Raw genomic sequence first — 112,370 nt, forward strand, 5'->3', positions numbered from 1 at the left:
CGAGACCGCCCCGGTGCACGAGCTGTACGCCCGGCCCGCGCACCCGTACACCCGGGGACTGCTGGACTCCATCCCCCGGCTGGACCAGAAGGGCCGGAACCTGCACGCCATCAAGGGCCTGCCGCCCAACCTCCTGCGCATCCCCGAGGGCTGCGCCTTCAACCCCCGCTGCCCGCGCGCCCAGGACCGCTGCCGGACCGAGCTCCCCGCGCTGACACCGGTGACCGGCGAGCACGGGACGGAGCTGGCGGGCCGCCGCAGCGCCTGCCACTACTGGCGCGAGACGCTGCACGGCTGAGGCCGCGCCCGGCCCGGCCGGCGGCTACTTCGCGAAGCCGACGTTCTCCCAGACGATGTCGGACAGGCCCTGCGCGCCGATGTTGGCGAGGTCGGCGCGGGCCCCGTACAGCTGCGGGCGCTGGTAGAGCGGCAGGACGCCGGCCACCTTCCAGAGCTCCCCGTCGGCCTGGTTGATCGCCTCGGTGGCGGTGGCGGCGTCGCCCGCGGCCGCCGCCCGGTCGAGCGCGGCGTCCACCGCCGGGCTGCCCGCCCCGACGTGGTTGGTGCCGCCGCTCTGGACGAAGTTGGCACGGTTGCCGCTGGCCGGGAAGGGGGTGCCGATCAGCGAGTAGGCGGCGATGTCGAAGTCGTTGCGGTTGACGTACTTGTCGAAGAACTCGTTGGCGGGGGCGGTCACGGTGGTGACCTTGATGCCGACGTCCTTGAGCATTCTGGTGGCGTTGGCGGCCTCGGCCTGGGCCGGGTTGACGCCGGCCGGGACGACCATCCGCAGGTTCAGCTCGCGGCCGTCCTTCCGCCGCACGTCGCCGTCCAGCTTCCAGCCGGCCGCGTCCAGCTTGCGGGCCGCCTCGGCGGGGTCGTAGCGGGCCAGGCCCAGGGAGTTGTCGCGGTAGCCGTTCTGGTTGGTGACCAGCAGGTGGTTGTTGAGCGGGACGGCGGGCCAGTCCAGGCCGCTGAGGTCCGAGCGGATCACCACGTCCCGGTTGATCGCCTGGAAGACGGCCTGGCGCACGGTCGCGTCGCCGAGCGCGGGGGTGCGGGCGTTCAGGGTGAGCTGGCGGAAGTCCGGTCCGCCGGCCCGGCGCACCGCGGCGCCCCTGGTGTTCCTGACCACCTGGTAGCCGGCCACGTCCGGGCCGATGTTGACGAGGTCGAGCTGTCCCTTGGCGAAGGCGGCGGGCATCGCGTCGGGCAGCATCGCGTGGAAGACGATCCGGTCCAGCACCGGCTTGTCGCCCCACCAGGAGGGGTCGGCGACCAGGGTGACGGTCTGGGCGGCGCGGTCCAGCTGCTCGACCTTGAACGGGCCGGCGGTGACCGGGAACGCGTCCAGGTAGGAGGAGTTGAACAGCTCCGGCGTGGAGATCCGGCCGGCGGGCAGCAGCGGGGCGTTGCCGGCGCTGTTGAACATCGACTGCCACTCGGAGAACGGGTGGTCGAAGGTCATCACCGCCTGGAAGTCGTCCTTGCCGCGCTCCACCGCGGAGACCAGCTCGAAGCCGGTGCTGCTGGAGGACTTGTAGGCCGGGTCCTTCCCGTTCAGGGCACGCCAGTTGGCCTCGATGTCGCGCCAGGTGATCGGGGTGCCGTCGGACCAGTGGGCCTTCGGGTTGAGCGTCCAGGTGACCACCTGCCGGCCGTCCCTGAGCTCGGCGTGCGCCTCCTGCAGGTAGGCAGGGTTGGGGGTCTGGGTGCCGGCCGCGTCCGAGCGGAAGAAGGTCGGCAGCAGCGGCTTGCTGACCATGACGGTCGAGGACTCGCTGCCGTCGGTGTGGATCGGCGACCACTGGCGGGAGAACTGGGCGATCGCCAGGTTCAGGGTGCCGCCCTGGCGCAGCTGGGCCCGGTCGTGCGGGTTGATGTCGACCGAGGTGAGCTTGGGCGACGCGAGGGCGGCCACCGGGGCCTCGGCGGCGTCCTGACCGGAGGTGCAGGAGCAGAGGGCCAGCGAGAGGGTGAGGGCGGTGAGACCGGCGAGCAGGGCCGTCCCGTGGTGCTGGAGGCGGCGGCGCATCGGCGTGCTCCCCGGGGTGGATGTGGCGGATGGTGTGGCGTCACATCTTGCTGACCGGGACGGGTGTTGTCGAGGGGCGGGCCCGGATGCGGGCCCGCCCCTCGTGCGGTGCGGGTACGGCGGACGCGGACGCGCCGGCCCCCGACCGCGTCAGACCACGAACTTGAAGGTGCGGTCCTTGTCGCCGGTCTTGTCGAGCACCGAGGTGATGCCGTCCGCGACGTCCTGCGGGGTGATCGCGGCGACCTGGCCGTTCTTCTTGACCTTCACCTTGTCGAACGCGGTGCCCAGCTGGGCGGCGAGCGCGTCGAGGTCCCACTTGGGCACGATCTTGCCGGAGGCGTCCGGAACGAGGGTGAGCGCCTTGGCGGCGGTCTTCGGGCCGAAGTCCCAGGACTTGGCGCCGGCCACGACGTGCACCTTGCCCGCGGCGATCTGCTTGCCGAGGGTGTCGGCGGCGCCCTGGAGGGCCTGGGTGGAGATCTTCGGCTGGGCGGCCGTGACGGCCAGGGCGATCGGCTGCTCGGGCTTGCCGTCGGCGCGGTCGCGGTAGGCCTGCGCGATCACGTCCAGGGCGCTCGCCGAGTCCACCGCCTGGCCGGCCCGGCCGGGGACGACGATCGGCTCGCCGTTGACGTCGCCGAACTTGACGTAGCCCTCCTGGAGGCCCTGGCCGGAGCCGGCCGCGAGGGTGTCGAGAGCGGCCTTGAGCTTGGCCTTGTCGACCTTGACCTCGGGGGCGACGGTCTTGGTGCCGCCCTTGAGCGACTTGAAGACGTCCAGCGGGTTGTAGCTGTGCTGGGCCAGGCCGTCCACGGTGGCGGTGGTGTCGAAGCTCAGGCCGGCGACCGCCGGGTCGAGGTCCACGGCCTGGTCGCCGATCTTCAGCTTGAGCGGCTGCTGGCCGGCCTTGCCGACCGACTCGTCCAGCTGGTGGATCGCCTGGTCGCGGCTGCTGCCGCCGATCTCGGCGCCGAGCACCACGGTGCCCTTGGGGACGTCGGACTGGTTGAGCATCAGGCCGGTGCCGTAGGCGGCGGCGCCGAGGAACAGCACCGCGACGATGCCGTAGACGCCCAGCTTGACCAGCTTCTTGCCGGCCCCGCCGCGCTTGGCCTTGGCCGGGGCGGCGGGCTCGGCCTTCGCCTTGGCGGGGGCCGGAGCGGGGGCCGGAGCGGGGGCCGGAGCGGGGGCCGGGGTGGCCTTGGAGCCCTTGCCGCCCTTGCCACCCTTGGCGTTCCTGGTCTCCTCGGAGCCCTCGGGCCGGGGGCCGGGGGCCGGGGCCGGCAGCGGGGTGACCGCGGTGGCCTCCGGGTCGCCGGGCTGCGCGGCGGTGCCGGGCGCGCCCGCGAAGAGGGCGCCGGGGCCCGCCGGAGCGGCGGGGGCCTCCTGGCCGTGGCCGGGGGCGGCCGGGCGCTGGGCGGCGAACGGGTCGGTGCCGGTCGGGGCCGAGGCGAACAGGCCCGGCTGCGGACGGCCGTCGGCGCCGTGCGGGGCGCCGTTCCGGGGCAGGCCGGGTATCGCGGCGGGCGGCGGGGTGTTGTCGCGGATCGGCGCGAAGCCGTCGACGGAGGTGTCCTCCGGGTTCGGCTCGGTGACCGGCCCGGACTGCGGGTGCGGCGCGGGCGCCTGGTGGCCGTTCGGCTGGAAGCCGTTCTGCGGGCCGGGCTGCGGCTGCCCGCCCGGCCGGTTCTTGCGCTGCTGACGGTTCTGCGGCTGGCCGTTCTGCTGGCCGGTCTGCTGCCCGCTCTGCTGTCCGCGGTTCCGCTGCCCGCCGTCGCGTCGGGGCAGGCCCTGCGCGCCGGCGTCGGGAACGGAGGTGCCGAACGGGTCGGTGACCGGCGCGAACGGGTCGGCGGCCTCGTACACGCCGGGCTCCTCCACCGGGGCCTCGGCGTGGAACGGCGCGACGGGCGCGGCTGCCGGGTTCGGCTGCTTGCCCTGGGCGGGCACCGGTCGGCCGTTCGGGGCGCCGTTGCGCGCGCCGTCGGCACGGGCGGGCCGGCCCGCGGCCGGACGGGCACCCTGCGGGCGCGGCTCGGCGCCGCCGGGGGCGACCGGGGCCTCCGTCGTGCCCACGGCACCGGCCGGAACGGTCGCCGGAGCCGTGGCCGGCGCGGACTCGGCGGTCGCGGCCTTCTTCTGGCGCGGGCGGAACCAGGCGCCGGTGGACTCCGACTCCGAGGTCGCCGGCGGGATCGGCGGGATCTGCCACTCCGGCGGCAGGTTCGGCGGGGCGGCCTGGCGGCCGCCGTCGTCCATCACACCGAGGACGGGCGAGGTCGGCGCGGAGCGGTGCCGCGGGCCGCCCGGTTCGGCGGCGGCGGCCGGGGCGTCATCGCCCGGGCCGTCCTCGTTCTTGACGGTGCTGCGGACGACGACCGGCGGGATCGGACGCGAGCCGGGGATGTTGATCCGGACCCGGGTGGTCAGGGTGGTCTCGGTCTTCGGACCGTCGTCCTCGCCGCCCGACGCGGCGCCCGGTCCGGCGTCGGCCCGGTCGCCGCCGGGGAGCCCCGGCGTGCCGTAGGGCGGTGTGCCCGACGGGTAGGCGTCCGGGCCCGTGCGCCGGGGCGTCGGGTGGGCGTTGTCAGATTCGCGGCTGCTCAATGCTGCTCTGCTCCGGGTTCGCGGGCGGGCCGTGCGGCGCGACCGCGGTTCGTGGTCGCCGGGCCTTGGCTGGGGCGGGCGGCGGTCGGGTACGGCGTTCTGCGGGACCACCATACTGGGAAGAACTGAGCGGCGAACGGCTTCGGACAGATCCTGATACGTCCGGTTCCTCCGGTATGAGAGTAAGGCCGTACGCTCCTGACTGCTCGTCGTACGCGGTACGGTACGCCGTGCACGACCCGGGTCAGCGCGGGGGGCCGGGCACCCCGGGGAACCAGCTGGTGCGGGTGGGCAGGGTGGCGCAGATCACGCCCAGCACCGACCCGGCGAACAGCCAGGCCAGCGAGGTGGCGTTGGACCACAGCACGTTGTCGCCCTCGGGCCGGGGCACGATCAGCAGCAGCATCGCCAGGAACCAGCCGGCCGCGGGCGCGCCCGCGCCGAGCCGGGTGCCGGTGACCCGCAGGCCGCCGTAGAAGGTGGCGCCGGTCGCGGCGAGCGCCAGCAGGACTCCCACCGGCGGCCACAGGGCCTGCACAAAGGATCCGCAGACCGACACCGCGGCACCCAGCAGGAAGAACAGGACGTAGGCCCCGATCCGGGCGGCGCGCGGGGGCTGGGGCTCCGCCAGCCGCTCCTCGCGGGTGCCGAGGACGGCGGCGGCGAGCGTGCGGCGCGGTCGCGTGGCGTCGGACTTGCTCATCGGGTGCCCTCCTCGGCGTGGGCGGCGTCGAGCGGAAGGCCGGCGAACAGGTCGTCCTCCGGCCCGCCCGGCCCGGCCTGGCCGTGCACCAACTGGTAGTACTCGGTGGTGAACAGCGGCTGGGCCAGGTCGTTGGAGAGCGCGAAGAAGGCGCCGTCCACGGTGATCTGGGTGGCGTGGGCGGTCAGCGCGGCGGCCTTGCGCCCCGCGTACGCCGCGCCGTCCAGGACGGTGGTGACCACCTCGTCGTCGACCACGCCGGGGACGTCGGAGGGCCGCGCCACGCCCGGGAAGGACGCCTTGGCGGCGGCCTCGGCGAGCCCGGCCTCGATCACCGAGCGGGGCATCCGGTTCCAGTACACCTTGGCGATCCGCCAGGCCGGGCCCAGCTCCGGCCGGTGCGCCGGGTCGGCGGCCAGCTCGTGGGCGCGCATCGCGACCCGGTGCGCCTGGATGTGGTCCGGGTGCCCGTAGCCGCCGTCCGGGTCGTACGTGACCAGCACCTGCGGGCGCGCCTCGCGGATCACCGCGACCAGGTGGCCGGCCGCCTCCTCGACGTCCGCCCGCCAGAAGCAGCCGGGCACGTCGTTCTCGGGAACGCCCATCATCCCGGAGTCGCGGTAGCGCCCAGGGCCGCCGAGGAAGCGGAAGTCGGTCACGCCGAGGGCGCGCATCGCCTCGGTGAGCTCGCCGATCCGGTGCGCGCCGAGGGTGTCGTCCCGATCGGCCGTCAGGTGGGCCAACCGCGCGGGGATCACCTCGCCGCCCTCGCCGAGGGTGCAGGTCACCAGCGTGACCCGGGCGCCCTCGGCGGCGTACCGGGCCATGGTGGCGCCGTTGCCGATCGACTCGTCGTCGGGGTGCGCGTGCACCAGGAGGAGGCGGCGGCCGGTAGTCGCGGTCATGGGAGGAAGCCTAGGGCCTGTCGTCACGCTCCCGTCGTCCGCCCGGAGGGCGGGCGGGGCAGGCGCGCGTGCGACGACAGGCCCTCGCGGCCCGCGGCGGCGGGGTCAGAGCCTCAGGCCGTTGATCATTCCGGCGAGGTTGCTGGTGACCTGGCTGATCGACGGGGCGATCGAGCTGGAGGCCAGGTAGAAGCCCAGCAGCGCGCAGACGATCGCGTGCGCCAGCTTCAGGCCGGACCGGCGGATCAGGATCACCACGATGACCAGCATCAGCACAGCGGCGGAGATGTTCATGGCCATGTCGGCTCACACCCCTTCTCGGGCACGCCGCCCGGGGGAGAGCGACGAGGGACGGTGCGGGACTGGGGGCTGCGGGTGACCGCGGTCCGGGACGGGGCCGGGCGTTCACTCGCGCGACAAGTCATACCCGATGGGTGAGGGTGTCATTACCCTCGGTGAGTCCGCGCGCGCCGGGGCATCGTGGCATCCGAGGGGCGCGTGGGCCGGTCGGAGGCGGTTTGGACCTCTTTGGGGCGTACTTGTCGACGATGCTCCGAACGAGTGATCAACGCACGCCCGGGGGTGGTGGTCCGTCGTCATAAGGTCTGGTGCCATGACCTCCCACACCTCTGCCGACACCTTCCCGAGGCAGTACGCGCGGACCCTGCGCTACACCGTCGGCGCGCCCCGCTCCTTCTCCGTCGCGCCGGACGGCTCGCGGGTCGTCTTCCTCCGCTCGCGATCCGGCCGCGACCGGGCCAACCTGCTCTGGACCCTCGACACCGCCACCGGCGAGGAGCGGGTCGCCGCCGACCCGGCCGCGCTGCTCGGCGGCGGCGAGGAGGACCTCTCGCCGGCCGAGAGGGCCCGCCGCGAGCGCAGCCGCGAGGGCTCGGCCGGCATCGTCGGCTACGCCCTGGACGCGGCCGGGCAGCTGGCCGCCTTCGCCCTCTCCGGCCGCCTGTTCACCGCCGACCTGGCCACCGGCGCCACCGCCGAACTGCCCGCCGAGGGGCCGCTGCTGGACCCGCGCCTCTCCCCGGACGGCGCCTACGTCGCGTACGCCAACACCGCCGGCGAGCTGCGGCTGACCCGCACCGACGGCGGCGGCGACCGGGTGCTCGCCGAGCCGGACGGCCCGAACGTCACCTGGGGCCAGGCCGAGTTCATCGCGCAGGAGGAGATGGACCGCGACCGCGGCTTCTGGTGGTCCCCGGCGGGCGACCGGCTGCTGGTCGAGCGCGCCGACGACAGCCCGGTGCGCCGCTGGTGGATCGCCGACCCGGCGAACCCGGACCGTGAACCCGCCGAGGTCGCCTACCCGGCGGCCGGCGGCGCCAACGCCGAGGTCGGGCTCTGGCTGCTCGACCTGCACGGCGGGCGCACCGAGGTGGTCTGGGACCGCGAGGCCTACCCGTACCTGGGCCGGGTGCACTGGTCGAAGGGCGGCGTTCCGCTGCTCCTGGTCCAGACCCGCGACCAGCGCGGCCAGCGGATCCTCGGCCTGGACGCCGCCACCGGCGCCACCGAGGTGCTGCACGAGGAGAAGGACGGCGCCTGGCTGGAGCTGTTCCCGGGCGCGCCGGCCTGGACCCCGGACGGCAAGCTGGTCCGGATCTCCGACGAGGGAGGCGTGCGGGCGCTGGTGATCGGCGACCGCACCGTGACCGGGGCCGACCTGCACGTCCGCTCGGTCGTCGCGGTCACCGAGCGGGAGGTGTTCTTCGGCGCCGCCGGCGGCGCCGAGGAGACCGACCCCGAGCCGGGCTGGATCGGCGTCGGCCGGATCAGCCACGACGGCACGCGACTGGGCTGGGAGTCCGCCAACGGGCGGCCGTTCACCTCCGTCACCAGCGCGGTGCACGGCGGCGGGATCACCGTCCGGGCCACCGCCGAGCCGGACCTGCCCGGCACCCTGGTCCAGGTCGCCCGGGACCTGCCCGAGGGCCTGGCGGTCGACGACGTCGCCACCATCGCCTCGTACGCCGAGGCCCCGGTCATCACCGCCCGCCCGGTCTTCCGCTTCGCCGGCGAGCGCCGCATCCCGGCCGCCGTCTTCCTGCCCACCGGCTACGACCGGGAGCGGGACGGCCTGCTGCCCGTCCTGATGGACCCGTACGGCGGCCCGCACGGCCAGCGCGTCGTCCAGGCGCACAACCCGCACCTCAACTCGCAGTGGTTCGCCGACCAGGGCTTCGCGGTGGTCGTCGCCGACGGGCGCGGCACGCCCGGGCGCGGGCCGGCCTGGGAGAAGTCGATCGCCTTCGACTTCGCCGGGGCCACCCTGGACGACCAGGTGGAGGCGCTGCGGGCGCTCGCCGGGGAGTTCCCGCTGGACCTCGACCGGGTCGCCGTCCGCGGCTGGTCGTACGGCGGCTACCTCTCCGCGCTCGCCGTGCTGCGCCGCCCGGACGTCTTCCACGCGGCGGTGGCCGGGGCGCCGGTGACCGACTGGGAGCTGTACGACACCCACTACACCGAGCGCTACCTGGGCGACCCGGCCGAGCGGCCCGAGGTGTACGCCGCCAACTCGCTGAGCGGGTACGCGGCCGGCCTGGAGCGCCCGCTGATGATCATCCACGGGCTGGCGGACGACAACGTGGTGGCCGCGCACACCCTGCGGCTGTCCTCGGCGCTGCTCGCCGCCGGGCGCCCGCACACCGTGCTGCCGCTGTCCGGAGTCACCCACATGACCCCGCAGGAGGAGGTCGCGGAGAACCTGCTGCTGCTCCAGGTCGACTTCGTGAAGCGCTCGCTGGGGGTGTGACACCCGTCCGACCAGCGCTTTCGGCGGCCGGTGCCCCTGGCGGGGGTACCGGCCGCCGGCATGACATCCGTCATGCCGAAGGCACGACGGCGGACACTGCCGCCGCCACCCGCCCGCGCGGGACTCTGAGGTGGTGCGAACAGCACCGACCGTGACGCCACGAGCGTGACACCATCAGGGAAGAGGAGCCGGGCGATGGGTACCGAGGTGGCCGCCGTCCGCGGCGTGGGCAAGAGCTACGGGCGGGTGCGCGCCGTGGACGGACTGGACCTCGTGCTGAGGCCGGGAGAGACCGTCGCCCTGCTCGGGCCGAACGGCGCCGGGAAGTCCACCAGCCTGGACCTGCTGCTCGGCCTGCGCGAGCCCGACCGGGGCAGCGTGACCCTGTTCGGCGGCACCCCGCGGGCGGCGATCGAGGCCGGCCGGGTCGGCGCGATGCTGCAGAGCGGCGGGCTGATGACCGACGTCAAGGTGCGCGAGCTGGTGCGGCTCGCCTGCGACGTGCACCCGCGCGGTCGGTCGGTCGCGGAGGTGCTGACCGACGCCGGGATCACCGAGCTGGCGGAGCGGCGGGTCGACAAGCTGTCCGGCGGCCAGGAGCAGCGGGTCCGCTTCGCCCTGGCCATCGCCGGCGACAACGACCTGATCGTGCTGGACGAGCCGACCACCGGCATGGACGTCAGCGTGCGGCAGTCGTTCTGGGCGAGCATGCGCGCGCAGGCCGACGCCGGGCGCACGGTGCTGTTCGCCACCCACTACCTGGAGGAGGCCGACTCGATCGCCGACCGCGTCCTGGTGCTGCACCGGGGCCGGCTGATCGCCGACGGCAGCTCGGCGGAGATCAAGGCGCGGGCCGGCGCCCGCCGGGTCGCCTTCGAACTCCACGACGCGGACGGCGGGTTCGAGGAGTCCGTGCTGCGCACCCTGTCGGGCGTGCGGTCGCTGGACGTCACCGCGAGGGTCCCGGGGGTGCGGACGGTACGGATCCGGACCGCGGACGCCGACGCCACCGTGGCCGGGATCTACCGGGCGGGGCTGTACCCGCGCGGGCTGGAGGTCGCCGGCGTGGGCCTGGAGCAGGCCTTCCTGACCATCACCGGCGAGCTGGACCGCGAGGACGGCGCCGGGGGCGCCGGCCGGGAGAGCACCGAGAAGGAGACCGTGCGATGACCACCCTGATCCGGCTGGAGATCCTGCGGACCCTCCGCAACCGGCGCTACCTGCTCTTCACCGTCGCCTACCCGGCGCTGATGTACTTCTTCTTCATCAACGCCTACGGCTCCACCCAGCTCGCCGGGGGCCTGTCGGTGAAGACCTACTTCATGGTCTCGATGGCCACCTTCGGCGCGGTCGGCGCGGTGCTGACCGGCAGCGCACAGCGGATCTCGCTGGAGCGCAAGAGCGGCTGGGTGCGCCAGCTGAGGCTGACCGCGCTGCCCGGCCGGGCGTACACCGTCGGCAAGATCGCGGCGACCGCCGTCACCACGCTGCCGGCGATCCTGGTGGTCTTCGCGGTCGGCGCGAGCCAGGGCGTCTCGCTGAGCGTGCCGCAGTGGCTCGGGCTGGCGGCCGCGCTCTGGCTGGGCAGCTTCGTCTTCGCCGCGCTCGGGGTGGCGCTCGGGTACGCGGCGGCGCCGGACGCGGTGCAGCCGATCGTGATGATCACCTACATGGCGATGGCCCTGCTCGGCGGCACCTGGTTCCCGGTGAGCGGCTCGCTGGAGAGGTTCGCCCGCTTCAACCCGGTGTACCTGTACAACCGGCTGGCCGACTTCACCCGGCCCGGGCACTCCCTGGACACCGGCGCGGTCGCCGGGCTGGCCGCCTTCCTCGTGGTGTTCGGCGCCGCCGCGGCGGCCCTGTACCGCCGCGACAGCCGCCAGGCATGATGATCGACATGAGTGACGCGCGCCAGGCCCACCGCCCCGACGAACCGCCGGAGGTGGGCGTGGCGCGCGCGTCCTTCATGAACGTGCCCGGTTCCCCGGTGGAGAGCAGGCGCCAGCTGCTGGTCAAGGTCGCCTGGATGATGCTGTGGATGCTCTACCTGGCCTACCCGGCGGGCGACCTGCTGAACGGCGGCCACACCACGGCCGGGACGGTGCTCGGGTGGTGCTGCCTGGCCGGGTTCGTGGTCGCCTACGTGCTGCTGGTGGTCTTCCGCTCGCAGGCCGGGATGCGGCCGCGGGCCTGCCTGGTGATCGTCACGACGATGGTCGGGCTCGCCGTCGCCGCCCCGGTCGGCCTCGGAGCCGCGTTCCTGACGCTGTTCATCTACGCCTCGGTGTGCGTCGCGATCATCGTGCCGACCCACTACGCGTTGCGCGCCCTGGTCGCCATGGCCGTGCTCACCGCCGCCGTCGGGACGGGCATCGGGGCCGGCGTCGACAACGTCTCCACCTTCGCGCTCAGCGCCTTCCTCTCCGGCATCGCGATGACCGGTCTGCAGCGGCTGGTCGCCACCATGAAGGAGCTGCGCGAGGCCCGGGCCGCGGTCGCCCACCTGGCGGCCTCCGAGGAGCGGCTGCGGCTGGCCCGCGACCTGCACGACCTGCTCGGGCACTCGCTGTCGCTGATCACCCTGAAGAGCGAGCTGGCCGGGCGGTTCATGGACGCCGGCAAGGACGAGGCGGCGCGGGCGCAGGTCGCCGACATCGAGCAGGTCGCCCGGCAGTCGCTGATCGACGTCCGGGAGGCGGTGACCGGCTTCCGGCGCCCGACCCTGCCGGTCGAACTGGCCGCCGCCCGTACCGCGCTGGCCGCCGCGCAGGTCCGGCTGGAGGCCGCGCCGGAGCTGGTGGACGCCTGGCCGGCGCTGGCCGACGAGGAGACCGGGGCGCTGGCCTGGGCGCTGCGCGAGGCCGTCACCAACGTGGTCCGGCACGGCGAGGGCGCCACCGTCTGCACGGTGACGGCGGACGAGAGCTGGGAGGCGAGCGGCGAGCGCTACGCCGTCCTGGAGATCACCGACAACGGGCGCGGGCCGGGCAAGTCCCAGCCGGGCAACGGCCTGTCCGGGCTGGAGGAGCGGCTGGCCCTGGTCGGCGGGCGGCTGGAGACCGGGCCGGGGGAGCGGGGGAGGGGCTTTCGGCTGAGGGCCTCGGTGCCGCTGCGGACGGTGTCCGCGGCCACGCCCTAGACGCGTCCCGACCGCGCCCCGGACCAGGAGTCCCGTCCGGCCGACGGCAGTTCCAGCACGAAGCGGGCGCCGTGCGGGGCGTGGGCGACCCGCAGGGTGCCGCCGTGCCGGGTCGCGATGTCCGCCGAGATGGCCAGGCCCAGACCGCTGCCGCCGGCGTCCCGGCTGCGGGCCTCGTCGAGCCGGGTGAACGGCTCGAAGATCCGCTCGCGGTCCTCCGGCGGCACGCCCGGGCCGTCGTCCCGGACCTCCAGGACACAGCCGTGCACGGTGTGCCGCACGGACAGCACCACCTCGGCGGCCGCGTGCCGCTGGGCGTTGTCCAGCAGGTTGCGCACCAGCCGGTGCAGCCGGATGCGGCTGCCGCGCACCAGCACCGCTTCGGGCGCGTCCACCAGCAGGGCGAGCCGGGCGCCGACGACCGGGCGGTACTGGTCGGCGAGTTCGCGCAGCACGGCGGACAGGTCGACGTCGGTGAGCCGGCCGGCCGACGCCGGGTGCGAGTCCCGGGCCAGGAACAGCAGGTCCTCGGTGAGCTGCTGGAGCCGCTCGACCGAGGTGAGCGCCTCCCGGGTGGTGGCCGGCCAGTCGGTGCGCTCGGGGTGCGCCAGCGACACCTCCAGATTGGTGCGCAGCGCGGCGATCGGGCTGCGCAGCTCGTGCGAGGCGTCCGCGACGAAGCGCTGCTGCTGCACGGCGGAGCGCTCCAGCCGGTCCAGGGTGGCGTTGGTGGTCCGGGCCATCCGGGTGAGCTCGTCGCCGGCGCGCGGCACCGGGACGCGGCGGTCCAGCCGGTGCTCGCCGATCTCGGCCAGCCCGGCGCGGATCGCCTCCACCGGGCGCAGCGCCCGGCTGGTCGCCGCCCAGGCCACCAGCGCGACCAGCAGCGCGGCGGCCGGCACGCCCAGCTGCAGCACCGGGTCGATGGTGTGCAGCGAGGCCTCGGCGGCGAACGGGGTGACCAGCACGTACACCGTGAACGGGCCGGCCATCGGCTTCGTCTGGTCGCCGTCCTTGCGCAGCAGGGGGCTCCAGCTGCCCATCGCGGTGAAGGTGCGTCCCGAGTAGCGGTTGGCCGCGGCCGTGCCCGCGGGGCCGATGGTGACCCGCTGGACGGACTGCCAGTCGTCCCGGGCCAGGTGCGGCACTGAGGCGGGCGGGGGCCCGGCCAGGTGCTGGGTGGTCAGCGTGCCGCCCATGAACAGCACCTGGCCGTCGCCGCCCAGCACCACGTACGGCAGCCTCCAGTTGTCCACCAGCTGCTGGCCGAGCTTGTAGCCGTTGCTGAGATCGTGGGACTGCGACTTGGCCTCCGCCTGGGCGGCCTCCAACTGGGCGTCGTACAGGTGGCCGCGCAGCCACCAGGCGCCGCCGCCGAGCAGCAGCAGCGCGGTCAGTCCGGCCGCCAGCGAGGTGCGCAGACGGGTGGAGAGACGGCTCAGCACGGTGCGGTCTCCAGCCGGTAGCCGGCGCCGCGCACCGTGGTGATCGAGCGGACGCCGAACGGGGTGTCCACCTTGCGGCGCAGCATGCTGACGTACACCTCGACGATGGACTCCTCGCCGTCGAAGGCGATGTCCCACACCTCGTCGACGATCCGGCGCTTGGAGAGCACCTCGCCGGGGTGCTCGGCCAGGCAGCGCAGGACGGCGAACTCCCGCTCGGTGAGGGTGATCTCGGCGCCGCCCCGGCCGCAGCGGCGGCCCGCAGGGTCCAGCCAGAGGTCGCCGACCCGCAGCAGCGGGCCCGGGGTCTGGCTGCGGCGGAGCAGGGCGCGCAGCCGGGCCAGGAAGACCAGGTAGGAGAACGGCTTGGTGAGGTAGTCGTCGGCGCCGGTGTCCAGGCCCTCGGCCTCGTCGTACTCGCCGTCCTTCGCGGTCAGCATCAGGATCGGGGTGGTGACGCCGTCGACGCGCAGCGCCTCGCACACCTTGTAGCCGTTCAGGCCGGGCAGCATGATGTCGAGCACGATCGCCCGGTAGGCGTGCCGCTGGGCCAGCCGCAGGCCGGTGAGACCGTCCGGGGCGAGGTCGACGGTGTAGCCCTCCGCCTCCAGACCGCGCCGTACGGCTGCCGCGACCTGGGCGTCGTCCTCCACCACCAGAATCTCCATGCGGATCAGGATGCCATCGGCGCCGGATCCGTTCCTTAAGCCGCCTTCAGCTTTCTCAGCCTCGCTTCAGGGGGACCGGAGCATGCTCTCGCCGTTTTCGCCGATCCGTCCGGGTCGGCGCTGCTCGGAGCGGGAGGGACCGGCGGATGAGTGTTCCGGAAGGCCCCGCGGTGCCCGTCCGGCACCGCAGGCCGCGCCGTGCGCTCCCGCCCGGCCTGGTGATGGCGGCCGGGACGGTGGTCTCCCGGGCCACCGGCTTCGTCCGCTCGGCGCTGCTGGTGGCGGTCCTCGGCTCGGGGCTGCTCGCGGACGGGTACAACGTGGCCAACACGGTGCCCAACATCCTGTTCGTGCTGCTGATCGGCGGTGCGCTGAACACCGCGCTGGTGCCCCATCTGGTGCGCGCCGCCAAGGAGTCGGCGGACGGCGGGGCGGCGCACGTCGACCGGCTGGTGACGGTGCTGGTGGTCGCCCTGCTGGTGCTGACGGCGGTCGTGGTGCCCGGCGCGCCGTACGTGGTGCGGGCCTACACCTCGTACGACGGTGCCCAGTTGGACCGGACGGTGCTGCTGGCGTACCTGTGCCTGCCGCAGGTGTTCTTCTACGGGCTGTTCACGGTGCTCGGCCAACTCCTCAACGCCCGGCAGCGGTTCGCGCCGATGGCGTGGGCGCCGGTGCTCAACAACCTGGTGGTGATCGGGGTGTTCGGCGCCTTCGTCGGCCACCGCTCCTTCGACGAGCGGGACCTGACCGTGCTCGGGGCCGGGACGACGGCCGGCGTGGTGGCCCAGGGCCTGGTGCTGCTGCCCTGCCTGCGGGCGGCCGGGGTACGGCTGCGGCCGCGCTGGGACTGGCGGCGGGCGGGGCTCGGCGAGCCGCTGCGCGCCGCCGGGTGGACGCTGCTGCTGGTGCTCGCCGACCAGGCGGGCTACTGGGTGGTCACCAGGCTGTCGACCTCGGTCGGCGCGCAGGCCGCCGCGGCCGGGCTGCCGGGCGTCGGGTACACCGCCTACAGCAGCGCGTACCTGCTGTGGATCGTGCCGCACGGGGTCGTCACGGTGTCGTTGGTGACGGCGGCGGTGCCCGCGCTCAGCGCGTCCGCAGACTCCCCGCGGGCCGTGCGGGCGCTGCTCGCCCGGACCGTGCGCACCATCGCGGTGGTCACCGTCCCCGCGGCCTGCGGGTTCGCGGTCCTCGCGCCGCAGCTGTGCGCGCTCGCCTTCGGGCACGGGAGCACCGACCCCGCCGACGTCCGGGCCATCGCCGGGATGCTGACCGCCTTCGCGCCCGGCCTGGTCCTCTACTCGGCCTCGTACGCGCTGACCCGCGCCTTCTACGCGCTGGGCGACAGCCGCACGCCCTTCCTGCTCAACCTGCTGCCGGTCGCCGCCACGGCCCTGGGGGCGGTGCTCTGCCACCGGCTGCTGCCGCTGCGCTGGGCCGTCACCGGGATGGCCGGCTGCTACGGGGGCTCGTTCCTGCTGACCGTCCTGGGCGCCTCCCTGCTGCTGCGACGACGCCTCGGCCCGGTGCGGGTCCTGGGCGACCACGCCAGGCTGCTGCTCGCCGCCCTCCCGGCCGCCACCGCGGCCTGGTGGACCGCGCGGTACGGCCTGGCGCCGGCCGCCGCCACCCTCGCCGTCGGCTACCTCCTGCTCGCCCACCTCCTGCGGGTCGACGAACTGTCGGCCCTCACCACACGATTGCGCAGACGCCCATGACTCTCCTGCCCACCGATGTCGCCCGCGTCCTCGACGTCCTCCTCCCGGAGGGCCACCCCCTGCGCGCCCAGGTCCCGCACCTGCGCGTGGAGTCCCGCTGCCGGTGCGGCTGCAGCACGGCCCTCTTCGCCGGCGTCGCGGACGGCGCCCGCTCCGACGTGGTGGCCGAGGCGGCGATCGGCTCCGACGGCGAGATCCTGCTCTTCGCCGAGGACGGCCGGCTCTCCTGGCTGGAGGTCTGCTCCTGGAGCGATCCCAAGCTCACCCTCGCCGACGCGGCCCGCTTCCTGCGCGGGGAACCCGGGCAGCCGGGGTGAGCGTCCTTCCGGACATGCCCACCGTTCTCGTGCTCGGCTTCGACCCGCACACCGTCCCCGGCGCGGGCCGGGCCCTTCGGCCGGTCGCCCTGCCCGCCGGACTGCCGGGTCCGCCCGTCGGCGTGCCTCAGCCGAGGTCGGCCAGGTCGCGACGGTAGGCGAGGGCGGGGCGGTCGCCGAGGAGGAACTCGTGCCGGAACGCGAAGCCGTTCCGGGCGAGGACGGCCTGCGAGGCGGGGTTGTCGCGGGTGGTGACGGCGGTGAGGAAGCGCAGTCCGTACCCGGTGGCGGCGAGCCGGCACGCCTCGGCGACGGCGGCGGTGGCGACGCCGCGGCCGGCGGCGGACTCGGCCACCCGGTAGCCGATCTCGGCGCCGCCGTCGGCGAGGTCGACGAGGTTGACGCGGCCGACCAGCTCGCCGGCCGCGTCGCGGACGACGTGGAACCGGCAGGTGCCCGCGGCCTGTTCGGCGAGGAGGGCGGCGTGGCGGTCCGCGAACCCGGTGAAGTAGTCGTCACCGCGGTCCGGGACGCTGCGGGCGAAGTGGGCGCGGTTGGCGCGTTCGAAGTCGAGCAGGTCCTCGGCGTGGTCGGGGCGCAGCGGTTCCAGAGTGATCATTCCGACAGTCTGGCCCGGAGGGCCCCGGTGAACCACTCGAATACGTCCCGCAGGTTCTCCGGCACCGGCCAGCCGTTGACGGTCGCCATCAGCTGCCAGTAGCGCTCGGCCCTGGGGTCGTCGGCCGTGGCGAGGCGGTCGAGCAGCCACCGCCGCAGCGCGGCGTCGTCCGGGCGGTCGAAGGCCTCGGCGTAGGCGGCGGCGAGGGCGGCGACGACGGGGTCGGCTTCGGGGGAGGCTGGGGCGACGCCGGCCGCCAGTGCGGTCCGGACCAGGGAGGTCACCGTCCCGGTGAGCTCGGCGTGCAGGCCGGTGCGGTCCCCGTCGGCGCGCTCGGCGGCCTGGTGCTCGGCCATCCGGCGCACCGCCGCGCGGAAGTCCGGGTCCTGGACGAGTTCGCCCAGTTCCACCCAGGCCTCGACCTGCTCCGCCCTTGGCTCGTCGGGCAGTTCGGGCATGGCCGAGCGCATCATGGCGACGAACTCCGGGTTGGCGTCCAGACCGCCGAAGACCTCGTCGACGAAGTCGTGGATCAGGCGCCGGCGTTCGGCGTCGGAGAGTGCGGCGAGCTTGTGCATGAGTCTCATCTCCTCGGGTGTGGAACCGCGTTGGGCGACGGCGAGCAGCACCGCCCGGCGCAGCCGGAGGGTGCGGATCTGCACCTCCAGCGCCTCGGCGTGCGCGGCGGCGACCTCCCGCAGCGGGGCCTGCCGCTCCAGCACCCGGCGGATCGCGGGCAGGTCGAGCCCGAGTTCGCGCAGGGTGCGGACGAGGTCCAGCCGGGCGAGCGCGTGGACGTCGTACCGCCGGTAGCCGGCCGCGGTGCGGTCGGTGGGCGGCACCAGACCGGTGTCGGCGTAGAACCGGATGGCCTTGACGGTGAGTCCGGTGCGCCGGGCGAGCTCGCCGATCGAGTAGAGCGTGTCGCTGCCGTCCATGGACCCCACTCTGGACCCTCCCCTTACCGGAGACACAAGCCCGTCGCCGTCGCCGGGCACGCCCTAAGGTCGTGGCCATGAACGACACTGACAACGGGGCCTCGATCCGCGTGCTGCTCGCCGAGGACCAGGGGATGGTCCGGGAGGCGCTGGCCGCGCTGCTCGGGCTGGAGGGGGACATCGACGTCGTCGCGCAGGTCGGTCGCGGGGACGAGGTGGTGGCGGCGGTGCTCGCGAACGACGTGCAGGTCGCCGTGCTGGACATCGAGATGCCGGGGATGACGGGCATCGAGGCGGCCGCCGAGCTGCGCGGCCGGGCGCCCGGGACGAAGGTGGTCATCGCGACGACCTTCGGCCGGCCCGGCTACCTGCGCCGGGCGATGGAGTCGGGCGCGGACGCCTTCCTGGTGAAGGACGCGCCGGCCGCCGAGCTGGCGGAGGCGATCCGCCGGGTGCTGCGCGGCGAGCGGGTGATCGACCCGGTGCTGGCCGCCGCCGCGCTGGCGGAGGGCGCCGACCCGCTGACCCCGCGCGAGCGGGACGTGCTGGGCGCGGCCGCCGACGGCGCGGTGAACGCGGACATCGCCCGGCGGCTGCACCTGTCCGAGGGGACGGTGCGCAACTACCTGTCGATGGCGATCCAGAAGACCGGGGCCCGCAACCGTACCGAGGCGGTGCGGATCGCCCGCGAGAAGGGCTGGCTGTAGGCGGGCGGGTCAGTTGAGCCGGTGCCGGGCCGCCCGGGCCTCCTGGCGGACCTTGGCGGCGGTGTCCGGGTCGAAGGTGTCCAGGATCTGCGCGTAGGCGTCCATCTCCGCCGATCCGCCGAGGAAGTCCCCGGTGCGGACGAGGAGTTCGGCCCGTTCCAGGCGCAGCTGGGCCGGGTGCCGGGGCAGCAGCAGGGAGAGTTCGGTGGCCCACAGCTGGGTGCGGGCGTGCTCGGGGCGGTCGGCGGCCCAGACCCGGATGTTGCCGAGCACCCGCAGCACGATCTCCAGCGGCTGGGCCGGGGTGAGCAGGGCGGGGGTGAACTCCTGCCCGGCGGCGGCGACCAGCCGTTCGACGTCCTCCGGGTCGAGCAGCCGCCCGCCGTGGAACGGGTCGGCCAGGACGTAGTCCTCGCCGCCCGCCGGGCCGCCCACCGCGACGATGAAGTGGCCGGGCAGGGCGATGCCGTGGACGGTCAGCCCGGCGCGCCGCCCGACCGCCGTCCACACCAGGGAGAGAGTGATCGGCAGTCCGCGCCGCCGCCGCAGCACCTCGGGCAGCAGCGAGGACTCCAGGCGCCGGTAGTCCGACTGCCGTCCGTGGAAGCGCTCCCGTCCGCCGAGCACCGCGGCGAGCAGGGCGGCCGTCTCCTCCGGCCCGGTGGGCGCCCGCTCGGCGACGGCCTGCCGGACGGCTGCCGCGTGCCGCTCCAGCGCGGCCTCGCAGGCGGCGAGCAGTGCGTCCACGCCGGGCGGCTCGCCGGGGTCGCCGGGGTCGGGCACCATGCCGTGCTCGGCGGCGGCGAGCAGGCACAGCAGCACCGGGTCGGGCTGCTCGGCGCGGGCGGCGGTCCGGAAGCGGTCTCTGCTCTGCTCGGTCACGGTGACGGCGACGGCTTTCGTACGGCGGACGGACAAGGCGGCGGACGGACGGTCGGGTGATCGGTCGGACGGAACGGCCTGGCGGCTACCCCTGGGGAAGAAGGGCGTAGTGGTAAGTGTGACTGGTCGTGAAGCCGAGTCCGTCATAGAGCGCGATCGCCCCCGCGTTCTCCGCCTCGACCTGGAGGTACCCGCCGCTCGCCCCCTCCTCGGCCGCGCGCGAGGCGAGCACCGCCATGACCGCCGTCGCCAGCCCGGCCCGCCGGGCGTACGGCTGGACCTCGATCGCGCCGAAGCAGGCCCAGTCCCCTTCGACGACGCAGCGTCCGATCGCCAGTGGGGGTTGCCCGGGGGCGCCCGGCACGGTGGCGAACCAGACGGAGGGCCCGCCGTGCAGCACCTGCCGGGCGGCCTCCTCGACGGCCGGGTCGCCGCTCACCCGCCGGTACACCGACAGCCACCGGTCGTCCGCGGTCCGCGCCAGCCGGACCCGCTCGTGCCCGGTGCCGACCCGGGCGAGCACGGCCAGCGGGGCGGTGCGGACCAGGGTGGGCGCGTAGCCGGCGCCGAGCCGGTCGAGTTCGGCGACCAGCGCGGGCGGCGAGCCGGGGGAGATCACCTCGACGTACGCGGGCAGCCCGCGCGCCGCGTACCAGGCGCGGACGGCCGCCAGCGCCTGAGGCAGCGGCAGCCCTGGGTCCCCGAGCGCCTGGACGGAGTTGGCCCGCCGGGTGAACCCGGCGGCGGCGCGCAGCGTCCACTCGCCGAGCGGCTCCTGCTCGACGGCCGGCCAGCCGCGGCCCGCGATCCGCTGCAGTTCGACCGGTGCGGTGACCGGCAACGGGGCCCGCCGAACCGGAAACGGCGGCACGACCTTGCCTGCGACCAGCAGCTTCTCCGGCAAGTGCACCGGATCGCCGGAACGCGGGGCGATCGTCAGCCCATGATCGTCCCACGATGTGAGCACGCCGATCGAATCCCGGAACACCGGCCGGTCGTCCACGAACTCCGCGAGGCGTCGGACCGACACGCGTCGTCCCACGTCAGAGCGATCTATCCGGACCTCCGGACGGTCGCCGACCGGGTTGACCGTCGCCATCTGGCCACCTCCTGTGCATTTGCGGTCTCCGACCCGCGATACTAGGGGCGGGCATCGACGACGCCGCGCTCACCGCGCACGGCAGCAGAACAGAACGGGCCACCAGGCCCTTCCGAGGAGGAACGACAGCGTGACCTACGTCATCGCGCAGCCTTGTGTCGACGTGAAGGACAAGGCGTGCATCGAAGAGTGCCCGGTTGACTGCATCTACGAGGGCGAGCGATCGCTCTACATCCACCCGGATGAGTGTGTCGACTGTGGCGCGTGCGAGCCGGTCTGCCCGGTCGAGGCGATCTTCTACGAGGACGACACTCCGGAGGAGTGGAAGGACTACTACAAGGCGAACGTCGAGTTCTTCGACGACCTGGGTTCGCCCGGTGGCGCCTCGAAGCTCGGCCTGATCGAGCGTGACCACCCGTTCATCGCCGCTCTGCCGCCGCAGAACGCCGACCACTGACGATCGGTGGCAGAACAGCTGTGAGCACCAACAGCACGCGCGCGCCGTTCCCGGGCCACCCGGGGGCGGCGCGTCGCGTTTCGGACAAGCTCCCGGTCTTTCCCTGGGACAAGCTGGAACCGTACAAGGCGACCGCCCTGGCCCACCCGGGCGGGCTCTGCGACTTCTCCGTCGGCACCCCGGTGGACCCGGTCCCCGAGGTCGTCCAGAAGGCGCTGGCCGCGCACACCGACACCCCCGGCTACCCGACCGTCTGGGGCCCGCTGGAGCTGCGCGAGGCGATCGCCGGCTGGCTGCACCGCCGGCTCGGCGCGCGGATCGGCCCGCAGGCCGTGCTGCCGACCGTCGGCTCCAAGGAGCTGGTGGCCTGGCTGCCGACCCAGCTCGGCCTCGGCCCCGGCGACCAGGTCGCCTACCCGCGCCTGGCCTACCCGACCTACGAGGTGGGCGCCCGGCTGTGCGGCGCCGAGCCGGTCGAGTACGACTCGGTGGACGAGCTGGACGGCTCCCGGGTGCGCCTGCTCTGGGTGAACTCGCCGTCCAACCCGACCGGCCGGGTGCTGGGCGCGGACGAGCTGCGCCGCGCCGTCGAGTGGGCCCGGGAGCACGGGGCACTGCTGGTCAGCGACGAGTGCTACCTGGAGCTGGGCTGGGAGGCCGACCCGGTCTCGGTCCTGCACCCGGACGTGTGCGGCGACGGCCACGAGGGCCTGCTGGCCGTGCACTCGCTCTCCAAGCGCTCCAACCTGGCCGGCTACCGCGCCTCCTTCGTGGCGGGCGACCCGGTGGTGGTCAAGGAGCTGCTGGAGGTGCGCAAGCACGGCGGCATGATCGTGCCGGCGCCGGTCCAGGCGGCGACGGTCGCCGCGCTCGCGGACGACGCGCACGTGGCCGAGCAGCGCGAGCGGTACGCGGCCCGGCGCTCGGCCCTGCGGGCGGCGCTGGAGGCGTACGGCTTCCGGATCGAGCACTCCGAGGCGAGCCTCTACCTGTGGGCGACCCAGGACCGCCCGTGCTGGGAGACGGTGGCCGAACTGGCCGGGCTGGGCATCCTGGTGGCGCCCGGCGACTTCTACGGGCCGGCCGGCGACCGCTTCGTGCGGGTCGCGTTCACGGCGACCGACGAGCGGGTCGCCGCGGCCGTGGAGCGGCTGGGCGCGGGGCGCTGACCGCACCCGGACGACCGTACGGCGAAGGGGGCCGGTGTCACGGACACCGGCCCCCTTCGGGGTTCTCCGCGGAGGCGGGGGTTACAGCGGCAGGCCGTTGAGGCCGCCGCCGTTGAGGCTGCCCAGCAGGCCGCCGAGCGGGCCGAGCGCGCCGGTCAGGCCGGACAGCGGGCTGTTCGAGCCGAGGTCGGCACCGCCGAGGCGGTTGGCCGACCCGTGCTCGGCCAGGCCGAGCACGTCGGTGGCGGGCAGGTCGGCCGGCAGGGCCTGCTCGACGGAGCCGAGGGGCAGCGCGCGCTGCACCGCGCCGACGGGCAGGGCGTCGGCGACGGCGGTGCCGCCGGGGACGGCGCCGGTGAGGGTCCCGGCGGCCGGCAGGGTCTGGGTGACCGGGCCCGAGGTGAGCCCGTCGAGCGGGCCGGTGCCGGCGGTGGCGCTGCGGGTGGCCGTGCTCTTGCCGGTGACGGCCTCGCCGAGCTTGCCGGCCAGGGCCGAGGTGACCTTCGGGGTGACCGAGGAGAGCTGGCCGGCCGTCGCGGCGGTCTGGTCGACCGGGGCGGTCAGCGAGCCGGCCTTCTCGTTGGCCTCGGGCAGCTGCTGGGCGACGATGTTGCCGGCGGCGTCGGCGGAGGCCGGTACGCCCGCGGCGACGGTGGCCGCACCGGTGGTGCCGGCGGCCTGGCCGAGCTGGTGGGTGGTGTGCTGGAGGGTGGAACCGGTGTCGGTGTTGGTCAGCTGGCCCAGCGGTGCCGCGAGGTCGCTCTTGGGCAGCAGGGCGTCTCCGCCCAGGGCGGACGCGGAGCCGGCGGCGAGCAGCGGGGTCGCTCCGGCGGCCACGACGAGCGCGGCCTGGGCGATCCGGCGCGTGAGGGGGTGAGACATGGGGCTCCTCGAAGGGGTCTGGGTCCGTCCCGTCCGCCCCGGGGGCCGGGTGTGGCCGATCGGGCGGACGACGTTGTTACCGCTTGAGAAGCCAGAAGGTTTCGGCCGGTGCAAGGAAGCTTCCTGGTCGATCATCGGATCGTACGACCACGACAGGGGTGTCCGCCGGGCCCGGTCGGACGTCGCCGAACCGGCCCCGGCCAAGGGCAGTGACGGTTCTCCATCCCGGTTCGCCGGAACGGGGGGTCGGTCCACCGGGGTTGACCGGAATCACCCGACCGGCGGCAACCCGAACACCAGTGCGTCAGCCCTTGTCGGCCGGGGCCAGAGTGACCTGGACGAGCTTGGTCGAGGTGCCCGAGGTCTGGCTCTGCCAGCCGTCCTCGGACTTGGACTTGCGCCAGATCTTCCCGTCGTAGGCGACCGTCGCGATGCCCAGCTGCTGGGCCTGGGCGACCGCCCAGTGGGCGACCTCCCAGCCGCTCGCCCGCTCGGCGACCACCCCGCCGTCCGCCCCCGCGTCCGAGGAGGAGGTCAGCGCGGCGGTGGCCGGGTCCGGGGTCAGCGAGACGGCGTTCTCGGCGCCCTTGATGGTCGAGGTGTAGCCGGTCGCCGGCGTCACCGTGCGGCCGAACTCCCGGCGCACCCGGTCGGACAGCACCTGGGCCCGGTCCGGCGCCGCGGCCGGGGTCGCGGTGGCACCCGGCGTCGCGCCCGGGGAGGCGGAGGCGGAGTCCGCCGGGTCCGGCTTGGCGTAGTCGTGCACCACGCAGGAGAACGAGGCGGGCTCCCGGCCGGCCAGCGCCGAGGTGAGCAGGGTCGCCTTGGTCTCGTGCTTGGCGTAGGCCTGCGGGTAGCCGCTCTTCTGCACCGTCTGCGCGGCGTCGGTCAGCGGCATCCGGGTGTAGCCGGGGACCTTGACCAGGCCGTCCAGGAACTTGTTGGTCGCGTACACCGGGTCCGAGATCTGCGCCGGGGTGCCCCAGCCCATCGACGGCCGCTGCTGGAAGAGGCCGATCGAGTCCCGGTCGCCGCCCGCCAGGTTGCGCAGCTTGGACTCCTGCATGGCGGTCGCCAGCGAGATCGTGGTGGCCCGGTCCGGCAGCCCGCGCGAGCGCGCCACCGCGGCGATCGTCGCGGCGTTGGCGGCCTGCGGCAGCTCCAGCGTGCCGCTGCCCGCCGCGGTCTTCACCGTGCACTCCTCGGACGCGCCCGGCTTGAAGCCGAACCACCAGATCCCGACCACGGCCAGACCGGCGACCAGGGCCAGGCCGAGCAGCCCGACGATCACCATCAGCAGGGCGCGCAGCGGCCCGCGGCGGCGAGTGGGCTCCTCTTCGTCGCCCAGCTCCTCGCTGCTCCTTCTCCTGGCCACCGTCGCCCCTCTCGCGCCTGCTCCTTGATCCGACACCGTACCCACTCGGACGGATGTGCGGCGCCTCCCGGTTGCCGTTGCCCGCCCACTCGCCGTCCGGGCGCCGCCCCCGGGGACGGCGGGGGCCGGTCCGTGTCACCGGGCGGCCGCACCGGCCCGCACCGGGCCGCGGACTAGGCTGGCGCCCATGAGCAGCCCGAACCCGACGCCCCTGGACCTCACTCTCGACGGCGGCGCGCTGACCGCCCGCCTCGTCGACTTCCCCTCGGTGAGCGGCGACGAGCAGGCGCTCGCCGACGCCGTGGAGGCCGCGCTGCGCGGCTACCCGCACCTCACCGTGGACCGCCACGGCAACAACGTGGTCGCCCGGACGAACCTGGGCCGGGCCGAGCGCGTCGTCCTGGCCGGCCACCTGGACACCGTGCCGATCGCCGACAACCTCCCCTCGTACGTCGAGGGCGACCTGCTCTACGGCTGCGGCACCTCGGACATGAAGTCCGGCGTGGCCGTCCAGCTGCGCCTGGCCGCCACGCTCGCCGAGCCCAACCGCGACCTCACCTTCGTCTTCTACGACTGCGAGGAGGTGGAGGCCCACCGCAACGGCCTGGGCCACCTCGCCAAGGACCACCCGCAGTGGCTGGCGGGCGACTTCGCGGTGCTGATGGAGCCCAGCGGCGGCATGGTCGAGGGCGGCTGCCAGGGCACCCTGCGGGCGCAGGTGCGGCTCACCGGCGTGCGCGCCCACGCGGCCCGCAGCTGGCTCGGCGACAACGCCATCCACCACGCCGCCGAGGTGCTCACCCGGCTCGCGGACTACCGGCCGCGCCGGGTGGAGATCGACGGCCTGGAGTACCGCGAGGGCCTGAACGCGGTGCGGATCGACGGCGGCGTGGCCGGCAACGTGATCCCGGACGAGTGCGTCGTCACGGTCAACTTCCGCTACGCGCCGGACCGCAGCGAGGCCGACGCGGAGAAGCACGTGCGCGAGGTCTTCGACGGTTTCGAGCTCACCGTCACCGACTTCGCCGCGGGCGCCCTGCCCGGACTCGCCCAGCCGGCCGCCCAGGCCTTCCTGGCGGCCACCGGCGGCCAGGCCCGGGCCAAGTTCGGCTGGACCGACGTCGCCCGCTTCAGCGCGCTCGGCGTCCCGGCCGTCAACTACGGCCCCGGGGACCCGAACCTGGCGCACAAGCGCGAGGAGCACTGCTCGCTGAGCGCCATCGCCGAGGTCGAGGAGCGGCTGCGCGCCTGGCTGACCAGCTGAGCCGCGCGCGGCTCAGCTCGTACGATCAGCGGCCGAACGCCACCTTCCGGTTGCTCAACCGACCTTCCCCCGTTGCCTGAAAACGGGGGAAGATCGGCGTAGGGTTTCGTCATGACAGGCACAGGAGACGAGAAGCACTACGGTCACGGTCCCGAGCAGGTCGGGGTGCCGCGGAAGAAGAAGGCCTGGCCCGAGAAGCAGAAGGGCCCGGTGCTGGTGCGCCGGGACCAGGTCGGCACGAGCACCACGGACCAGCGCCTGCTGGACACCACCGGCCCCACCGACTGGCTGCACACCGACCCGTGGCGGGTCCTGCGGATCACCTCCGAGTTCGTCGAGGGCTTCGGCGCCCTCGCCGAACTCCCGCCCGCTATCAGCGTCTTCGGCTCCGCCCGGACCCCGGTCGACTCGCCCGAGTACCAGGCGGGCGTGGAGATCGGCCGGGCCCTCGTCGAGGCCGGCTACGCGGTGATCACCGGCGGCGGCCCGGGCGCGATGGAGGCCGCCAACCGCGGCGCCTCCGGGGCCGGCGGCCTCAGCGTCGGGCTCGGCATCGAGCTGCCCTTCGAGCAGGGCCTCAACGAGTTCGTCGACCTCGGTCTGAACTTCCGCTACTTCTTCGTCCGCAAGACGATGTTCGTGAAGTACGCCCAGGGCTTCGTGGTCCTGCCCGGCGGGCTCGGCACGCTGGACGAGCTGTTCGAGGCGCTCACCCTGGTGCAGACGAAGAAGGTCACCCGCTTCCCGGTGATCCTCTACGGCAGCGCCTACTGGGGCGGCCTCTACGAGTGGCTGAAGAACACCCTGGTCGCGCAGGGCAAGGCGGCCCCGCACGACCTGGAGCTGTTCCACATCACCGACGAGATCGACGAGGTCATGAAGATCCTCGCCGACGCCCGCCGGCCCGCCGGCGAGATCTAGGCCAGCCCCCGGCGGGCGACCGCCGGGGCGCGGGTGCCCCGGATCGAGGCGACCATGTCCAGCACCTGGCGGGTCTCCGCGACCTGGTGCACCCGGTAGATCCGCGCACCCAGCCAGGCCGAGACCGCGGTGGTGGCCAGGGTGCCGAGCAGCCGCTCGTTCACCGGCTTGTCCAGGGTCTCGCCGACGAAGTCCTTGTTGGAGAGCGAGACCAGCACCGGGAAGCCGGTCGCGGTCATCTCCGGCAGCCGCCGGGTGGCCTCCAGCGAGTGCCGGGTGTTCTTGCCGAAGTCGTGCCCCGGGTCGATGACCACCGCGTCCCGCCGCACGCCGAGCTCCACCGCGCGCTCGGCCAGTCCCACGGTCACCCGCAGGATGTCCGCCATCACGTCCTCGTACCCGACCCGGTGCGGCCGGGTGCGGGGTTCGGCGCCGCCGGCGTGGGTGCAGACCAGCCCGGCGTCGTACCGGGCGGCCACCTCGGCGAGCTTCGGGTCCACCCCGCCCCAGGCGTCGTTCAGCAGGTCCGCGCCCACCTCGCAGACCGCCTCGCCGACCTCGTGCCGCCAGGTGTCCACGCTGATGACCGCCTCGGGGTGGCGCTTGCGCAGCTCGGCCACGAAGGGCACGGTGCGCCGCAGTTCCTCCTCGACCGTGACCTCGTCGCCCGGCCCGGCCTTCACCCCGCCGATGTCCAGGATCGCCGCGCCCTCGGCCATCGCCCGGTCCGCGGCGGCGAAGGCGGCCCGGTCGGCGAAGGTCGCGCCCTTGTCGAAGAACGAGTCCGGCGTCCGGTTGACGATCGCCATGATCACCAGCTCGTCGTCACCGAATTCCCGCGGTCCCAGGCGCAGTGCCACCGATGTCTCCTCCACAGCTCCTGCGGGTGCGATGATGGCCCCCGGCCTCACTAAGGGACCATGCTGTCATGATCAGTGTGGTTACCTGCCACCACATAGCGGACCGGCCGGGAGTTCGGGAGGACAGCTCGTGTTCTGGGTGATCGTGGTCGCCATGGCCGTGGTGGTCGGTGGTGCCGCCCTGGTGGCGCTGGGTGGGGGTGGGTCGATGCCGGAGGCGGTACCGGACCGCATCTCCGCGCGACTGCCGCAGGACCGCCCGCTGGGCAAGGCGGACGTGGACGAGCTGCGCCTGCCGATGGCGCTGCGCGGCTACCGGATGGACGAGGTGGACGACGTCCTGGACCGCCTCGGCGCCGAACTCGCCTACCGCGACGCGCGGATCGCCGAGCTGGAGGCCGCCGCCCACCTGCGCGGCGCGGTCGAGGCGACCACCGCCCCCGACCCGGCGGCCGAGCCGCTGCCCGGCCTGGAGCAGTTCGCCCAGGTGGTCGAGCCGGCCGTGGTGCTCGCCAAGCAGCCGGCCGGGGAGCAGACCCCCGAGGACGCGAAGCCGGGGGCCGACAAGTGAACGGGTGCGCATGAGTGGTGAGGTCGAGGGCGCGGTGCTCGGTGCGGACGGGCTGCGCCGCTGCGCCTGGGGCGATTCCACCGACGACTACCGGGTCTACCACGACACCGAGTGGGGCCGTCCGGTGCACGGCGACGACGCGCTGTTCGAGCGGGTCTGCCTGGAGGCCTTCCAGTCGGGCCTGTCCTGGCTGACCATCCTGCGCCGCCGCGAGGGCTTCCGGGCCGCGTTCGCGGGTTTCGAGATCGCCGAGGTCGCCGAGTTCGGCGAGGCGGACAAGGAGCGCCTGCTCGCCGACGCCGGCATCATCCGCAACCGGGCCAAGATCGAGGCGGCGATCGCCAACGCGCGGGTCGCCCGCGATCTGGAGGGCGGCCTGGACGCGCTGATCTGGCGGTTCGCCGCCGAGCCGGACCGGCCGGCCCCCCGCACGCTGAGCGAGGTGCCGGCCGTCACGCCGGAGTCGACGGCGCTGGCGAAGGCGCTGAAGAAGGAGGGCTTCCGCTTCGTCGGCCCGACCACCGCCTACGCCCTGATGCAGGCCTGCGGGCTGGTCGACGACCACCTGGCGGACTGCCACGTCCGCACCGGCGCCAAGGGCTGACCGCCGACGCGGGGACCCGGTGGTCGGCCCCCGCGCGCTTCAGCGGCCCAGGTACTTCGGCTTCTCCTTGGCGATGAAGGCGCGCACCGCGATCCGGTGGTCCTCGCTCTCGCCCGCCAGCGTCTGCAACTCGTCCTCCTTGTCGAGGAGTTCGTCCAGCGAGTGGGAGGCGCCGTACGCCAGCGACTCCTTGATGGCGCCGTAGGCGACGGTCGGGCCCTCGGCCAGCTCGCGGGCGAAGGCCCGGGCGGTGGCGGCGAGTTCCTCGGCCGGCACCACCTTGGTGGCCAGGCCCAGCTCCATCGCCTCGGCGGCCTTGACCGTCCGGGGGAGCATCAGCAGCTCGGTGGCCCTGGCGTGCCCGACCAGCCGGGGCAGTGTCCAGGAGGCGCCCGAGTCGGCGGTCAGCCCGATCCCGGCGAAGGCGGTGTTGAAGCCGGCCCGGTCGGACAGGAAACGGAAGTCGCAGGCGAAGGCGAGCGAGGCGCCGGCTCCGGCCGCCACCCCGCCGACCGCGGCGACGGTCGGCTTGCGCATCCCGGCCAGCGCCCGCACCAGCGGGTTGTAGTGCTCGGCGACGGTCCGCAGCGCGCCCTCGCCGGTCTCCTCGGCCCGCTTCAGCAGGGTCAGGTGCTCGTTCAGGTCCTGGCCGACGCAGAAGGCCCGCTCGCCCGCCCCGGTCAGCAGGACGGCCCGCACCGCCGGGTCCGCGGCCGCGGCGGTCACGGCGTCGCGCAGCGCGATCTTGGTGGCGACGTCGAGCGCGTTCATCGCCTCCGGGCGGTTGATGGTGAGGACGGCCAGGCCGCCGTCCAGCTCGTACAGCACGGAATCGGACATGGGTGAGGGCTCCCGGGGTCGAGGCGGTGTCGGTCGTGTGTGTCAGGATGCCGGAGCACACGGGGGCCTGGGGAGTGTGAGGTATCGCACCTTCCGGTGCTGTCCGTACCGCCGCCACGCCGGGGCTTATGACGCGGTTTGCGGCGGTTGGGGGCGGTCCGGCCGTGGTTGCACCGAGAGTGATGTTGGTCATCAGCCCGTGGCATGCGGGATAATGGCTTCCGATCAATGCGTTCGATACCGGCGGTGGACGGACTGCCGGTGCGTAGCTGAGCGGTTGCAGGAAGGGGAACGAGCATGGCGGCCATGAAGCCGCGGACGGGTGACGGCCCGCTCGAAGTCACCAAAGAGGGGCGGGGCATCATCATGCGCGTTCCGCTCGAAGGCGGCGGACGCCTTGTGGTGGAGCTCACGCCTGACGAGGCCGACGCCCTCGGCGAGGCCCTGAAGAAGGCCTGCGGCTGACCGCAGCAGGTGCTCGCCATCTCCTGGAGATGTGCTGCCGGGCCCGGGTACGACGTCATGTCGGCCCGGGTCCGCACGTTTTCCGGGCCCGGTCCCCGCGGGGCGCCGGGCTCGGCGCTCGATGGCGCCGGGCTCAGCGCTCGATGGCGCCGGGCTCAGCGCTTGATGGCGCAGAGCAGCCCGTCCGACACCGGCAGCAGTGCCGGCAGCAGGGCCTCGCTCTCCCGCACGTCCCGGACCAGGTCCCGGACGGCGCCGGTCTGCGGGTCCTGGAGCTCCGGTTCGGCCAGCCTGCCCTCCTGGAAGACCCCCTCGAAACAGACCATCCCGCCCGGCCGCAGCAGCCGCAGCGCCTCCAGCAGGTACTCGCAGGACTCGACCGGGTCGCCGTCGCAGAACACCAGGTCGTACTGGCCGTCGGCGAGCCGGGGCAGCACCTCCAGGGCCCGGCCCGGTATGAACCGGGAGCGGTTGGCCGCGAACCCGGCCGCCTGGTACGCCTCGCGGGCCAGCTGCTGGCGCACCGGTTCGGAGTCCACCGTGGTGAGCACGCCGTCCGGCCGCATCCCGCGCAGCAGGTAGACCCCTGATACCCCGGTGCCGGTGCCGATCTCGGCGACCGCCTTGGCGTCCAGCGCGGCGGCCAGCAGCCGCAGGCACGCCCCGCCGCTCGGCCCGATCGCCTTTATCCCGGTCCGCGCGGACTGGGCCCGGGCGTAGGTCAGCACCGCGTCCTCGCTCACGTAGGTGTCGGCGAGGGCCGCACGTGCGGGCCCGAATTCGCTGATGGCTGCCTCTTTCGGAGCGCCGGGCGGCAGCCCGGTGCCGAGGGATGTCGATATTTCCTGGCACAGATTACTGGCCGACCGGGAACCGCGTACGGCGGCGGGCCGTTGTCAGGACGGACCGGGTGCGGAAGGCCTCCCGGGCACTTTTATCCGGGCTTGACGGGTGAGGTGGATATGGTGGTGGCCCTGCTGGGCAGAAGAGCCGACCGAGGAGGTGTGGCCGAGGGCGACGTCCCTGTGCGGCGGCACTCCCGCGGCACCGCGTCAGCCCGTACGCCGAAGCCCGTGATGAACCAGCCTGCGCACTCCGACCTGGACCAGCCCGCGGCCGCTACGCCGACCGACGGTGCCACCGAGGCCCCCGCCCTCGCGACCTTCACCGAAGGTCCCGACGCGCAGACCTGGACTCCGCCCACCTGGGAGGAGATCGTCGAGGCGCACAGCGCCCGCGTCTACCGGCTCGCCTACCGTCTGACGGGCAACCAGCACGACGCCGAGGACCTCACCCAGGAGGTCTTCGTCCGGGTGTTCCGTTCGCTGTCGACCTACACCCCCGGCACGTTCGAGGGCTGGCTGCACCGGATCACCACCAACCTCTTCCTGGACATGGTCCGCCGCCGCCAGCGCATCCGCTTCGACGCGCTCGGCGAGGACGCGGCGGAGCGGCTCGCCTCCCGCGAGCCCAGCCCGGCCCAGCACTTCAGCGACACCCACTTCGACGCCGACGTCCAGCAGGCGCTGGACACCCTCGCGCCGGAGTTCCGGGCCGCCGTGGTGCTCTGCGACATCGAGGGCCTGTCCTACGAGGAGATCGCCGCCACGCTGGGCGTCAAGCTCGGCACCGTCCGCAGCCGCATCCACCGCGGCCGCTCGCACCTGCGCGCCGCGCTCAAGCACCGCGCCCCCGGCTCGGCCCCCGGCCGTGAGCGCCGCGGCGGCTCGGAGGAGCCGGTGCCGGTCGGCGTCGGCGTGGTCGAGGCCGCGGTCGCGCCCGGTGGGCGCGGACGGAGGCGATCGTGAGCGGAACCAGCCGGTCCGGTTCGGATCGTTCGGATGCGTCCGACCGGTCCCTGACCCGACGGGGCTGGGCCCTGCCGGGCCGTCGCGGAGGCGACGAACCCGGTGAGCCCGTGCTGCCCGCGGTGGCACTGCCCGCGGACACGGCGCTGCACGCGCTTCCCGTCCGCCCCACCGCGCCCGCCGCCGAGGAGCACCACCTGGGCGAGCGCCTCTCCGCCTTCCTGGACGGCGAACTCGGCCACGACTCGCGCGACCGCGTCCAGGCCCACCTGGCGACCTGCCCCCAGTGCCTCGCCGAGGCCGACGAGGGCCGCGCCGTCAAGCACATGCTGACCCGCACCGGCACCCCCGGCCCGTCCTCCGCGCTGATGGCCCGCCTGATGGCCGTCGGAAACCTCCCCGAGGACGCCCCGGCGGACCGCGACCGGCCGACCGGACGCGGCCGCCGCGATGACGACGACGACCTGCCCGGTGGCGGGGTCGCGGCCACCGGCACGCTCGGCGGCAGCCGGCTCGACGGCGGCTCCTTCGGCCGCGGTGCCGGGGCCTCCTTCGGCGCGGGCGCGCTCGGCGCCGGCGCCCCGCTGCCCGGGGTGGACCCGCGCGCCTTCGGGCGCGGCGCGGTGCTGCGGCCGCTCATGGGCCGGCGCGCGGCCCGTCCCGAGCCCACCGCCGCCCCGGCCCGTCCGCAGCCCTCCGCGGCCGTCGTGCGCCCTCCCGCGCGCGGACGCCGACTGGTGTTCGCGGCCGCGGGCGCCTTCTCCGTCGCCGCGGTGACGCTCGGCGGCGTCGGCGGGCTCAGCACCCAGGGCGAGGAGCGCCACGGCACCACCGTCAGCCCGCCCGGTGCCGGCACCGGCCGGGGCGGCGGACTCGTCCCGATGAACGCGCAGGTCCCGGTGGACTTCCCGGGCCGCCCGGTCGCCGCGACCCGCGAGGCGACCCCGCCGGGCTACCCGGAGCGCTACCCCGGGGGCGCCGCCGCACTGCGCCAGCAGACTCGCTAGAGCGGCCCTCGACGGACACCGGTGTTCCGGTCCGGACGGCCTCGGCCACCGGCAGGTCTTTACCACGGCTTCATCCCAGCGTGGACCAGGGACTCGCCGGTGGCCATTACCCTGTAGGAACCGTCGTCCGACGAGCTAGGGAGCAAAGGTGTTCAGCGACGTGGGTGGGCTGGAGCTCCTGACGCTCGCCGTGATGGCGATCATCATCTTCGGCCCGGACAAACTGCCGAAATTGATCCAGGACACCATGGGCTTCATCCGGAAGATCCGTTCCTTCGCCGACAACGCGAAGGAGGACATCCGCAGCGAGCTGGGCCCCGAGTTCCAGGACTTCGAGTTCGAGGACCTGAACCCCAAGACCTTCGTCCGCAAGCAGCTCATGGGCGGCCAGGACGACCCGCTGGGCCTCAAGGAGATGAAGGACTCGCTGGACATCCGCTCGGTCCTGGACGACAAGCCCGCGGCGCCGGTCAACGGCCGCAGCGGCAGCGTCAGCTTCGAGAAGTCCGAGCCGGCCGCCGCCTCCACCGGTGCCCCGCTGGCGCCCGGCGAGCGCCCCCCGTTCGACCCCGACGCCACCTGATCACGCCGCGTACGCCGGTCGATCCGCACCGCGTACGGCGCCTCCGGCTCCGCGCCACCGCCCCGCCCGGCCACCGGCTGAGCGGGGCGGTGGCGCGTGCGCCGCTATTGTGCTGATTGTTCCCGCTGAGCCGTCCGTCACAACGCGCCCCGTCGCGTACCAGGAACGGCCCCGGGGAGCGCCGCGGTGCGCCACCATGGGAGCGCGCCACGGCAGGCAAACGTGTGTTTGAGGAGGCCCGGGGATGGACGCGACGAGTCAGGCGGGAGGGGCGACGGCCACGGCCGGCGGCCCGGTGGTCGGCGGACAGGCCGGCCCGGTGGACCCGCTGGTGCCCTACCTGTCCGCAGACTTCCCCTGGTACGGGCTGGACGAGGGCTGGACCGGCCGCCGCTTCCTGGTGCAGGCCGGCGCCGGCCCCCGCACCGCGGGCAGCGTCGACTACGGCTCGCTCGGCCACGGCGAGGAGCCGGCCCAGCGGTACGAGCCGCGAGACGTGCGGAAGTTCGCCGTCGTGGTCACGGTGGCCCGCCGGGACAGCCGCCGCAGTGCCGACAACACCGGCACCCTGGAGGCGACCTCCGCCTCCTCCGCGGCCTGGCTGGCCGGCTCCGGCCTGCTCGCCGGGACCTGGCCCGGGCAGTTGGACCGGGCGCTGCGCCAGGACTGGCTGGACCAGCAGAGCAGCCTCGCCTGGGACCTCGCCGACGACCTGGCGGGCCCCGGCTGGTCCACCCTCAGCCTGCCCGTCAACGGGCTGCCGCAGCCCTTCCGCTACCGCGAGTCCGAGTACGGCTGGGTGCTGGCCGGCGAGGCCCCCGGCGTCCTGCTCGGCGCCTACGGCCGCGGCGTCAGCGCCTACGGCATCGGCTTCTCCACCGTTCCGGAGCTGGCCGCCTACACCCGGCCGTAGCGCCCCGGGGCGCGCGACGGTACGACGAAGGGCCGGGTGGTCCGGCCACCCGGCCCTTCGTCGGTCACGGTCTCAGAACTTGTTCCTGGGCGTCAGGCCCAGCGACATGCCGGACAGCCCGCGCTGGCGGCCGCCGAGCTTGCCGGCCACGGCGCGCAGGGCGGCGCCGGCCGGGGAGTCGGGCGCGGCGAGTACGACCGGGCGGCCGTCGTCGCCGCCCTCGCGCAGCCGTACGTCGATCGGGATCGAGCCGAGCACCGGGACGGTCGCGCCGACGGTGCGGGTGAGCGCGTCCGCGACGGTCCGGCCGCCGCCGGTCCCGAAGACGTCGATCATCTCGTCGCAGTGCGGGCACGGCATGCCGGACATGTTCTCGATCACGCCGACGATCTTCTGGTGGGTCTGCACCGCGATGGTCCCGGCCCGCTCGGCGACCTCGGCGGCGGCCATCTGCGGGGTGGTGACGATCAGGATCTCCGCGTTGGGGACCAGCTGGGCCACCGAGATCGCGATGTCGCCGGTGCCGGGCGGCAGGTCCAGCAGCAGCACGTCCAGGTCGCCCCAGTACACGTCGGCGAGGAACTGCTGGAGCGCGCGGTGCAGCATCGGGCCGCGCCAGACCACCGGGGCGTTGCCCGGGGTGAACATGCCGATCGAGATGACCTTCACGCCGTTCGCCTGCGGCGGCATGATCATGTCCTGGACCTGGGTCGGACGGCCCTCGACGCCCAGCATGCGCGGCACGCTGTGGCCGTAGATGTCGGCGTCCACCACGGCGACCTTCAGACCGTCGGCGGCCATCGCGGCCGCCAGGTTGACGGTCACCGAGGACTTGCCGACGCCGCCCTTGCCGGAGGCGACGGCGTAGACCCTGGTCAGCGTGCCCGGCTTGGCGAACGGGATCTCCCGCTCGGGGGCGCCGCCGCGCAGCAGCTGGGACAGCTCCTTGCGCTGCTCGTCGCTCATCACGTCGAGCTCGACCTCGACGCCGGTCACGCCGGGGACCTTCCCGACCGCCTCGCGCACCCGGGTGACGATGGTGTCGCGCATCGGGCAGCCGGAGACCGTCAGGTAGACCGCGACGCGCACCGCGCCGCCCTCGGCGATCCCGACCGATTTCACCATGCCGATCTCGGTGATCGGGCGGTTGATCTCCGGGTCGTTGACGGTCGCCAGCGCCTGGCGTACGGACTCCTCCGTGACGCCGGCCGCGACCTCTGTCTCGTTGGCCATGCCTTGATGGTACGGCGCCGACGGATTCCCTTGACTCGCCGGTAGCGTGCCGAGGGTCACAGGGCGTCGGAGGACTCCCGGCGCTCGTCGATCTCCTTGAGCAGGGACTGGAGTTCGGACCGGATGAAGTCCCGCGTGGCCACCTCGCCGAGCCCGTGCCGCAGGGCCGCGACCTCGCGGGTCAGGTACTCGGTGTCGGCGATGTTGCGGTCGCTGCGGGCCCGGTCCTGCTCCATGTTGACCCGGTCCCGGTTGTCCTGGCGGTTCTGCGCCAGCAGGATCAGCGGGGCCGCGTACGAGGCCTGCAGGGACAGCGCCAGGGTCAGGAAGATGAACGGGTACTCGTCGAAGCGCACGTTCGCCGGCAGCAGGGTGTTCCACGCTATCCAGACGACGACCACCACCGTCATCCAGACGATGAACCGGCCGGTGCCGAGGAAGCGGGCGATCCGCTCGGACAGGACGCCGAAGGCCTCCGGGTCGTAGGAGGGCAGCGAGAGCAGGCCGGGCCGCGCGGTGCGCGGCTGGTCGAGCCGGGCGCGGCCGGTGCCGGTGATCGGCGCGGTGTCCGAGCGCCGGTCCCGGCCGCCCTCGCGGGTGCGCAGCTCGCGCAGCTGACGCAGCTGGCGCAGTTCTCCCTGGAGGCGTCGGCGCGCGGAGTCGTCCGGCCGTCCGCTGCGGTCACCGTCCACCGGTCACCCCTTCGCTCTCGTCGTCGCGGTCCTCGTCGTGGGCGTGCAGCGCGGCGTCGCGCCAGTCGTCCGGCAGCAGGTGGTCGAGCACGTCGTCGACGGTCACCGCGCCGAGCAGGTGGTCCGCGTCGTCCACGACCGGTGCGGCGACCAGGTTGTAGGTCGCCAGGTAGCTGGTGATCAGCGACAGCGGGGTGTCCGGCGGCAGCGGGTCCAGGTCGTCGTCCACCAGCGAGCCGACCAGGACGTACGGGGGTTCGCGCAGCAGCCGCTGGAAGTGCACGGTGCCCAGGTAGCGGCCGGTCGGGGTCTCGTTCGGCGGGCGGCAGACGAAGACCTGCGCGGCCAGCGCGGGCTTGTGGTCGCTGACCCGGACCCGGGCCAGCGCCTCGGCGACGGTCGCGTCCGGCTCCAGCACGACCGGCTCGGTGGTCATCAGACCGCCGGCGGTGTCCTCCTCGTAGGTCAGCAGGCGGCGCACCGGCGCGGCCTCGTCCGGCTCCATCAGCTGGAGCAGCCGCTCGGCCTCGTCGCCGGGCAGCTCGGAGAGCAGGTCGGCGGCGTCGTCCGGGTCCATCGCCTCCAGGACGTCGGCGGCGCGCTCCTCCTGGAGCTTGCCGATGATCTCGACCTGGTCGTCCTCGGGCAGCTCCTCCAGGACGTCGGCCAGCCGCTCGTCGTCGAGGGCGGCGGCGACCTCGGCCCGGCGCTTGGCGGACAGGTGGTGCAGCACGCTGGCGAGGTCGGCGGGGCGCAGCTGCTCGAAGGTGGCGAGCAGGTTGGCCGCGCCCTGGTCCTGTTCGGTCAGCGAGAAGCCGGTGACGTCCTGCCAGTCCAGGGTGAGCCGTTCGCCCTTGCCCTTGCGCAGCCGGCCGGCCCGGCCGAGCTGGACGAAGACCTTGCTGATCTCCCACTCGCGCAGCCGGCTCTGCACCATGCCGACGTCCAGCACGGTGACCTGCTCGCCGGTCTTGGACCAGGTGACGGTGCGGTCCAGCAGTTCGGCGAGCACCAGGGTCTCGGACGGGCGCTGCTCGAAGCGGCGCATGTTGATCACGCCGGTGGTGAGCACCTGGCCGGACTCCAGGCTGGTCACCCGGGTCATCGGCAGGAAGATCCGGCGCCGGCCGACCACCTCGACCACCAGGCCGAGCACGCGCGGCGGGCGGCCGCCGAGCCGCAGCGACACGACCACGTCCCGGACCCGCCCGACCTGGTCGCCGTTCGGGTCGAAGACCGCGATGGCGGACAGATGGGAGATGAAGACCCGGGTGCCTGGCCCTGCCATGGACTCCCTCGACTCGCTCGATGCCGTACCGGATGCGCCGGGGGCGCGTCCGCGGCCAAGGCTACCCGCGTGTTCCGGGCCCGGCCGGGAGGCACGGTAGCCGTCGGACGAGTCCCGGGCGTGAACCTTTAACGGCGCTTGAACAGCAGTTTGGGCAGGCCGGCCGGGATCGGGCGGCGGGTGGTGGCCGGGGTGGGCAGCGGCTGGGCGGCGTGCGAGCCGTCCGGCATCGCCCCGGGGTGCTCGGTGAGCGGGCCGGTCGGCTCCAGCCGCAGCACCCGGCACTCGCGGGCCCAGCGGGTGGTGATGGCGTCGGTGTCGGGCGCGTTCAGCCGCTTGCCCTTGAGCTCCTCGACGGCGCCCAGCCAGGCCTCGCTGCCCGGGGCCGGTTCGACCACCCGGGCGTTCCAGCCGGTCAGTCGGCCGCCCTTGTCCTTGCTGCGGACGGTGACCACGGCCCCGGCGCCGGGCTCCAGGCCGTGCAGCGGCTGCTCGCCGCCCCCGCCGACCACCACGACGGCGCCGTCGTGCCAGGCGTGCCACAGCGGCCGGGCGTGCTCCTGCCCGTCCGCGCGCACCCAGAGCAGGCCGGACTTCTTCGCGGCCTCCTCCAGCAGGGCCTGGTCGAGGAAGTCGTCGGCGGTCGCGGCGGCGGGCGTACGGTCCATGGCGGACAGCGTACGGCCACCGGGGGCCCTCCGGCGGAGCGGTCCGGAGCCGGTCGGACGTCTCAGCCTCCGGGCGACAGTTCCATTGCGCCGCCATGGGCCTTACCGTATGACCGCCCCACCCCCGCGACCAGCAAGGAGCGCCGTGTCCGCCGCCCGGCCCGCGACCGCCCCCTCCGCCGCCCCGACCACCCCCGCGACCGCCGGCCCGGGGCCGGCGCACCCGCTCCCCACCCTCGACCTGCTGCTGCTCGCCGTCTCGATCGGCGGCATCTCGCTGTCCGGTCCGCTGATCAGCGCCACCGCCGCGCCCGCGCTGGCGATCGCCTTCTGGCGCAACGTCATGTCGGTCGGCGTCCTCGGCCCGTACGCGCTGCTGCGCCACCGCGCCGAACTGCGCGGGATCGGCCGGCGGGCACTGCTGCTCGCGGTGGCCGCGGGAGTGCTGCTCGGCGTGCACTTCGCGCTCTGGATGCCCAGCCTGCGGATGACCTCGGTGGCCTCGGCCACCGCCCTGGTCACCACCACCCCGCTGTGGACCATCCTGCTGATGCGGCTGATGGGCGTCCGGGCGCCGCGAGCGGTCTGGACCGGCACGATCGTCGCCTTCGCCGGCGTGCTGGTGCTGACCGGCGTGGACCTCTCGCTCTCCCCGCGCGCGCTGCTCGGCGACGCCCTCGCGCTCGGCGCGGGCCTGGCCGCCGCCGGGTACATGCTGCTGGGCGCCGAGGTCCGCAGGACCGTCAGCACCACCGCCTACACCCTGGTCTGCTACGCCACCACGGCGGTCGTGCTGCTGGGGATCTGCCTGGTGGCCGGAACGCCGCTGGCCGGATGGCCGGCCGGGGTGTGGTGGCAGATCGTGCTGCTGATGGTCGCCGCCCAGCTGCTCGGCCACTCGCTGAGCAACCGCGTGGTGCGCAACCTCGGGCCGTCGATCACCTCCACCGCGATCCTGCTGGAGACCCCGGGCGCGGCGCTGATCGCCGCCCTCTGGCTGGGCCAGTGGCCCCCGGCGGCCGCCTACCCGGCGGTGGTGCTGATCCTGCTCGGCCTGGTACTGGTCGCCCGCGGCGGGCGGCGCTGACCGTCGGACCGGAGCCGGCCGCGGTCGTCAGAGCCAGCCGTTGCGGCGGAAGCCCCGGTACATCCCGACGCAGATCAGCGCGATCGCGCCGAGCACCATCGGGTAGCCGTACTCGTGGTGCAGCTCGGGCATGTAATCGAAGTTCATGCCGTACACGCCGGTGATCATGGTGGGCACCGCGAAGATCGCCGCCCAGGCGGTGATCTTGCGCATGTCCTCGTTCTGCGCCACCGAGACCTGCGCCAGGTTCGCCTGCAGCAGCGAGTTCAGCAGCTCGTCGAAGCCGTGCACCTGCTCGGCGACCCGGGCCAGGTGGTCGGCGACGTCCCGGAAGTACTTCTGGATGTCCGGGTCGACCAGCCGCTGGAGCGGCTCGGAAAGCTGCTGCATCGGGCGCAGCAGCGGCACCACGGCGCGCTTGAACTCCAGTACCTCGCGCTTGAGTTGGTAGACCCGGCCGACATCGGCGCTGCGCCCGCCCTTGGCCGAGAAGACGCCGTACTCGATCTCGTCCACGTCGTTCTGGAGCCGCTCGGCGACCAGCAGGTAGTTGTCCACCACGTGGTCGGCGATCGCGTGCAGCACCGCCGCCGGGCCCTTGGAGAGCAGCCCGGTCTCGTCCGCGTCGGCCTCCAGCCGGTGGCGCAGCTCCTGCAGCGAGCCGTGGCCGCCGTGCCGGACGGTGATGACGAAGTCCCGGCCGGCGAAGACCATCAGCTCGCCGGTCTCCACCACCTCGCTGGTCGGCGTGAGCTGGTCGTGCTCCACGTAGCGGATGGTCTTGAAGACGGCGAACAGCACGCTGTCGTAGCGCTCGACCTTGGGGCGCTGGTGCGCGTGCACCGCGTCCTCGACCGCGAGCGGGTGCAGGCCGAAGCGCTGGGCGATCCCCTCGAACTCGGCCTCGGTCGGCTCGTGCAGCCCGATCCAGCTGAACGATCCCTCGCCCTCGGGGAGTTGGTGGGCGGCCTTGACCCGGCGGGCGGCCTCGCGGGGGCTGCACGTCTCGCCCCTGCGCTTGCCGTGCTGGTAGACCGCGCAGTCCACGACCGCCGAACCGGCGTCCTCGGGCAGGACGTCGAAGACGCCGGACGCACCGCGGCGGCGGTTGGTGCGGACGGCGGCGCGCAGGCTGTTGATCATCGACATGGCAGGCTCCCAGAGGCAGGAACCGTCGCGCGGCGGCGCGGAAGGAAAAACGTTCGGCCGCGGTACGACGGCGGAGAACACCGGTGAAACGGGGGATGAAAGTGCTCTCCCGGCCGGTCCGTCCGCCGTGGGGCCTGCGCCCGGGGCTACCGCGGCTGATTCAGCCGGTTGGGCCTGCGGGGCGCGGGGTACGGGGGAGTCGGGGCCGGGTAGAGCTGCCGGTACTGCATGGTCGGCCGGTATCCACCGCAACCACCTCCTTCGCGCCGCCGCCCCGGGACGAAACGATCCCGGTGGCCAGTCGCTCACCCTAACATCTGACCGGGCGTCGAAGCCGTGGGGTTTCCCGGAGGTTTCCGAAGGCTTTACGGGATCCTTGTGCGGCCCCGCCGCGAGCGCCCGCGCACCCGCCCGCACGCGGCCCGCGAACCCCCGGGGGTTACGCTCACCGGCATGGCGCACGACTTCCCGCTCTTCGGCGACCCCCACGGCGGCACCTCCCCGGAGCTCTCCCGGGAGGCGGTGCTGGCCGCCGTCGAGGCCCGGCTGATCTCCACCTTCGGCGAGCCGGGCGGCCGCGCCGCGGTCACCTTCCTCGGTGCCGACCGGATCGAGGTGCTGCGCTTCGGCCCGGACGCCGAGGACCTCGTGCGGTACGCCACGCTCGGCATGTCCGCCGCGCCGATGGCCGACCCGACCGCGCCGGTCGCCGACCAGGTGCGCGGCCCGCGCGCCGAACTGGTGCTGACCGTCCGGGGCGGGCGCGACAGCGTGCTGCGCACCCTGGCCACCTTCGCCGCCACCCCCCAGGTCGAGGGCCTGGTGGTGGCCCCGGGCGGCTCGCTGGACCTCGGCTCCCCGCTCTGGGACGGCGCGCCCTTCACCTCGGTGCTCGCGGCCGAACCGGGCGGCCTGGTCGAGGACCTGGAGCTGGCCGAGCCGGCCGATCCGGTCCGCTTCCTGCCGCTGCTGCCGATGACGCCCAACGAGGCGGGCTGGAAGCGGGTGCACGGCGCGGCCGCGCTGCAGGAGCGCTGGCTCGACCAGGGCGCCGACCTGCGCGACCCGAACCGCCGCGGCGTCCGGCTGGACTGACCGCCGCGCGATAGGACGGGGTGCGGCGGCGTCGAACCCCGGGGCGAGGGATCACGAGTCCCCCGCCCCCGCCCCCGCCCCCGCGTCCGTTCAGCGCCCGATCGGCTTGGCACCGGTGGCCTGCGCCAGCAGTGCCCCGTACACCTCGGGGTCGGTGGTGTGTTCGCCGAGCCGGACGGTCTTGCGGGTGCCGTGGTAGTCGCTGGAGCCGGTTACCAGCAGGCCGAGCTCGCCGGCCAGGCCGCGCAGCCGGACCCTGGTGTCCTCGTCGTGGTCGGTGTGGTCGACCTCCAGCCCGGCCAGCCCGGCCGCCGCGAGGTCGGCGATCACCTGGTCGGAGACCGTCCGGCCGCGCTTGACCGCGCCCGGGTGGGCGAACACCGGTACCCCGCCGGCCGCCCGGACCAGCCGGACCGCCGCGACCGGGTCGGTCTCGTGCTTGCGCACGTCCGCCCGCCCGCCGTTGGCCAGCCAGTCGGCGGTGAAGGCGTCCGAGACGGTGGCCACCACGCCCGCCTCGACCAGCGCGCTGGCGATGTGCGGCCGCCCGACCGAGCCGGCCCCGGCGATCCGCCGCACCTGCTCCCAGCTGATGTCCGCGCCGAGCTCCCGGCAGCGCTCCACGATCGCCCGCCCGCGCCGGAACCGGTCGGTGCGCACCAGGTCCCGCTCGCGCGCGAACTCCGGCTCCTCGGGGTCGAACAGGTACGCCAGCAGGTGCATGCTGATGCCGTCCACGGCACAGGACAGCTCGGCGCCCGGGACGACGGTCAGCCGGCTGCCGGCGGGCAGCGCGCGCACCGCCGCGGCGGCCTCGGCGTGGCCGGCCACGGTGTCGTGGTCGGTCAGCGCCACCACGTCGAGGTCCGCGGCGACGGCCGCGGCGACCAGCTCGGCCGGGCTGTCGGTGCCGTCGGAGGCGTTGCTGTGGGCGTGCAGGTCGATGCGCACGGGTCGGGCTCCTGGGGGCTCGTGGGTGCCGCCCAGGATAGGCCAGCGGTCAGCCGAGCAGCCGGGGGGAGAGCGCCCCGCAGGGCAGCAGGTCCAGTTCGGCGCCCGCCTCGCGAAGGTCGGTCAGCACCAGCTCGTCGTACATCACCAGCGCGGACTGCTCGGGCCAGGCGACCGCCCAGAGCCAGAGCCCGCGGGCCTCGCCGGCGAACACCGCGCGGTCGGCCGGGGCGTCCGGGACGTGGAACATCGGAGTGGGCCGCCCGGCGGCCATCAGCTTGGCGTCGGCGGGCTTGTAGAGGCCGACGGAGTCGCCCGGGTCCGGCCCGGGCAGGCCCGCGTAGCGGGCACCGAGGCCGACGCCCAGCTCCTCGGCGATCAGCACCAGCTCGCCGAAGCCGCCGAGCGGGGCCGGTCCGGAGCAGGCGACGGCGGTGGCCCGGGCTCCCGAAACGTCGTCACCGACGTGGGCGATGCCGGTGTAGAGCCAGCCGACCGGGAGCGGCCAGGGCAGCCAGACCGGGACCTGGGAGCGGGCGACGGCGACGCCGAGGGCCTCCACACTCGGGGGCAGCACGGGCTGCATCGGGTGCACGGCTCCGTGCCGGTCGCACTGCCAGGTGTCTGAGAACAGACCGGGGGCGCGGACCCGACCGGCGCACCTCGGGCAGCTTGGCTCGCCCCTCATAGCCGTCAACGCTCCTCCCTCCGGACCGCCGCGTCAAGGACGATCACCCGTACGGAGGGCTCGGCGGCACCTGTCGGTGGCGGACGCCCGGACCGGCACCGGGTGGGCGCGGCGCGGGCGGTTCCCGTTGGGGGATGTCCCGTCCCGGGCGGCGGCAAACGTTCCGGCTCCGACCCCGAACGCACTGACGCCCCGTCATCGGCGAATGCGGTGACGGGGCGTCAGTCGGGTATCGGAACGTCCGGATCGGACGCTCCCGGGTCGTCGGCGGCGGGTGTGGGCTCCGGGTCGGAGGCGCCGCGCCGGGTCAGACGGTCGGGCACGGGCGGATGAGCAGGCGCTCGCCGGTGCGGGCGGCGGCGTCGACGACCTCGCGCACGGTGGCGGCGTCGGCGATCAGGCGGTCGGCGGCGGAGCCGTTGGTGTCGTCGAGCCGGACGATCTCGAAGCGCATGGTCTTCGTCATGGGCGTCTCCTTTCCTGGCCCCGCGGGGCGGGGCGGTCGCGGCTGAGTCGGTATCAGCCCTTTCGGGGTCCTGCGGATCCGGCGGTGAGACCGGACCGGGCGGGTCGTAGTCGCGGGTGCGGCGGTCTGCTGCGGCAAGGGCCCCCTTGCTTGCCTGGTGCGTCCAGTGCCTCGTGAACCACGGTGACGTGGCGGTGCTACCGGGCCGTTGCCCGTCCGTAAAGTCCAGGTTTCGGGAGATTGGCGCCGAGCGGAGGCCGGCGATGATTCCCGGACAGAATCAAAGATTACCGTAACTAACGAATTTTGTCCTGTGTTGAAGCCGGTCGAAGTTGCAGAAGTGGTACAGACCACTTTCGGTGAACCGGGGGAACCGGACCGGTCCGGCGGGCGTCGGCGCCGGCCGCGTCAGCCCCAGAAAGCGGCCAGCGCCTCGGCCGTGGCGGCCGGCCGCTCGGCGTTGGGGGAGTGGCCGGCGTCCGCGACCACCACCCGGCGGGCACCCAGCCGCTCGGCCATCGCGGTCTGCTCCGGGACCGGCCAGGCGTGGTCCCGCACGCCCGACAGCACCAGCAGCGGCAGCCCGGCGGTGGCGGCGGCCAGCTCCGCCACCCGGTCCGGCGCGGCCACCAGATGGCCGCCGGTGACGGACAGCGCCCGCGGCACGTTGGCCAGCCAGCGCCGGTGCAGGAACTCCGCGACGGCCGGTTCCAGGCTCGGCCGCGGCTGCCCGCTCTCCGCCTCCAACTGCCGCATGACCTGCCAGATCTGCTCCAGGTCCATGCCCCGCAGGGCGTCCAGCAGCAGCTCGGTGCGGGCCGCCTCGGCCGGATCGATCGCGCCCGGGCCGGTGGACACCAGGGTCAGCGACCGCCAGGGCAGCGGGCCCTCGGCGGCCGCTGCGAGCACCGCCTCGCGCACCACCTGGCCGCCGAAGGAGTGCCCCAGCAGGTGCAAGGGGGTGCCGTCGGCGGTCAGCGCCCCGGTCAGCGCCCGTACGTCGGCGCCGAGCGCCCCGACGCCGTACGCCGCCGGGTCGTCCGGGCCGCCGGTCTCGTACTGCCCGCGCTGGTCCACGGCCGTCACCCGGTACCCGGCCGCCGCCAGCGGCTCCAGCAGCGCGATGAAGTCCTCCTTGCTGCCGGTGAACCCCGGCACCAGCAGCGCCGAGCCGCGCACCGGCCCGGTCGGCTCCGCCCGCAGCGCCGCGAACTCCCCACGCCCGGTCACCACCCGCTCGGCTCGCGCGCACCGGGGGAGCGTCAGAAACGGCGGCGTGCTCATGGGCTGCTCTCCCTGCTGTCCTGCCGGCGACCCGCCGGTCCGCCGGGGACTCCCCGACGCCCCGAGCCTAGTGACCTGAGGCGGAGGCGGGACGGGACCGCGGCGTGGAACGCCCGAGGGGGCGGGCCCGGCCGGGTGGCCTGGCCCGCCCCCTCGGGGGAGACACGGGGTGTCAGCTCTCCGGGGTGGTCTCCACCGGCGCGGCGACCTTGCGGGCGCGGGTGCGCTTGCGCGGGGCCGGGACCTCGGTGGCGGCCTCGGCGGTCTCGGCGGCCGGGGCCGCCGGGGCGGTCTCGGCGACGGCCTTCGGCTTGCGGGCCCGGGTGGCCTTCTTGGCCGGGGCCGGAGCCTCGGTGGCGTCGGCCTCGGCGGCCGGAGCCGTCTCGGCGGTCTCCGCCTTCGGCTTGCGGGCCCGGGTCGCCTTCTTCACCGGAGCGGGGGCCTCGACGATCGCGGTGGCCTCGGCGACGACGGCCTCGGCGGCCGGAGCCGTCTCGGTGGTCTCCGCCTTCGGCTTGCGGGTCCGGGTGCGGGTGGCCTTCTTCACCGGGGCCGGGGCCTCGGTGACCGCCTCGGCGGCGGCCTCGACCACTGCGGTGGCCTCGGCGACGACGGCCACGACGGCCACGACGGCCTCGGCGACCGGGGTCGACTCGACCGCCACCGCGGCCTCGGCCGAGGCGGCACCGCCGCGCGAGCGGCGACGGCGACGGCGCGGAGCGGCCTCGCCCTCGGCGCCCTCGACGGCCGGGGTCGCCACGGCGGCACCGGTCACGACGGCAGCGGCCTCGCCCTCGGCGCCGACCGCCGTGCCCCGGCGGGTGCGGCGGCGCTCGCGGGTGCGGCGCGGCTGCTGCTCCTCGGTCTCGGCCGTGGCGGCGCCGGCGCCCGGACGGCCGGAGCCGCCCTGGCCGCCGCGTCCACCACGGTCACCGCGCTCACTGCGGTCACCGCGCTCACCGCGACCGCCGCGGCCCGAGCGGGCGCCGCGTCCACCGGTCTCGCCGAGGTCCTCGACCTCCTCCGCGTTGAGCCCGGCGCGGGTCCGCTCCGAGCGCGGCAGGACGCCCTTGGTGCCCGGCGCGATCTTCAGCAGCTCGTACAGGTGCGCGGAGGTGGAGTAGGTCTCCTCCGGGTCGTTGAACGGCAGGTCCAGCGCCTTGTTGATCAGCTGCCAGCGCGGGATGTCGTCCCAGTCGACCAGGGTGACGGCGGTGCCGGAGGCGCCGGCCCGGCCGGTGCGGCCGATCCGGTGCAGGTAGGTCTTCTCGTCCTCGGGGCACTGGTAGTTGATGACGTGGGTGACGCCCTCGACGTCGATGCCGCGGGCCGCGACGTCGGTGCAGACCAGCACGTCGACCTTGCCGTTGCGGAAGGCCCGCAGGGCCTGCTCGCGGGCGCCCTGGCCGAGGTCGCCGTGGACCGCGCCGGCCGCGAAGCCGCGCTGGGTCAGCTGGTCGGAGACGTCGGCGGCGGTGCGCTTGGTGCGGCAGAAGATCATCGCCAGCCCGCGGCCGTCGGCCTGCAGGATGCGCGAGACCATCTCGACCTTGTCCAGCGAGTGCGCACGGAAGATGTGCTGCTCGATGTTGGCGACGGTCGCGCCGGTGTCGTCCGGGGCGGCGGCCCGGATGTGGGTCGGCTGGCTCATGTACCGGCGGGCGAGGTTGATGACCTGGCCCGGCATGGTGGCCGAGAACAGCAGGGTCTGCCGCTTGGCCGGCAGCATGGTGATGATCTTCTCGACGTCCGGCAGGAAGCCGAGGTCGAGCATCTCGTCGGCCTCGTCCAGGACCAGCGCGCGGACCTTGGACAGGTTGAGCTTCTTCTGCCCGGCCAGGTCCAGCAGGCGGCCCGGGGTGCCGACCACGATGTCGACGCCCTTGGTGAGCGCCTCCACCTGCGGCTCGTACGCCCGGCCGCCGTAGACGGCGAGGACGCGCACGTTGCGCACCTTGCCGGCGGTCTGGAGGTCGTTGGTGACCTGGGTGCACAGCTCGCGGGTCGGGACGACGATCAGCGCCTGCGGGAAGTCGGAGAGCTGGTCCTCGGTGGCCCGGCCGGCGTCCACGTCGGCGCGCACGATGGCCCGCTCGATCAGCGGGAGGCCGAAGCCGAGGGTCTTGCCGGTGCCGGTCTTGGCCTGGCCGATGACGTCGTGGCCGGTCAGCGCGACCGGCAGGGTCATCTCCTGGATGGGGAAGGGGTGGACGATGCCGACGGACTCGAGCGCCTCGGCGGTCTCCGGGAGGATCCCCAGTTCCCGGAACGTCGTCTTGATGGGTTCAGCGGTGGTGGACAGGGTGCTGCCTCTTCCGTTTTCGAAAGGGCCGAGAGCGAGCGGCGGGCGGGCAGCCGCGCGGCTGCCTACGGGCCTGGGCGGCCCTGATACAGCTGCGCGGACGCACAACCGCGCCGGTCCCTGCGGCCGGCCGGTGCGCGCTGCCCTGGTGCGGGGCGCGTCGCCGGCGGCGTCGGGGAGGATTCCCGTGAGGGACCTGCGCGGGACCTCCGCCTCGGGGCGTGGTCTCGGCGGCCCTCGCTCGGCCACTGATGCGGTGCCAAGGCTTGAAGTCCAAGCCATGGTCGGAGCCGATCGGCTCTCCGACCGGGCATCCGCGTACGTGAGTACCCGTGCCTCCGGTGCGGACACGTCCGGCTGGACGGTGCCACTACGGAGGGTTCGCGCGGGGTACCGAGACGGCGGTGACACCATGCGAACACGACGGGCTCCGTACCACCATACAGTCAGGCGACGACTCGAACACGTGACGCGTCTGACATTGCCCCCGGCAACTGCCACCGGAGCGGCAGGTCCGGCCGGTCACCGGGCGTGCCCGGGCACGGGGCGGCGGGGCGGGACTAAAGTTGCGGGTCATGGAGACCCATGGTGAGACGCAGGACGCGGCGGCCGGCTCGATCGGGGACTGGGCCGCGTGCTCGGCCGACCCCGGCTACCGGGCGGCGGTGCTGGACCTGCTCGGCGCGCTCGCGTACGGCGAGCTCAGCGCCTTCGAGCGGCTCGCCGAGGACGCCAAGCTGGCGCCCGACCTCGCCGACAAGGCGGCGCTCGCCCGGATGGCCTCCGCCGAGTTCCAGCACTACCAGCGGCTGCACGACCGGCTGGCCGAGGTCGGCGCCGACCCGCAGGAAGCGATGCGGCCCTTCGTCGAGCCGCTGGAGCTGTTCCACCGGATGACGGCGCCCTCGGACTGGCTGGAGGGCCTGGTCAAGGCCTACGTCGGCGACGCCATCGCGACCGACTTCTACCGCGAGGTGGCCGTCCGGCTGGACGACGACACCCGTGACCTGGTGCTGAGCGTGATGTCCGACACCGGCCACGCCCAGTTCGCCGTGGACAAGGTCCGCCAGGCCATCGAGGCCGACCCGCGGGCCGGCGGCCGGCTCGCCCTGTGGGGCCGGCGGCTGATGGGCGAGGCGCTCAGCCAGGCCCAGCGGGTCGTCGCCGAGCGCGACGCGCTGTCCAACCTGCTGGTCGGCGGCGTGCAGGTGCAGGGCTTCGACTTGGTCGAGGTCAGCAAGATGTTCAACCGGATCACCGAGGCGCACACCAAGCGGATGGCCGCCCTCGGCCTGGCCTCCTAGGAGGTCGTGGAGCCGCCGGCGGGGTTCCTCAGGCCGCCCGGTGCCGCCGCGACGCGCGGTGGGCGCCGGGCCGGTGCGGGTGGTGCCGGTGCGCCCGGGCGCGCCCGGCGGCGAGATCCGGCCGGGCCAGCAGCGAGGTGAGCACGCCCGCGGCCACCGCCGCGGCCGCGACGGACACCGCGGGCTGGCGCCCGTCCACGCCGAAGTGCGCGACCACCCCGCCGACCAGCGCCGCCGCCAGCGCGGTGCCCAGTGTCAGGGCCCGGGCGGCGCGGAAGTACGCGGGCAGGGCCAGCAGGGCGGCGCCGCCCGTGACCAGGCCGACGAGGGCGAAGGCGATCGACTCGACCAGCAAGGCTGCCTCCCGGGGGAACGGGCGTGCGGCACCGGCGCCGCACCCTCGCCGTACCCCGCCCCACCCGGTCGTACACGCGACGGTGCCCCGCTCCCTCGCGGGAACGGGGCACCGGACGATCCTGTGCGGCGACGCCTCAGGCGGTGCCGAAGCCGACCTTGCGGGAGGCCGACTCGCCGATCTCCACGTACGCCAGGCGCTCGGCCGGGACGATGATGCGACGGCCGTGCTCGTCGGACAGCGCGAAGATCTTCTCCGAGCCCTCCAGTGCCTTCGCGACCGCGCTCTGGACCTCATCGGCAGTCTGCGAGCTCTCGATCACGATCTCGCGAGGCGCGTTCTGCACGCCGATCTTGACCTCCACGGCTTCCGTCCCTCCGGGGTTGCAGCCTCCACGCACGGGCACCGGACCGCCTGGGACAAGCGTTCGCGGCGACCGTGCCGTACGGCTTCACCATAGAGCACCGGATCCCCGGCCCGACGAAGGTCGGTGGATCAGCCCTGGTGGGCGGCACCCTCGCCGGACTGGTCGCCCGGGTGCATCGGGAAGCCCTTCAGGCCGCGCCAGGACAGGCTGGCGACCAGCCGCACCGCCTCGTCGCGGGGGATCTCCAGGCCCTGCGAGAGCCAGTACCGGGCGGTGATCTGGGCCAGGCCGCAGACCCCGGCGGCGAGCAGCTTGGACTCCGCCTCGGGCAGGTCGGTGTCCTCCTGGATCACCTTGCTGACCAGCGTCGCGCTCGCCTCGGAGGCCCGCTCGACGCGCTCGCGCACGGCCGGCTCGTTGGTCAGGTCCGACTCGAAGACCAGCCGGAAGGCGCCGGACTCGCTGGAGACGTAGTTGAAGTACGCCTCCATGGTGTTGGCCACCCGCTGCTTGTTGTCGTTGGTCGCCGACAGCGCCTCGCGGGTCGACTCGACCAGGGCGTCGCAGTGCTTGTCCAGCAGCGCCAGGTAGAGCTCCAGCTTCCCGGGGAAGTGCTGGTAGAGCACCGGCTTGCTCACCCCGGCGCGGTCGGCGATGTCGTCCATGGCGGCCGCGTGGTAGCCCTGCGCGACGAACACCTCCTGGGCGGCACCGAGCAGTTGTTCACGGCGGGCGCTTCGCGGCAGGCGGGCACCGCGCGGGCGCTCCTGCGCCTCCTGGATGGCCGTCACGGCGCTCCTCACTTCGGGGTCTGTTCGCTGCTGCAGGATGGCCGATTCTACTTTTCGGTAACCGCGCCCGCGTTCGGCGAAGGCGAGAAAAGACGATCGGCCTGGTTGTCAGGAGCCCACAATACGGCGCTGACCTCGGCCTCGGCAGTGGTGGGACGGAGGCGGCCCACGGCCCGACCACCCCGGCGCTTCCGGGGCGGGGCTCACTACCATCGTCCACCATGAGCAGCGCTGAGCAGCAGGTACGTACGGTCGAGGTCCCCGGCGCGGTGCTCGCGGTGCACCGGCCCGCCGCCGACGGCGTCGCCGACGGGCGCGAGCCCGGGCTCTTCGTGCACGGCCTCGGCGGCTCGGCCGCCAACTGGGAGGCCCTGATGGGCCGGCTCTCCGGGCACGTCGACGGCGAGGCCGTGGACCTGCCCGGCTTCGGCCGCTCCCACCCGCCCACCGACGGCAACCTCACCGTCTCCGGCCACGTCCGCGCGGTGATCGGCTACCTGGAGGCCTCCGGCCGCGGCCCGGTCCACCTGTTCGGCAACTCGCTGGGCGGCGCGGTCGCCGTCCGGCTGGCGGCCGTGCGCCCGGACCTGGTGCGCAGCCTCACCCTGGTCTCCCCGGCGCTGCCCGAGCTGCCCCCGCAGCGCTCCGCCTGGCCGACCGGTCTGCTCGCGGTGCCCGGCGTGCCCGCGGTGCTGCGCCGGCTGTCCGCGGGCGGGCGCGACGCGGAGGCGGCCACCGAGGACCTGCTGCGGCTGGTCTACGGCGCTCCGGAGAGCCTGAGCCCGGAGACCCGGGCCCAGGCGGTCGCCGAGTACCGGCGCCGGCTGGAGGTGCCGCACGCGATGCAGGCGCTGGTCGGCTCGGCCCGCGGCATCGTCTCGGCGTACACCGAGCGCGGCGACCAGGCGCTGTGGCGGCAGGCGGAGCGGGTCGGGGCGCCGGTGCTGCTGGTGTACGGGCTGCGCGACAAGCTGGTCTCCTACCGCTCGGCCCGCCGCGCCTGCGCGGCCTTCACGGACGCCCGGCTGCTGGTGCTGCCGGAATCCGGGCACGTGGCGATGATGGAGCACCCCGACGAGGTCGCCCGGGCGGTACGGGAGCTGATCGCGCACACCACCGGCTGAGCGCACGTCACCGGCCGAGCGCACGGCGCGGGTGGGGCGCGCGCCGCGGCGGGCCGATCGCGCGCCCGGGCGGGGCCGCGCGGGCGGCCGCGCATACCGCCCGGTAACGGCCCGGATCGGGTCGAGGTCACGGCGGTTCACTCGATCAGGTGGCAGGCAGGCATGTGACCGATGGATCGGCCAGGGCCGGTCCTACCTTTCTGCTGTCGGACCGAACAGGTGTGGGGGAGTCGCGGCCGCCGGAGGAACCGGAGGGCGGCCGCGGCCGAGGGGTTCCGGCGGGCCGGGCCCGACCGCCGAAGCGGGCGGGAGCCCGGGGGAACGGAACGCGGCGCGGCCGCGACCGGGCCGCCGGCGGGCCGCACGGAGGCACCGCGGCGCCGACCCGGGCCGACCGGACCTCCCTTCCCCGACCGTTCCCGCCGTCGTGCGGGGGCGCCCCGGGCGACCGCCCGGGCCGCCCGGAAATCCGTCGATCCGTCCGTGATCCCGCCCAGCGAATCCGCTCTGCCCTGGAGGTCTCCCGTGCGCGTTGCCCTGCTCACCGAGGGTGTCCGTCCGCATTCCCGGCGTGGTGCCGGGGGCTGGTGCGAGCGGCTGGCCGAGGGCCTGCCGGAGCACGGGTTCGAGCTGTACCTGCTGACCGGCCCGCGGCCGGGGCCGGTCCGGCGGGCCCCGGACACCGCGGAGCGGCTGCCGGCCGTCCTGCGCGGCCCGCACGAGCTGGCGCTGTGGGGGCGCCGGCCGGGCGGCCGGGCGCCGGGCGCGGTGCGCAGACGCCGGTACGCCGGGGCGTACGAACAACTGGTGCGGGCCCTGGTGCTGCCCGCGGAGAGAGCCGGCTTCGGGCCCGGGCTGTACCGGCTGGCGGCGCTCGCCCGGGAGGACGGCACGCTGCCCGCCTTCCTGGCCTCCGCGCACGCCCGCCGGCTGCTGGAGCGGACCTGGCGGCTGCCCGGCGCGGACACCTCGGCCGGGCAGCCGCTGGTGTGCGACGTGCTGGTCGCGGCGGACCTGCTGGAGCAGTGCCTGCGCCCGCTGTCCGCGCCCTGGTACGGCACCGGCCCCGGCGGCCTCGGCGCGGCCGACCTGTGCCACGTGGTCGGCGGCGGTCCGGCCGCGCTGCCCGCCCTGGTGGCCCGGCACCTGCACGGGGTGCCGTTCGTGGTCACCGAGCACGGCCTGCACCTGCGCGAGCAGTACCTCGGCTACCGCGAGGCGCCGTACCGGTGGCCGGTCCGCGCCCTGCTGCTGTCCTTCTTCCGGGCGCTCACCGGGGAGACCTACCGGCAGGCCGCGATACTCACCCCCGGCAGTGCCCACGACCAGCAGTGGCAGCGCCGCTGCGGGGCCGACCCGGCGCGCACCCGGGTGGTGTACGAGGGCACGCCGGCGGTGGACCGCCCGGCCGCCGGGCCGGAGCCCGCGGCGCCGACCCTGGTGTGGACGGGCGCGCTGGAGCCGGGCCGGGACCTCGAACTCGCGCTGCACGCCCTCGCCCGGGTCCGCGCCGAACTGCCCGGCGCCCGGCTGGTGGTGTACGGCGAGGAGGCGGCGCCCGGCTACCGGGCGCACTGCGCGGCGGTGGCCGAACGGCTGGGAGTGGCCCCGGCGGTGGACTTCGCCGGGCGGCCCGGCTCCCTCGCCGGGGCCTGGGAGTCGGGCACGGTGACGGTCTTCTCGGGGCTCTCCCAGCGCAGCCCCCGGCTGCTCGCGGACGCGATGCTCAGCGGCCGGGCGGTGGTCTCCACCGATGTCGGGGTGGCCCGCGAGGTGGTCGGGCCGACCGGGCTGCTGGTGCCCGCCCGCGATCCGCGCGCCCTGGCCGGCGCCTGCCTGGCGCTGCTGCGCGACGAGGAGCGGCGGGGCCGGCTCGGGCTGGCCGGGCGGCTGCGGGCGCAGGAACGCTTCGCCGTGGAGCCGGTGATCGGCGCGTTCCGGGAGATCTACCTGGAGCTGGTCTCGCAGTACCCGGCCTTCCCCGGCGGCGGGGGCGGCGGAGAGGGCGGGCCCGCGCCGCGCCCGTTCGCCCGTCCCGCCGAGTACTGGCTGGCCGACGGCCCGCGCGGGGGCGGCACCCCGGAGGAGGGGAACGCGAACCCGGACGGGGTGCGGGAGCCGGCCGGGCGGCGGGCCGAACTCGCGGAGGCCCGCTGATGCCGGGCGGGACCCTGCTCGGCGGCAGCGCGGACCCGGTGCGCGAGGTGATGGCGGAGCACCGCGGGCTGTGCGAGCGCGCCGTCGACCCGCTGGAGATCGCCGCCGGGCTGGAGGAGGCCGGGCTCGGCCCGGACGCCGCCGCCCGCTGCCGGCACGCCGACCTCTTCTCGCTGGCCGAGGAGCTGTACGCCCGGGTGCCCCGCCGCCCGTCGGCGCCCCGGCCGGTGGAGCGGCGGTCGGGCGGAGCCGCCGCCCGGGCCGCGCTGACCGCCGCCGCGCTGGCCGCGCTGCCCTGCGCGGGGGTGGCCGCGCTCGGGCCGCGCTGGCCGGTGCTGCTGTCCGCCGCCGTCCCGCTGGTGCTGCTGCCCGCGCTGACCGCGCCGCCCCCGGCCGATCCCGGCTCGCCGTGCGCCGGACCCGTCCGCCCGCCGGACGCCCTGGGGCCGGGGCCGGCCGGGGCACCGGCGCCCCGGCCGCTCCCGGGATCCCGGCTGCGCCCGGCGGCGCTGGGCCACGGGCTGGGCCTGGCCGCGCTGCTGCTGCTCCCCTCGGCCGTACCGGGCGGGGACCGTCCGCGGGCCGTCGCGCTGGTGCTGGCGGCGGCGGTCTCGGCCGGGGCGGCCGAGCGGACGGCCCGCTGGTACCGGCAGGTCGGCCGCGGCCACCTGGGCACGGCGGGCACCCTGGCCGAGTTCCGGGCCCGGATGCGGCCGGTGCTCCCGGTCGCGCTGGCCCTGCACTTGGCGGTGCTCGGGGTGCTGAGCTTCGCCGCGCTGGCCGTGCTGGCGGTCGTCGCGCCGCGCCCCGGGCCGGGCCACGGCGGCGGGCCGCTGCACCTGGCGGTCGAGCGGGCCGGCCCCGCCCAGTGGGCGGCGCAGGGCGTGCTGGGCCTGCTGCTGGTGCTGCCGGTGCTGCTGGCGCGGTGCGGCCGGACGGCCGCCGCCGCGGCGGCGGCGTCGGCCGGGGCCGCCGCGGTGCTCGGGCCGCTCGCCCTGGGGCGCTCCGCCCCGGAGGCCTGGCTGCTCGGCGGCGGCCCCGTCGCGGCGGCGCTGCTGGCGTACGCCGGGGCGGTGCTCGGCCGGGCCGGCTCGCACCGCTGAGCGCCGTCCGCCGACACCGTCCACCCGCTCCGTCGCTCCACCGCGGGGATCCGCCGCGTGATCCCCGCTCTCGTCCCGTTCGTTGAACTCAGTCCGCCAGGTCGTCCCGAACTGGCTTCGTGGAAGGACACCCCCGATGAGGGTGCTGCTGCTGGGCGCCGACGGCTTCATCGGCCGCCGGGTCACCGATCGTCTGCTGATGGACCAGGAGTTGCAGGTGACGGTGCTCGGCCGGCGCGACTCGGCCGACATCCGCTTCGACCTGACCACGGGGAGCCCGGGCGCGCTGGCCCGGTTCCTGGACGCGGTCGCGCCGCAGGTGGTGATCAACTGCGCGGGCGCCACCTACGGCAGCTCGCGCACCCTGATCCGGTCGAACACGCTGGCCGTCGCGACCGTCTGCGAGGCCATCCGGCGAAGCCGGGAGCCGGCCCGGCTGGTGCACGTCGGCTCGGCCGCCGAGTACGGGCCGGTGCCCGGCGGGGTGCCGGTGTCCGAGCAGGCCGAGCCACGGCCGGTCGGCCCGTACGGGGTGTCCAAGCTGGCCGGGACGGAGCTGGTGCTGGCCTCCGGGCTGGACGCGGCGGTGCTGCGGGTGTTCGACGTGGTGGGCCCGGGGGCGCCGACCGCCTCGCTGTTCGGGCGGCTGGCCGAGGGCCTGCGGCGGGCGCTGGAGCGGGACGAGCACCAGGTGCGGATGCCGGACCTGTCCGGATACCGGGATTTCGTGGACGTGCGGGACGTCGCGCGGGCCGTCCGGGCGGCCGCGGTGTCGGCCGCCACCGGCGTGATCAACATCGGCAGCGGGCACGCCGTGCGGGCCCGGGACGCGGCCCAGCTGCTGGTGCGGGCCTCCGGCTTCGAGGGGCAGATCGTCGAGGAGAACCGGCAGGTCCTGCTGCCCGCGCAGGCCGCCGGGGCGGGCGGCGACCACCTGCCCGGCCACCACCTGCCGGGGCACCGGCCGGAGGGGCACCGGCCGGAGGGCCGGGCGGTGCCGGGCGAGCCGGTGCCGTGGCGGCAGGCGGACGTGCGCACCGCCCGGGACCGTCTCGGATGGCGGACGCAGGTGCCGCTGGAGGAGTCGCTGGGCGACGTGTGGCTGGAGACGGCCTGCCGGGTGTGAGCGTGCCGCGCGGTGCCCCGGGCCCGTCAACCACGGGCTCGGGGCGCTTTTCCGGGGCCCCGCCGCCGGTTCCACGATCCGGTGCCGCCCGTCTCGCCCATCGGACGGGCTGTCTCGGAATAGCGAGGGGGCGTGACACTGTTGGCCTAGACAGCCACCCGAGTGGCGGAGCAGCAACCCGCAGCGCGGTTGGCCCTGGCCACCCGAACAAGACCCATCGGAGTCCCCGTGTCGTTGCCACCCCTGGTCGAGCCGGCCGCCGAGCTCACCGTTGACGAGGTCCGCCGGTACTCCCGCCACCTGATCATCCCGGACGTGGGCATGGCGGGGCAGAAGCGGCTGAAGAACGCCAAGGTGCTGTGCGTCGGCGCCGGCGGCCTCGGCTCGCCGGCCCTGCTGTACCTGGCCGCCGCCGGTGTCGGCACGCTGGGCATCGTCGAGTTCGACGTGGTCGACGAGTCGAACCTGCAGCGCCAGGTGATCCACGGTCAGTCGGACGTCGGCCGGTCCAAGGCGGAGTCGGCCCGCGACTCGGTCAAGGAGATCAACCCGTACGTCGACGTGGTGCTGCACGAGGAGCGCCTCGACAACTCCAACGTCATGGAGATCTTCTCCGGCTACGACCTGATCGTGGACGGCACCGACAACTTCGCCACCCGCTACCTGGTGAACGACGCCGCGGTGCTGCTCGGCAAGCCGTACGTGTGGGGCTCGATCTACCGCTTCGACGGCCAGGCCAGCGTGTTCTGGGCCGAGCACGGCCCCTGCTACCGCTGCCTCTACCCGGAGGCCCCGCCGGCGGGCATGGTCCCCTCCTGCGCCGAGGGCGGCGTGCTGGGCGTGCTGTGCGCGTCCATCGGCTCGATCCAGGTCAACGAGGCGATCAAGCTGCTCGCCGGCATCGGCGACCCGCTGGTCGGCCGGCTGGTGATCTACGACGCCCTGGAGATGAACTACCGCCAGGTGAAGGTCCGCAAGGACCCGAACTGCGCCGTCTGCGGCGAGAACCCGACGGTCACCGAGCTGATCGACTACGAGGCCTTCTGCGGCGTCGTGTCGGAGGAGGCGCAGGCCGCCGCCGCCGGTTCGACCATCACCTCGCAGCAGCTCAAGCAGTGGCAGGACGACAAGGAGGACATCTACCTCATCGACGTCCGCGAGCCCGGCGAGTACGAGATCGTCAACATCCCCGGCGCGGTGCTGATCCCGAAGAACGAGTTCCTGATGGGCGACGCGCTGGAGAAGCTGCCGCAGGACAGGAAGATCGTGCTGCACTGCAAGTCGGGCGTGCGCTCGGCCGAGGTGCTGGCCGTGGTGAAGGCCGCCGGCTTCGGCAACGCCGTGCACCTGGGCGGCGGCGTGCTCGGCTGGGTGAACCAGATCGAGCCGCACAAGCCGGTCTACTGACCGACGCCCCCACCGTGGAAGGGCCCGCCGTCCGGCGGGCCCTTTTCCGTGCTCCGGTGCGCGCGGGGAGGTCGGCGGCGCCCGGGGCGGCTCAGAGCGCCTTCTTGCGCTGGAGCACGTTGTAGGCGATCCAGCCCGGCAGCACCGGCAGCCAGAAGGTGAGCGCCCGGTAGAGGAAGACCGCCGGGGTGGCGATCGTGGGGGAGACGTCGGCGACGGTCAGGGCGCCGATCAGGGCGACCTCGACCGGGCCGATGCCGCCGGGGGTGGGGATCGCCGAGCCGGCCGCGTTGGCGGTCAGGAAGACCACCGCGACGGCCGAGAAGCTGACGTCGCCACCGAAGGCCTGCACCGAGAAGTCCAGGCAGGCGGTGAAGGAGAGGGTCAGCAGCAGGATGCCGCCGAAGCCGGTGACCAGCTTGCTGGGCGTCTGCATCAGGTCGAGCATCCGCGGCACCACGCCGAAGAACAGCGAGCGCAGCCGGCCCAGCACGAACCGGCGCAGCGGCGCGACGGCGGCCACCACCAGGGCGAGCACGGCGGCGCTCAGCACGCCGATGATCACCGCGCGGGAGGCGGAGAGGTCGCCGTTGGTCTGGCTGCCGGTGATCAGGCCGAAGCTGAACAGCAGCAGCAGGTGCCCGGCCAGGCCCGCCAGTTGGGAGGCGCCGACCGAGGCCACCGCCTGGCCCGAGCGGATGCCGGCCCGCTGCAGGTACCGGGTGTTGAGCGCGATGCCGCCGATCGCGGCGGGGGCGACCAGCTTGACGAAGGAGCCGGCCAGCTGGGCGGCGACGGTGCGCCGGAACGGCAGCCGCTCGGGGACGAAGCCGGTCAGGCTCATCGCGGCGGCGACGTAGCTGAAGGCGGCGGCGAGCAGGGCGGCCGCGGCCCACGCCCAGTTCATCTGGGAGAGCTTCAGCTGGGCCGGCTTGATGGTGGTCAGGGCCAGGTAGGCGGCGAAGGTCAGCGCGATCACCATGATCAGGCTCTTCGGCTTCAGCCGTTCCAGCTTGACCGGGGCCATCGGGGCCTCGGGGGCGATCTGGAGGATCTGGCCGCGGATGCGGCTCAGCAGGTCCTCGCCGGCCACCGCGATGTCCTCCTCGGCCTGCTGCTGGGTGCGCTCGCCGGCCGCGACCTGCTCCAGCGCCCTGGCCCGGGCGGCGGTCTTGCGCTCCTTGGTGAGCTTGGCGAGGTCGACCCGGGTGGAGCGGCTCATCCCGACCGGCTGGAGCAGCGGCAGCGCCTGGGCGACCCGCTCGGCGCCGAGCACCGCGTTGGCGGTGGCGACGGCGCGCTCCGGGCCGATCCGCAGCGCGAAGGTGGTGAGCAGCTGGGCGACGTCGATGCGCAGCGTCAGGTCGGTGGCGGCGATGTCGCCGCCGGAGAGGTTGACCAGGCAGCCGGTGCGCTCGTCCACCACCAGCAGCGACTCGCCGGTGAGCCGGCGGTGGGCGATCCGGCGCTCGTGCAGGGCGGCCACCGACTGCCAGACCGAGGCCATCACCGGGTCGGTGACCTCCTCGTCGGCCAGCTCGTCCAGGGTGCGGCCCTCGACGTTCTCGTACACCAGGATCGCGGCGTCCGGGCCGAGCTCGGAGGTGGCGACCAGCTGCGGCGCGCGGGCGCCCGAGGCGGCCGCCGCGTACGCGATCAGGGCCTCCTGCTCCAGCGCCTGGCGCAGCGACTGGGGGCTGCGGCGCACCGCGACCGAGCGCAGCCGCAGCCGCCGCCAGGCCCGGTAGAAGAAGCCGGAGGCCTGCTGCTCGCGGTCGATGATGTGCACGTCCAGCGGGGGCCCGCCCTGCTGGGTGACGTGGTAGCGGCGGGTGCCGCCGGGGGCGTCGGGGGCGCGCACGGCGCCGGCCGGGGTGAAGCCGACCTTGCGCAGGCCGATCATCAGGTGCTGGCCGGTGGGCCGGATGTTGGGGGAGCCGATCGCGTACAGCGTGCCGTAGGCGACGGACCAGCCGATCAGCACGGTGAGCATCAGCGACAGCGGGGTGGTGTAGCCGCCGAGCAGCTCGGTGACCCCGCTGAAGACCACCACCACCCACAGGGCGACCCGCCAGCGGGGTCTGCTCGACATGCCGACGGCGGTCATGTAGGCGATCACCGGGGCGAGGTAGCCGTGCACCGGGTCGGTGAGGGTGCCGTTGCTGTCCAGGGGCAGCCTGGTCAGCGCGTCCCGGGTGTGTTCGGAGGCGCCCTCGGCCACCCACCAGTCGATGCCGAGCGAGACGCCGTACGCCAGCACCGAGGCGAGCACGCCGTCGGCGACCCGCAGGCCGTCGCGTTTGATCAGCCGTTCGACGGCGAAGGCCAGCGGCACGGCGAGCACCGCGACGCTGGAGAGCAGGCCGGTGATGGTGGAGAACACCGCGGAGAAGTGCGGCGCGTTGGAGGCGATGTCCTGCTCGATGCCGCTGGTGGTCCCGGTGGCGATGCCGGCCAGCACGAAGACGGCGACTATCCCGAGGACGCCGGCCAGGAAGCGGATCAGGTCGGACGGGCGGTGCGCGCGGGCGGCGAGCAGCGGCTCGTCGACGTCCAGGTGCGGGGCCTCGTCCAGCGGGTCGTGGTCCGGCGGCTCGTGGTCCGGCGGCCGGCTGTCCTCGGGCGGGACGGCGGGGGCCTTCGGGAGCGCCGGCTCCGGGGCCGAGGTGGTCTCGGCCGCGGGAGGGCCGGGCTGTTCGGGGGCCTTCGCGGGTGCGGGGGTCTTGATCGTTCGGTCCTTGATCAGGGAGACTTCCGGCGTCGGGCCCGGTCCGGGCCGGCCTTCGCTCTCGTTCCCGGGCGTCGACGGCACGGCGGAGGCGGACTCGTCGGAGTCCTTGTCCACGCCCACGTCAGCCGTCCCGGTCATCTGGTCTTGTCCTCGTATCACCACTCACCGCCCCGGAAGATGGTGGCATGCCCCGGCGTCCCGTGCGGGACAGGGGGCGGATCGGGCGCGGCGGATCGTACGCACCGGGCCACGGACGCGCCCCTGTAAGGAAGAATGCCGCAGGTGACGGACGCAACACACGACGGTCTTCCGGACGCCCTGCCGCCGTTCGCCGAACTGGTGCTCGACCTGACCGAGCGGATTCCACCCGGCAGGGTGATGACCTACGGCGACGTCGCCGAATACCTCGGCCAGGGCGGCCCCCGGCAGGTCGGCCGGGTGATGGCACTGTACGGCGGCTCGGTGCCCTGGTGGCGGGTGATCCGCGCGGACGGCCGCCTGCTGCCCGGGCACGAGCAGCGCGCCCTCGCCCACTACGGCGACGAGGGAACCCCGCTGCGCGAACTCGCCGACCCGCCCCGGGTCGACCTGAAGCGGGCCCGCTGGGACGGCGCGCAGGCGTAGGCCCGGCCCGGGTCGCATTGTGCCGAAACCGCCGCGCGGACGGGAATGACGGGGCAGGATCGTAGGCTCGGTACGGGCGGGCCCGACGGGTCCGCCTCCGCCGTGCCCCACCGTTCGACCCCCAGGACCAGTTCGTGAGCTCCCCCTACCGGCTCGTGCGCAGCCCGCTCGTCCAGCCCGACCCACCCGTGCTGGACGCCTACCAGCGCGCCGTGGTCGAGCACACCGGCGGGCCGCTGCTGGTGCTGGCCGGACCGGGCACGGGAAAGACCACCACCCTGGTCGAGGCGGTCGCCCGGCGGATCGAGGACGGCACCGACCCCGAGCGGATCCTCGTCCTCACCTTCGGCCGCAAGGCCGCCACCGAACTGCGCGACCGGATGTCCGGCCGGCTCGGCGGCTCGGCCGCCGCCCCGCAGGCCACCACCTTCCACTCCTTCTGCTACGCCCTGCTGCGCGCCCACCAGGACCCGGCGGACTACGCCGAGCCGCTGCGGCTGCTCTCCGGCCCCGAGCAGGACGTCATGGTCCGCGAGCTGCTGGCCGGCGGCGCCGAGGACGCCAAGCACGGCAGCACCCGCATCGAGTGGCCGCTGGACCTGCGGGCCTGCCTGACCACCCGCGGCTTCGCCGACGAGGTCCGCGCCGTCCTCGCCCGCAGCCGCGAACTCGGCCTCGGCGAAGCCGAACTGGAACGCTTCGCGCAGGGCGTCCAGCGCCCCGACTGGGCCGCCGCCGCGCACTTCCTGGCCGACTACCTCGACGTCCTCGACCTGCGCGGCGTCCTCGACTACGCCGAACTCGTCCACCGCGCCGTGCTGCTCGCCGAGCGCCCCGAGGTCGGCGAGCAGCTGCGGCGGCGCTACGAGGTCGTCTTCGTCGACGAGTACCAGGACACCGACCCCTCCCAGGTCCGGCTGCTGCGCCAGCTGGCCGGTGGCGGCCGCGACCTCGTCGCGGTCGGCGACCCGGACCAGTCGATCTACGCCTTCCGCGGCGCCGACATCAACGGCATCCTCGACTTCCCGCAGGCCTTCCGGCGGGCCGACGGCAGCCCCGCCGAGGTCAAGGTGCTGCGGGTCTCCCGCCGCTCCGGCGCCGTGCTGCTCGCCGCCTCCCGGGAAGTCGCCCGCCGGATGCCGATGGGCCGGCTGCCCGCCGACAAGCTCGCCCAGCACCGCGCCCTGCTGCCCTCCCGCGAGGGCGGCAGGGTCGAGGTCTACACCTACCCGACCCCCGGCGCCGAGCTGGACTCGATCGCCGACCTGCTGCGCCGCGCCCACCTGGAGGACGGCGTGCCCTGGGGCGAGATGGCCGTGCTCGTCCGGGCCGGCGCCCGCTCCATCCCCGGGGTGCGGCGGGCGCTCGGCGCGGCCGGCGTCCCGCTGGAGATCGACGGCGACGACCTGCCGCTGCGCGAGGAGCCGGCCGTCGCCCAGCTGCTGCTCGCCCTGCGGGCCTGCGCCGAGCAGGCCGCCCGGGACAAGCAGGGCGACCCGGACGCCCCCGACCCGCTCACCACCGACGTGGCGCACGCCCTGCTCACCGGCCCGCTCGGCGGCCTCGACGGCTCCGACCTGCGCCGGCTCGGCCGCGCCCTGCGCGAGGAGGAACGCGCCGCGCTGCGCGCCGATGGCCGCCCCGCCGCCGTCCCGCGCCCGGCCGCCGAACTGATCCGCGAGGCCCTCGCCGAACCCGAGCGCCTCGTCGCCCTCGACCCCGCGCACGCCCGCCGCGCCCGCGACCTCGGCACCCTGCTGCGCAAGGTCCGCGAACAGCTGGCCGGCGGCTGCACCGCCGAGGAGGCGCTCTGGGAGCTGTGGGACGGCAGCCGGCGCTGGCGCGAGCGGCTGGAACGGGCCGCCCTGCGCGGCGGCGCGGCCGGCCGCAACGCCGACCGCGACCTGGACGCGCTGTGCGCCCTGTTCGAGACCGCCGCCCGGGCCGAGGAGCAGGTCACCGGCCACCGCAGCGCCCTGGACCTGCTCGCCGAACTCGAAGCCCAGGACATCGCCGCCGACACCCTCACCGTCCGGGCGGTGCGCCCCGAGGCGGTGCGCCTGATGACGGCCCACCGCTCCAAGGGCCTGGAGTGGCGCCTGGTCGTGGTGGCCGGCGTCCAGGACGGCCTCTGGCCCGACCTGCGCCGCCGCGGCTCCCTGCTGGAGGCCGACCGGATCGGCCGCGACGGCCTCGCCGAACCGCTCTCCCCGGGCGCCCTGCTCGGCGAGGAGCGCCGGCTCTTCTACGTCGCCGCGACCCGCGCCAAGGAGCGGCTGATCGTCACCGCCGTCAAGGCCCCCGCCGACGACGGCGACGAACCGTCCCGCTTCCTGCGCGAGCTCTACCGCGAGGACGTCGACCCCCGGACCGGCAAGGTGGTCCGCCGCACCCCGCCGGTCACCGTCGAGGACGTCACCCACCGCCCGCGCCGCCCGCTGTCCGTCGCCGCACTGGTCGCCGAACTGCGCGCCGTCACCGTCGACCCCGCCCGCTCGCCCGAACTGCGCCGCGCCGCCGCCGAACGGCTCGCCACCCTGGCCGCCGCCACCGACGAGGACGGGCTGCCGCTGGTGCCCGCCGCCCAGCCCGAGCGCTGGTGGGGCCTGGACGACCCCACCACCGCCCCCGAACCGCTGCGCAGCGCCGACGCGCCGGTCCGGCTGTCCGGCAGCGGGCTGGAACAGCTGGAGAGCTGCTCCCTGCAGTGGTTCCTGGACAAGGAGGTCAAGGCCCGCGGCGCGGGCTCGGCCGCCCAGGGCTTCGGCAACGTGGTGCACGCCCTCGCCGACGAGGTCGGCTCCGGCCGCACCCCCGCCGACCTCGCCGTGCTCATGGAGCGGCTGGACACCGTCTGGGACGCGCTGGCCTTCGACGCGCCCTGGAAGTCCCAGCAGGAGAAGACCGAGGCCCGCGCCGCCCTGGAGCGCTTCCTCAACTGGCACGTCCTGGAGCGCGGCCGGGACCTCGTCGCCACCGAGCACGGCTTCGACGTCACCCTCGACGTCGGCGGCGTCGCGGTGCGCATCCGCGGCTCGATGGACCGGGTGGAGAAGGACGCGGCCGGGCGCGCCTACGTGGTCGACTTCAAGACCGGCAAGCAGATACCCACCGACAAGTCGCTGCCCGAGCACAAGCAGCTCGCCGTCTACCAGCTCGCCGTCCGGGCCGGCGCCCTGAACGAGTTGCCCGGCTTCACCGGGCACCCGCCGGACACCGGCGGCGCCGAACTGGTCCACCTGCGCGAGCCCGCCGCCAAGGCCGCCTCGGACGCCCCCAAGGTGCAGCGGCAGGAGCCGCCGGAGGGCGAGCCCTGGATCGAGAACCTGCTCGCCGAGGCGGCCGGGAAGGTCCTCGCCGAGCGCTTCGTCCCGCGGACCGGCGCGGGCTGCGACCGCTGCGCCTTCCGCCGCAGCTGCTCCGCCCAGCGCGACGGCGCCCAACTCGTCGAGTAGGGGGCGGGCGGGGAACGGCCGGGCGGGGTTTGTCCGTCGCTCCGGTTACGGTTGCGGGGTGACCGCCGTGCTCAGCCATCCCGACCAGCTCAAGGAGCTGCTGGGGATCCCGTTCAACCGGGAGCAGATGGCGGCCATCGGCGCCCCCCTGGAACCGGCCGTGATCGTGGCCGGCGCCGGCTCCGGCAAGACCACGGTGATGGCCGCCCGCGTGGTCTGGCTGGTCGGCTCCGGTGCCGTACGGCCCGAGGAGGTGCTCGGCCTCACCTTCACCAACAAGGCCGCCGGCGAGCTCTCCGAGCGCGTGCGGGCCTCCCTGCGTCTCGGCGGGCAGGGGGCACCCCCGGACGAGGACTGGGGGAGGGCGGCCGACCGGGCCGCCGCCGAGCCGCTCGGCGACCCGGAGATCTCCACCTACCACGCCTTCGCCGGGCGCCTGCTCAAGGAGCACGGCCTGCGGATCGGCATCGAGCCGGACGTCCGGCTGCTCGCCGACGCCACCCGCTTCCAGCTCGCCGCCAAGGTGCTGCGCACCGCCCGCGGCCCGTTCCCCGCCCTCACCGGCACCTTCTCCAACCTGGTCGCCGACCTGGCCGCGCTGGACGGCGAACTCGCCGAGCACCTGGTCGAGCCGCAGACCCTGCGCGAGTTCGACGAGCGGCTGCTGGACACCCTCGCCACCGTCAAGCTGACCAACGACGACCTGCGGGCCGTCCCGGTCACCGCCCGGGCCCGGCTGGAGCTGCTGCGCCTCGTTGAGGACTACCGGCGCCGCAAGCGCTCCGCCGGGCTGATGGACTTCGGCGACCAGATCGCCGCCGCCGCCCGCCTGGCCCAGCAGCGCCCGGAGGTCGGGGAGCTGCTGCGCGACCAGTTCAAGGTGGTGCTGCTGGACGAGTACCAGGACACCTCGGTCGCCCAGCGGCTGATGCTCGCGGGCCTGTTCGGCGCCCCGTCCGACGGCGCCCGCACCGGCAGCGGCCACCCGGTGACCGCCGTCGGCGACCCCTGTCAGGCGATCTACGGCTGGCGCGGCGCCTCCGTGGCCAACCTCGACGAGTTCCCCCGGCACTTCCCGAAGGCCGACGGCCGCCCCGCCGCCCGCTACGCGCTCAGCGAGAACCGCCGCAGCGGCGGCCGGCTGCTCGCCTTCGCCAACGAACTCGCCGCCCCGCTGCGGGAGATGCACGAGGGCGTGGAGGCGCTGCGCCCGGCCCCCGGCGCCGAGCGGGACGGTTTCGTGCGGGCGGCGCTGCTGCCGACCCACGCCGAGGAGGTCGACTGGCTGGCCGACTCGATCGCGCACCTGGTGCGCACCGGCACCGCGCCCGGCCGGATCGCCGTGCTGTGCCGCGGCGGCGCGGCCTTCCCGGACATCCACGCCGCGCTGGTCGCCCGGGAGGTGCCGGTCGAGGTGGTGGGCCTGGGCGGGCTGCTGCAGCTGCCCGAGGTGGCCGACCTGGTGGCGGTCTGCGAGGTGCTGCAGGACCCGACCGCCAACGCGGCGCTGGTGCGCCTGCTGATCGGCCCGCGCTGGCGGATCGGCCCGCGCGACCTCGCGCTGCTCGGCCGCCGGGCCGCCGACCTGGTGCGCACCGACCGGCCGGAGGGCGTCGAGGCGCTGGCCGCGGCGGTCGCCGAGGCCGATCCGACCGAGGTGGTCTCGCTGGCCGACGCGGTGGAGACCTTCCTGGACCCCTCGGCCGGTGAGGAGGGGAAGCTGGACGAGCTGCCGTTCTCCGCCGAGGCCCGGGTGCGTTTCGCCCGGCTCGCCGTCGAGCTGCGCGAACTGCGGCGCTCGCTCGCCGACCCGCTGATGGACGTGCTGCACCGGGTGCTGTCCGTCACCGGTCTGGAGGTCGAACTCGCCGCCTCCCCGCAGGCCCTGGCCGCCCGGCGGCGGGAGACCCTGTACGCCTTCCTGGACGTCGCCGCCTCCTTCGCCGACCTCGACGGCGACCCGGGCCTGGCCGCCTTCCTGGGCTTCCTGCGCGCCGCCCAGGAGTACGACCGCGGCCTGGACAGCAGCCTGCCCGGTGGCGAGGACACCGTGAAGGTGCTCACCGCGCACAAGTCCAAGGGCCTGGAGTGGGACGTGGTGGCCGTCCCCGGTCTGGTGCGGGGCGCGTTCCCCTCGTCGAGCCCGCGCGAACGCTGGACGAGCACCAAGCGGGTGCTCCCGCACGCCCTGCGCGGCGACGCCGAAACTCTGCCCGACGTCCGCGGCGGGTGGAACGGGAAGTCGATGGCGGCGTTCAAGAAGGAGCTGGCCGACCACTCCGGCGTCGAGGAACTGCGCCTGGGCTACGTGGCGTTCACCCGGCCCAGGTCGCTGCTGCTGGCCTCCGGGCACTGGTGGGGGCCGAGCCAGAAGACCGTCCGCGGCCCGTCCGCCTTCCTGGAGCGGCTGCGCGAGCACTGCGAGCGGCCCGGCGCGGGTGAGGTCGAGCACTGGGCCGAGCAGCCGGAGAAGGGCGCCGAGAACCCGGCGCTGGCCGCCCCCGTCGAGCGCCCCTGGCCGCTGCCGCTGGACCCGGCCGCCCAGCACGCCCGCCGCCGGGTCGCCGGGGTGGTGCGCGCCCGGGTGGCGGGGGCGCCCGCCCCCGAAGCCGAGGAGACGGCCCCCGAGGACCAGCGTCAGGTCGCCTCCTGGGACCGCGATCTGACGGCGCTGCTGGGCGAGTTGGAGCGGTCCCGGCGCACCGCGCGGGACGTGCCGCTGCCCGCCGCGCTGTCCGCCACCCAGCTGCTGCGGCTGGCCGCGGACCCGGATGGCTTCGCGCACGAACTGGCCCGTCCGATGCCGCGCCCCCCGCAGCCGGCGGCCCGGCGCGGCACCCGCTTCCACGCCTGGGTGCAGTCCCGGATCGAGCCGCTGCTGCTGGTCGAGCCCGGTGCGCTGCCCGGCGCCGACGACGACGGCATCGAGGACGAGCAGGACCTGGAGCGGCTCAAGGAGGCGTTCCTGCGCACCCCGTACGCCCGGCGCAAGCCCCACCGGGTGGAGGTGCCGTTCCAGCTGGTACTGGCGGGTCGGGTGGTGCGGGGACGGATCGACGCGGTCTACCGGGAGGATGACGCGTTGTCGGAATCCGGTGGTGCGTCACGCTACGAAGTGGTGGACTGGAAAACCCATCGGGAGGAGACCGCCGACCCGTTGCAGCTCGCGGTCTACCGGCTGGCCTGGGCCGAGCACGCGGGCGTCGATCCCGAGCAGGTCACGGCGTCGTTCCTGTACGTCCGCAGTGGCCGGATCGTCCGTCCGGCAGGACTTCCCGACCGAAAAGAGTTGGAACGGCTCCTGATCGGGAACAGTGACTATTGAGTCACGCAGAGCATCCAAGTCGTCATGCCAGTGCCCGAAACCTGTGCGTCATGCACGTTTCGCGCCTATTGTGGGGTCGGTAACCGGTCAACCCCCGTACTCCGGCCGCCAGCGAGGCCCGCATTCCCTGACCCTCAGTCATCACCGCAGGTGCCCTCGGGCATCGGCGTCTTCTGCTGGAGAGACCGAAGTTGAGCGCGACCGGATGGATCAGAGAGCGGTTCACCGGGCCGACACCGGGGCCCGCTCCGCGCGCGACCGGCACCTGGCCGAGGACGGCGCTGGCGCTGCCGTTCCTCGGCATGGTGCTGATCGTCGCCCTCGACTACCTCAGCGGCACCGAGGTGACGGTCGAACCGGCCCTCACCGCCGTACCCGCGCTGGCCGCCGTGGTCAGCCGCCGAACCTGGTACCCGCTCGCCATCGGTCTGGGCACCGAGGCGGCGGCCTTCCTGATGGCCTTCCGCGGCGACACGCTCGGCGAGTCCGTGCACGCCGCCAGCGTCTTCGCGATCCTGCTCGTCGCCGCGATCGGCTGGGTCAGCGCCACCCTGAGGCTGCGCCAGGAACGGGCGCTGGCCGACGCCCAGCTGGTCGCCTCGATCGCCCGCCGGGTGCTGCTGCGGCCCGTCCCCGAGCGGGTCGGCACCGTCCGGGCGGCCGTCCACTACGAGGCCGCCGCCGCGCACGCCCGGATCGGCGGCGACCTCTACGAGGTGGTCAACACCCGGCACGGGGTGCGGGCGGTGGTCGGGGACGTGCGCGGCAAGGGCCTCGGCGCGGTGGAGACGGCCGCCGCCGTGCTCGGGGCCTTCCGCGAGGCCGCCCACCAGGAGGCCGCCCTGGACCGGGTGGCCGGCTGGCTGGCCGTCAGCCTCGACCGCGCCCTGCACGAGAACGACCACCCGGGCGTGGAGGAGGAGTTCGTCACCCTGGTGCTGATCGGCGTCGGGCCCGACGGCGCCGCGGAGATCGTCAACTGCGGTCATCCCGCCCCGCTGCTGCTGCGCGGCGGGGAGGTCCGGCCGCTCGAACTCGCCGAGACCGTACCGCCGCTGGGCGTCCTCGACCCGGTCGACGTCCGTCCGCCGGTGCACCGGCTGCTGCTCCAGGGCGACGACCGGGTGCTGCTGTTCACCGACGGGGTGATCGAGGCCCGTGACCGCGCGGGCGTCTTCTACCCGCTCGCCGAACGCTTCCCGCACTGCGCGGCCGGCCGCCCGGCCGACGTCCTGCAGCGGCTGCACGAGGACGTGGTGCGCCACGTCGGGCGCCAGCTCGGCGACGACGCGGCCATGCTGCTGCTCCAGTTCGACCCCCCGCACGCGCTCGGGCCGGGGGAGCCCCGGGCCGCCACCACCGTCCACCTCCCGCAGCAGGTCGGGGTCCTGGCGCGCCAGTAGGCGTCCGGGGCCGCCCTACAGCGACACCTCGACCAGCAGCGGGCGGTGGTCCGACACCGTCGCGCGCGGCGCCGCCGCCGGCCCGACCGCCGTGCGCGGCACACCGATCCCCAGCACGTGGTCGAACTGCACCGCGGGCCGGTGCGAGGGGTAGGTCGGCGTGCGCGCCAGGTCGTACCAGCCCTGCAGGCGGGGGCGCGGCTCGCGCACCCGGCGCCGGCGCGCCTCGGTCAGGGCCGGCCGGGCCCGCCGGGCCGCCCGCAGCTCGCGCACCCGCACCCGTGGCGCGGTGCGCTCCAGCGCCGTCGCCCCGCCGAGCACCGTGCGGGGCACGGCCCCGACCAGGTTGAAGTCACCCAGGACCAGGTACGGCTGCGGCAGGTCGGCGATCCAGCGCCGGATGCCGGCCAGCTGCGCCATGTTCCAGCCGGGGACGAAGGACAGGTGCGCCGCCACCACGGTGAACGGCCCGCGGTCGCCCTCCAGGACGGCCGCCAGCGCCGCCCGCGGCTCGTCCGGCACCGGGGTCAGTCCGCGCCGCCCGGCCACCCGCAGCGGCAGCCCGAACGGCGCCGGGGCGAACCGCCGGGCCCGCCAGTGCCGCACCGGGAGCCGCGTCAGCAGCGCCGTCCCGTACGAGGGCGGGGCGCCGTCGCCCATCTCGCCGGGCCCGTACACCCGCAGGCCGCCCGGCCCGGACGGCTCCGGCACCCAGCCCGCGACCGGCGCCGGGCGGCCGTGCAGGGCGGCGGCGAAGCGCCAGTCCTTGGCGCCCATGGCCGCGGCGGCCACTGCCGCCTGGTCGGTGCCGCCGGAGCGCGCCTGGTACCGGTCGACCTCCTGGAGCGCCAGCACGTCGGCGTCCAGCGCGGCCACCGCCTCGGCCAACGGCTCGCCGGCGTCGGACGGGTAGGGCCGCGGTGCGCCGTCCGGGGCGAGCGGCTGGCCGTGCAGGAGGTTGAAGGTGGCGATGCGCAAGTGGCTCACACCGCACGACGGTACCCGCTCCCCCGACCGGGTGGGCGCGGCTTGAGACGGTAGGGCATACCGGGTATACATACTCGGTATGTCCATCCGTCACGGTCTGCTCGCCCTGCTCGACCAGGGCCCTCGCTACGGCTACCAGCTGCGCACCGAGTTCGAGGCGCGCACCGGCGCCACCTGGCCGCTCAACGTCGGGCAGGTCTACACCACGCTGTCGCGGCTGGAGCGCGACGGGCTGGTCGAGCCCGCGGGGGAGGACGGCGAGGGCCACCAGTTCTACGCCGCCACCGACGCCGGCCGGGAAGAGCTGCGGACCTGGTTCGACACCCCGGTGCCCCGGACCAACCCCCCGCGCGACGAACTGGCGATCAAGCTCGCCATGGCGGTGACCGTCCCCGGGGTCGACGTCTCCGCCGTCGTCCAGGGCCAGCGCCGGCACAGCATCAAGGCGCTCCAGGACTACACCCGGCTCAAGGGCCGCGCCCTCGCGGGGGAGAAGCGCCCCGGCGCCACGCCCTCCGCCAGCAACGACCTGGCCTGGCTGCTCGTCCTCGACCAGCTCATCTTCCAGACCGAAGCCGAGATCCGCTGGCTCGACCACTGCGAGACCCGGCTCGCCCAGCAGGCCGAACTCCTGCAGACCCGCACCGCCGAGGCCGCCCGCGACGGCGCCGCGCCCGCCAGGCGCGGGCGCCGCCTGCGCGCCTGAGCCCCCGCGGCAACCGAACCACCATGCTCGGCCCCGACGCCGAGCGCACACCCAGTACGAGGGGGGAATCCATGTCCCACACCCAAGAGGCCCGGCAGACGCCGGTGCTCCACCTGGAGAACGTCACCCGCGTCCACGGCCACGGCGCCGCCGAGGTCCAGGCCCTGCGCGGCGTCGACCTCAAGGTCCACCCCGGCGAGTTCGTCGCCGTCATGGGCCCCTCGGGCTCCGGCAAGTCGACCCTGCTCACCCTGGCCGGCGGCCTGGACACCCCGAGCGGCGGCCGGGTCCTGGTCGAGGGCGTCGCCCTGGGCGAGCTCGACCGCAAGAAGCTCGCCCGGGTCCGCCGCCGCTCCGTCGGCTACGTCTTCCAGGACTACAACCTGATACCGGCGCTCACCGCCGCCGAGAACATCTCGCTGCCGCGCGAACTCGACGGGCTGTCCACCCGCGCCGCCCGCCGCGAGGCCCTCGCCGCCCTGGAGGAGCTCGGCATCCCCGAACTCGCCGACCGCTTCCCCGACGACATGTCCGGCGGTCAGCAGCAGCGCGTCGCCATCGCCCGCGCCCTGATCGGCGACCGCCGCCTGGTCCTCGCCGACGAACCCACCGGCGCCCTCGACTCCACCACGGGCGAGGCCGTCCTCGCCGTCCTGCGCGCCCGCTGCGACGCCGGCGCCGCCGCCATGATGGTCACCCACGAGGCCCGGCACGCCGCCTGGGCCGACCGGGTCGTCTTCCTGCGCGACGGCCGGATGGTCGACGAGTCCGTCAGCCAGGACGCCGCCAGCCTGCTCGTCAGCGCCGCCACCAACAGCCTGAAGGTGGACGAGTGAAGCTCAGCGCCTGGCGGGTGGCCCTGCGCATCGCCCGCCGCGACGCCCTGCGCGCCAAGGGCCGCAGCGCCCTCGTCATCGCCATGGTCGCCCTGCCCGTCCTCGGCGTCACCGGCGCCGACGTGGTCTTCCGCAGCGCCGAGCTCACCCCCGCCGAACACGCGACGCGGGTCATGGGCCAGGCGGTCGGCGAAGTGCACATCGTCGAACGCGGCTCCTCCGTGAAGCAGGCGCCCGACCCCGAGAAGGGGCTCACCATCCAGAGCCCCAAGGACGACGCCAAGGCCGGCGAAGCCCCCACGTACACCCCCGCGCAGCAGCGCTCCCTCGACACCGCACCCGACGAGCTGGCCCGCCAACTGCTCCCGGCCGGCGCCACCCTGGTGCCCGAGCTCACCGGTCCGTTCACCGCCGCGAGCAGCTCCGAGGGCCTGATCAGCACCCGGGTCAGCGAGGCCGACCTGACCGACCCGGTCTGGCGGGGCCGGATCGACCTCCTCCAGGGCCGGGCCCCCACCGCCGACACCGAGGCCGCCGTCACCCGGGACTTCCTCAAGCGCTCCGGGCTCAGGATCGGTGACAGGACCGCCGTCCGCGGTCTGGAGAACAGCCCCTTCACCATCACCGGCGTCTACGAGTACCCCGGCGAACTGCGGGCCACCGAGCTCACCGCCCGCCCCGGCGCCGTGCTCGACCGCCTCCCCAAGCCGTCGGGCGGCTCCGACACCTCGACCGAGGACCCCGGCGAGACCACCCGCTGGCTGGTCAAGCTCCCGGCCGGGGCCTCGATCGACTGGCAGAAGGTCAAGGAGTTCAACGAGTACGGCTTCCAGGTGACCTCGCGCGCCGTGCTGGCCGACCCGCCGGCCCGTGCCGACGTCCCGTACTTCGTCGACCAGAAGCATGACGGCAGCGGCCCCAGCTACTTCAACCGGACCGACATCGTCATCCTCGCCACCGTCGTCGGCATGGCCCTGCTGGAGATCGTCCTCCTCGCGGGCCCCGCCTTCGCCGTCGGCGCCCGGCGCTCCCGGCGGCAGCTCGGGCTGCTCGCCGCCGCCGGCGGTGAGCGCGCCAACGTCCGCGCGGTCGTGCTCGGCGGCGGCATCGTCCTCGGCATCACCGGCGCCGTGATCGGCCTGGGCCTGGGCATCGGCCTGGTCGCCCTGCTGCGCACCGCCGCCGAGGAGCGCTCCGGCCAGCGCTTCGCCCACTTCGCCCTGCCGCCGCTCGACCTGCTCGGCGTCCTCATGGTCGGGCTCGTCACCGGCCTGCTGGCCGCCGTCGTGCCCGCCGTCCAGGCCTCCCGGCAGGACGTCGTCGCCGCGCTCACCGGCCGCGACACCCTCAAGCCGCCGAGCCGCAGGCTCGCCGTCGCGGGACTGCTGACACTCGGCGGCGGCGCGGCCCTCGCCCTGGCCGGTGCCACCAGCGGCGTCGGCAACCGCAGCTTCGCCGTCCTCGGCGGCTCGGCCCTCGCCGAGCTCGGCATGGTCGCCCTCGTGCCCTACCTGGTCGGCCTGTTCGGCCGGCTCGGCCGCTGGCTCCCGCTCGGCCCCCGGCTCGCCCTGCGCGACTCGGTGCGCCACCGCGGCCGCACCGCGCCCGCGGTGGCCGCCGTGATGGCCGCCGTCGCCGGCTCCGTGGCCGTCAGCGTCTACATCGCCAGCTTCGAGGAGCAGTACCGGCTGGAGTACACCGCCTCCGGTCCGTCCGGGGCCGTCATCCTCGGCAACGGCTGGCTGTCCGACGCCAAGCTGCTGCCGCAGATGCGCGAGGCCGTCGAACGCAGCATCCCCGACCTCGGCCCGCGCGCCGACGTCCGGCGCGTCCAGCCGAAGGTCGACTGCTCCGAGGGCAGCTACTGCGGCTACGTCAGCGTCGAGCTGCCCAAGGAGGACCGCTGCCCGCTCATGGACTCGGGCGACTCCCTCTCGCTGGCCGAGAGCGAGCACGTCATGAGCACCGACAAGCGCTGCCAGACGGACCACCGCCGGGGCAACCCGTTCAGCCAGGTCACGGCCGGGGACGCCACCCTGCTGCACAACCTCTTCGGAGTCACCGACCCGGCCCCGGGCCGGGCCCTCGCCGCCGGCAAGGCCGTGGTCTTCGACGCCCGCTACCTCAAGGACGGCAAGGCGTTCCTCCGGTACAGCAGTCCGGTGATCGGCAGCGGGAACGGCCCCGCGAGCAAGCCCGTCATCACCGAGATCACCGTGGACGCCGTCCTCGCCGAGTCCGCGCTGCCCGCCTCGGCCCAGGCCGTGGTCACCCAGGACACCGCCACCCGGCTCGGCTTCTCCACCGCCCCGGCCGGCTCCGTCTGGCTGCCCGGCGCCATGCCCTCGGACACCGCCCAGCAGAAGGCCGACGGCGCGCTGGCCAAGCTCGTCGACCACGACGTGCTCAAGATCGAGCGCGGCTACGAGTCCCCGGCCGGGCTGATCCAGTTCGGTCTGAACGTCTTCGCCGGCATCGTCGCCCTCGGCGCGGCCGGCATCGCCACCGGACTGGCCGCCGCCGACTCCCAGCGCGACCTGACCACCCTCGCGGCGGTCGGCGCCGAGCCCCGCATCCGGCGCTCGCTGTCCGGCTTCCAGTGCGGGGTGATCGCCGCGATGGGCGCCCTGCTCGGCGTGGTCTGCGGCGTGGTGCCGGGAGTGGCGCTGCGCAAGGTCGAGGCCGCGGCGAGCAGCTACCCCGGGATGAGCCCCGAGGAGATCGCCAGCAAGGCGGCCCTGGTCTTCCCGTGGCCCACCATCGCCGCCACCGTGCTGCTGCTGCCGGTGCTCGCGGCCGGGCTCGCGGCGCTGATGACCCGCTCGCGGATCACCCTGCTGCGCCGCTCGGGCTGAGGCCCGCGCCGCCCCGGGGCCCGCGTCGGCCCCCGGGGCCCCGCGCCCGCTCGCCCCGCCCCGTCACCCCCGTCCGCGTCCTCGTCGCGGCGGGGGTGACGGAGGTTACAGCCCCGACGGCGCCCGGCAGCCGGACGGCCGGGGCGGGCACCCGCACGGGCGAACTACAGTCGTCGGTATGACGAGAACCCCGGACAGCGCCGTCCGCTCCTACATCGACCGGCACCAGGCCGCCTTCCTCGCCGACCTCGCCGAGTGGCTGGCCATCCCCTCGGTCTCGGCCGATCCGGACCGGGCCGGCGACGTGCGGCGCTCGGCCGAGTGGCTGGCCGCCAAGCTCGGCGAGACCGGCTTCCCGGTGACCGAGGTGTGGGAGACCGAAGGCCTGCCCGCGGTGTTCGCCGAGTGGCCCTCCGGGGACCCGTCCGCGCCGACCGTCCTGGTCTACGGGCACCACGACGTGCAGCCCGCGGCGCGGGAGGACGGCTGGGAGACCGAGCCGTTCACCCCGACCGTGGTCGACGGCCGGCTGTACGCGCGCGGCGCCGCCGACGACAAGGGCCAGGTGTTCTTCCACACCCTGGGCGTGCGCGCCCACCTGGCCGCCACCGGCCGCACCGCGCCGGCCGTCAACCTCAAGCTGCTGATCGAGGGCGAGGAGGAGTCCGGCTCGCCGAACTTCGCCGAGCTGGTCCGGCGCGAGGCCGGGCGGCTGGCCGCCGACGTGGTGGTCATCTCGGACACCGGCATGTGGTCCGCGACCACGCCGACCGTCTGCACCGGCATGCGCGGCCTGGCCGACGCCCAGATCGACCTGTACGGGCCGGACACCGACATCCACTCCGGGTCCTTCGGCGGCGCCGTCCCCAACCCGGCCCAGGTCGCGGCGGAGCTGGCCGCCGGCCTGCACGACGCCGACCGCAGGGTCGCGATCCCGGGGTTCTACGACGGCGTCGTCGAACTGACCGATACCGAGCGCGAGCTGTTCGCCGAGCTGCCCTTCGACGAGGAGCAGTGGCTGCGGGTCGCCAAGTCGTACGGCACCCGCGGCGAGGCCGGCTACTCCACCCTGGAGCGGATCTGGGCCCGCCCGACCGCCGAGGTCAACGGCATCTGGGGCGGCTACACCGGCCCCGGCGGCAAGACCATCGTCCCCGCCTCGGCACACCTCAAGCTGTCCTTCCGGCTGGTCGCCGGACAGGAGGTGGAGAAGGTCCGCGAGGCGGTGCGGGCCTGGGTGGCCGAGCGGGTGCCCGCGGGCGTCCGGTACGAACTGGTCTTCCCGGGCGCGACCCGGCCCTGCCTGACCCCGCTGGACCACCCGGCGCTCCAGTCCACCGTCCGGGCGATGGGGCGGGCCTTCGGCCAGAAGATCCTCTTCACCCGCGAGGGCGGTTCCGGCCCCGCCGCCGACCTCCAGGACGTGCTGGGCGCGCCGGTGCTGTTCCTCGGCATCTCGGTGCCCTCGGACGGCTGGCACTCGGTCAACGAGAAGGTCGAGCTGGACCTGCTGGTCAAGGGCGTGGAGACCGCCGCGTACCTCTGGGGCGACCTGGCGGAGAACTTCCGGCCGGGGGCATGACCCCGGGTTCGAGCACTATGGCAGCCAGATCACTCATCCGGATGATTCACCACGTGGGGATGGAACAGACGTGAGCACCGTGCCTGAGACCGAGCGCCCGCTGCACCTGGCACTGGCCCGGTCCGGGGTGGACCGGGCGGCCGAGCACCGCCTCGACGAGCCCTGGCTGGCGGCGGCCTGGAGCCACCCGAGCACCCGGGTCCTGCCGATCGCGGGCGGCGAGGCGTTCGTGGTCGACACCGCGCAGGGCACCGAACTCGTACTGATGCCCTCCTTCGAGGCGCCGCAGACCGGCGACCGGTACTTCCTGGGCACCGACGAGGACGGCGTCTCGTACTTCGCGCTCGCGGGCGAGAGCCTGCCCGGGCGCCTGGACGGCGACGCCCGCCCGGCCGGGCTGCGCGAGGTCGGCGGGCTGCTGTCCGACCGGGACGCCGGGCTGCTGGTGCACGCGGTGGCGCTGGAGCACTGGCACCGGCTGCACAGCTTCTGCTCGCGCTGCGGGCACCCGACCGAGAAGGCCGGCGCCGGGCACGTGCGGCGCTGCACCTCCTGCGCGGCCGAGCACTACCCGCGCACCGACCCGGCGGTGATCATGGTGATCACCGACGAGCAGGACCGCTGCCTGCTCGGCCGCCAGGCGCTGTGGCCGGAGGGCCGCTGGTCCACGCTGGCCGGCTTCGTCGAGCCGGGGGAGTCGATCGAGCAGGCGGTGGCCCGCGAGGTGCAGGAGGAGGCGGGCGTGCGGGTCGGCGAGGTGCGCTACGTCGCCAGCCAGCCCTGGCCGTTCCCGTCCAGCCTGATGCTCGGCTTCCTGGGCCGGGCGCTGCCCGGCGGCACCGAGATCACCGTGGACGGCGAGGAGCTGGCCGAGGCGCGCTGGTTCTCCCGCGAGGAGCTGCGGGCCGGGATGGAGGCGGGCGAGATCCTGCCGCCGTCCGGCATCTCGATCGCCCGGCACCTGGTCGAGCTCTGGTACGGGGAGCCGCTGCCCTCGGCGGCGCGCTGGTAGCCCTGCGGTGAAGCGGTCCGCCCGAAGCGGTCCGTACGAAGCGGTCCGTACGAAGTGGTCGGCCCGAAAGCGGCCCGCCCGAATGGGGCTCGGACCAAGGGGGCGCGTGGAGAATTCCGCGCGCCCCCCTTTTACTCCGCAATCCCTTCCCGAATTCGCCACGACCAGCTGTTCGTATCCGGACGGGCCAGTTCTGCTACCGGGAGGGGCTCGCAGGGCTCCGAAGTCAACCCGCGCGGACGATATTGCCGGAAACGGCTGAAACCGGCTCGCCGTGCTCGCTACATTCACGAGGGTGACAATCCCCCGGGGCACCGCCCAATCCCCCAAATACCAGCGCCTCGCCGCCGACCTGCGCCGCCGGATCGCCGAGGGCGAGTTCACCGCCGACGCGGCCCTGCCGGTCGAGAGCGAACTGGAGCGCCAGTACGGCGTCGCCCGCAACACCGTCCGGCTCGCCGTCGACGTCCTGGTCAACGAGGGCCGCCTGGTCCGCCTCCAGGGCAAGGGCACCTACCTGCGCGAACACCCCGTCCTGGACCACCGCGCCTACGGGCCCGGCCTGACCCCCGCGCCGCGCGACTGCCTCGCCGCGCCCTCCGCCGTCTACCTCGGCGAGGCCGCCGAGGCCGGACGGGAACTCGGCACCGACTTCGAGATGATGATCGTCCGGGCCCGGGTGGACATCGCCGAACGGCTCGGACTGCGCCCCGGCGAGGCCATCGTGGTCCGCCGCCAGCTGCGGCTGCTCGACCGCGAGCCGTACTCCATCGAGGAGAGCCACTACCGGGCCGGCCTCGCCGCCGGCACCCCGCTCATGGAGCCCGACCCCGTCGAGGGCGGCGACGAGGCGGTGCTCGCCACCCTCGGACGCACCGAGATCGGCGCCGTGGACCACCTGGTCGCGCGGATGCCCGGCCCCGAGGAGGCCCAGTGGTTCCAGGGCGGCCCCGGGGTGCCGCTGATGGTGCAGACCCGCGTCACCTACGACCGGCGCGGGCCCGTCCGGGTCATCGAGACCCGCTACTCGGCCGACCGCAGCAGGCTCGTCTACGGCGTCGGCGACCTCGGCGCCCGCACCACCCTGCCCGCCCCCGCCGCGCCCGTCGACCCGGCCCGGGCCGACGCGCCGTGACGCGCGCCGGCCCCCGGCGGCCCGGGCCGGACCCGGCGGCCTCAGGCCGCCAGGGCCTTCTTGACCTGCAGCAGGCTCGGGTTCGTCATGACGACCCGCTCGCCGCCGCCGGCCGGCGTCACCAGCACCGTCGGAACGGTCTGGTTGCCGTTGTTCACCGACTCGACGAAGGACGCCGACGCCGGGTCCTCCTCGATGTTGATCTCGGTGTAGCCGATGCCTTCGCGCTCCAGCTGGCTCTTGAGTCGGTTGCAGTACCCACACCAGGTCGTGCTGTACATCGTCACGGTGCCGGACATCGGGGGGGCTCCTTCGAAAGAGAGGTGCGTACGGTCTCCGGAGGCAACGTCCACCGGGCGGCGGGCATTCCGGTAGGCCATCGACCGTCGTACGGAGCGATCATCCTGCGATCGCACCGGGCCTGTGGACAACCCCCTCCGCGATGTCCCACCGGGCTGAGAGGATGGAACGCATGCAGGAAGACCTCTTGAGCGGCAGCCCCTACGACGGCCCCCACGGCTCCCCCTGGGCCGACCCCGGCGCCGCGACGGGCCCGGACGCCGTGCTCGCCGGGCTCGACCCCGAGCAGCGCGCCGTCGCCACCGCCCTGCAGGGCCCGGTCTGCGTCCTGGCCGGCGCCGGCACCGGCAAGACCCGCGCCATCACCCACCGGATCGCCTACGGCGTGAGCAGCGGCGTCTACCACCCCCAGCAGGTCCTCGCCGTGACCTTCACCGCCCGCGCGGCCGGCGAGATGCGCGGCCGGCTGCGCCAGCTCGGCGCCGAGGGCGTCCAGGCCCGCACCTTCCACGCCGCCGCGCTGCGCCAGCTCCAGTACTTCTGGCCGCGCGCCGTCGGCGGCCCCGTGCCCCAGCTCCTGGAACGCAAGGTCCAGCTGGTGGCCGAGGCGGCCGGCCGTTGCGGCCTGCGCGTCCAGCGCACCGAACTGCGCGACCTCACCGCCGAGATCGAATGGGCCAAGGTCACCCAGATCGCCCCCGAGGACTACCCGGTGGCCGTCGCCAAGTCCGGCCGCGAGGCACCCCGCGACCCGGCCGAGACCGCCCAGGTCTACCGCGTCTACGAGGAGGCCAAGAGCCGCCGCGGCAGCATGGACTTCGAGGACGTCCTGCTGCTCACCGCCGCGATCCTGGAGGACCGCCCGGACATCGCCGACCAGGTCCGCTCCCAGTACCGGCACTTCACCGTCGACGAGTACCAGGACGTCTCCCCGCTCCAGCAGCGCCTGCTCGACCGGTGGACCGGCCCGGACGGCGGCGCCAGCCTCTGCGTCGTCGGCGACGCCAGCCAGACCATCTACTCCTTCACCGGCGCCACGCCCGACTACCTGCTCAACTTCCGCAACCGGCACCCCGGGGCGACGGTGGTCAAGCTGGTCCGCGACTACCGCTCCACCCCCCAGGTCGTCCACCTCGCCAACGGGCTGCTCTCCCAGGCCCGCGGCGAGGCCGCCCGGCACCGCCTGGAACTCGTCTCCCAGCGCGAGGCCGGCCCCGAACCGGTCTACACCGAGTACGAGGACGAGCCCACCGAGGCCGAGACCACCGCCCGCCGGATCAAGGAGCTGCTCGCCGCCGGCGTGCGCGCCAGCGAGATCGCGGTGCTGTTCCGCACCAACGGCCAGTCCGAGGTCTACGAGCAGGCCCTCGCCGACCTCAACGTCCCCTACCAGCTCAAGGGCGCGGAACGGTTCTTCGAACGCCCCGAGGTCCGGGACGCCGGCGTGCTGCTGCGCGGCGCCGCCCGGGCCGCCTCCGACCCGCTCACCGACGACGCCCCGGACCTGGCCGGCCAGGTCCGCGCGGTGCTGGCCACCCGCGGCTTCACCGCCGAGCCCCCGGCCGGCTCCGGCGCCGTCCGGGACCGCTGGGAGTCGCTGGCCGCCCTCGTCCGGCTGGCCGAGGAGTTCGAGCGCACCCGCACCGAGGCCGGCCAGGGCACCGACCTCTCGGCCTACGTCGCCGAGCTGGACGCCCGCGCCGCGGCCCAGCACGCCCCGGCCGTCGAGGGCGTCACGCTCGCCTCGCTGCACGCCGCCAAGGGCCTCGAATGGGACGCCGTCTTCCTGGTCGGCCTCACCGAGGGCACCCTGCCGATCATCTACGCCAAGACCGACGAGCAGGTCGAGGAGGAGCGCCGCCTCCTCTACGTCGGCGTCACCCGCGCCCGCAAGCACCTCAGCCTCTCCTGGGCGCTCTCCCGCTCCCCGGGCGGCCGGGCGAGCCGCAAGCCCAGCCGCTTCCTGGACGGGCTGCGCCCCGGCTCCACGGCTCCCGGCGCGCGCACCGGCGTGCGCGGCGGGCGAGGGGGCGTCGAGCCCGGCGAGCGCTCCGCCGCGCGGCGGGTCCGCGGACCGGTCAAGTGCCGGGTCTGCGACAAGGTGCTCACCGAGGCCGTCGAGCGCAAGCTGCGCCGCTGCGAGAGCTGCCCGTCCACGATGGACGAGGGGCTGTACGAGCGGCTGCGCGAGTGGCGGGCCCGGCAGGCGAAGAAGCAGGGCGCGCCGGCCTACGTGGTGTTCACCGACGCCACGCTGATGGCGATCGCCGAGGACGTGCCCGCCGGCCGCGGGGAGCTGGCCGCCATCTCCGGGGTCGGCGCCCTGAAGCTGGACAAGTACGGGGCGGCCGTGCTCTCGTTGTGTGCGGGGGAGGAGCCCGAGGAGGACCCGGACGACGTCGAGGACGGCGGTTCGGACGATCCGGCCTGAGCCGGTCCGGGCGTGGTCCAGGAGGCCGCTTCGAGGGTTTCGGAACCCGTTGTGTGACGTGCCGAAGAACTCGCGTGAAAAATAGTTTGCGCCGCGTACCGGGAGCGCAATAGCCTGCCGGAGCGGTCAAGGGGACGCGGTCGCACGGGGTGAAACCTGTGCTGATGCCCCTCGCCCGAGAGCTTCACCACAGCTTTACCGAGACAGACATCCGAACATTCGGAGCCGGGGAGACCAGGCTCCGCGAGACGCCGAGAGGAGGCGAAGACAGTGGGAAACATCATGATCACCAAAATGACTGGCCAGACCGTTGTCGCTGCCTCCCTGCGTGCCGCCCGTCTGCGGGCGCTCGCCGAGCTCGGTGGAACCGGTCTGGGTCTCGACACCACCGGTGTCTCCGTCGCCCCCGTTGTCAGTGGTCCTGGACACACTGATCTGTGCCTCACGGGCAGCAGGAGCGTCGACGGCACCACTGTCGAGACCGGTCTGTCCCGGGGCTGGGCCTCGTTCGGCACGCCGTGCTCCCTGCGCGACGAGCGACCGACCCAGGCACCGAAGGCGGCCGTAGCCGTCGCCATGCATGGCGGCTATGCGCAGGTCATCGGTGCCGAAAACGCCCAGAAGCAGAACGAGCAGCAGATTAACCAGGCCATGGCCGCCTTTACCGGCGCCGAGGCCGTCCGGATGTGGGCCTTCCGCGGCCCTGAACCCTGGAGAGAACGAACCTGAGCCAGCCTCAGGTCGGCACCTCCAGGGCCGCGGAACCCGTCACACCGGGATCCGCGGCCCTTCTGTTTTGTCCGGTACGCAAGACCACCCAGGCCCTCCGGGGCCTCCGGCCCAGCACCACCAGTCACCTGGGCCGGAACCACTGAGAAAAGACGAGGAAGACGCCCACAGTGTCCACGGTCATCACACCGCCCACCCCGTCCGTACCGCCGACAAGCCAGATCACCCAGGCCGACCAGGCCGACCCCCCGGAGGTTCCTTCCATGCAGCTCAGCTCGATCGAGCAGGCCGAGTCCCTCGGTCTCCCCATCCCCTGCCGCGCCTTCGACCCCGAGGTCTTCTTCGCCGAGACGCCGGCCGACGTCGAGTACGCGAAGTCCCTCTGCGGCACCTGCCCGGTGAAGGAGGCCTGCCTGGCCGGCGCCCTGGAGCGGCGCGAGCCGTGGGGCGTCTGGGGTGGCGAGCTGTTCGTCCAGGGCGTCGTCGTGGCCCGCAAGCGTCCCCGTGGCCGTCCGCGCAAGACCGAGGTCATGGCGTGAACCCCGCCCACGGCGCCAGGGTCGTCCGCCGGGGAGAGCAGCCCCCGCTGGACAGCGCCCTCCGCCGATCCGTGCGGATCGCCGCCGCCAAGGCCGACGCCGCAGCCCGCATCCCGTTCCCGAGCAAGCACCACGAGCAGGACCACCACATGAACCCCGCCGCCGTCGATCCCACCGCCCGCGCCGAGCAGGCCACCGAACGTCAGACCCAGAACAGGATCCTCGAAATGCAACTCCTCCACGAATCCCTGGCCCGTGCCCATATGCAAGACAGGCTGCACGAGGCCGAGAACCAACGGCTCGTCAACCGGGTCGCCCGGGCCCGCAGGCTCAGGCAGCGGGCCGAGCGGGCCTCGATGCGGGCCCGCAAGGCGCTCGCCGTCGCACTGATGTAGGGCCTTCGGCCCGGGGCCGTCCTCGACAGGCCCCTCCCGGACCCCGGTCCACCCCCGTCGTGCCGCAGGCCGCTCCCCGTCGTCGGGGAGCGGCCTGCGGCCGTTGTCGCGGTGCCGGGGTCAGTCCTCGCGGACCCGGGCGGTCTCGGCGGGCTCGGCCGGCCCTGCCGACGGGTGATCGGCGAACTCGGGCAGCCACGCCAGCATCTCGGCGCGGAACGGCGCCTTGGCGCCCAGCTGGCAGAGCACCCCGATGGTGCTCAGCGTCACCCGGTGGATCAGCAGGTACGCGGGCGGCAGGTTCAGCTGCTTGCCCAGGTTGTAGGCGGGCGAGCGCGGATCGGCGATCCGGGCCGCCTGGGAGCGCATCCAGGTCCGGGTGAAGTGGAAGTTCTCCACCGCGGCCGGCTCGATGATCGGCAGCAGGTAGTCCAGCACCGCGTCCGGATCGAGCCGGATCGAGGGCTTCACGAAACCCTCCTCGCGCAGCATCCGGAGCACCCCGGCCGCGTCCCCGGCCAACGCCATCCGCAGCGAGGCCCCGATCGGTGCGGGCAGCCCGCCGGGCAGCCGGTCCACGGTGCCGAAGTCCAGCACGCCCAGCCGCCAGCCCGACGCCGGGCCGTCGTCCTTCAGCAGCCGGAAGTTGCCCGGGTGCGGGTCCGCGTGCAGCAGCCCCGTCCGGGACGGGCCCGCGAACAGGAACCGGGCCAGCAGCTGCCCGGCGCGGTCGCGCTCCTCCTGGGTGCCGCCCGCGATCACCTCGGCCAGCGGGGTGCCGCCCATCCACTCGGTGACCAGCACCTGGTCGGCCTGGGCCACCACGCCCGGCACCACGATGTCCGGGTCGTCCGTGAACTCCTCGGCGTGCCGGCGCTGGGCCTGCGCCTCCAGCTCGTAGTCCAGCTCCTCCGAGACGCGCTCGCGCAGCTCGGTGATCAGCGGCTTGATGTCCAGCCCGGGGATCAGCGGTCCCAGCAGCCAGGCCACCCGGCTCAGCTGCGAGAGGTCCGCGAGCAGGGCGTCGCCCGCGCCCGGGTACTGCACCTTGACGGCGACCGTGCGGCCGTCGTGCCAGACCGCCTTGTGCACCTGGCCGATCGAGGCGGCGGCCGAGGGCCGGTCGTCGAACTCCCGGAACAGCTCGCGCCAGGAGTCGCCGAGCCGCTGGGCGAGCGCGGTGTGCACCTTGGCGGCGGGCATCGGGGGAGCGGCGTCCTGGAGCTTGGTGAGCGCCGCCCGGTACGGCCCGGCCACCTCCTCCGGCAGCGCTGCCTCGAAGACGGACAGCACCTGCCCGAACTTCATCGCCCCGCCCTTGAGTTCGCCGAGGACCTTGAACAGCTGGTCCGCGGTGGCCTGTTGGAGCTCGGCGGTGACGACCTCGGCGGAGCGGCCGCCGATCCGCTTGCCCAGGCCGAGCGTGGCGCGGCCGGCTATCCCCAGCGGCAGGGCGGCGAGCCGTGCCGTGCGGGTCATTGCCTTGCGCGGAAGATCGCTCACCCCGGGCCTCCATTCCCCGGCCCCCCGGTTCCGGGCGGCCGACCATCTCTACGCCATTGTGCCCGCTCCCTGCTGCGTGCCCCTCGGAATTCCGTGGGGCGGGGCCGGGAGTGCCCGCGCTTTGCGGGGAGTTGGGTGGCTTGGTCCGGTGGGGGCCGGTGGTTCCGCGCCGGAAGTCGGCTCGGCCGACTTCCCGCGCGGGGCCGGACGGCTTCCTCCGGGGCTCCTCACCCCGGCGGCAGCGGCTGCCACAGGCAGCCGCAGTCGGGGTGCCCGCGCAGCCGCAGGCGCCTCGGCATGCCGTCCCCGGCCGAGACCTCGCACCAGCCGTCCACGCTCGGCGGCCGGCCGCCGTCCAGGAACACCTGGACGTGCAGCGCCGCCAGCCCGGCGACCGCCGTCGCCAGCGCCGTGTCGCAGGCCGGGGTCCGGGCCCGTCCGGGGCCTCCGTCGGCGAGCTGGGCCAGGACCCGGGGCCAGGCGGCGTCCTCGTCCTCCCGGCGCAGCACCAGGCAGTGCCCGCAGGCGGACACCCCGGGGATCACCAGCGGTCCGACGACGCCGAACTCCTCGACCACGCCCACGTAGAGGTGCGGCACCCCGGCCCGCAGCAGCAGCCGGGCCTCGTACGTCCCGCCGGCGAAGGCGGCGCTGCCGTCCCGCGGCGCGAGGACCACGAAGTCCGGTGGCGGCTCCCCGGTGCGGCGCCGGGGCAGGGGCGCCGGCGGCCGGCCGGTGGCCCGCTGCACCGCCTCCCGGGCCGCCGTCGAGCGCAGCCGTCCGACGTCCCCGGGCGGCAGCCCGGCGGGGGAGCAGTCCTCCGGCTTCACCCGGCCGCGGTCCGCGACCGTGACCGTGCCGGTGCCGCCCGCCGCGAGCACCGCCGCGACGGCGGCGCCGACCCGGCCCGCGCCGCGCACCTCGATCCGCGCGTCGGCCCGGCGGCCGAGGACCGCCGGTGCGGCGCCCGGCCCGGAGTGGACCAGGGAGAGCGAGGCGAGGTCGGGGCCGAGCAGGTCCCGCTGCTGCGGGGGGAAGCGGGCCAGGGCGCGGCGGTCGGCCTCCGCGTCGTCCAGCAGGCCGGTCTCCTCCAGGCCGGTGAGCAGGGTGTCGGCCGGTTCGCGGCCGAGCCCGATGCGTTCGCCCTCGGTCAGGAGCTCCGGTCGCTCCCGTGTCCCGTCGAGCAGCGCGAGGAAGTCGCAGAGGGTCTTGTCGGCGTTGCCGAGCACCCCGGCGAAGCGGGTGACGGTGCCGAACTGCAGGGTCTGCGGGTCCCGCCAGCTGCGGGACAGCGCGGGTTTGAGGGCGAGGCGCACGACGATCTCCCTTCCGATCGTTTCCGGACGGCCGACCGCAGCTTGCCCCATCGCGCCGACGTCGTGCGGAAGGTTGTCCACAGGGCCGTGCGCATGATCGCACCATCCGTTCGCGCGCCCTGTGGATAACCGGCCATCCCCTCCGGCGTCGGTTTCCAGACACCCGCTGTCGACTTTTCGTTCCCGATCACTCCATGAAAGATTCCGGCCACGGCAGCGGACTTCTGTCCGTGGTACCGGGTAACGTCGTGTGCCATGGCAGCCGAGCGGGACTCCCATCCACCGGCGTCGCGTCGGCGTGCCCGCGCAGCGTCCGGGTCGCAGGTCGCGGCGCCGAACACACGCGGGCGCCCCGACCAGCGGCAGCAGCCGAGGCCGGCTCCACCGCAGCCGCCGCCCTCCGGCGCGGGGGCCCCCGAGGCGCACGACCGCGGCCGGGTCGAGGTGCGCCGCAGCGCCCGCCGCAGCCGTACGGTCTCCGCCTACCGCGAGGGCGACCGCACCGTCGTGCTGATCCCGGCCCGGATGTCGTACGCCGAGGAGCAGCGCTGGGTCGCGCAGATGCTGGAGAAGCTCGCCGCCCAGGAGTCCCGGCGGACCCCCGGTGACGAGGCCCTGATGACCCGGGCCCGCGAGCTGTCGGGCGCCTACCTGGACGGTCGCGCCCGGCCCAGCCAGGTCCGCTGGGTCACCAACCAGAATTCCCGCTGGGGCTCCTGCACCCCCAGCGAGGGGACGATCCGCCTCTCCCACCGGCTCCAGGGCATGCCGGAGTACGTGCTGGACTACGTGCTGCTGCACGAGCTGGCGCACCTGCTGGTGCCGGACCACGGCCCGGCGTTCTGGGCCCTGCTGGAGTCCTACCCGCGGACCGAGCGGGCCCGCGGCTACCTGGAGGGCGTGGTCTCCGCCGCCCGGCTGCCGCACATCCCCGGCGCGCGGCACGCGGCCCCGGATCCGTCCGGGCCGGACCCGGACTCCTCCTGCGGCTGAGGCCGCGGCGGTGCGGGCGGGGAGGGTGCGCACCCGGCCGGAGCCCGGCCGGTCCGACCGGAGGAACGACGGAAGGGGGCGCGGGCCAATAGGCTCCGCGCCCCCTTCCGGTGTCGCACCTCAGCCGGTCAGCTGCCGTGCCCGGGCCACCAGGTCGCGCACCGAGTGGTCGGTGAGCTCCGGCAGCCGGTCGTAGTCGAACCAGCGCAGGTCCAGCGACTCCTCGCTGATCAGCGCCTGCGCGCCGGCCGGGGCCAGCGCGATGTACTGGACGTCCAGGTGGGTGTTCTCCGGCCGGTCCTTGCCGGTGCAGCGGACCAGGTGCCGGTCCAGCTTGGCCGGCACCGGGGCGCCGTCGCTCTCCAGCAGCACCAGGTCGGGGATCCCGGACTCCTCGACGGCCTCGCGCAGCGCGGCCGAGGCGAGGTCGCGGTCGCCGGGCTCGCAGTGCCCGCCCATCTGGAGCCACATGCCGACCTTGGGGTGCAGGGTGAGCAGCACCCGCCCGGCGGCCGGGTCGACGACCGCCGCGCTCGCGGTGATGTGCGCGGGCAGGCAGGAGCGGTACAGGCCCTCGGGCTGCTCGGCCAGGTGCTCCAGGTAGTCCAGCCGCAGCCGCTCCTGGTCCTCGTCGGCGGGCCGCCACCCGGTCAGCGCGCGGACGGCGTCCGCGTGCAGTCCGGTGCCGGGCGTCCCGGTGGCTGGCCTCTCGGTCGCCGTCATGCGGTGGGCTCGCCCTTTCCGTCGGTGCCGTCCTCGTCGGTCCCCGGCCGCTCGTCCTTCTTGGTGAGGTCGGGCTTGCCGGCCGCGGCCTCGCCGAGCAGCTTGTCGAAGGCGTCGAAGTCGATGCCGCCCTCCAGGTCGTCGGCGGAGCCCCGGTGCACGAAGGCGTCCGGGTCGTCCAGGTCGGCGGCGGTGGGCAGCATGTCCGGGTGCTCCCAGAGCGCGTCGCGGCCCTCGATGCCGCGGGCGTCGGCGAGCAGCGCCCAGAGCCGGGAGGCGTCGCGCAGCCGGCGCGGACGCAGCTCCAGGCCGACCAGGGTGGCGAAGGTCTGCTCGGCGGGCCCGCCGGCCGCGCGGCGGCGGCGGACGGTCTCGCGCAGCGCGCCGGCCTGCGGCAGGCGCGGCTCGGCGGCGGCGTGCACGACGGCGTCGACCCAGCCCTCGACCAGCGCGAGCGCGGTCTCCAGGCGGGCGAGCGCGGCCTTCTGCTCCGGGGTGTCCTCGGGCTGGAGCAGGCCGCCGGCCAGCGCCTCCTGCAGCGCCTCCGGGTTGCTCGGGTCGAGCTGGCCGACCAGCTCCTCCATCCGGGAGGTGTCGACCTTGATGCCGCGCGCGTAGGCCTCGACGGCGCCCAGCAGGTGGGCCCGCAGCCACGGCACGTGGGCGAAGAGCCGCTGGTGGGCGGCTTCGCGCAGGGCGAGGTAGAGCCGGACCTCGTCGGCGGGCACGCTCAGGCCCTCGCCGAACTCGGCGACGTTCTGCGGCAGCAGCGCGGCCTTGCCGGCCGGGGCGAGCGGCAGGCCGACGTCGGAGGAGCCGACCACCTCGCCGGCGAGCGCGCCGAGCGCCTGGCCGATCTGGGTGCCGAACATGGCGCCGCCCATCGAGCGCATCACGCCCATCAGCGGGCCGGCCATGGCCTGCATCTCCTCGGGCAGCACGCCGCCCATGGCGTTGCCGACCCGCTCGGCGACCGGGTCCACCAGGTCCTTCCAGACCGGGAGGGTGGCCTCGATCCACTCGGCGCGGCTCCAGGCGACGGCGGTGCCGGCCCCGGAGGGGAACTCGGTGGAGCCGTCGAGCCACAGGTCGGCCAGGCGGACGGCCTCGGCGACGGCGGAGCGCTCGGCCGCGCTGACCGAGCGGTCCTTGCTCTTGCCCTCGGCGGGCTCGGCGACCACGGTCTGGCGGGCGATGTTCGTGGCGAGGTCCCAGTTCACCGGGCCGCCCTCGAACGAGAGCATCTGGCCGAGCTGCTGGAAGGCGGCGCCGAGGTCACCCGGGTTCATGCCGCCGAACATCGCGGCGAAGGGGTTGTCGGCTCCGGCGCCGCCCGGGGCGCCGGGCATGCCGAACATCGCGCCGAAGGGGTTGCCGCCGCCGAAGCCGAACGGCTGCGGACCGCCGCCGGACTGCTCCTGGTCCTTCTTCTCGTTCTTCTGCGCGTCGTCGGGCTTGGCCTTGCCGTCCTCGGGCTCCTCGGGCGGAACGCCGAATCCGAAGGGAAGGTCGCTCACGGGGTCCTCGATCCGGTCGGCCGTCATGCGGGTGTGGCGGAAAAGTCTGCGCCCGGGGCGGCGGCGGAGTGGGGGACTCGGGGGCGGCTCCCGCGCGGCAGGCCCGCGCCGGGTGCACCGCCGGGCCTTCGCCTCGGGCAGGATGGACGTACGTGACACACGTCCGTACGCACATAAAGCTAACCGTGGAGGATGGCCGGTGAGTTCCCCGCCCTCGGACGTTCGCTCTGGGCTGACCGGAGGAGAGGACGCGTCGGACACCACGGCGTCGCCGTCTCCAGCCTACGGCGGACGGCCGCTGACCGTGGCGGTCACCGGCGCCGCGGGGGTGCTGGGCGAGCGGGTCGCCGCCCGGCTGGTGGCCTCCCCGCACGTCCGGAAGGTCCTCGCCGTGGACGACCGGCGGGGGGAGGTGCCGGGCGTGCAGTGGCGGGTGCTCGACGTCCGCGACCCGGCGGTGGCCGAGCGGCTGGCCGGGGTCGACGTGGTGGTGCACCTGGCGATGGACTTCGGCATGGAGTCCGACGCCCGGGCCCGCAGCGCCTACAACGTGCGCGGCGCCCAGACGGTGCTGACCGCGGCCGCGGCCGCCGGCGTCCACCGGGTGGTGCTGTGCACCTCGGCGATGGTCTACGGCGCGCTGGCCGACAACGAGGTGCCGCTGGCGGAGGACTCCGAGCTGCGGGCCACCGAGGAGGCCTCCCTGGTCGGGGACCTGCTGGAGATCGAGCGGCTGGCCCGCCGGGCGCCGCGCGCCCACCCGGGCCTCCAGGTGACGGTGCTGCGCCCGGCCGTGGTGGTGGGCCCCGGCGTGGACACCGTGCTGACCCGGCACTTCGAGGCGCCCCGGCTGCTGGTGGTGGCGGGCTCCCGCCCGTGCTGGCAGTTCTGCCACGTGGACGACCTGGCGGCGGCGCTGGAGTACGCGGCGCTGGGCCTGGTCGAGGGCGAGGTGACGGTCGGCTGCGACGGCTGGCTGGAGCAGGAGGACGTGGAGCGGCTGTCCGGGATCCGGCGGATGGAGCTGCCGGCCTCGCTGGCGCTCGGTACGGCGGCGCGGCTGCACCGGCTCGGTCTGACCCCGGCCCCGGCCGGGGACCTGGCGTACACGATGTACCCGTGGGTGGTGTCCGGCAGCCGGCTGCACGAGGCGGGCTGGCGTCCGGCGCACACCAACGAGCAGGTGCTGGCCGAGCTGCTGGAGCAGGTGTCCGGCAAGCACGCGGTGGCCGGTCGCCGGCTGGGCGGCAAGGAGGCGGCGACCAGTCTGGGGGCGGCCGGGGCGACGGTGGCGCTGGTGGGTACGGCGGCGCTGGTGCGCCGGGCCCGCAAGCGGCGGCGGTTCTGACGGGTCGGCCCTGACCGGTCGGCCCCGGTGCCGGTTCCGATCGGCCGGTTCCGTCCTGCCGGTGCGGGGCGGCGTGGGGAGGCGGTCGACGGGCGGCACACGCTTCTCACGATGCGAAATTCCGGCGTCGTGATGCGGAAAGTACTTGCCCCGTCCCGTCCCGGATGGGGAATCATGGGGTCATGTCCGAGAACCACGACCCCATCCGCCTGCTCGCCATCCGCGACACCCCGCTCTCGCTGGACGAGGTGTACGAGGCGGTCGGCGACGACGCGGCCGGCGGCACCACCGTCTTCGTCGGGACGGTCCGGGACCACGACGGCGGCAAGTCGGTCTCCGCGCTGGAGTACAGCTGCCACCCCACCGCCGAGCAGGAGATGCGCCGGATCGCCGAGAAGGTGGCCGCCGACTTCCCGGTCCGGGCGCTCGCCGCGGTCCACCGGGTGGGCCGGCTGGAGATCACGGACAAGGCCGTGATCGTCGCCGTCTCCTGCGCCCACCGCGGCGAGGCCTTCGCGGCCGCCCGTCGGCTGATCGACGACCTCAAGCACGAGGTGCCGATCTGGAAGCACCAGGTCTTCTCCGACGGCGGGGAGGAGTGGGTCGGCGCCGGCGGCTGCTGAGAGCGGGACCGGTGCGACGGAACCGATCGGCACACCTCGTGCGTCGGTCGGGTCAGGCGCGCCGAGGTATCACTCCAACGGGTCCGTGACGGCGCTCCGAATACTCCCTGGAAGTGAGCCGATCGGCCGTCCCGTGACCCGGATGGCGCCGGCCGCGTTGTCCGCCGGAGTGGTTAATCTGCTCATAGACACGACGAGCTGGGAGTACTGACATGGGTGCGCTCGCCTGGTTGATCATTCCGGTGGTCGCGGTCCTGGTCGCCGCCCTCTGGGCGGTGTGGGCCCAGCGGGCGCCGCGGGCCACCGGGGACCCGGCCTCGCTGGCCGAACACCGGCGTTTCATGGCCGCCATGGAACGCACCACCGCGGGCGCGGCCGCCCCCGGCGAGGGCTCCGGCAGGTAGCCCGGCGGGCGCCGCTTCGGGCGCGTCCCGTACTGTCGTGGCATGCCACGCCGCTCCGCGACGATGCTCGCTGCCACCCTGCTGCTCATAGCGCTGCTCTGCGTCTCGGTGCTGATGAAGGTGCCGTACACGGAGATGAGCCCGGGGCCGACGTACAACACGCTCGGCAACCAGGGCGGCAAGCCGGTGATCAGCATCAGCGGGCACGACTCGTACCCGACGAGCGGTCACCTCAACATGACCACCGTCCAGGTCACCGGGGCCAAGTACGAGCCCAGCCTGGTCAACGCGGTGGTCGGCTGGCTGCGGGACGACGTGCTGGTGGTGCCGCACGACAACGTCTACCCCAAGGGGCAGTCGGACGCGGAGGCCAAGAAGCAGAACGCCGAGGAGTTCGCCTCCTCCGAGGACAGCGCGCGCACCGCGGCGCTCAAGCAGCTGGGCATCCCGGTGGGCAGCGAGTTCATCGTGAAGTCGGTCACCGCGGGCGCCCCGGCCGAGGGCCGGCTGCACGCGGGGGACCAGATCGTGGCGGTGGACGGCACGCCGGTCGGCTCGGTCGAGCAGGTGGTCGCGGCGGTCACCAAGCACAAGCCGGGCGAGTCGGTGGTCTTCACCGTCGTGCCGCGGGTCAAGGACGCGAACGGCGCCGCCACGCAGGGCGGGAAGACCGACGTCACCGTCCCGACCGTCCGGGCCAAGGACCTCGACCCGAACGCCTCCGCCGAGCGGGCGGAGCTCGCGGTGGTGGGCATCGGCACCGGGATGCGGCACACCTACCCGTTCCAGATCGACATCGGCCTGCAGGACGTGGGCGGCCCGAGCGCCGGCCTGATGTTCTCGCTCGGCATCATCGACAAGCTCACCCCCGGCGGCGACCTCACCGGCGGCAAGTTCGTGGCCGGCACCGGGACCATCGACGACGACGGCAAGGTCGGCCCGATCGGCGGCATCTCGATGAAGCTGATCGCCGCCCGGGACGCCGGGGCCGAGTACTTCTTCACCCCGTCCTCGAACTGCGCCGAGGCGACCAAGAACGTGCCGTCCGGGCTGACCCTGATCAAGGCGGACACGCTGGACGGCGCGCTGAAGTCGCTGGAGCAGGTCCGCTCCGGGCAGACCTCCGCGCTGCCGTCCTGCTCCGCCGGCTGACAGGCCCGGCCGGCCGCCCGGCGGGCGCCGGGCGGCCGCCGGGAGAGCCGGCGGGGAAGGCGTCAGGCGAAGGTCGCCAGCAGTGCCTCGGTCAGGCCCGGCACCAGGTCGGGGCCGGTCAGCACCTCGCGGGCGACGTCCTTGGAACGCAGCCGCAGGGCGATCTCCTTCTTGCCGCCGCGCAGCACCGCGGCGGTGATCCGCACCTCCTCGCGCTTGGGGTGGTTGGCCACCCACTCGGCGAGCTGGGCGTCGCTGGCGCCCCGCGGGCGGGACTGCTCGGCGCCCGGGGGCAGCATCATGCGCTCGACGACCAGGGCGCAGCCGGCCACCGAGTCGGGCCAGGCGATGGTGCCGAGGAACTTGTCGAGCTCCATGCCGGCCGGCAGCTCGTCCTGCTCGATCGGGGTCAGGCCGGCCTCGTCGCCCTCGGCGAGGCCGAGCTGCTTGGCGATCTTCGGGTTGGCCTTGCGCAGGGCGGCGCTGTCCACCAGGGCGAACAGCCGGGCCGGGAGGTCCCAGCCGAGGGTGGATGCGTACTCGTCGATCTCCAGCGCGGCCCGGGTCAGCGGGGTGGCGGCCGGGAGCTTGGAGACGTCGTCGGGGGAGTTGTTCAGATCAGACGCGTCGGACATGCCTCAATCCTCACACGCCGGGCGGGGCCCGCTCGCCGGGCGGCCCGCCGCGGGAGCCGTCGGCAGGGGCGCCGCGACGACCGCCGCGGGGGCCGCCGGAACCGCGGCCGGGACGGCCGGGGGCGGACCGGCGTCGTAACCGTCTGCTAACGGTGGGAACTCGACCAAAGCCTGGTTAAGTTTCTCTGACGACCGACCCATTCAGACGACACAGCCGAGGTGCCACCGTGGTCTTCCAGATGCCCGAACGCTCAGAGCCGGGTTTCCGGCGCAGGGTAGGCCCGCCCTCCCGGCGAGCGCGGGTGGCCCTGCTGACCCTGGGCGTGCTCGCGGTGCTCTTCCTGCTGTTCGTCATGTTCGCGGGCTTCTGGACGGACTGGCTGTGGTTCAAGTCGGTCCACTTCTCCTCGGTGTTCACCACCCAGCTGTGGACGAAGATCGGCCTGTTCGCGGTGTTCGGGCTGCTGATGGCGGTGATCGTCGGCTTCAACATCTGGCTGGCGCACCGGCTGCGGCCGCCGCTGTCGGCGATGTCGGTGGAGCAGCAGAGCCTGGACCGCTACCGGGCCGGCCTGGCGCCGTTCAAGCGCTGGGCGCTGATCGGCATCTCGCTGGTGATCGGCCTGGTGGCCGGCGCCGCCGCCTCCGGGCAGTGGCGGACCTGGCTGATGTGGACGAACTCGACCTCCTTCGGTGAGAAGGACTCGCAGTTCGGCATGGACGTCTCGTTCTACGCCTTCGACCTGCCGTTCTACGAGTTCGTGCTGGGCTTCGCGTTCAGTGCGGTGATCGTCTCGCTGCTGACCTCGGCGCTGGTGCACTACCTGTACGGCGGGCTGCGGCTGCAGGGCCCGGGCCGCCGGGCGAGCGTGGGCGCGCAGGGGCACCTGGCGGTGCTGCTGGGCGTGTTCGTGCTGCTGAAGGCCGTCGCGTACTGGCTGGACCGGTACGCGCTGGCGGTGAAGACCGGCTCGTACAAGGGCGTCTCGGGCTGGACCGGCCTGCGCTACGTGGACGCCAACGCGTTCCTGCCGGCCAAGACCATCCTGTTCTTCGTCGCGATCATCTGCGCGGTGCTGTTCTTCCTGACCCCGATCCGCCGCACCTGGGCCCCGGCCCTGATCGGCCTGGGGCTGATGGTGCTGTCGGCGGTGCTGATCGGCGGGCTGTACCCGGCGATCGTGCAGCAGTTCCAGGTCAAGCCGAACGAGCAGGCCAAGGAGACGCCGTACATCCAGAAGAACATCGACGCCACCCGCCAGGCGTACGGGATCGCGGACGCGCAGACCACCCAGTACACCCCGCAGGGCACCACCAACGCCGACGCGCTCAAGCCGGACGCGCAGACCGTCGCGGACATCCGGCTGCTGGACCCGAACGTCGTCTCGCCGACGTTCCAGTCGCTGGAGCAGCAGCGCAACTACTACGCCTTCCCGAGCACGCTGGACGTGGACCGCTACGGCACCGGGCAGGGCAAGCAGGACAGCGTGATCGGCCTGCGCGAGCTCGACCTCAACGGCGTGCAGCGCAACTGGATCAACGACCACTTCAAGTACACCCACGGCTACGGCGCGGTGGCCGCCAAGGGCAACCAGGTCGACGACAAGGGCCAGCCGGTGTTCACCGAGTCGGGCCTGCCGGCCACCGGCACGCTGGGCGACTACCAGCAGCGGATCTACTACGGCGAGAAGACCACCACCTACTCGATCGTCGGCGGCGCCAACAAGGAGATCGACTACACCGATCCCAAGACCGGCCAGAACGCCGAGTACACCTACTCCGGCGGCAGCGGGGTCTCGCTGGACAACCCGCTGACCCGGGCCGCGTACGCGGTGCGCTTCAGCGAGCCGCAGATCCTCTACGCGGGGGCGATCACCGACGGCGCCAAGGTGATCTACAACCGGACGCCCAAGGAGCGGGTGGAGAAGGTCGCGCCGTGGCTGTCGATCGACGCCGACCCGTACCCGGTGGTGCAGGACGGCCGGGTGCTCTGGGTGCTGGACGGCTACACCACCTCGGACGGCTTCCCGTTCTCCTCGAAGACGACGCTGGGCGCCGCCACCAAGGACTCGCTGACCAACCAGCGCGGTGAGCTGCTGACCGTCGCCAACCAGGTCAACTACATCCGCAACTCGGTCAAGGCCACGGTGGACGCCTACACCGGCGAGGTGAAGCTCTACCAGTGGGACGACAAGGACCCGGTCCTGAAGACCTGGATGAAGGCCTTCCCCGGCACCGTCGAGCCCAAGGCGGACATCCCGCAGGGCCTGCTGCCGCACCTGCGCTACCCGCAGGACATGTTCAAGGTGCAGCGCGACCTGCTCGGCCAGTACCACGTCACCGACGCCAACTCCTTCTTCAACGGCAGTGACATCTGGCAGGTCCCGGTGGACCCGACCAGCGACACCAAGCAGGTCCAGCCGCCGTACTACGTGACGGTGCGGATGCCGGACACCAACACCGCGAGCTTCTCGCTCACCAGCACCTTCGTGCCCAACCAGCGGCCCAACCTGGCGGCCTTCATGGCCGTCAACGCGGACCCGGGCGACGACTACGGGAAGATCCGCATCCTGAAGATGACGGGCGAGAGCGGCGCCCCCGGCCCCGGCCTGGTGCAGTCGAAGTTCAACTCCCGCCAGGAGGTGGCCAACCAGATCTTCGCGCTGAAGAGCGGCGGGGACGCCGAGCTGGAGTACGGCAACCTGCTGACCCTGCCGGTCGGCGGCGGACTGCTCAACATCGAGCCGGTGTACGTGCGCGGACGCGGCGCCAAGTACCCGACGATGCAGAAGGTCCTGGCGGTGTACGGGGACGACAACGTGGCGTTCGAGGACACCCTGGAGGCCGCGCTGAAGAAGGTGTTCGGCGGGACGCCCCCGTCGACCACCCCGACCGTGCCGTCCAACCCGGGCACCGGGACGACCCCGACCAACCCGACGACGCCCACCGCGCCGGCGCCGGGCGGGACGATCTCGCCGGAGCTCCAGAAGGCGCTCTCGGACGCGGGGAAGGCGTACAACGACAGCCAGACCGCGTTCAAGAACGGCGACTGGGTGGCCTACGGCAACGCCCAGAAGGCGCTCGGCGACGCGCTGAAGGCCGCCGAGGCGGCCCGCGGCGGCAGCCCGGCGCCCGCCCCGGGCGGCACTCCCGCCCCGGGTGCCACCGGCGGCGGATCGCCCAGCCCGCAGCCGTAGCCCGCTGAGCTGCGGCAACCGTTTTCCGTTCCACCCCGCGACCGTGCTATGGTTCAACCACCGACGCGGGGTGGAGCAGCTCGGTAGCTCGCTGGGCTCATAACCCAGAGGTCGCAGGTTCAAATCCTGTCCCCGCTACAAAGGCCAGAGGCCCGGAGGATTCTTCCTCCGGGCCTCTGGTGTTTCCCGCTCCGTTCTCGCCCGGAAGCGGCGGGAACCGCTCCGGTAGTATCGACCGTCGCCAAGGACGACGGCAGCGGGGTTTGTGGGGTTGGAGTGTCGGGAAATCGACAAAGCGCCGAAGCAATTTCGTCGGCTTCGGGTCAGCCCCGCCGGAATTCGGCCGGGGCAGGTGTACGCGGGTACTGGGTGATGCGACGATGGGACACATGGGGGACGGTGCACGGCCGCTGACCGGCCGTCGGGTCCGGCGCCTCCCCCGGGAGTCCTCCCGGTCGCACGCCGGGGCACGATGCCGCGACACTCTGGGGGAGCGGGAGTCGGCATGAGGCTGATCGGCAAGTCAGGCGCCAAGTCCGCGGCGGCCGTCGAGGCGGACACCGACGCCTGGGCGGAGAGCCCCGAGAGCACCGCCGCCCACCCCGGAGCCCTGCCCGCCCAGCGCACCAGCGGACTGTCCGAGCGTTCCCCGGCCCCCGGCTGTGGACCCGACAGCCTGGTCCACGTGTCGACCCGTCAGTTCGCCGCCGCCGTCGGCGCGTACGGCGAACAGCCCGGCGGGGAGCCGGCCGCCGGCGCCGCGCTCGACCCGGCCGGCCTCGACTCGACCAGCTTCGAGACCGCCCTCGCCGCCCGCGAGTCCGCCGCGCTGGAGGCCCGCCACCGGCAGGCCGCCGACGGCGGCGACCCGGACGCCGCCTGCCGGCTCGGCACCCTGCTGCTGCGCCGCGGCGAACTGGAGGACGCCGAGTCCTACCTGCGCGCCGCCGCGGCCGCCGGGGTGCGCGCCGCCGCCAACAACCTCGGTGTGCTGCTGCACCAGCAGGGCCACCGCGCCGAGGCCGGCCAGTGGTGGCGCCAGGCCGCCGTGGCCGGCAGCGCGCCGGCCGCGCACGCGCTCGGGCTGCAACTGCGCGACCAGGGCGAGGAGGAGGCCGCCGAGTACTGGCTGCACTTCGCCGCCGACCACGGCCACCCGCTGGGCGCGTACGCCCTGGGCGACCTGATGGAGCACCGGCGGGACGTGCGCGCCGAGCGCTGGTTCAAGGTCTCCGCCGACGCCGGGCACCGGGAGGCCTCCTACCGGCTGGCCCGGATGCGCGAGGCCGCCGGGGACAAGGAGACCGCCGAGACCTGGTACCGCACCGCCGCCGCCCGCAGCCACGCCCGCGCCGCGCTGCGCCTGGGCGTGCTGCTGGAGGAGCGCGCCCGCACCGACCGGTCGCTGCTGGACGAGGCGGCCCGCTGGTACCGGCAGGCCGCGCAGAACGGGGAGCCGCGCGCGGCCTGCGCGCTGGGCTTCCTGCTGCGCGACTCCGGGGACGTGGCGGCCGCCGCCGAGTGGTGGCAGGAGGCCGCCGAGGCCGGGGACGGCAACGCCGCCAACGCCCTGGGCGCGCTGCACGCGAGCCGCGGCGAGGCCGCCGCGGCCGAGCGCTGGTACCGCGCCGCACTCGACGCGGGCGACCAGAACGGCGCCTTCAACCTGGGCCTGCTCTGCGCCGGCACCGGCCGCGAGCAGCAGGCCGAGCAGTGGTACCGGCGGGCCGCGTACGCCGGGCACCGGGAGGCCTGCAACGCGCTGGCCGTGGTGCTGCTGCAGCGCGGCGACGAGTCCGGCGCCCAGCCCTGGTTCTCCAAGGCGGCCGAGGCGGGCAGCGTGGACGGCGCGTTCAACCTCGGCGTGCTGCACGCCGGGCGCGGCGAGCAGCAGCAGGCCCAGGAGTGGTACGCGCGCGCCGCGGCCGAGGGGCACGGCGAGGCGGCCCTGCAGCTCGCGGTCGTCCAGGAGCAGCGCGGCAACCTGGCCGGGGCGCTGCAGCGCTACCGGCAGGCGGCGGCCGGAGGCTCGGCCGAGGGCGCGTTCCGACTGGCCTCGCTGCTGGACCGGCGCGGGGACGCGGACGCCGAGGCCGAGCACTGGTACGCGCTGGCCGCCGACGCCGGGCACCGCCGGGCGCAGGTGCGGATGGGCGTGCGGGCGGCCGAGCGCGGGGCGCTGGAGATCGCGGAGAGCTGGTACCGGCGGGCCGCCGAGGCGGGCAGCCGCAGCGCCGCGTTCAACCTGGGGCTGCTGCTGGCCCGGCAGGACAGCGAGGCCGAGGCGATGCTCTGGTACACCCGGGCCGCCGACGCCGGGCACGGCCGGGCGGCGCTGCGGCTGGCGCTGCTGGCGCTGCGCCGCGGGGAGCCGATGCAGGCGGAGAACTGGTGCCGGCGGGCGATCGGCTCAGGGCCGGCCGAGGTGGCCGAACGGGCCGGGCGGCTGCTGGGCGCGCTGAACGCCGAGTTGAGCGCGTAGCCCCCGATTCGAGCGGCCCCGCGATCCGCTTGTCCCGCCGCTCGGTGCCAATCCCCGATCGGTGCTACTCCCCGATCGGTGCAACTTCTTGATCAGGGGCGGCAGTTCGGGCACAGGCCGCGGTAGGTGACCTCGGCGGCGGTGACGGCGAAGCCGAAGCGCTCGGCGGCGGGGAGGGCGGCGAGCGGGTCGCCCTGCGGGTGGACGTCGCGGATCGCGCCGCAGTCCGAGCAGATCAGGTGCTGGTGGGCGCGGTGCGCGTTGGGGTCGTAGCGCTTGGCGCGGCCGTCGGTGGCGACCTCCAGGACCTCGCCGAGGGTGACGAGTTCGCCGAGCGTGTTGTAGACGGTGGCGCGGCTGATCTCCGGCAGCCGGGCCGCCGCGCGGGCGTGCACCTCGTCGGCGGTGAGGTGCACGTGGTCGCCGTCCAGGACCTCGGCCACGACCCGGCGTTGCGAGGTCAGCCGCCAGCCCCGTGCGCGCAGTCTCTCCAGCAGGTCGCTCATGCCATCCAGAGTAGGTGAAGCTCCGAGATTGGTTCCAGTATTGACTTGGACAAAGTCCAAGTTAGGATCGTGTCATCACGACCGGACACCGCGGAGGCACTCCCATGACGATCCAGGACGAGCAGCGCCCGACCCTGACCACGGAGGCGGGTGCCCCCGTCGCCGACAACCAGAACACCGAGACGGCGGGCGTCGGGGGCCCGGCGCTCATCCAGGACCAGCTGCTGTTCGAGAAGCTCGCGCACTTCAACCGCGAGCGGATCCCGGAGCGCGTGGTGCACGCCCGCGGCGCCGGCGCGTACGGCACCTTCACCGTGACCGCCGACGTGACGCCCTGGACCCGGGCGGCGTTCCTCTCCGAGGTCGGCAAGCAGACCGAGACGTTCCTGCGCTTCTCCACGGTGGCGGGCAACCTCGGCGCGGCCGACGCGGTGCGCGACCCGCGCGGCTTCGCGCTGAAGTTCTACACCGAGGAGGGCAACTACGACCTCGTCGGCAACAACACCCCGGTGTTCTTCATCAAGGACGCCATCAAGTTCCCCGACTTCATCCACACCCAGAAGCGCGACCCGTACACCGGCTCCCAGGAGGCGGACAACGTCTGGGACTTCTGGGGCCTGTCGCCCGAGGCCACCCACCAGGTGACCTGGCTGTTCGGCGACCGCGGCATCCCCGCCTCGTACCGGCACATGAACGGCTACGGCTCGCACACCTACCAGTGGCAGAACGAGGCCGGCGAGCACTTCTGGGTCAAGTACCACTTCAAGACCGACCAGGGCATCCGCAACCTCGCCCAGGCCGAGGCCAACACCCTCGCCGGCGAGGACCCGGACAGCCACCAGCGCGACCTGCGCGAGTCGATCGAGCGCGGCGAGTTCCCCAGCTGGACGGTGCAGGTTCAGATCATGCCTGCGGCCGACGCGGCGAACTACCGCTTCAACCCCTTCGACCTGACCAAGGTCTGGCCGCACGCCGACTACCCGCCGATCGAGATCGGGAAGCTGGAGCTCAACCGCAACCCCGACAACGTCTTCGCCGAGGTCGAGCAGTCGGTGTTCTCCCCGGCGCACTTCGTGCCCGGCATCGGCCCGTCCCCGGACAAGATGCTCCAGGGCCGCCTGTTCGCGTACGCCGACGCCCACCGCTACCGGGTCGGCATCAACGCCGACCACCTGCCGGTGAACCGTCCGCACGCCACCGAGGCCCGCACCAACAGCCGCGACGGCCACCTGTACGACGGCCGCCACGGCCGGCAGAAGAACTACGAGCCGAACAGCTTCGGCGGCCCGGTGCAGACCGGCCGTCCGCTGTGGGCCGCGACCGCCGTCGACGGCCCCACCGGCACCCACGCCGCGCCCTCGCACGCCGAGGACGACGACTTCGTGCAGGCCGGCGACCTGTACCGGCTGTTCTCCGAGGAGGAGAAGCAGCGCCTGATCGGCAACCTGGCGGGCTTCATCGCCAAGGTCTCCGCCGACCGCGAGGACATCGTGGAGCGGGCGGTCGACAACTTCCGCAAGGCCGACGCCGACTTCGGGCAGCGGCTGGACGCGGCGGTCCGGGAGCTGCGCAAGCGGTAGTCACCGGACCGGGAACGGCGGCGGCCCCCCGACCAGCTCCCACTGGTCGGGGGGCCGCGACCACGCTCGGGCCGGCCGGGTCAGACGGAGAGCCGGCGCAGGGCCTCCTCGTGCAGCAGGCCGTTGGAGGCGACGGCGTCGGCGCCGCCGGGACCGGGGACGCCGTCCAGGCCGGTGAAGCGGCCGCCGGCCTCCTCGACGATGATGCAGTTGGCCGCCATGTCCCACAGCGACAGCTCGGGCTCGGCGGCGATGTCGACGGCGCCCTCGGCGACCATCATGTAGGACCAGAAGTCACCGTACGCGCGGGTGCGCCAGCAGGCGCGGGTGAGGTCCAGGAACGGGTCGAGGCGGCCGCGCTCCTCCCAGCCGCTGAGCGAGGAGTAGGAGAAGGACGCGTCCTCGATCCGGGAGACACCGGAGACCTGCAGCCGGGAGGCCTTGGTCAGGCTGCGGCCGCCGAACGCGCCCAGGCCCTTGGCCGCCCACCAGCGGCGCTGCAGCGCGGGGGCGGAGACGATGCCGACCACCGGGCGCTCGACGCCGTCCGGGCCGTCCTCCAGCAGGGCGATCAGGGTGGCCCAGACCGGGACGCCGCGGATGTAGTTCTTGGTGCCGTCGATCGGGTCGATCACCCAGCGGCGCGGGCCCGAGCCCTGGAGACCGAACTCCTCGCCGAGGACGGCGTCGCGCGGACGGGCGCGCTGGAGCACGCTGCGCACGAGCTCCTCGGCGGCCTTGTCGGCGTCGCTCACCGGGGTGAGGTCGGGCTTGGTCTCGATCTTCAGGTCGAGGGCGCGGAAGCGATCCAGGGTGACCGAGTCGGCCGAGTCGGCGAGGACATGGGCGAGTCGGAGGTCGTCGTGGTAATCGGCCATGCCCGAAACCCTAGCGAGCCTCCCCGGATCGGCACAGCCGGGCTCGCGGAGCGGCCCGGAGCGGGTGCGGGCGCGCGCGGCCGTCCGGCACGCCGTGTCGGCTCCGCTCGTCGCTCCGTGTGCCGGGCGGCCGCTCCGTGTGCCGGGCCGCTCAGTGGGTCGTGCCGCTGAGCTGGAGGCCGATGACACCGGCGATCACCAGCGAGATCGAGACCAGCTTGAGCACCGAGGAGCTCTCGCCGAGGAAGAGCATGCCGTAGATCGCGGTGCCGGCCGCGCCGATGCCCGTCCACACCGCGTAGGCGGGGCCGACCGGAAGGGTCTTCAGCGAGAGGGTGAGCAGGCCGAAGCTGCCGAGGGCGAACACGCAGAAGCTGATGGTGGGCCAGAGCTTGGTGAAGCCCTCGCTGAGCTTGAGGTTGATCGCGAAGCCGGTCTCCAGCAGGCCGGCCAGGACCACCAGGGCCCATGCCATCGCGTGCCCTCCCTGTCGATCGACGGGCGGACCGCATACGGCCCGACTTTCCTATGATCGCCAGGTGGGCCCGCTCCGACACCTCGAACGGGCCACCAACCCCGCCGACGGGCCGCGGACGGCCGGACTCAGTCGGCCTCGCCGTCCTTGCTGGCCAGCAGACGGCGCAGCGAGTAGAGCCGGGCCGCCTCGGCGTGGCCCTCGGCGACCCAGGCGTCCAGCGCGCAGTCCGGCTCGTCGTGGCTGCACGCGCGCGGGCAGTCGACGGTGCCGGCCTCCAGGTCGGGGAAGGCGAGGATGACCCGGGACGGATCGATGTGCGAGAGGCCGAACGAGCGGAAGCCGGGAGTGTCGATCACCCAGCCGGGGTTCAGCGCCTTCTTCGAGCCGGGCTTGGCGCCGGGCGGCGGGGGCAGGCGCAGCGCCAGCGCGGAGACGGTGGTGTGCCGGCCGCGGCCGGTGACGGCGTTGACGTGCCCGGTCTGTCGCCGGCGGTCCGGGACGAGCGCGTTGACCAGGGTGGTCTTGCCGACGCCGGAGTGGCCGATGAAGACCGTGGACAGGCCGCGCAGGTGCTCCCGGACGGCCTCGGCGCCGGTGGTCTCCAGCTCGTCGCGGCGGGTGACCACGTATTCGATGCCCAGCGGCGCGTAGGTCTCCAGCAGCGTCGAGGCCGGGGCGAGGTCCGACTTGGTGAGCACCAGCAGCGGCTCCATGCCCGCGTCGTACGCCGCCACCAGGCAGCGGTCGATCAGCCGGGGGCGCGGCTCCGGATCGGCCAGGGCGGTGACGATGGCCAGCTGCTCGGCGTTGGCGACCACGATCCGCTCGTACGGGTCGTCGTCGTCCGCGGTGCGCCGCAGCACCGAGGTGCGCTCCTCGACCCGGACGATCCGGGCGAGGGTGTCGGCGTCCCCGGTGAGGTCGCCGACCAGGTTGACCACGTCGCCGACGACGACGCCCTTGCGGCCCAGCTCGCGGGCCTTCATGGCGACGACCTCGCGTTCCTGCTTCGTTCCCGGGTCGACCAGGCAGGTGATCCGACCGCGGTCGATGGTCAGCACCATCGCCTCGGCGGCGTCCTCGTGCTTGGGCCGGATCCGGGTCCGCGGCCGGGAGCCCCGGCGGGCGGGGCGGTTGCGGATGTCGTCCTCGTCGGCGTCCTTGCCGTAGCGGCGCATGTGCTCAGTCTCCGCTCAGGCGCCCGCCGCCGCTTCGCCGAGCAGCTCGGACCACATCCCGGGGAAGTCGGGCAGGGTCTTGGCGGTGGTGGCGACGTTCTCGACCTCGACGCCGGGCACGGCGAGGCCGAGCACGGCGGCGGCGGTGGCGAGGCGGTGGTCCTCGTAGGTGTGGAAGATGCCGCTGTGCAGCGGGCGCGGGCGGATCCGCAGGCCGTCCTCGGTCTCGGTGACGTCGCCGCCCAGGTCGTTGATCTCCTTGGCGAGCGCGGCGAGCCGGTCGGTCTCGTGCAGGCGCAGGTGGGCGATGCCGTACAGGTGGGACTCGGAGTCGGCCAGCGCGGCGACGGCGGCGATCACCGGGGTGAGCTCGCCGACGTCGTGCAGGTCGGCCTCGATGCCGTGGATCCGGCCGGTGCCGGTGAACTGCAGGCCCTCGTCGGTGAACTCGCAGGCGCCGCCCATCCGGGTGTAGATCTCGCGCAGCTGGTCCCCGGGCTGGGTGGTGTGCCTGGGCCAGTCCCGCACGGTGACCCGGCCGCCGGTGACCAGGGCGGCGGCGAAGAACGGCGCGGCGTTGGAGAGGTCCGGCTCGACCACCAGGTCGCGGCCGAGCAGGGCGCCGGGGGTGACCCGCCAGACGTCCTTCTCGCCGCCGTCCTCGGGGGCGTCGACCTGGGCGCCGGCCAGCCGCAGCATCTCCACGGTCATCCGGATGTGCGGCAGCGACGGGACCGGGCCGCCGACGTGGCGGACCTCGATGCCGTGGTTGTAGCGGGCCCCGGAGAGCAGCAGGGCGGAGACGAACTGGGACGAGGAGGAGGCGTCCAGCTCGACCGGGCCGCCGTCCAGCGAGCCGGTGCCGTGCACGGTGAGCGGGAAGGCGCCCCGGCCGCCGTCCTCGATCCGGGCGCCGAGCGCGCGCAGGGCGTTGATCACACCGTGCTGGGGGCGCTCGTAGCAGCGCGGGTCGCCGTCGAAGTGCACGGGGCCGTCGGCGAGGACGGCGAGCGGCGGCAGGAAGCGCATCACCGTGCCGGCGTTGCCGACGTCGACGGAGGCGGGGCCGAGCAGCGCGGGGGCGGGGATGACCCGCCAGGCCTCGCCGCCGCCGGTGCCGCCGGAGTCGTTGTTGACCTTCTCCTCGATGGTGACCCCGAGGGCGCGCAGGCCGTCGGCCATCAGCTGGGAGTCGCGGCTGCGCAGCGGGCGCCGCACCCAGCCCGGCCCGTCGGCGAGTGCCGCCAGCACCAGGGCCCGGTTGGTGACCGACTTGGAGCCGGGGATGGTGACGGTGGCGTCGACGGGGCTGGTCGCGACGGGGGCGGGCCACAGGGTCTCGGTCATGGGGCAAGTCTAGGGGCCGCGGCGGAAGCCCCCCTCGTCGGTCGGGCGGCGGGACGCCCCGGCCGGCTACCGCAGCGGCTGGACCAGCCAGGCGGCGCCGAGGCCGAGGCAGGCGAGGGCGACGAGCAGGAAGACGGTGACCCAGGCGAGGGCGGGGACGTGGGTGAGCCGGGCGAGCTGGTCGGCGTCGGAGTCGCGGGCCCAGCCGATCCGGCGCTGGTGCTGGAGCTCCAGGACGGGGCGGACGGCGCCGAAGAGCAGGAACCAGCAGCCGAGGTAGGCGAAGCCGGCCTGGACCTCGGCGCTGCCGAACCACGAGACCAGGAAGAAGGCGCCGCCGGCGACCAGCACGCTGAGGAAGCCGAAGGCGTTGCGGATGCGCAGCAGCAGGGCGAGCAGCAGCACGATCGCCAGCCAGAGCAGCAGGGTGATCCGGTCGGCGGCGAGCAGGGCGGCGCAGCCGAGGCCGAGCAGCGCGGGGGCGGTGTAGCCGGCGGCGGCGGTGAGGACCATGCCGGGGCCGGTGGGGCGGCCGTAGGAGAGGGTGAGCCCGGAGGTGTCCGAGTGCAGCCGGATGCCGGCCAGCTTGCGGCGGGTGACCACGGCGATCAGGCCGTGGCCGCCCTCGTGGGCGATGGTCACGGCGTTGCGGGCGACGTGCCAGAGCGGGCGGGCCAGGACGGTGAGCAGGGCGGCGGCGCCGGTGGCCAGGACCAGCCAGCCGGGTGGGGCGGCCTGGGTGCCGGTCACCTGGTTCCACAGGTCGCCGAGGGTCAGGTCGTTCGCGTTCATCGGTGTCTCCGCCTCCGTCCGCCGCACTGGGCCGTCGCGTTGGGCCGTTCGGGGCAGCCTCCCATGCGGGGACGGGCGGGAGGCGGCGGGTGGTTCTGGTCCGGGGATGAACAAGTCCTGAGGACCGGTGGCATGGCAAGCTGGCCCGCATGTGCGGTCGGTTCGCAGCCAGCAGCAAGCCCGAGGACGTCGTCGAGCTGTTCGACGTCGAGCACTGGGATCCCGCGGAGACCCTGGACCCGAACTGGAACGTCGCGCCGACCAACAGCGCCTTCGTGGTGCTGGAGCGGCTGGGCGGGGAGCGGCCGCGGCCGGTGCGGCAGTTGCGGGTGCTGCGCTGGGGGCTGGTGCCGCAGTGGTCGAACTCCGCCGAGACGGCGGTGAAGATGATCAACGCCCGGTCGGACACGGTGCACGAGAAGCCCTCGTACCGGCAGGCCTTCGCCGCGCGCCGGTGCATCCTGCCGGTGGACGGCTACTACGAGTGGCAGACGGTGCCGGGGGAGCGCGGAAAGGCCCGCAAGAAGCCGTACTTCGTCTCCCGGGCCGACGGCACCCCGCTGGCGCTGGCCGGGCTGTACGAGTTCTGGCGCAACCGGGCGGTGCCGCCCGGGCACCCGGAGGCCTGGCTGGTGACCTTCACGATCGTCACCACGGACGCCGAGGAGTCGCTGGCGCCGATCCACGAGCGGATGCCGCTGTTCCTGGACCCGGGGGACTGGGACGCGTGGCTGGACCCGCGGCCGACCGACCCGGACGGGCTGCGCCCGCTGCTGGTGCCCCCGCCGCCGGGCGCGCTGCTGGCCACCCCGGTGTCGCCGGCGGTCGGCAGCATCCGCAACAACGGTCCGGAGCTCAAGGAGCCGTGGACCGAGGTCGAGTACGAGACCACCCTGTTCTGAACCTTCCTGGAGTCACTGCGATGAGCACCACCGAACTGGTCCCCACCGAGGCCGGGGAGGCCCGGATCACCTACCACCGCGCCGAGCGGCCCGTGGTCGTGCTGGCGCTCGGCCACGGCGCGGGCGGCGGGATCGAGGCCCGGGACCTGGTGGCGCTGGCCGGGAAGCTGCCGGCCCGGGGGATCACCGTGGCGCTGGTCGAGCAGCCCTGGCGGGTGGCGGGCCGCAGGCTCGGCCCGGCGCCGAGGACGCTGGACCTCGGCTGGCGGCCGGTGGCGGAGCGGCTGGCCGGGCAGGGCCTGCCGCTGGTGGTGGGCGGTCGCAGCGCCGGGGCGCGGGTGGCCTGCCGCACGGGCGCGGCGACCGGGGCGGTCGGGGTGGTGGCCCTGGCGTTCCCGCTGCACCCTCCGGGCAAGCCGGAGAAGAGCCGGGCCGGGGAGCTGCTGGAGTCCGCTCTGCCGACGCTGGTGGTGCAGAGCGCGGCGGACCCGTTCGGCGGGCCGGCGGAGTTCCCGGAGCTCCCGGCGGGGCACGAGCTGGTGGCGGTGCCGTACGGCAGCCACGGCTTCGAGGTGCCCAAGCGGGCGCCGGTGGGGCAGGACGAGGTGCTGGACCTGATCTGCTCGTCGGTGGGGGACTGGGTGCTGCGGCTGCTGTGAGGCCGTGAGCGGGGAGTTTCCGCTCGATCACTCGTGCGAGCGAATGGTGCCCGGGGGCGGGAATGCGGCCGCGGCCGGTGTGGTTGTCGTGTCCGTCAGCACGAGTCACCGGTGTGAGAGGCAGGGCAGATGGGTTCGATCGCGTGCCCCGAGCGGCCTGAGGAGCGCGAGGCCACCACGGCGTTCGCCCCCTCGTGGTCGGAGTGGCTCGACGCGGGCGAGAAGCCCGTCAGCCCGATATCCTCCATTTCTGGGCGGCCCGCCGTGGGCCGTGCCCGTCATGCCGAGGAGGTGGGTCCGGTCGTCGGGACCGAGCACGAGGCCGATCCGGGCCGTGGCCCGGGCGACGCCCTGCCCGCGGGCGAGGCGCTCACCGGTGAGGAGCTGGCCGAGGCGATCGGTGAGGACACCTACCGGGTGTCGGCGGAGGAGAGCGAGGAGGCCCGGCGGGAGCGCTTCGAGCGCGACGCCCTGGGCTACCTGGATCCGATGTACTCGGCGGCGCTGCGCATGACGCGCAACCCGGCCGACGCGGAGGACCTGCTCCAGGAGGCGTTCGCGAAGGCGTACGCGTCCTTCCACCAGTTCCGTGAGGGCACGAACCTCAAGGCCTGGCTGTACCGCATCCTCACCAACACGTTCATCAACTCGTACCGCAAGAAGCAGCGGGAGCCCCAGCGCACCGCGGCGGAGGAGATCGAGGACTGGCAGCTGGCCCGGGCCGAGTCGCACATGTCGACCGGTCTGCGCTCGGCCGAGACCCAGGCACTCGACCACCTTCCCGACAGTGATGTGAAGGACGCGCTCCAGGCCATCCCGGAGGAATTCCGGATCGCCGTCTATCTCGCGGACGTAGAAGGCTTTGCGTACAAGGAGATCGCGGACATCATGGGTACTCCCATCGGTACGGTGATGTCCCGGCTGCACCGCGGCCGTCGTCAGCTGCGCGGCATGCTGGAGGATTACGCCCGTGAGCGCGGGCTGGTCCCGGCCGGCAGCGGGGCAGGGCAGGAAGCGAAGGGCTCGGGCTCATGAGCTGCGGCGATCCGCACGAAACCGAGTGTGGCGAGGTCCTCGACCACCTCTATGAATTCCTCGACAACGAGATGCCCGAGGGCGACTGCGCAAAGTTGCGCGTCCACTTCGAGGAGTGCTCGCCCTGCCTGAAGCAGTACGGGCTGGAGCAGGCGATCAAGGCGCTGATCAAGCGTTCCTGCGGGTGCGACGACACCCCGACCGACCTGCGCAGCAAGGTGCTGGCCAGGATCGACTCGATCCGGGCCGGGCAGCGTTCGGGCGAGCAGGTGGTGGTCGCGGTGGAGACCACCGTCGAGGTGCACGCCGAGTCGGCCCGTCCGGCGCCCGGGCTGGGCGGGGCGGCCGAGCAGGAGTCCACGGAGCGCCCCGGCGCGCCGGTCGAGGCCGGCGCCCAGGCGGAGTGACGGCCCCTCGGCGAACGCCCGCGCGGCGAACGTCCGTGCGACGGACGGCCGGGTGGTCGACCACCGGGTGCGGTGGTCCGTCGGCCCGCCGGTGAGGGCGGGGCGGGCGGTTCGCGCAGGTCGGGCAAGGAGTGACAGCGGCCCCGGGAGAGTGTGCTCCCGGGGCCGCTCCCGTTCCGCTCGCGCGCGCCCTCACTCGTTCGAGTGAGTTGGCGGTGCGCCAACTGCGCCGTTGCGCCATCATGCGTCCCCATGTCCGGACGGCGGCCTATTCTCCTGACGGACACTCACCGTCGGTCCGCCCGACGCGTTGAGGTAAGACGGGGTCCGTACGGCGGGGAGGTCGAGATCGCTACCGACTGTGGAGGATCGACCCTGCCGCGAGGGGCGGCGCGCTACCTGGTGGCCGTCCCGGTGGCGGCGCTGTGCTGCCTGGTGCCGCTGCTGCCCGCCGCGGCCGTCCCCGGGGTGCCGCACTGGCTGGGCGGGCCGGTGGACTGGCCCAAGGTCGGGCTGCTGGCCTTCCTGCACGGCTGCTGGGAGTCCCTGGCCCAGGGCCTGCCCACGCCCTGCCTGGTGCTGGTGCGCCGGCTGCTGCACCGGCCGGCGCTGCCCGAGCGGACGCCGGCCCGGCCCGGGGTGAACGCCTTCTTCCCGGTGCTGTTCGCCGGGGTGCTGATGCTCCCGCCGTCCGCCGCCGCCCTGGTCGCCGCCCCGGCCGCGCTGCTCGGCGGCCCGAACGGGCGCGGCTGCCGCCCGCGCCAGCTGTTCAACGGCTCCCAGCTCGCGCTGTGCGCCTTCGCCTCCTCGGCCGCCTTCCACCTGCTGCACGGCCCGCAGCTGCTGCTCGGCTCCCGCTTCCCGGCCGCGCTGCTGCCGGGATTCGCCGCCGTCGCGGTTTTCTGCCTGGTCAACGGGGTGGTGGTGGGCGTCATGCTGATGCTCGGCGAGGGGCGCCGCCCCGGGGTGCTGCTGCGCGGGGCGCACGCGGTGTGCGGGCTGCCGGTGCTGGTGCACGCGGCCGGCGGGCTGATGGTCGCGGTGCTCTGGCAGGGCCCGTACGGCGCGTTCGCGGCGCTGCTCGCCCTGCTGCCGCTGTCCATCTCGGCCTGGGTGTTCGCCCAGGGCCAGCGCGAGCGCGACGCCCACCAGGCCACCGTGCAGTCGCTGGTGCAGGCCGTGGAGATCAAGGACTCCTACACCCGGGGCCACAGCGAACGGGTCGGCCGGGCCTCGGTGCTGATCGCCACTCAGCTCGGCATGGAGGCCGAGCGGCTGCGCACCCTGCGCTTCGCCGGCATCCTGCACGACGTCGGCAAGCTCGGGGTGGCCACCGAGCTGCTGCGCAGAAACGGTCCCCTCACCGAGGCGGAGCGCCGGGCGGTGGAGATCCACCCGGTGTACGGGTACGAGCTGGTGCGCGGGATCGACTTCCTCGGCGAGGCGCACGCCGGAATCCTGCACCACCACGAGCGGATGGACGGCCGGGGCTACCCGAGCGGGCTGGCCGGCGAGCGGATCCCCGAGTTCGCCCGGATCATCTCGGTCGCCGACGCCTTCGACTCGATGACCTCCACCCGCTCCTACCGGCGCGGCCGCCCGGTCGGCGAGGCGGTCACGGAGCTGGAGCGCTGCTCGGGCAGCCAGTTCGACCCGGTGATGGTGCGGGCGCTGATCGACGCGCTGGCCGGGCACGACTGGCAGCCGGTGGTGCACTCCGAGGACGGCATCGAGGCGGTGCCGGACATCCCGCTCGGGGTGCCCGAGCCGGTCCGGGCGGCGCCGGGCCGGGTGCCGCCCCAGGGCGGGAGCGTCCCCGTGGCCGGGCAGCCGTGAGGGCCCCCGGGCGCGCGGCTTCCGGGCGTGCGGTGCTCGGAGCGGGGGCGTTCGGGCGTGCGGTGTGCGGAGCGGGGGCGTTCGGGCCCCGGGCGCTGCGGCGGGTGCTCCTCGGCCGCACGCCCTGCGGGCGCACCGCGCGCGCGGTGCACGCGGTGGCCGCCGCGCTGCTGGCGCTCGCGCTGGGCGCCGTCGCGGTGCGCGGGGTCGCGGAGCCCGGGGTCGTGCTGGCGTTCACCGCGCTGATCGCGCTCGGCGAGTGCGTCCGGATCACCCTTCCGGGGGATCGGGAGCAGGCGCCCATCGGGGCGGCCGGCGCGCTGGCGTACGCGCTGCTCGGGCCGCTGCGCGGAGTGCCGACCGCGCACGGGACGCTCCAGGTGGTCGCGGTGACCGGGGCCGGCCTGCTGCTGGGCTGGCTGGCCTGCCTCGTCCTGCCGCGCCGTGTCCTGCCGGGCGGCCCCGGCCGTCCGCCCGGCCGTCCGCCCTGGGCCGACCCGGCCCGCCGCGACGGCGCCGCCCGCCGGCTGCTCGCCGTCGGCTTCGCGGCCGCCGTCTTCCAGCCGCTCTACAACGGCGGTGCGGTCGACCGCTTCTCGCCCGAGGGCCCGGCGTACGGGGTGTTCCTGACCGCCGTCGCCGCGCTGGCCGCGCTCTGCGACGCGACCCTGGCCGCGCTGCTGCGCCGGTCCGGCGGTGGGCTGCGGTTCCCGGCGGCGCTGGAGGACGAGCTGCGCTCGCTGTTCGGCATCGGCTCGGCGATCGTCGCCACCGGGATGCTGGTCAGCCTCGCGGCGGGCGAGGTCGGGCTGTGGGCGCTGCCGCTGTTCTGCACCCCGCTGCTGCTCGCCCAGGTGTCCTTCCGGCGCGCCGCCGCCGTGCGGGCCACCACCGGGCAGACCATCGCCAGCCTCGCCCGGGCCACCGAGGTGGCCGGCTACACCCCGCACGGGCACGCGCGCCGGGTCGCGGACACGGCGTGCGCGCTGGGCCGCGAGCTGGGTATGGGTACCCGCGAGCTCGCCCTGTTGGAGTACGCCGCGCTGATGCACGACGTCGGCCAGCTCTCCCTGGTCGAACCGGTTCCGGACGGTGCCACCGCCCTGCTGCCGTACGCCGAGCAGCAGCGGATCGCCCGCCTCGGCAGCGAGGTGATCAGCCGCACCGGAGTGCCCCGGCAGGTCGCCGAGCAGGTCGCCCGGCTGGCCGACCCGTACACCGGACCCGCCCCCGGCGAGGGGCCGGTGCCGCTCGCGTCCCGGATCATCCGGGTCGCCAACGCCCACGACGACCTGCTCACGTCGGCCCGCGGCCGGGGCGTCGGCGAGGCCGTCGGGCGGCTGGAGGCCCTGGAGGTGCTGCGGCTGGGCCGCGGCCGGGTCTACGACCCCCGCGTGGTGGACGCCCTCGCCAGGGTGGGCGGCCAGGCCCGTCGCTGAGGGGCGGGCCCGGGTGCGCGGGGCCCGCACGGTACGGGCCGTGCGCCGCCGTCGCGGGACCGGGAAAACCGGGTTCCGGCTGTCAGGGGTTGAGCGGGTGGGATCGGACGGGCAGGCTGGGGAGGGGCGGACCCCAACCTCGGCGGTGGGGAGCGCGGGCGGGGGCGGGCGTGGTTGGATGCGGTCGTAGCGTGGAACACCGACCCGGGGCACCGGGCCCCGAACACCGTCCGAGGCGGTACGGGCACGGTGGCACGGGACTTGAGCGGACGACGACGGCAGGGACGAACGTGAGGATCTTCCACCGGGCACGGCACCGGCCGTCCGCCACCTGGCGGCAGACGACCGACCGGGCCTTCACGCTGATCGGCGACGGCCGCTACGAGGACGCCGGCGCGCTGCTGGTGATGGCCGCCGACCTGGAGCCGTGGCTCTCCGACTCCTGGTTCAACCTCGCCCTGCTGCACAAGTTCCGCCGGGACTGGGAGCAGGCCCGCTCGGCCGGGCTGCGCGCCGTCGCCCTGCTGGACCGCGAGCACGGCGCCCCGGACTGGTGGAACCTCGGCATCACCGCCACCGCCCTCCAGGACTGGCCGCTGGCCCGCCGCGCCTGGCAGGCGTACGGGCTGAAGCTGCCCGGCGGCCCCGGCGGGCAGCAGGACGGCCCGGTCAGCCTGGACCTCGGCACCACCCCGGTACGGCTCTCCCCGGACGGCGAGTCCGAGGTGGTCTGGGGCCGCCGGCTGGACCCGGCCCGGATCGAGGTGCTGTCCATCCCGCTGCCCTCCTCCGGCCGCCGCTGGGGCGAGGTGGTGCTGCACGACGGCGCCCCGCACGGCGAGCGGGTCACCGACGGCGTCGCCTACCCGGTGTTCGACGAGATCGAGCTGTGGGCGCCCTCCCCGGTGCCGACGTACGTGGTGCTGCTCCAGGCCGCCACCGCCGGGGACCGGGACGCGCTGGAGCGGCTGGTCGCCGACGCCGGCTACGCGGCCGAGGACTGGACCTCCTCGGTGCGGCTGCTGTGCCGCGCCTGCTCGGAGAGCCGGATGGCCTCCGACGACGGCGTCGCCGCCCACCACGACCCGCACGACGACGGCGACGCCGCCCACCCCGGCCATCTCAGCCACCTCAGCCAGGGCGGCGCGGCCGGGATGTCCTGGCTGGTCGAGCGCGAGTGCGGGATCGCCGCACCGGCCCACCTGGTGCGCACCCTGCTGGACCGCTGGGTCGCGGCCGCCCCGGGAAGCCGGGCTTACCGGGATCTCGAAGAAGTGTGCTGAGTACCCTGGTGAGGTAACGCGTACACCGACGGAAGCGGAAGACATGGCGGAGCAGGCCGAGCAGCACGAGCACGAGCACGACGTGGAGGGGACGGCGCCCGAGACGCCCGTGAAGGTGATCGGTGAGGAGCCCGACCTCAGCAGGGGCACCGCGCGCCCGATCACCGTCGTCGGCAACCCGGTGCTGCACCGCGAGGTCAA

At 74.4% G+C, this 112,370-nt stretch carries 100 protein-coding genes and 1 tRNA gene (1 of these 101 running past the window's edge); 58 read left to right on the top strand and 43 right to left on the bottom strand.

Annotation, left to right across the window (positions count from 1 at the left end):
- A partial coding sequence (locus ACFWJ4_RS06305; protein WP_380539856.1) for an oligopeptide/dipeptide ABC transporter ATP-binding protein occupies window positions 1–298 on the top strand: 298 nt, incomplete at its 5' end.
- 24 nt (window positions 299–322) lie between these two features.
- Here ACFWJ4_RS06305 and ACFWJ4_RS06310 read toward each other — a convergent pair.
- The 5 genes from ACFWJ4_RS06310 to ACFWJ4_RS06330 all read right to left on the bottom strand — a co-directional run bounded on the left by ACFWJ4_RS06310 (window position 323) and on the right by ACFWJ4_RS06330 (window position 6,553).
- Complete coding sequence (locus tag ACFWJ4_RS06310; protein WP_380539859.1) at window positions 323–2,035, bottom strand: ABC transporter family substrate-binding protein; 1,713 nt, start codon at window positions 2,033–2,035, stop codon at window positions 323–325.
- 150 nt (window positions 2,036–2,185) lie between these two features.
- Entirely contained in the window at window positions 2,186–4,645 is a 2,460-nt protein-coding gene (locus tag ACFWJ4_RS06315) for a hypothetical protein (RefSeq protein WP_380539862.1), read from the bottom strand.
- Window positions 4,646–4,889: 244 nt separating this feature from the next.
- Entirely contained in the window at window positions 4,890–5,348 is a 459-nt protein-coding gene (locus ACFWJ4_RS06320; protein ID WP_380539865.1) for a DUF6113 family protein, read from the bottom strand.
- The gene (gene mshB / locus ACFWJ4_RS06325) at window positions 5,345–6,253 is read right to left on the bottom strand and encodes an N-acetyl-1-D-myo-inositol-2-amino-2-deoxy-alpha-D-glucopyranoside deacetylase (protein WP_380539868.1); all 909 of its coding nucleotides are present in this window, start codon (window positions 6,251–6,253) and stop codon (window positions 5,345–5,347) included. The genes ACFWJ4_RS06320 and mshB overlap by 4 nt, the downstream gene beginning before the upstream one ends.
- A 105-nt stretch (window positions 6,254–6,358) precedes the next feature.
- Window positions 6,359–6,553 (bottom strand): DUF2304 family protein, encoded by a 195-nt coding sequence (locus ACFWJ4_RS06330; RefSeq protein WP_049658010.1) that lies wholly within the window; start codon window positions 6,551–6,553, stop codon window positions 6,359–6,361.
- 313 nt (window positions 6,554–6,866) lie between these two features.
- Here ACFWJ4_RS06330 and ACFWJ4_RS06335 point away from each other — a divergent pair, with 313 nt between their 5' ends.
- The 4 genes from ACFWJ4_RS06335 (at window position 6,867) to ACFWJ4_RS06350 (ending at window position 12,159) form a co-directional block, all read left to right on the top strand.
- A complete protein-coding gene (locus ACFWJ4_RS06335) occupies window positions 6,867–9,020 on the top strand; it encodes a prolyl oligopeptidase family serine peptidase (protein WP_380539871.1) in 2,154 nt (717 codons plus the stop codon).
- Window positions 9,021–9,215: 195 nt separating this feature from the next.
- Window positions 9,216–10,190, top strand: a complete 975-nt coding sequence (locus ACFWJ4_RS06340) for an ABC transporter ATP-binding protein (RefSeq protein WP_380539874.1) — start codon at window positions 9,216–9,218, stop codon at window positions 10,188–10,190.
- Entirely contained in the window at window positions 10,187–10,909 is a 723-nt protein-coding gene (locus ACFWJ4_RS06345) for an ABC transporter permease (protein ID WP_380539877.1), read from the top strand. Before ACFWJ4_RS06340 ends, ACFWJ4_RS06345 begins: the two co-directional genes overlap by 4 nt.
- An 8-nt stretch (window positions 10,910–10,917) precedes the next feature.
- Window positions 10,918–12,159 carry a sensor histidine kinase gene (locus tag ACFWJ4_RS06350; RefSeq protein WP_380539880.1) on the top strand — a complete coding sequence of 414 codons (1,242 nt, stop codon included), beginning with the start codon at window positions 10,918–10,920 and terminating at the stop codon, window positions 12,157–12,159.
- On the opposite strand, the gene ACFWJ4_RS06355 is transcribed toward ACFWJ4_RS06350, so the two are convergent.
- Both ACFWJ4_RS06355 and ACFWJ4_RS06360 read right to left on the bottom strand, forming a co-directional pair.
- Window positions 12,156–13,604 (bottom strand): sensor histidine kinase, encoded by a 1,449-nt coding sequence (locus ACFWJ4_RS06355; protein WP_380539883.1) that lies wholly within the window; start codon window positions 13,602–13,604, stop codon window positions 12,156–12,158. The two genes, ACFWJ4_RS06350 and ACFWJ4_RS06355, sit on opposite strands and share 4 nt — an antisense overlap.
- The gene (locus ACFWJ4_RS06360) at window positions 13,598–14,272 is read right to left on the bottom strand and encodes a response regulator transcription factor (protein ID WP_380539886.1); all 675 of its coding nucleotides are present in this window, start codon (window positions 14,270–14,272) and stop codon (window positions 13,598–13,600) included. Before ACFWJ4_RS06360 ends, ACFWJ4_RS06355 begins: the two co-directional genes overlap by 7 nt.
- A gap of 146 nt (window positions 14,273–14,418) precedes the next feature.
- Here ACFWJ4_RS06360 and murJ point away from each other — a divergent pair, with 146 nt between their 5' ends.
- Both murJ and ACFWJ4_RS06370 read left to right on the top strand, forming a co-directional pair.
- A complete protein-coding gene (murJ, locus tag ACFWJ4_RS06365) occupies window positions 14,419–15,993 on the top strand; it encodes a murein biosynthesis integral membrane protein MurJ (RefSeq protein ID WP_380539889.1) in 1,575 nt (524 codons plus the stop codon).
- Window positions 15,990–16,310, top strand: coding sequence for a hypothetical protein (locus tag ACFWJ4_RS06370; protein ID WP_359903620.1), 321 nt, complete (start codon window positions 15,990–15,992; stop codon window positions 16,308–16,310). Before murJ ends, ACFWJ4_RS06370 begins: the two co-directional genes overlap by 4 nt.
- A gap of 127 nt (window positions 16,311–16,437) precedes the next feature.
- On the opposite strand, the gene ACFWJ4_RS06375 is transcribed toward ACFWJ4_RS06370, so the two are convergent.
- A complete protein-coding gene (locus tag ACFWJ4_RS06375) occupies window positions 16,438–16,929 on the bottom strand; it encodes a GNAT family N-acetyltransferase (RefSeq protein WP_380539892.1) in 492 nt (163 codons plus the stop codon).
- Window positions 16,926–17,867, bottom strand: a complete 942-nt coding sequence (locus ACFWJ4_RS06380) for a MerR family transcriptional regulator (protein WP_380539895.1) — start codon at window positions 17,865–17,867, stop codon at window positions 16,926–16,928. The genes ACFWJ4_RS06375 and ACFWJ4_RS06380 overlap by 4 nt, the downstream gene beginning before the upstream one ends.
- 77 nt (window positions 17,868–17,944) lie before the next feature.
- Here ACFWJ4_RS06380 and ACFWJ4_RS06385 point away from each other — a divergent pair, with 77 nt between their 5' ends.
- On the top strand, window positions 17,945–18,574 hold the full coding sequence (locus ACFWJ4_RS06385) for a response regulator (protein WP_380350122.1): 630 nt from the start codon (window positions 17,945–17,947) through the stop codon (window positions 18,572–18,574).
- A 9-nt stretch (window positions 18,575–18,583) separates the two neighbouring features.
- Here the strand turns inward: ACFWJ4_RS06385 and ACFWJ4_RS06390 are convergent, their stop codons facing one another.
- Entirely contained in the window at window positions 18,584–19,492 is a 909-nt protein-coding gene (locus ACFWJ4_RS06390) for a transglutaminase family protein (RefSeq protein WP_380539898.1), read from the bottom strand.
- Between the two features lie 49 nt (window positions 19,493–19,541).
- Window positions 19,542–20,486 (bottom strand): GNAT family N-acetyltransferase, encoded by a 945-nt coding sequence (locus tag ACFWJ4_RS06395; protein WP_380539901.1) that lies wholly within the window; start codon window positions 20,484–20,486, stop codon window positions 19,542–19,544.
- A 199-nt stretch (window positions 20,487–20,685) separates the two neighbouring features.
- Between ACFWJ4_RS06395 and fdxA the strand changes: the two genes are divergently transcribed.
- Together fdxA and dapC are read left to right on the top strand one after the other, a co-directional pair.
- Window positions 20,686–21,012 (top strand): ferredoxin, encoded by a 327-nt coding sequence (gene fdxA, locus ACFWJ4_RS06400; RefSeq protein ID WP_030061559.1) that lies wholly within the window; start codon window positions 20,686–20,688, stop codon window positions 21,010–21,012.
- Between the two features lie 20 nt (window positions 21,013–21,032).
- Window positions 21,033–22,181 (top strand): succinyldiaminopimelate transaminase, encoded by a 1,149-nt coding sequence (gene dapC / locus ACFWJ4_RS06405; protein ID WP_380539904.1) that lies wholly within the window; start codon window positions 21,033–21,035, stop codon window positions 22,179–22,181.
- An 81-nt stretch (window positions 22,182–22,262) separates the two neighbouring features.
- Here dapC and ACFWJ4_RS06410 read toward each other — a convergent pair whose 3' ends face one another.
- Both ACFWJ4_RS06410 and ACFWJ4_RS06415 read right to left on the bottom strand, forming a co-directional pair.
- Complete coding sequence (locus ACFWJ4_RS06410; RefSeq protein WP_359903560.1) at window positions 22,263–23,063, bottom strand: hypothetical protein; 801 nt, start codon at window positions 23,061–23,063, stop codon at window positions 22,263–22,265.
- A gap of 304 nt (window positions 23,064–23,367) precedes the next feature.
- Entirely contained in the window at window positions 23,368–24,438 is a 1,071-nt protein-coding gene (locus tag ACFWJ4_RS06415; RefSeq protein ID WP_380539907.1) for a hypothetical protein, read from the bottom strand.
- A 187-nt stretch (window positions 24,439–24,625) separates the two neighbouring features.
- On the opposite strand from ACFWJ4_RS06415, the gene dapE reads away from it, so the two are divergent.
- Both dapE and ACFWJ4_RS06425 read left to right on the top strand, forming a co-directional pair.
- Window positions 24,626–25,702, top strand: a complete 1,077-nt coding sequence (gene dapE / locus ACFWJ4_RS06420) for a succinyl-diaminopimelate desuccinylase (protein WP_380539910.1) — start codon at window positions 24,626–24,628, stop codon at window positions 25,700–25,702.
- 111 nt (window positions 25,703–25,813) lie between these two features.
- Window positions 25,814–26,623, top strand: coding sequence for a TIGR00730 family Rossman fold protein (locus ACFWJ4_RS06425; protein WP_380350134.1), 810 nt, complete (start codon window positions 25,814–25,816; stop codon window positions 26,621–26,623).
- On the opposite strand, the gene folP is transcribed toward ACFWJ4_RS06425, so the two are convergent.
- A complete protein-coding gene (folP, locus tag ACFWJ4_RS06430) occupies window positions 26,620–27,432 on the bottom strand; it encodes a dihydropteroate synthase (protein WP_380540053.1) in 813 nt (270 codons plus the stop codon). The genes ACFWJ4_RS06425 and folP overlap by 4 nt on opposite strands.
- Window positions 27,433–27,613: 181 nt before the next feature.
- Between folP and ACFWJ4_RS06435 the strand changes: the two genes are divergently transcribed.
- Together ACFWJ4_RS06435 and ACFWJ4_RS06440 are read left to right on the top strand one after the other, a co-directional pair.
- Window positions 27,614–28,054, top strand: coding sequence for a DivIVA domain-containing protein (locus tag ACFWJ4_RS06435; RefSeq protein ID WP_359903551.1), 441 nt, complete (start codon window positions 27,614–27,616; stop codon window positions 28,052–28,054).
- Window positions 28,055–28,064: 10 nt separating this feature from the next.
- Window positions 28,065–28,658, top strand: a complete 594-nt coding sequence (locus ACFWJ4_RS06440; RefSeq protein WP_359903548.1) for a DNA-3-methyladenine glycosylase I — start codon at window positions 28,065–28,067, stop codon at window positions 28,656–28,658.
- A gap of 39 nt (window positions 28,659–28,697) precedes the next feature.
- Here the strand turns inward: ACFWJ4_RS06440 and ACFWJ4_RS06445 are convergent, their stop codons facing one another.
- The gene (locus ACFWJ4_RS06445) at window positions 28,698–29,498 is read right to left on the bottom strand and encodes an enoyl-CoA hydratase-related protein (protein ID WP_359903545.1); all 801 of its coding nucleotides are present in this window, start codon (window positions 29,496–29,498) and stop codon (window positions 28,698–28,700) included.
- A gap of 297 nt (window positions 29,499–29,795) precedes the next feature.
- Here ACFWJ4_RS06445 and ACFWJ4_RS06450 point away from each other — a divergent pair, with 297 nt between their 5' ends.
- On the top strand, window positions 29,796–29,963 hold the full coding sequence (locus tag ACFWJ4_RS06450) for a DUF3117 domain-containing protein (RefSeq protein ID WP_014137929.1): 168 nt from the start codon (window positions 29,796–29,798) through the stop codon (window positions 29,961–29,963).
- A 155-nt stretch (window positions 29,964–30,118) separates the two neighbouring features.
- Here ACFWJ4_RS06450 and ACFWJ4_RS06455 read toward each other — a convergent pair whose 3' ends face one another.
- Complete coding sequence (locus ACFWJ4_RS06455; RefSeq protein WP_380540056.1) at window positions 30,119–30,781, bottom strand: O-methyltransferase; 663 nt, start codon at window positions 30,779–30,781, stop codon at window positions 30,119–30,121.
- Between the two features lie 258 nt (window positions 30,782–31,039).
- Between ACFWJ4_RS06455 and sigE the strand changes: the two genes are divergently transcribed.
- The 4 genes from sigE (at window position 31,040) to ACFWJ4_RS06475 (ending at window position 34,274) form a co-directional block, all read left to right on the top strand.
- Entirely contained in the window at window positions 31,040–31,771 is a 732-nt protein-coding gene (gene sigE / locus ACFWJ4_RS06460) for an RNA polymerase sigma factor SigE (RefSeq protein WP_380350193.1), read from the top strand.
- Between the two features lie 122 nt (window positions 31,772–31,893).
- Window positions 31,894–32,778 carry a zf-HC2 domain-containing protein gene (locus ACFWJ4_RS06465; protein ID WP_380539913.1) on the top strand — a complete coding sequence of 295 codons (885 nt, stop codon included), beginning with the start codon at window positions 31,894–31,896 and terminating at the stop codon, window positions 32,776–32,778.
- A 148-nt stretch (window positions 32,779–32,926) separates the two neighbouring features.
- Window positions 32,927–33,361, top strand: a complete 435-nt coding sequence (locus ACFWJ4_RS06470; protein WP_359903540.1) for a sec-independent translocase — start codon at window positions 32,927–32,929, stop codon at window positions 33,359–33,361.
- 244 nt (window positions 33,362–33,605) lie between these two features.
- Window positions 33,606–34,274, top strand: coding sequence for a hypothetical protein (locus ACFWJ4_RS06475; RefSeq protein ID WP_359903538.1), 669 nt, complete (start codon window positions 33,606–33,608; stop codon window positions 34,272–34,274).
- 72 nt (window positions 34,275–34,346) lie between these two features.
- Here the strand turns inward: ACFWJ4_RS06475 and ACFWJ4_RS06480 are convergent, their stop codons facing one another.
- From ACFWJ4_RS06480 to ACFWJ4_RS06495, 4 genes are all read right to left on the bottom strand, one after another.
- Window positions 34,347–35,507, bottom strand: coding sequence for an Mrp/NBP35 family ATP-binding protein (locus tag ACFWJ4_RS06480; RefSeq protein WP_359903536.1), 1,161 nt, complete (start codon window positions 35,505–35,507; stop codon window positions 34,347–34,349).
- Between the two features lie 56 nt (window positions 35,508–35,563).
- Window positions 35,564–36,112 (bottom strand): DUF1003 domain-containing protein, encoded by a 549-nt coding sequence (locus tag ACFWJ4_RS06485; RefSeq protein WP_380350196.1) that lies wholly within the window; start codon window positions 36,110–36,112, stop codon window positions 35,564–35,566.
- 76 nt (window positions 36,113–36,188) lie between these two features.
- On the bottom strand, window positions 36,189–37,487 hold the full coding sequence (locus ACFWJ4_RS06490) for a magnesium transporter MgtE N-terminal domain-containing protein (protein WP_359903533.1): 1,299 nt from the start codon (window positions 37,485–37,487) through the stop codon (window positions 36,189–36,191).
- A 128-nt stretch (window positions 37,488–37,615) separates the two neighbouring features.
- A complete protein-coding gene (locus ACFWJ4_RS06495) occupies window positions 37,616–38,155 on the bottom strand; it encodes a hypothetical protein (protein ID WP_380539916.1) in 540 nt (179 codons plus the stop codon).
- Window positions 38,156–38,300: 145 nt separating this feature from the next.
- Between ACFWJ4_RS06495 and ACFWJ4_RS06500 the strand changes: the two genes are divergently transcribed.
- The gene (locus ACFWJ4_RS06500; protein ID WP_380539919.1) at window positions 38,301–39,242 is read left to right on the top strand and encodes a DMT family transporter; all 942 of its coding nucleotides are present in this window, start codon (window positions 38,301–38,303) and stop codon (window positions 39,240–39,242) included.
- A 27-nt stretch (window positions 39,243–39,269) separates the two neighbouring features.
- Here ACFWJ4_RS06500 and corA read toward each other — a convergent pair whose 3' ends face one another.
- The gene (gene corA, locus ACFWJ4_RS06505; protein ID WP_380539921.1) at window positions 39,270–40,391 is read right to left on the bottom strand and encodes a magnesium/cobalt transporter CorA; all 1,122 of its coding nucleotides are present in this window, start codon (window positions 40,389–40,391) and stop codon (window positions 39,270–39,272) included.
- 453 nt (window positions 40,392–40,844) lie between these two features.
- Here corA and ACFWJ4_RS06510 point away from each other — a divergent pair, with 453 nt between their 5' ends.
- On the top strand, window positions 40,845–41,486 hold the full coding sequence (locus tag ACFWJ4_RS06510) for a suppressor of fused domain protein (protein WP_380539924.1): 642 nt from the start codon (window positions 40,845–40,847) through the stop codon (window positions 41,484–41,486).
- A gap of 90 nt (window positions 41,487–41,576) precedes the next feature.
- Here ACFWJ4_RS06510 and ACFWJ4_RS06515 read toward each other — a convergent pair whose 3' ends face one another.
- The 5 genes from ACFWJ4_RS06515 to ACFWJ4_RS06535 all read right to left on the bottom strand — a co-directional run bounded on the left by ACFWJ4_RS06515 (window position 41,577) and on the right by ACFWJ4_RS06535 (window position 47,063).
- On the bottom strand, window positions 41,577–42,437 hold the full coding sequence (locus ACFWJ4_RS06515; RefSeq protein ID WP_380539927.1) for a PHP domain-containing protein: 861 nt from the start codon (window positions 42,435–42,437) through the stop codon (window positions 41,577–41,579).
- A 49-nt stretch (window positions 42,438–42,486) separates the two neighbouring features.
- Window positions 42,487–43,125 carry a DUF6758 family protein gene (locus ACFWJ4_RS06520; RefSeq protein ID WP_359903520.1) on the bottom strand — a complete coding sequence of 213 codons (639 nt, stop codon included), beginning with the start codon at window positions 43,123–43,125 and terminating at the stop codon, window positions 42,487–42,489.
- Between the two features lie 307 nt (window positions 43,126–43,432).
- Entirely contained in the window at window positions 43,433–43,591 is a 159-nt protein-coding gene (locus ACFWJ4_RS06525; protein ID WP_359903649.1) for a hypothetical protein, read from the bottom strand.
- A gap of 408 nt (window positions 43,592–43,999) precedes the next feature.
- Window positions 44,000–44,875 carry an alpha/beta fold hydrolase gene (locus ACFWJ4_RS06530; protein ID WP_380539930.1) on the bottom strand — a complete coding sequence of 292 codons (876 nt, stop codon included), beginning with the start codon at window positions 44,873–44,875 and terminating at the stop codon, window positions 44,000–44,002.
- 172 nt (window positions 44,876–45,047) lie between these two features.
- A complete protein-coding gene (locus ACFWJ4_RS06535; RefSeq protein ID WP_380539933.1) occupies window positions 45,048–47,063 on the bottom strand; it encodes a DEAD/DEAH box helicase in 2,016 nt (671 codons plus the stop codon).
- Between the two features lie 689 nt (window positions 47,064–47,752).
- Here ACFWJ4_RS06535 and ACFWJ4_RS06540 point away from each other — a divergent pair.
- Window positions 47,753–48,481, top strand: a complete 729-nt coding sequence (locus ACFWJ4_RS06540; protein WP_380539936.1) for a ferritin-like fold-containing protein — start codon at window positions 47,753–47,755, stop codon at window positions 48,479–48,481.
- A 28-nt stretch (window positions 48,482–48,509) separates the two neighbouring features.
- On the opposite strand, the gene ACFWJ4_RS06545 is transcribed toward ACFWJ4_RS06540, so the two are convergent.
- The 3 genes from ACFWJ4_RS06545 to ACFWJ4_RS06555 form a co-directional block, all read right to left on the bottom strand.
- Entirely contained in the window at window positions 48,510–48,836 is a 327-nt protein-coding gene (locus ACFWJ4_RS06545) for a hypothetical protein (protein ID WP_380539939.1), read from the bottom strand.
- Between the two features lie 136 nt (window positions 48,837–48,972).
- A complete protein-coding gene (locus ACFWJ4_RS06550; protein ID WP_359903510.1) occupies window positions 48,973–49,200 on the bottom strand; it encodes a DUF3107 domain-containing protein in 228 nt (75 codons plus the stop codon).
- A gap of 131 nt (window positions 49,201–49,331) precedes the next feature.
- Entirely contained in the window at window positions 49,332–49,994 is a 663-nt protein-coding gene (locus ACFWJ4_RS06555; protein WP_380539942.1) for a TetR/AcrR family transcriptional regulator, read from the bottom strand.
- Between the two features lie 221 nt (window positions 49,995–50,215).
- Between ACFWJ4_RS06555 and ACFWJ4_RS06560 the strand changes: the two genes are divergently transcribed.
- The 5 genes from ACFWJ4_RS06560 (at window position 50,216) to moeZ (ending at window position 56,911) form a co-directional block, all read left to right on the top strand.
- Window positions 50,216–51,118, top strand: coding sequence for an alpha/beta fold hydrolase (locus tag ACFWJ4_RS06560; RefSeq protein WP_380539945.1), 903 nt, complete (start codon window positions 50,216–50,218; stop codon window positions 51,116–51,118).
- Window positions 51,119–51,643: 525 nt separating this feature from the next.
- Window positions 51,644–53,275, top strand: a complete 1,632-nt coding sequence (locus ACFWJ4_RS06565; RefSeq protein WP_380539948.1) for a DUF3492 domain-containing protein — start codon at window positions 51,644–51,646, stop codon at window positions 53,273–53,275.
- Window positions 53,275–54,378 (top strand): hypothetical protein, encoded by a 1,104-nt coding sequence (locus ACFWJ4_RS06570; RefSeq protein WP_380539951.1) that lies wholly within the window; start codon window positions 53,275–53,277, stop codon window positions 54,376–54,378. Before ACFWJ4_RS06565 ends, ACFWJ4_RS06570 begins: the two co-directional genes overlap by 1 nt.
- 136 nt (window positions 54,379–54,514) lie before the next feature.
- Window positions 54,515–55,504 (top strand): NAD-dependent epimerase/dehydratase family protein, encoded by a 990-nt coding sequence (locus tag ACFWJ4_RS06575; protein ID WP_380539953.1) that lies wholly within the window; start codon window positions 54,515–54,517, stop codon window positions 55,502–55,504.
- Between the two features lie 228 nt (window positions 55,505–55,732).
- Window positions 55,733–56,911 carry an adenylyltransferase/sulfurtransferase MoeZ gene (moeZ, locus tag ACFWJ4_RS06580; protein WP_359903497.1) on the top strand — a complete coding sequence of 393 codons (1,179 nt, stop codon included), beginning with the start codon at window positions 55,733–55,735 and terminating at the stop codon, window positions 56,909–56,911.
- Between the two features lie 91 nt (window positions 56,912–57,002).
- Here the strand turns inward: moeZ and ACFWJ4_RS06585 are convergent, their stop codons facing one another.
- Window positions 57,003–59,780, bottom strand: coding sequence for a flippase-like domain-containing protein (locus tag ACFWJ4_RS06585; RefSeq protein WP_380539956.1), 2,778 nt, complete (start codon window positions 59,778–59,780; stop codon window positions 57,003–57,005).
- Window positions 59,781–59,915: 135 nt separating this feature from the next.
- On the opposite strand from ACFWJ4_RS06585, the gene ACFWJ4_RS06590 reads away from it, so the two are divergent.
- The 4 genes from ACFWJ4_RS06590 (at window position 59,916) to ACFWJ4_RS06605 (ending at window position 68,449) form a co-directional block, all read left to right on the top strand.
- Complete coding sequence (locus ACFWJ4_RS06590; RefSeq protein WP_380350175.1) at window positions 59,916–60,266, top strand: MGMT family protein; 351 nt, start codon at window positions 59,916–59,918, stop codon at window positions 60,264–60,266.
- A gap of 134 nt (window positions 60,267–60,400) precedes the next feature.
- A complete protein-coding gene (locus tag ACFWJ4_RS06595; RefSeq protein WP_380539959.1) occupies window positions 60,401–63,721 on the top strand; it encodes an ATP-dependent helicase in 3,321 nt (1,106 codons plus the stop codon).
- A gap of 58 nt (window positions 63,722–63,779) precedes the next feature.
- Entirely contained in the window at window positions 63,780–67,046 is a 3,267-nt protein-coding gene (locus tag ACFWJ4_RS06600; RefSeq protein WP_380539961.1) for a UvrD-helicase domain-containing protein, read from the top strand.
- A gap of 191 nt (window positions 67,047–67,237) precedes the next feature.
- Entirely contained in the window at window positions 67,238–68,449 is a 1,212-nt protein-coding gene (locus tag ACFWJ4_RS06605; RefSeq protein WP_380539964.1) for a PP2C family protein-serine/threonine phosphatase, read from the top strand.
- 15 nt (window positions 68,450–68,464) lie between these two features.
- Here ACFWJ4_RS06605 and ACFWJ4_RS06610 read toward each other — a convergent pair whose 3' ends face one another.
- Entirely contained in the window at window positions 68,465–69,436 is a 972-nt protein-coding gene (locus ACFWJ4_RS06610; protein ID WP_380539967.1) for an endonuclease/exonuclease/phosphatase family protein, read from the bottom strand.
- 79 nt (window positions 69,437–69,515) lie between these two features.
- Between ACFWJ4_RS06610 and ACFWJ4_RS06615 the strand changes: the two genes are divergently transcribed.
- The 6 genes from ACFWJ4_RS06615 (at window position 69,516) to ACFWJ4_RS06640 (ending at window position 77,562) form a co-directional block, all read left to right on the top strand.
- Window positions 69,516–70,142, top strand: a complete 627-nt coding sequence (locus ACFWJ4_RS06615) for a PadR family transcriptional regulator (protein WP_359903477.1) — start codon at window positions 69,516–69,518, stop codon at window positions 70,140–70,142.
- A 71-nt stretch (window positions 70,143–70,213) separates the two neighbouring features.
- Window positions 70,214–70,978: an ABC transporter ATP-binding protein gene (locus ACFWJ4_RS06620; RefSeq protein WP_359903474.1), complete on the top strand. Its 765-nt coding sequence runs from the start codon at window positions 70,214–70,216 to the stop codon at window positions 70,976–70,978.
- Window positions 70,975–73,833: an ABC transporter permease gene (locus ACFWJ4_RS06625; protein WP_380539970.1), complete on the top strand. Its 2,859-nt coding sequence runs from the start codon at window positions 70,975–70,977 to the stop codon at window positions 73,831–73,833. The genes ACFWJ4_RS06620 and ACFWJ4_RS06625 overlap by 4 nt, the downstream gene beginning before the upstream one ends.
- 178 nt (window positions 73,834–74,011) lie before the next feature.
- Window positions 74,012–75,415: a dipeptidase gene (locus ACFWJ4_RS06630; RefSeq protein ID WP_380539973.1), complete on the top strand. Its 1,404-nt coding sequence runs from the start codon at window positions 74,012–74,014 to the stop codon at window positions 75,413–75,415.
- 70 nt (window positions 75,416–75,485) lie between these two features.
- On the top strand, window positions 75,486–76,427 hold the full coding sequence (gene nudC, locus ACFWJ4_RS06635; protein WP_359915374.1) for an NAD(+) diphosphatase: 942 nt from the start codon (window positions 75,486–75,488) through the stop codon (window positions 76,425–76,427).
- Window positions 76,428–76,722: 295 nt separating this feature from the next.
- Window positions 76,723–77,562, top strand: a complete 840-nt coding sequence (locus tag ACFWJ4_RS06640) for a GntR family transcriptional regulator (protein ID WP_359915373.1) — start codon at window positions 76,723–76,725, stop codon at window positions 77,560–77,562.
- 41 nt (window positions 77,563–77,603) lie between these two features.
- Here the strand turns inward: ACFWJ4_RS06640 and ACFWJ4_RS06645 are convergent, their stop codons facing one another.
- A complete protein-coding gene (locus tag ACFWJ4_RS06645; protein WP_030058313.1) occupies window positions 77,604–77,861 on the bottom strand; it encodes a mycoredoxin in 258 nt (85 codons plus the stop codon).
- Window positions 77,862–78,025: 164 nt separating this feature from the next.
- Between ACFWJ4_RS06645 and ACFWJ4_RS06650 the strand changes: the two genes are divergently transcribed.
- The 4 genes from ACFWJ4_RS06650 (at window position 78,026) to ACFWJ4_RS06665 (ending at window position 81,956) form a co-directional block, all read left to right on the top strand.
- On the top strand, window positions 78,026–80,293 hold the full coding sequence (locus ACFWJ4_RS06650) for an ATP-dependent DNA helicase UvrD2 (protein ID WP_380539975.1): 2,268 nt from the start codon (window positions 78,026–78,028) through the stop codon (window positions 80,291–80,293).
- Between the two features lie 282 nt (window positions 80,294–80,575).
- Window positions 80,576–81,022, top strand: coding sequence for a hypothetical protein (locus ACFWJ4_RS06655; protein WP_380539978.1), 447 nt, complete (start codon window positions 80,576–80,578; stop codon window positions 81,020–81,022).
- Between the two features lie 170 nt (window positions 81,023–81,192).
- Window positions 81,193–81,561: a WhiB family transcriptional regulator gene (locus tag ACFWJ4_RS06660; protein ID WP_380358898.1), complete on the top strand. Its 369-nt coding sequence runs from the start codon at window positions 81,193–81,195 to the stop codon at window positions 81,559–81,561.
- On the top strand, window positions 81,558–81,956 hold the full coding sequence (locus ACFWJ4_RS06665; RefSeq protein WP_380358895.1) for a hypothetical protein: 399 nt from the start codon (window positions 81,558–81,560) through the stop codon (window positions 81,954–81,956). Before ACFWJ4_RS06660 ends, ACFWJ4_RS06665 begins: the two co-directional genes overlap by 4 nt.
- Before the next feature lie 120 nt (window positions 81,957–82,076).
- On the opposite strand, the gene ACFWJ4_RS06670 is transcribed toward ACFWJ4_RS06665, so the two are convergent.
- Both ACFWJ4_RS06670 and ACFWJ4_RS06675 read right to left on the bottom strand, forming a co-directional pair.
- The gene (locus ACFWJ4_RS06670; protein ID WP_380539981.1) at window positions 82,077–83,459 is read right to left on the bottom strand and encodes an ABC1 kinase family protein; all 1,383 of its coding nucleotides are present in this window, start codon (window positions 83,457–83,459) and stop codon (window positions 82,077–82,079) included.
- A 227-nt stretch (window positions 83,460–83,686) separates the two neighbouring features.
- Window positions 83,687–84,775, bottom strand: coding sequence for a ThiF family adenylyltransferase (locus tag ACFWJ4_RS06675; protein ID WP_380539983.1), 1,089 nt, complete (start codon window positions 84,773–84,775; stop codon window positions 83,687–83,689).
- 255 nt (window positions 84,776–85,030) lie between these two features.
- Between ACFWJ4_RS06675 and ACFWJ4_RS06680 the strand changes: the two genes are divergently transcribed.
- On the top strand, window positions 85,031–85,768 hold the full coding sequence (locus ACFWJ4_RS06680) for a M48 family metallopeptidase (protein WP_380539986.1): 738 nt from the start codon (window positions 85,031–85,033) through the stop codon (window positions 85,766–85,768).
- A 120-nt stretch (window positions 85,769–85,888) separates the two neighbouring features.
- Here the strand turns inward: ACFWJ4_RS06680 and ACFWJ4_RS06685 are convergent, their stop codons facing one another.
- Together ACFWJ4_RS06685 and ACFWJ4_RS06690 are read right to left on the bottom strand one after the other, a co-directional pair.
- Window positions 85,889–86,491 (bottom strand): NUDIX hydrolase, encoded by a 603-nt coding sequence (locus ACFWJ4_RS06685; RefSeq protein ID WP_380539989.1) that lies wholly within the window; start codon window positions 86,489–86,491, stop codon window positions 85,889–85,891.
- Window positions 86,488–88,008, bottom strand: coding sequence for a zinc-dependent metalloprotease (locus ACFWJ4_RS06690; protein ID WP_380539992.1), 1,521 nt, complete (start codon window positions 88,006–88,008; stop codon window positions 86,488–86,490). The genes ACFWJ4_RS06685 and ACFWJ4_RS06690 overlap by 4 nt, the downstream gene beginning before the upstream one ends.
- A gap of 199 nt (window positions 88,009–88,207) precedes the next feature.
- On the opposite strand from ACFWJ4_RS06690, the gene ACFWJ4_RS06695 reads away from it, so the two are divergent.
- The 4 genes from ACFWJ4_RS06695 to ACFWJ4_RS06710 all read left to right on the top strand — a co-directional run bounded on the left by ACFWJ4_RS06695 (window position 88,208) and on the right by ACFWJ4_RS06710 (window position 91,535).
- The gene (locus ACFWJ4_RS06695; protein WP_359908394.1) at window positions 88,208–89,356 is read left to right on the top strand and encodes an NAD-dependent epimerase/dehydratase family protein; all 1,149 of its coding nucleotides are present in this window, start codon (window positions 88,208–88,210) and stop codon (window positions 89,354–89,356) included.
- Window positions 89,357–89,538: 182 nt separating this feature from the next.
- Window positions 89,539–89,979 carry a molybdenum cofactor biosynthesis protein MoaE gene (locus ACFWJ4_RS06700; protein WP_359908397.1) on the top strand — a complete coding sequence of 147 codons (441 nt, stop codon included), beginning with the start codon at window positions 89,539–89,541 and terminating at the stop codon, window positions 89,977–89,979.
- Window positions 89,980–90,191: 212 nt separating this feature from the next.
- The gene (locus ACFWJ4_RS06705; protein WP_359908400.1) at window positions 90,192–90,383 is read left to right on the top strand and encodes a hypothetical protein; all 192 of its coding nucleotides are present in this window, start codon (window positions 90,192–90,194) and stop codon (window positions 90,381–90,383) included.
- Between the two features lie 42 nt (window positions 90,384–90,425).
- Window positions 90,426–91,535, top strand: coding sequence for a PDZ domain-containing protein (locus ACFWJ4_RS06710; protein WP_359908403.1), 1,110 nt, complete (start codon window positions 90,426–90,428; stop codon window positions 91,533–91,535).
- A gap of 62 nt (window positions 91,536–91,597) precedes the next feature.
- Here the strand turns inward: ACFWJ4_RS06710 and ACFWJ4_RS06715 are convergent, their stop codons facing one another.
- Entirely contained in the window at window positions 91,598–92,170 is a 573-nt protein-coding gene (locus tag ACFWJ4_RS06715) for a PPA1309 family protein (protein WP_359908408.1), read from the bottom strand.
- A 239-nt stretch (window positions 92,171–92,409) separates the two neighbouring features.
- Between ACFWJ4_RS06715 and ACFWJ4_RS06720 the strand changes: the two genes are divergently transcribed.
- The 3 genes from ACFWJ4_RS06720 (at window position 92,410) to ACFWJ4_RS06730 (ending at window position 97,849) form a co-directional block, all read left to right on the top strand.
- Complete coding sequence (locus ACFWJ4_RS06720) at window positions 92,410–95,367, top strand: UPF0182 family protein (RefSeq protein WP_380539995.1); 2,958 nt, start codon at window positions 92,410–92,412, stop codon at window positions 95,365–95,367.
- Between the two features lie 64 nt (window positions 95,368–95,431).
- A tRNA-Met gene (locus ACFWJ4_RS06725) sits at window positions 95,432–95,505 on the top strand.
- A 367-nt stretch (window positions 95,506–95,872) separates the two neighbouring features.
- Window positions 95,873–97,849, top strand: a complete 1,977-nt coding sequence (locus tag ACFWJ4_RS06730; RefSeq protein WP_380539998.1) for a sel1 repeat family protein — start codon at window positions 95,873–95,875, stop codon at window positions 97,847–97,849.
- Between the two features lie 92 nt (window positions 97,850–97,941).
- Here the strand turns inward: ACFWJ4_RS06730 and ACFWJ4_RS06735 are convergent, their stop codons facing one another.
- On the bottom strand, window positions 97,942–98,355 hold the full coding sequence (locus tag ACFWJ4_RS06735; protein WP_380540001.1) for a Fur family transcriptional regulator: 414 nt from the start codon (window positions 98,353–98,355) through the stop codon (window positions 97,942–97,944).
- A gap of 104 nt (window positions 98,356–98,459) precedes the next feature.
- Here ACFWJ4_RS06735 and ACFWJ4_RS06740 point away from each other — a divergent pair, with 104 nt between their 5' ends.
- Window positions 98,460–99,935 carry a catalase gene (locus tag ACFWJ4_RS06740; protein ID WP_359908420.1) on the top strand — a complete coding sequence of 492 codons (1,476 nt, stop codon included), beginning with the start codon at window positions 98,460–98,462 and terminating at the stop codon, window positions 99,933–99,935.
- 80 nt (window positions 99,936–100,015) lie between these two features.
- On the opposite strand, the gene hisN is transcribed toward ACFWJ4_RS06740, so the two are convergent.
- The 5 genes from hisN to ACFWJ4_RS06765 all read right to left on the bottom strand — a co-directional run bounded on the left by hisN (window position 100,016) and on the right by ACFWJ4_RS06765 (window position 104,608).
- Window positions 100,016–100,813 (bottom strand): histidinol-phosphatase, encoded by a 798-nt coding sequence (gene hisN, locus ACFWJ4_RS06745; RefSeq protein ID WP_380540004.1) that lies wholly within the window; start codon window positions 100,811–100,813, stop codon window positions 100,016–100,018.
- A 151-nt stretch (window positions 100,814–100,964) separates the two neighbouring features.
- Window positions 100,965–101,288 carry a multidrug efflux SMR transporter gene (locus ACFWJ4_RS06750; protein ID WP_359908425.1) on the bottom strand — a complete coding sequence of 108 codons (324 nt, stop codon included), beginning with the start codon at window positions 101,286–101,288 and terminating at the stop codon, window positions 100,965–100,967.
- Window positions 101,289–101,416: 128 nt separating this feature from the next.
- Window positions 101,417–102,469, bottom strand: a complete 1,053-nt coding sequence (rsgA, locus tag ACFWJ4_RS06755; RefSeq protein WP_359908428.1) for a ribosome small subunit-dependent GTPase A — start codon at window positions 102,467–102,469, stop codon at window positions 101,417–101,419.
- Between the two features lie 15 nt (window positions 102,470–102,484).
- Window positions 102,485–103,816 (bottom strand): 3-phosphoshikimate 1-carboxyvinyltransferase, encoded by a 1,332-nt coding sequence (gene aroA / locus ACFWJ4_RS06760; protein WP_359908431.1) that lies wholly within the window; start codon window positions 103,814–103,816, stop codon window positions 102,485–102,487.
- A 66-nt stretch (window positions 103,817–103,882) separates the two neighbouring features.
- A complete protein-coding gene (locus ACFWJ4_RS06765; RefSeq protein ID WP_380540007.1) occupies window positions 103,883–104,608 on the bottom strand; it encodes a M50 family metallopeptidase in 726 nt (241 codons plus the stop codon).
- Window positions 104,609–104,757: 149 nt separating this feature from the next.
- Between ACFWJ4_RS06765 and ACFWJ4_RS06770 the strand changes: the two genes are divergently transcribed.
- The 8 genes from ACFWJ4_RS06770 to def all read left to right on the top strand — a co-directional run.
- Window positions 104,758–105,510, top strand: a complete 753-nt coding sequence (locus ACFWJ4_RS06770) for an SOS response-associated peptidase (protein WP_380540010.1) — start codon at window positions 104,758–104,760, stop codon at window positions 105,508–105,510.
- 20 nt (window positions 105,511–105,530) lie between these two features.
- Window positions 105,531–106,169, top strand: a complete 639-nt coding sequence (locus tag ACFWJ4_RS06775; protein ID WP_380540013.1) for an alpha/beta family hydrolase — start codon at window positions 105,531–105,533, stop codon at window positions 106,167–106,169.
- Window positions 106,170–106,298: 129 nt separating this feature from the next.
- On the top strand, window positions 106,299–107,204 hold the full coding sequence (locus tag ACFWJ4_RS06780) for a sigma-70 family RNA polymerase sigma factor (RefSeq protein WP_380354936.1): 906 nt from the start codon (window positions 106,299–106,301) through the stop codon (window positions 107,202–107,204).
- Window positions 107,201–107,611: a mycothiol system anti-sigma-R factor gene (gene rsrA / locus ACFWJ4_RS06785; RefSeq protein WP_359908442.1), complete on the top strand. Its 411-nt coding sequence runs from the start codon at window positions 107,201–107,203 to the stop codon at window positions 107,609–107,611. The genes ACFWJ4_RS06780 and rsrA overlap by 4 nt, the downstream gene beginning before the upstream one ends.
- A 402-nt stretch (window positions 107,612–108,013) precedes the next feature.
- The gene (locus tag ACFWJ4_RS06790; protein ID WP_380540016.1) at window positions 108,014–109,447 is read left to right on the top strand and encodes an HD-GYP domain-containing protein; all 1,434 of its coding nucleotides are present in this window, start codon (window positions 108,014–108,016) and stop codon (window positions 109,445–109,447) included.
- Window positions 109,448–109,551: 104 nt separating this feature from the next.
- A complete protein-coding gene (locus ACFWJ4_RS06795) occupies window positions 109,552–110,886 on the top strand; it encodes an HD-GYP domain-containing protein (protein WP_380540019.1) in 1,335 nt (444 codons plus the stop codon).
- Between the two features lie 290 nt (window positions 110,887–111,176).
- Window positions 111,177–112,169, top strand: a complete 993-nt coding sequence (locus tag ACFWJ4_RS06800) for a hypothetical protein (protein ID WP_359908447.1) — start codon at window positions 111,177–111,179, stop codon at window positions 112,167–112,169.
- 43 nt (window positions 112,170–112,212) lie between these two features.
- On the top strand, window positions 112,213–112,370 hold the 5' end (the start) of the coding sequence (def, locus tag ACFWJ4_RS06805; protein ID WP_380540021.1) for a peptide deformylase. It continues 484 nt past the right edge of the window; 158 of the gene's 642 nt are visible here — the first part of the coding sequence; the start codon lies at window positions 112,213–112,215; its stop codon lies beyond the right edge, outside the window.

Origin of the sequence: Kitasatospora sp. NPDC127067 (genome assembly GCF_042724755.1) — a bacterium.
GTDB lineage: Bacteria > Actinomycetota > Actinomycetes > Streptomycetales > Streptomycetaceae > Kitasatospora > Kitasatospora lactacystinica.

Bases quoted from the DNA above. Each gene is read 5' to 3' on its own strand.
- ACFWJ4_RS06310 (WP_380539859.1), bottom strand. From the start codon at position 2,035: ATGCGCCGCCGCCTCCAGCACCACGGGACGGCCCTGCTCGCCGGTCTC.
- ACFWJ4_RS06475 (WP_359903538.1), top strand. From the start codon at position 33,606: ATGGACGCGACGAGTCAGGCGGGAGGGGCGACGGCCACGGCCGGCGGC.
- ACFWJ4_RS06335 (WP_380539871.1), top strand. From the start codon at position 6,867: ATGACCTCCCACACCTCTGCCGACACCTTCCCGAGGCAGTACGCGCGG.
- ACFWJ4_RS06535 (WP_380539933.1), bottom strand. From the start codon at position 47,063: ATGACCCTGCCGGTCGCGCTGACCGGCCACGACGTCATCGGCCAGGCC.
- ACFWJ4_RS06410 (WP_359903560.1), bottom strand. From the start codon at position 23,063: ATGTCTCACCCCCTCACGCGCCGGATCGCCCAGGCCGCGCTCGTCGTG.
- rsgA (WP_359908428.1), bottom strand. From the start codon at position 102,469: ATGCGCCGCTACGGCAAGGACGCCGACGAGGACGACATCCGCAACCGC.
- ACFWJ4_RS06685 (WP_380539989.1), bottom strand. From the start codon at position 86,491: ATGACGGCGACCGAGAGGCCAGCCACCGGGACGCCCGGCACCGGACTG.
- ACFWJ4_RS06585 (WP_380539956.1), bottom strand. From the start codon at position 59,780: ATGACCGGGACGGCTGACGTGGGCGTGGACAAGGACTCCGACGAGTCC.
- ACFWJ4_RS06705 (WP_359908400.1), top strand. From the start codon at position 90,192: ATGGGTGCGCTCGCCTGGTTGATCATTCCGGTGGTCGCGGTCCTGGTC.
- ACFWJ4_RS06530 (WP_380539930.1), bottom strand. From the start codon at position 44,875: ATGAGCACGCCGCCGTTTCTGACGCTCCCCCGGTGCGCGCGAGCCGAG.
- ACFWJ4_RS06710 (WP_359908403.1), top strand. From the start codon at position 90,426: ATGCCACGCCGCTCCGCGACGATGCTCGCTGCCACCCTGCTGCTCATA.
- ACFWJ4_RS06510 (WP_380539924.1), top strand. From the start codon at position 40,845: ATGGCGCACGACTTCCCGCTCTTCGGCGACCCCCACGGCGGCACCTCC.
- ACFWJ4_RS06620 (WP_359903474.1), top strand. From the start codon at position 70,214: ATGTCCCACACCCAAGAGGCCCGGCAGACGCCGGTGCTCCACCTGGAG.
- hisN (WP_380540004.1), bottom strand. From the start codon at position 100,813: ATGGCCGATTACCACGACGACCTCCGACTCGCCCATGTCCTCGCCGAC.
- ACFWJ4_RS06440 (WP_359903548.1), top strand. From the start codon at position 28,065: ATGAGTGGTGAGGTCGAGGGCGCGGTGCTCGGTGCGGACGGGCTGCGC.
- ACFWJ4_RS06715 (WP_359908408.1), bottom strand. From the start codon at position 92,170: ATGTCCGACGCGTCTGATCTGAACAACTCCCCCGACGACGTCTCCAAG.
- ACFWJ4_RS06615 (WP_359903477.1), top strand. From the start codon at position 69,516: ATGTCCATCCGTCACGGTCTGCTCGCCCTGCTCGACCAGGGCCCTCGC.
- ACFWJ4_RS06385 (WP_380350122.1), top strand. From the start codon at position 17,945: ATGAACGACACTGACAACGGGGCCTCGATCCGCGTGCTGCTCGCCGAG.
- ACFWJ4_RS06340 (WP_380539874.1), top strand. From the start codon at position 9,216: ATGGGTACCGAGGTGGCCGCCGTCCGCGGCGTGGGCAAGAGCTACGGG.
- ACFWJ4_RS06520 (WP_359903520.1), bottom strand. From the start codon at position 43,125: ATGAGGGGCGAGCCAAGCTGCCCGAGGTGCGCCGGTCGGGTCCGCGCC.
- ACFWJ4_RS06445 (WP_359903545.1), bottom strand. From the start codon at position 29,498: ATGTCCGATTCCGTGCTGTACGAGCTGGACGGCGGCCTGGCCGTCCTC.
- ACFWJ4_RS06495 (WP_380539916.1), bottom strand. From the start codon at position 38,155: ATGGACCGTACGCCCGCCGCCGCGACCGCCGACGACTTCCTCGACCAG.
- sigE (WP_380350193.1), top strand. From the start codon at position 31,040: ATGAACCAGCCTGCGCACTCCGACCTGGACCAGCCCGCGGCCGCTACG.
- ACFWJ4_RS06770 (WP_380540010.1), top strand. From the start codon at position 104,758: ATGTGCGGTCGGTTCGCAGCCAGCAGCAAGCCCGAGGACGTCGTCGAG.
- ACFWJ4_RS06560 (WP_380539945.1), top strand. From the start codon at position 50,216: ATGAGCAGCGCTGAGCAGCAGGTACGTACGGTCGAGGTCCCCGGCGCG.
- ACFWJ4_RS06730 (WP_380539998.1), top strand. From the start codon at position 95,873: ATGAGGCTGATCGGCAAGTCAGGCGCCAAGTCCGCGGCGGCCGTCGAG.
- ACFWJ4_RS06740 (WP_359908420.1), top strand. From the start codon at position 98,460: ATGACGATCCAGGACGAGCAGCGCCCGACCCTGACCACGGAGGCGGGT.
- ACFWJ4_RS06345 (WP_380539877.1), top strand. From the start codon at position 10,187: ATGACCACCCTGATCCGGCTGGAGATCCTGCGGACCCTCCGCAACCGG.
- ACFWJ4_RS06570 (WP_380539951.1), top strand. From the start codon at position 53,275: ATGCCGGGCGGGACCCTGCTCGGCGGCAGCGCGGACCCGGTGCGCGAG.
- ACFWJ4_RS06630 (WP_380539973.1), top strand. From the start codon at position 74,012: ATGACGAGAACCCCGGACAGCGCCGTCCGCTCCTACATCGACCGGCAC.
- aroA (WP_359908431.1), bottom strand. From the start codon at position 103,816: ATGACCGAGACCCTGTGGCCCGCCCCCGTCGCGACCAGCCCCGTCGAC.
- folP (WP_380540053.1), bottom strand. From the start codon at position 27,432: ATGGCGATCGTCAACCGGACGCCGGACTCGTTCTTCGACAAGGGCGCG.
- ACFWJ4_RS06720 (WP_380539995.1), top strand. From the start codon at position 92,410: ATGCCCGAACGCTCAGAGCCGGGTTTCCGGCGCAGGGTAGGCCCGCCC.
- ACFWJ4_RS06700 (WP_359908397.1), top strand. From the start codon at position 89,539: ATGTCCGAGAACCACGACCCCATCCGCCTGCTCGCCATCCGCGACACC.
- ACFWJ4_RS06425 (WP_380350134.1), top strand. From the start codon at position 25,814: ATGACAGGCACAGGAGACGAGAAGCACTACGGTCACGGTCCCGAGCAG.
- dapE (WP_380539910.1), top strand. From the start codon at position 24,626: ATGAGCAGCCCGAACCCGACGCCCCTGGACCTCACTCTCGACGGCGGC.
- ACFWJ4_RS06765 (WP_380540007.1), bottom strand. From the start codon at position 104,608: ATGAACGCGAACGACCTGACCCTCGGCGACCTGTGGAACCAGGTGACC.
- corA (WP_380539921.1), bottom strand. From the start codon at position 40,391: ATGTCGATGATCAACAGCCTGCGCGCCGCCGTCCGCACCAACCGCCGC.
- ACFWJ4_RS06490 (WP_359903533.1), bottom strand. From the start codon at position 37,487: ATGGCAGGGCCAGGCACCCGGGTCTTCATCTCCCATCTGTCCGCCATC.
- ACFWJ4_RS06360 (WP_380539886.1), bottom strand. From the start codon at position 14,272: ATGGAGATTCTGGTGGTGGAGGACGACGCCCAGGTCGCGGCAGCCGTA.
- ACFWJ4_RS06480 (WP_359903536.1), bottom strand. From the start codon at position 35,507: ATGGCCAACGAGACAGAGGTCGCGGCCGGCGTCACGGAGGAGTCCGTA.
- ACFWJ4_RS06375 (WP_380539892.1), bottom strand. From the start codon at position 16,929: ATGATCACTCTGGAACCGCTGCGCCCCGACCACGCCGAGGACCTGCTC.
- ACFWJ4_RS06775 (WP_380540013.1), top strand. From the start codon at position 105,531: ATGAGCACCACCGAACTGGTCCCCACCGAGGCCGGGGAGGCCCGGATC.
- rsrA (WP_359908442.1), top strand. From the start codon at position 107,201: ATGAGCTGCGGCGATCCGCACGAAACCGAGTGTGGCGAGGTCCTCGAC.
- ACFWJ4_RS06540 (WP_380539936.1), top strand. From the start codon at position 47,753: ATGGAGACCCATGGTGAGACGCAGGACGCGGCGGCCGGCTCGATCGGG.
- ACFWJ4_RS06645 (WP_030058313.1), bottom strand. From the start codon at position 77,861: ATGTCCGGCACCGTGACGATGTACAGCACGACCTGGTGTGGGTACTGC.
- ACFWJ4_RS06350 (WP_380539880.1), top strand. From the start codon at position 10,918: ATGAGTGACGCGCGCCAGGCCCACCGCCCCGACGAACCGCCGGAGGTG.
- ACFWJ4_RS06370 (WP_359903620.1), top strand. From the start codon at position 15,990: ATGACTCTCCTGCCCACCGATGTCGCCCGCGTCCTCGACGTCCTCCTC.
- ACFWJ4_RS06590 (WP_380350175.1), top strand. From the start codon at position 59,916: ATGCCGCAGGTGACGGACGCAACACACGACGGTCTTCCGGACGCCCTG.
- ACFWJ4_RS06575 (WP_380539953.1), top strand. From the start codon at position 54,515: ATGAGGGTGCTGCTGCTGGGCGCCGACGGCTTCATCGGCCGCCGGGTC.
- murJ (WP_380539889.1), top strand. From the start codon at position 14,419: ATGAGTGTTCCGGAAGGCCCCGCGGTGCCCGTCCGGCACCGCAGGCCG.
- ACFWJ4_RS06320 (WP_380539865.1), bottom strand. From the start codon at position 5,348: ATGAGCAAGTCCGACGCCACGCGACCGCGCCGCACGCTCGCCGCCGCC.
- ACFWJ4_RS06780 (WP_380354936.1), top strand. From the start codon at position 106,299: ATGGGTTCGATCGCGTGCCCCGAGCGGCCTGAGGAGCGCGAGGCCACC.
- ACFWJ4_RS06380 (WP_380539895.1), bottom strand. From the start codon at position 17,867: ATGGACGGCAGCGACACGCTCTACTCGATCGGCGAGCTCGCCCGGCGC.
- ACFWJ4_RS06650 (WP_380539975.1), top strand. From the start codon at position 78,026: ATGGAACGCATGCAGGAAGACCTCTTGAGCGGCAGCCCCTACGACGGC.
- ACFWJ4_RS06525 (WP_359903649.1), bottom strand. From the start codon at position 43,591: ATGACGAAGACCATGCGCTTCGAGATCGTCCGGCTCGACGACACCAAC.
- ACFWJ4_RS06750 (WP_359908425.1), bottom strand. From the start codon at position 101,288: ATGGCATGGGCCCTGGTGGTCCTGGCCGGCCTGCTGGAGACCGGCTTC.
- mshB (WP_380539868.1), bottom strand. From the start codon at position 6,253: ATGACCGCGACTACCGGCCGCCGCCTCCTCCTGGTGCACGCGCACCCC.
- ACFWJ4_RS06655 (WP_380539978.1), top strand. From the start codon at position 80,576: ATGATCACCAAAATGACTGGCCAGACCGTTGTCGCTGCCTCCCTGCGT.
- ACFWJ4_RS06330 (WP_049658010.1), bottom strand. From the start codon at position 6,553: ATGGCCATGAACATCTCCGCCGCTGTGCTGATGCTGGTCATCGTGGTG.
- ACFWJ4_RS06735 (WP_380540001.1), bottom strand. From the start codon at position 98,355: ATGAGCGACCTGCTGGAGAGACTGCGCGCACGGGGCTGGCGGCTGACC.
- ACFWJ4_RS06680 (WP_380539986.1), top strand. From the start codon at position 85,031: ATGGCAGCCGAGCGGGACTCCCATCCACCGGCGTCGCGTCGGCGTGCC.
- ACFWJ4_RS06450 (WP_014137929.1), top strand. From the start codon at position 29,796: ATGGCGGCCATGAAGCCGCGGACGGGTGACGGCCCGCTCGAAGTCACC.